Genomic DNA, 87,973 nt, shown 5'->3' with positions numbered 1-87,973 from the left:
CGCTCGCCTCGCCACGGTGATTCGCGAAGGCATTCAGGACGGCGTCGTGCGGGCAGACCTCGATCCCGATGACCTCGCCACCGCGCTGTGGGCCGCCCTCAATGGCCTACTCGCCCTGGCCTGGCGCCCCGGAGGACTGCACGCCAGCCCCGAAGCCATCGACCGGCTTCTCGCCACCTACATCGCCACCGTGAGCGACGGCCTGCGAATCCGGCAACGCTGACGCGCGCGACCCAGTCCGGGCAGTGCGGATTTCGGTCCGATCGCTGATCTTGGGATCCGAAGTTGCCACATTGGCGACTTCGCGTGATCGGACTGCCCATCGTTGGTAGGGGGATTGAGATGAAATTCCCGATGTTTCACCAATTTTCGACCACGATAGGCCTGCTAGGTGTGCCTGCACTACTACAAGTGTGAGCTCTTCTTTGGCCAATTAGGCTGTCTTGCGCGGGTCATCGAGCGCGGCCGCTGCCGCTTGAACCTCACTACGGGGCATCGTCGAGTGCGGCCGCAGCGGCGCCTGAAGAGTCAATATGGACGTCATAAGGCCGAACTGGCGGATCGAGTTTGAAAAGTGCGGGCTCGGGATGATCGTGGCGGTCTTACTCGTCATTGCCGCGGTCTTTGTACGGCCGCTCCCGACCGTCGCTGGTATCGCCGGCCCTGGTGGGCGCCGCTGGGCGGAATCGTCGGAGCCTTGGCAGTGTTTGCGGCCTATTGTTCATCGGCACCATCGGAGCCGGCACCTACGCCGCACTGACCGTGAGCGCCAACCCGATTACCTCGTTGGCCATCGACTACTACGGGTGGCTGGGCGTATCTGCGCATCCGATCACCGCGTCGCGCGCCATTGGCGCTGTCGTGCTCGCGACCGGGGTCATCCTTATTATCAGCACGTAGCCGATCATCAGGATGGAACTCAGCAGTGGGGCGAATTATTACGCGGTTCGACCACACCCGCGAAGACAGAGAAGCGTACGTCGGCTAAAAAGACCTCGCCAAAAAGGCTGCAGCGGCACAAAGCCACGGGCAAGAAGGGTCTGCAAAGTGCACGACGATGAGACAAATCGAGTGGACATCACGCGAGAAACCAGCATCGTCGCGGCTCAGGAGCATTCGGCTGGACATGGAGTTCGAGAACCTATACGGCGGCGTGTAGGATCTCAAATCCCTTGTCCGAGCGTCACTTTCGTGTCCACTAGGTGTGCAATTGTAGGACCGAATTCGCCCGTTATACAGAGAAATGGCTTCGACCTTGGGTCGGAATGGTTGGGCGCCCGGTATCGCGGCGGAAAAATGGACACGAACATGAGACAAATCGCTGTGGACACCGAGTGAGACGACACGCATCAGTGCAGTTCCGAGGACCGTAAGTGGACGCAGAGTTTGAGAACCTACAGTGACCGCCGAGACGACGTGGTTGCTGCCGGTGGGTGGCCATGTGGTTGCTGGTAAGGTTTTTCGTCTCGAATCCCGTGTCCAGTTCTCAAATGAAATGTCCATCCGATGTCCATCGCGACATCATTCACCATCATGACCTCTCCCCATTTGCGTAATGTCCCGTCTGACGTGGCAAGGCCGGCGTCAACGTATCTTCCGCGGGGAGGCGTCTTTTCAAGGTGGCGACCCTGTGTAGCTGAACGGTGAGGTTGATGGCTCCAAGCATGGGCAGGATTCCGATCCAGGTGCGCAGCGAGGGTGCGCGTCCGTGCAGCTGCTCGAGGCTGCCGAACACGTAGACGCAGCCGATGGTGAAGATTGCGGCGGGAATTGAGTACGCCATCAATGATCGCCGGTCGGCAATGATTTGGGCGGCATACTGTCGTTCGTCGTGTGACATGGGTTGGCCGCTGCGCACTTTGTTGAGGACGTTCTTGACGCTGTGGATTTGCTCGCTGATCGGAGTGGGCGTGCGGCGCAGAACGCGCTGGACGAACGCGCAGGCCACCGCAGCGAACACCAGTTCGGCCACGAGGGCGGCGATCGTGAGGATCCCGAAAACGCTTGAGTTCATAGGCTCATTCCTTTGTGCCATGTGAGCCACGAGGGCGGCGATCGTGAGGATCCCGAAAACGCTTGAGTTCATAGGCTCATTCCTTTGTGCCATGTGATGTTGCTGCACCCGGGGTTGGTGGGCGGTGAACTATCTGTTTCTGGAAGGTGTCGTGGTCGGGGAGGCGGGGTCGTCGTCGTCCCAGAGCAGAAGTTGGCGCACGGCGGGTCGGGGTCCAGTCGGTCGCAGCATCTGGCTGGCGGGGCGGGGCCGCACGCGTTGGGGCCACCAGAACCAGCGGCCCAGCAGCGCGGCGATGGTGGGGGTCATGAACGCGCGCACGATGAGCGTGTCGAAGAGCAGACCGAGCCCAATGGTGGTGCCGACTTGGCCGATGGCGCGTAGATCACTGAACACGAAGGAGGCCATGGTGGCGGCGAACACGAGACCGGCGGAGGTGACGACGGAGCCGGAGCCGACCATGGCGCGGATGATGCCGGTGTTGAGCCCGGCGTGGATTTCCTCTTTGAATCGCGAGATCAGGAGCAGGTTGTAGTCCGATCCCACCGCCAGCAGCAAGATGATCGACAGCGCCAGCACGATCCACAGCAGTTGGATGCCGAGCAGGTGTTGCCACACCAGCACTGAGAGCCCGAACGAGGCTCCCAGGGATAGCGCCACGGTGCCCACGATGACCAGGGCGGCGACCAGGCTTCGGGTGACGAAGACCATGATGAGCAGAATCAGGCTCAGCGCGGCCAGCGCGGCGATCATCAGGTCGTATTTCGCGCCTTGGCTGATGTCCTGGTAGGTGGCGGCGGTGCCGCCGATATAGATGTCAGCGTTGCCCAGGGGAGTGCCTTTGACGGCTTCTTGGGCAGCGTCGCGGATCGCGTCGATGTGCGAGATGCCTTGGGGGGTGGCGGGATCGCCGTTGTGGGTGATGATCATGCGGGCGGCTTTGCCGTCGGGGGACAGGAACAGTTTGAGGCCGCGCTGGAATTCGGGGTTGGCGAACACCTCGGGCGGCAAATAGAAGGAGTCGTCGTTTTTGGCGGCGTCGAACGCTTGTCCCATGGCGGTGGCGTTTTGCAGCGCGGCCTCACTTTGGGCGTTGATCCCCGAGTTGGTGGCGTAGTTGGTCATCGTCAGGTCGCGCAGGGTTTGTTGGGTGGCGATCTGGGGTGGGATCAGCGCGAGCAGCTGCGGTTGCAGCGAATTCAACGTGTCGAGGCTGGCGGTGATGTTGGAGAACTGGTCGGTGAGGGTATTGATGCCGTCGATGGCGTCGAAGATGGAGCGCAGCGCCCAGCAGATCGGAATGTCGAAACAGTGCTTCTCCCAGTAGAAGTAGCTGCGTAGCGGCCGGAAGAAGTCGTCGAAGTTGGCGATTTTGTCGCGCAGGTCAGTGATGGTGGTGACGGTGTCGTGGAAGGCGTCGACTTGGCCTTGGGTGGCGGCGGCGCTTTGCTGCTGCAGCGCGTATTGGCGTTGTAGGGTGCCGATGGTTTTGTTGATTTCGGCGACCTGTTTGAGCAGGTCAGCGGCGCGGGCTTGCTGGTAGGGCAGGTTTTCGATTTGGCCGATGCTGCCGGCGCTGATCTGAAACGGGATGGAGCTGTGTTCCAGTGGGGTGCCTAATGGTCGGGTGATGGATTGGACCTGGGCGATGCCTTTGGTGTGAAAGATGGCCTTAGCCACCCGTTCCAGCACGATCATGTCGGCCGGGGTGCGCAGGTCGTGGTCGGTTTGAATCATCAGCAATTCGGGGTTGAGCCGGGCCTGGGAGAAGTGGCGTTCGGCGGCGGCATAACCGCGGTTGGCCGGGGCGTTGGCGGGCAGATAGGGGCGCTCGTCGTAGCTGGTCTGGTAACCAGGCAGGGCGAGCAGACCGATCAAGGCCACGGCGACGGCGACCACCAGAATGGGGCCGGGCCAGCGCACCACGGCGGTACCGATGCGCCGCCATGCCCGGGTGCGCATCGCGCCCCGGGGTTCGAGCAGGCCAAACGCGGTACCGACCGCCAGCACGGCGGGGGCAAGGGTCATCGCGGCGGTCAAGGCGACCAGCACGCCGATGGCGCCGGGGGCGCCCATGCTGTGGAAATACGGCAGCCGGGTGAAGCTCAGGCAAAACACCGCGCCGGCCACCGTGAGCCCCGAACCCAAGATCACGTGCGCGGTGCCCCGGTACATGGTGTGGAAGGCGGTTTCGCGGTCTTCGCCGGCGTGGCGCGCTTCGTGGTAGCGGCCCAACAAAAAGATCGCATAGTCAGTGCCCGCGGCGATGACCAGCAACGTGAGCAGATTGGTGGAGAACGTCGACAGCCCGATGACACCGGCGTTTCCCAATAAGGCGACGATGCCGCGGGATGCGGTCAATTCGATCATGACGGTCATCAACACCAAAATGGTGGCGACGATCGAGCGGTAGATGAGCAGCAGCATGGTGATGATCACGCCGATGGTGATCAGGGTGACCTTGGCGATTCCTTTGCTGCCCACGGAAAGCTGGTCGGCGAACAGTGGCGCCCCGCCGGTCAGGTAAGCCTTGACCCCCGGCGGCGGGGGGGTGTGGTCGACGATGTCACGCACCGCGGCCACGGAATTCAGCGACATTGTCTCGCCCTGATTTCCGGCGAGAAACACCTGCACGTAGGCGGCCTTGCCGTCGTTGCTTTGCGCGCCGGCCGCGGTCAGCGGATCCCCCCAAAAGTCCTGAATGTGTTGCACATGGGCGGTGTCGGCGGACAGCTTGTGAACCAAGGTGTCATAAAACCGGTGCGCCTCGGCGCCCAAAGGCTTCTCGCCTTCCAGCACGATCATCGCCGCGCTGTCGGAGTCGAACTCGCGAAAGACCTTGCCCATGCGTTTCATCGCCTGCAGCGACGGGGCATCGGGGGAGCTCAATGCCACGTTGTGGGCTTTGCCGACCTCTTCGAGCTGCGGCACGTACACGTTGGTCAGCACCGCGGTCAGTAGCCACCCCACCACGATCGGCACCGACCACCAGCGGATACCGCGCGCGGTCCTGGTCAAAAGTGAACTGCCGTCGCCATGTTGGTGGCTCACCCGGACTTCTCCAAACAGTAGGTGTAGGCGTTTAACGTGTTGACCGTTCGCTGGTCCTTGACCTGGCCGTCAATGGTGATGCGACAACCCAACGAATCGCTGTTGCCTTGGGCGACGACGTTGACGAACACTCCAGGCACGGTGGTGGTCACGTCATAGGCCCAGGGCAGGGCGGCATGCTCCACCCTTTGGGGCTGGGCGTTGACATCCACATAGCTGATGGTGGCGACGCTGCCCGGGGTGCCGAAGACCTCGATGAGCACGTGCTTGGGGTTAAACGGTGCGGTGTCGTTGGGCAGGGCGCCACCGGCCGAAACGTTGTGGTGAGACCCGAAGACCCCGTGTAGCCGATAGATGCCAAACCCGGCCGCCGCGATCACCACCACCGCAACCACCAGCATCCACCCCTGGGCGACAAGGCGCCCGGCCTTGGTCGGCGTCATTGGTGACCCCCTGGTGCCGCGCTGTGACAGCACGGGTGCCGCGCGGCGCCTTGCGACGCCACGATGCGGTCGGCCCTCATGAGAATCGTTGTGTCACAACGAGGCTGGGCGCGGATCCAGGTAGGCGATGACCAATATCGTTGACACGCACCGGCTGATCGGCATGACTGGTCGATCACGCCGCCACCCTCGGCGGCTGCCAACATGTCCGCGGTCACGGCATCAGGCCTTTCGGCAGCTGGCCGGTCAGATAGCGCTGCAGATTCGGTGCAATCGTCTGTGCGACCTGCTGTGCCGGCAATGACGCGAGCGGTTCCAGCCCGATGATGTAGCGCGCCATGGCCACACCAACCATCTGGGTGGCGACGAACTCCGCCCGGATCACCCCGGTGCCCGGCGGGTCGTCGACACGGGCGGCGATCTCGGCGACGACGATGTCACGCAGGAACACCCGCACCAGCCCCCCCTCATCGGTGTCGGCGAGCAAGGACCGCAACATCACCCGCAGACCTGCGCCCACCTCGGAATCCCACAGCGGCACCGCCACCGAGGGCAGCACTAACCCGAGCCGCTTGACCGGAGCCTCGCGCAGCGGCCGCAGAATCTCCATCGGGTCGACCGGCACGTGGATGGCCGCGGCGAACAACTGTTCCTTGGTGCCGTAATAGTGATAAACCAACGCCGGATCAACACCGGCCGCCGCGGCGACCGCCCGCACGGAGGTGTTGTCAACGCCGTTGCGCACGAACAGTTCCCGGGCACTGGCCAGGATGCGTTCGCGGGTATCCGACGCGCCGGCCGGGCGTCCGGGTGGTCTGAGCGGTGATGGCGGGCCCGCCCTGCCTCGTCTCCCACCGGCGCCCGGTGCAAAGAATTCATTACCTGGTGAACTCACCATGTTATGAATATCTGATCTGGTTCCGCCGCTGTCAAGGGTAAAGATCCAACCAGCCCGGTCGACTTCTGTGCCGCGCGTCTATGGCCTGAAACCAGGCCGACATATGTCGTGGACCAACTGGGAGCGAGGCAGACAGCTGCCGACGAGGTGTTCACCGCCCATCGCCCGCTGATGCTCTTGATCGCTTACGAGATTCTCGAATCGGTGAGCGACGCCGAGGACGTTATCCAGGATCGCGTTGGGTGCCAAGGCGAATCGGGATCGACGGAAAAATGAAGTTGACTACGCGCCTGGCTGGGTGCGAGTCTGTTCGGCTGCCCTTTCCTTGAATGACCACGAGCCGATGAACTTCACCGACCACGAACTGACCGATCTGGCCGCCGAGCTGACCGGCGACGCTGACGCACACCGCCGACCCATCACCGACCTCAACGCTTGGCTGGACGGCCTCGACCGCGGTGTGCGCCCTGCCCTGCATGCACTCGGCGAGCTGCTGGTCGGTGTAGCCGAGCGCGACCCCGCGTTGAACCCCGAAACGGCGGAGCGGTTCACCGCCCGCTGTCTGGGGGTGGCGCACTGCGGGCAATTGCTCGACGAGGAACGCGAACTCAACCCCGTGTCCCGCCTTACCTTCGCGCTGGCCCTCGCTGAATGGATCGACGAGCACCGCCAAGTCTGCGAGATCGGTCCGGGCGAATACACCAGCCCGCCGAAATGGACGCAAACCGAGATCGGTGGCCAGCGCTACCGCCACCCGCTGTGTCTACAGGTGCACTTTCCCGCTGGGACGCTGTTCCAAGACACTGGATGTGTCATAGGCCTCGAGGGACGCCAGAGTCTGATGCAATCGGCCGAAGTGAGTGCCTACGTGACGCCGGAGCACCAGGACCATGCCCGCGCAGCACTGGACCGGCTTGCTAAACGCGCCAACCAGCTCAATCCGTATCGACGTCGGGCTGTGCGCGCTACCTATACCGACGGGCTGAGCCTGACCATTCTCGAGCTGCCATCGACCGCAACGCGGGAGAACGTCGTCGTCGGTGACGAGGTGTGGACTGAGGTTGATCTTGGTGTTAGCGCTGTGCGCGACCGCCATGGCCTGCTCAACGCGCACGGCCTTGGTGCGCGCCGCGGCGTTCTGCTGTGCGGTCCGCCAGGCACCGGCAAGTCGGCGGTGAGCGCGGTGGTGGCCCGAGAGGTCGTCGGCGAATTCACCGTCGTCTACCTCGAGGCCAAGGCCGGTGCCCAGCTGCTGAGCGCCGTCGTGGAGGAAGCCCAGCGCCTCGGCGGCCCGGTCCTGCTCGTGCTCGAAGACATCGACTTGTGGTGCCGCGACCGCACGGCAGGTGGCGCGGAGTTGTCGGAACTGTTACAGGCCATGGACATCCAACCCGATGCCCGCATCCTGACGCTGGCCTCCACCAACGAGGCCGCCACACTGGACAAGGCGGCCATCCGCACCGGGCGCTTCGACTCCATCGTCGAGGTCGGTTACCCCAGGCGCGCCGATGCTGCCCGGATCCTGGCGGCACTGATTCGAGACTTGCCCGGGGGTCGGGATGTAGACAGCTCGGCGGTGGTGTCCGCGCTGCCCGAGAACACCAGCGGCAGCGACATTCGCGAAATCGTCCGCCGCGCCGTCCTGGCTGGCGATGACGGACAGGTCAGTACCGCAACGCTGCTGTCTGAGGTAAGGAGCGGACGCTACCGCGCCGTGGTTCCGGCAGGGATGTACCTGTGATTAACGAGCACAACGACACTAATCGACCATCGCTGCATAGCCGTCGGACAGGCCGCGCAATTGGCCGGCACCGTCACCGGCGAACGAAGCGCCGTGCATCAGCGCCAGGGTGCTCGGCTGCAGCTGGGCCAATTGCTCCAGGGTGGACGCCAGATTTGCGGTCAGTCCGGTAGCGTGGAACAACGCCTCTGCTTCCAATGCCGGTGCAACACAGTCGGATTCGGTCAAAGCCGGACACCGGCCGACATGGGTGAGCAGGTCACCGGCCAGCAGCGTCGACGTGGTCTCGTCGAACCACAGGCCACTCTCCCAGTTGTGCGGCACATGAGGGGTGGGGATGAACCGCAGCCGATGGCCGCCGATATCGTGCGCGTCGGTTTCCGGGGCCATCACCGGAGGCCGGTCGCACATGTCGTTCAGCGAGAGCATGCACGCGAGCGGGCCGTGGATCACCTGGGCGTGTGGGGCGTCGTTGAGCAGCAGATTCATCGCTCCGCATTCGTCGGCCTCTAGATGCGCAAAGGAGATCCACCTGAGCCGCTGCAGCGGAATCACTTTCCCGATGGCCGCCGACACCAGCGGGTAGAGCTGCCGCATGCCGCAGTGGAACAGGAAGGGCTCCTCACCCGTCAGCAAGAACTGGTTGAACGTGAAGCCGTGTTCGGTGATCCCGGGTACCCACGTCGACAGCCGGAAGATGCCGTCGGAAATCTCATCGACGGTGGTTTGCAGCGCGGTGTCCATGCCCGTCAGTGTGCCTGGTGAAAGGCGCCAATGGGCAGTTACAAATCGAACGGGCGAGGGCTATTGTCTCGGGGGTGACCCACCCCAGCACTCCACTGGTCGTCATTGCGATGGTGAAGCGAGCGACATCCAACGCGTTGGTCGTCGAACTGAAGGACGGAGCCGGGTCGGATGTCGGTGTGGCCAAACAGAAGTTCGGCCTCGGAGTGCTTTTCGGTTTCGCTAACGGCGGAAAGAGCACCTACACGTTGACCATGGCGCAGCGGACCCTGACCGTCGACGTGAACGCCACCACCACGGTCAGCGAGTCCGGCCGTGAAATCGGACGAATCATTCCCCACGACGGCGCGGCACAGTTTGTCGATGCGAGCGGATCGGTACTCGCGCTGGTGTGTCCGCACCGCGGGAAAAAGAGCGATGACCCACTGAGCCACCGAATCGTCTCGCCGCGTGGCGAGGACCTCGCCAGACTCGATCTGAACAAACGGAAATTCAAGCTGCTCGACGAGAACGACTGGGCGTGGATCGACCACGAACTGTGGGGATTCACCATGCACAACTACACGGCGCTTAAAGTCCCGACGGCAGGCACGGTTCTGAAGATCACCGCGCCGGTATCCGCGAGCTTGGCCGACCTGTTGCACGCGGCCTGCGTCGACTTTGCCGTCCTGCCGCGCGCCTACGTCAATTGAGGCCTGGAAAGGGCGACACGCGAGGCCACTGACTCTGCAATGTGATAGCACCGGCGATACCGCATTGACGAACGCAACATCGCCGCTCTCGTGATGCGCAAGTGGCAGCTGTGATGAGCTGGCGAGTCAAGCACGACGACGCCACAAGCAACCTCACCGAAAGCGGACGTGCAACGTCGCCAGGCCGAAGATCTTGCGGCCGCCGGACTTGGCGCCGACGATGACGACGCCGCTGCGAGTTGCCGGGTCCAAAGACTTGATGCGGCCGCTGAACTCGATGTCTGCGCCCTCGGCCGCAGATACGATCGCCGGCGCGGACAGCCGCACCGCGTAGCGGGTGACGGCACCCGGGTCGCCGGACCATGCTGAGGCGAACCCGGCGCCCAAACCCATGGTGAGCATTCCGTGGGCGATCATGTCTGGCAGCCCGGCCAGCTTGGCGAGGTTCTCGTCCCAGTGGATCGGGTTGGCGTCGCCGGCGACGCCGGCATAGTTGACCAGGTCGCCGCGGGATAGCCGGGCATGGTGCACGGGTAACTCGTCGCCGACTTTCACGTCGTCGAAAGACGGTGTCCCCGGCGTGCGGGTCGTGCCGCCCTCGGAGATCCGAACCTCACCCTCGGGCCGCACCGTCTTCTGGTAAGCGGAATGGGACTCTTCGATGTCGAGGACGTTGAAATCGTGCATCATCGCGCTCCGCACGGCGGCCTTGACCGCCGGATCGACATCCTCGGTGGTGAGGCCGACGACGGTGGTGTGCAGGGTGTGCACTCGCTCGCCGGCGGTATCGGTGAAGGTGTTGGTCACGGTGATCAGGTCTCTGCCGGCGATCCGTCGCACCGACGTCAGTTCGACGTCAACGGAGAGGTCATCGCCCGCCACGATCGGGCGGTGCTGCTCGAAAACTTCCTCGGTCTGCACGTAGGTGTCGTAACCGACGACCACCTCTTCGAACATCCTGCGGTTGCAGGCCATGCCTGGGACCGATGTGAACGTCAGCGGCGCCACCAGGCCCGAATAACCCAGCTCGGCGGCGGCGGCGACATCCCAGTGCGCAGGGTGATAGTCCTGCACCGCACGGGCATATTCGCGGACTTTCTCGCGGCCGACCTCGTAGGTGTACGGCATCTGGTAGTAGTGGCCGACCCGCGATTCAATCGCGGACGCCTCTGCTGCTGCGGTCATAAATGTGCCCAACTGTTCTGCCGGCATTGGTTGAGACCGACGGAAGCACAGTAGCGCGCCAACTGCGTAACGCCGCACGCCTACACGCTTCGCTGCATTTGGGTCCGCAACCACGGCTCCACAGTTATTGTGATACTGTGAACATGTGAAGAACATTACCGTCTCTGTTGCCGACGATGTCTATCGTGCGGCCAGGATCAGGGCGGCAGAGCTCGGCACGTCCGTGAGCGCCTTGGTTGCCGGATACCTCAGTTCACTTTCCGAACGGGAAACCGAGTTCTCGCGGCTGGAGGAAAAGCAGCGCAACACTCAGCATGAAATTCAACGGTTTCGTGCAGCTGATCGCCTGAGCCGGGACGAAGTTCACGACCGTGCGGTTCGTTGACACCAATGTCCTGCTCTATGCGATCTCACACGATCCTGGGGAGCGGAAAAAGGCCAAGCGCGCCAACGAAATCCTGGCCGCGCGAGACCTAGGGGTGTCGGTTCAGGTTCTTCAGGAGTTCTACGTCCAGGCAACGCGCGCCAACCGGCCGGACCCAATTACTCACGAGCAGGCCGTCGATTTGGTGGAGTCGTTCATGCGGTTTCCCGTCGCCCCAATTACGGCCGAGCTGATGCGCGCGGCTTTTGCGGCACGTCGGCGCTTCCGCATCTCGTACTGGGACGCTGCAGTACTGGAAGCAGCCCGCGCACTCCGTTGTGATGTCGTCCTATCCGAGGACTTGAGTGACGGTGAAGACTACGCCGGGATCCGGGTTGAGAACCCGTTCCGAACTTCAAGCTAGACTCACGCGGACATCATGCTGACACGACGTCACGGCCGGGAATTTCATGGATCTGCAGTGGTCAGAGACTGACCGGGCATTCCGGGACGACGTCCGGCGCTTTCTCGACGAGAAGCTGACCCCCGATCTTCGGCGTGCCGGGCGGTTGATGACCAGCGTCTACGCCGACCATGACGCAAGCATGGCGTGGCAGGCGATTCTGCACCAACGTGGATGGGCGGCGCCGGCCTGGCCGGTCGAGTACGGCGGCTGCGACTGGACGCTCACTCAGCACTACATCTTCAGTCGCGAATCGGCGCTGGCGGGTGCACCGCCCTTGTCGCCCATGGGAATTCGGATGGTTGCCCACGCGATCATCGCGTATGGCACCGACGCGCAGAAAGACTACTTCCTGCCCCGGATCCTGACCGGGGAGGTGTTCTTCTGCCAGGGATACTCCGAGCCGGAGGCCGGTTCGGATCTGGCGGCGCTGTCGATGGCAGCCGTGCTGGACGGCGACGATCTGGTATGCACCGGCAGCAAGATCTGGACAACCCATGCGGCCGAGGCGAATTGGATGTTCGCCTTGGTCCGCACTTCCCGTACGGCGAAGAAGCAGCAAGGCATCACCTTTGTGTTGATCGACATGACCTCACCCGGTATATCGATTCGCCCACTGGTGATGACGTCCGGCGAACAGATCCAAAACCAAGTCTTCTTCGACGAGGTGCGGGTGCCCAAAGCAAATGTGGTCGGCGAGATCGACAGCGGCTGGGCGGTGGCCAAGTACTTATTGGAGTTCGAGCGCGGCGGCGGCGCGGTCGCGCCGGCCCTGCAGGTGCTGGCCGAGGAGATCGGCGCAGCGGCACAAGGCCAACCTGGACCGGGCGGCGGAAGGCTGGCCGACGACCCGGCCTTCATGCGCAAGCTCGCCGACGCGCGAATCCGGGCCGAGGTGCTAGAGATCCTCGAATACCGCGTGCTTGCCGCGGTGGCCGAGGGACGCAACCCGGGTGCATCGTCGTCGATGCTCAAGATCTTGGGCACCGAACTCAGTCAGGTTCTCACCGAACTGGCGCTGGAAGCGGCCGGGCCGCGTGGCCGCGCCTATCAGCCGCACGCCACCATGCCTGGTGGTCCGGTCGCCGAATTCCAGCCGCCCGCCGACGGATATGTGTCCGGCGAGGCGTGGCAGGCGGTGGCCCCGCTGCGGTACTTCAATGATCGAGCTGGCTCAATCTACGCCGGCAGCAACGAGATTCAGCGGAACATTCTTGCCAAGGCAGCGCTGGGATTGTAGATGGACTTCAACCTGACCAACGAGCAGCAACTGCTGCGTGACGGACTCGCGAAGTTCCTCGCCACGCGGTACCACCTCGAGACGAGCCGTACAGCCGCGAAGACCGGTGCCGGTTGGCAGCCCGAGATCTGGCGCGGTTTTGCCGACGAGCTTGGCATTCTGGGCGCCACCTTGCCCGAGTCCGTCGGCGGAATCGGCGGCGGCCCAGTCGAACTCATGGTCATCGCTGAGGAGCTCGGACGCGCACTGGTGATCGAACCGTACGTCGACACGGTCGTCGTTGGCGGTGGCCTGTTGCGCCGCGCGGGTGGACCGGCGGCGGAATCTGTGCTGAAGAAGATTGTCGCCGGCACCGCGGTGGTGGCGTTGGCCGCCGCGGAGCCGGATTCGGGTGATCGTTGGCAGGACGTGTCGACCTTGGCGCAGCCCGACGGCGACGGGTGGCTATTGAACGGGTTCAAGACCATGGCGATGGGTGCATCGCTGGCCACGCATCTCCTGGTCACCGCGCGCACGCCCGGGACAGATGGAATCTCGTTATTTCTCACCGAGTTTGGCTCAACCGGCATGGCTGTTCACGCCTACCGAACCATCGACGACCGGCGCGCGGCGGATATCGCGTTCACGGATTTGCGGTTGCCGTCGGAAGCATTGCTCGGCGAACAGGGCGGCGCATGGCCATCTTTGGCTCAGGCCCGGGACGAAGGCGCCGCGGCGGTCTGCGCCGAAGCGGTCGGCTGCATGCGAAAAGTGCTGGCGGACACGGTCGAATACTGCAAGCAGCGGCAACAGTTCAGCCAGCCGATCAGCCGCTTTCAGGTGTTGCAGCATCGCATGGTCGACATGTATTTGGAACTCGAACAATCCGTCGCCGCGGTCTATCTGGCGATCCTCAACCTCGAGGCCGACGAAGCGACGCGTGCTCGCGCGGTATCGGCTGCCAAGGCCACTATCGGCCGTGCGGCACGGTTCGTCGGCCAGCAAGCCGTCCAGCTGCACGGCGGCATGGGGATGACCGAAGAGTTGGCGATCGGCCACTATTTCAAGCGGCTCACCGCAATTCAGTACGAGTTCGGCACCACGGACCACCACATCGCACGATATGCCGGGCCGACGACGGGCTCGTATCAGCCGATCAGGCGGTGAGCAGGGCGTGGTCGATGTAGGCGAGCCGATCGGGTGGCGCCTTTTGGTCGATGGCTGCCAGGAATCGGGTGGCCAGGTCGCGCAGCTTGGTATTGGTTTCTTGGGAGCGCCAAACCAGAATGTCGAAAGCCCGCTCGGCTGAGATTCCGTACGCGGCCATCAGGACGCCTTTGGCCTGTTCGATGCGGGCCCGGGCGGTGGCCGCCTCGGACAGTACCGCGGTGATGTCGGATTGCACCGCCTCGGTGACATCCACGTAGAACCCGGTGGTGCCGATCACCATCCCGCTGTCGTCAAGCAAAGAGTCGCCAACCACCACCACCGTGCGGGTCCGGCCGGTGGTGTCGATAATGCGGTGGCGGCTGCTGAACGGTTCACCCCGCAGCACTCGATCCAAGGCGTCCGCAACCTTCTGGCGGTCGTCGGGATGCTTGTGCTGCAACAACAGCTCGGTCGTCGGCTGCACCGCGTTGCTGCTTTCGTAGCCATGCATGCGCGCCACCGCGTCGGACCACTCCCACCGCTGTCCGTCGAGCAAAAACCGGAATCTGCCGACCCGCTGAGACCCGCCGGCACCCAGCACCTCGTCGATGGCGTGCAGTTCATCAGCCAGTTGGGAGGTCCAGTCCTGGTCCGCGGGATGAGGCGCGCCGTCACGGGCGCCCGGCGCGAAATCCTGCTGCACGGCTTCGTCGTCCGGCGACTCGTCTAACCTCTTCGACGTCATGTCCGCCTCCTGATAACGCGGCCCCTATCTTTGCACGGCACCCCTGCCCGCTCGCCTCCCTCGGGATACCCAAACTTGTCCACCAAACGCATGCCGACTGCGCGGGCACAACCCACGACCTTTGCTGGTCGTACGCTATCCACTTGTTGACTCAGCGGTCGAAAGGCGGACATTGACAGCATTGCAAGGCAAGGTCACCTTGGTGACCGGAGCGTCGTCGGGCCTGGGCGCAGAAACAGCGCGCCTGCTTGCCCGGCAGGGCGCGACGGTGTTCGGCATCGCACGAGATGCCGATCGGCTCGCGGAGGTGTTCGCCGACATCGCAGATGGTGCGTATGCATCGGTGGATGTGGTTTCGCCTCAAGCCTGCATCGGTGCGGTCGAGCAATGCGTCGCAAGGTTCGGCGGGCTCGATGTGCTGATCAACATCGCCGGGCGACATCAGATGCGACGGACCGAGTTGATGAGCGACGAGGACTGGGCCGACGACCTCGCGACCAACCTCAGCGGACCGTTCTACCTGTGCCGCGCCGCGTTGCCGCACCTGCTGAGCCGCGGCGGCAACATCGTCAACGTCGCCTCGATCGCCGGCGTCGAAGGTCAGGCGTATTCGGCGGGCTACTGCGCGGCCAAACACGGGTTGATTGGGTTGACTCGTGCCCTGGCCGTGGAATACACCGCGGATCGGCTGCGCGTCAACGCCGTATGCCCCGGCGGCATGCTGACGCCGCAGATAGAACGGTTTAGTGCCCCGGAGAACCCCAACTATGAGCTGATCATGCGCTCGGCCGCGCCGCGCGGCATGATGCAACCCGGCGAGGTCGCCAACGTGATCGCGTTTCTTGCCAGCGACGACGCCGCGGCCGTCCACGGCGCCGTCTACCGCGTCGACAACGGCAAGGGCGCCGGCTGAGGCCCGGTCTGAAATGCGTTCGGCCCGATAAAGGTTCGGCCACGTTTAGGTATCAAGCGGACACGGCAGCGCGGAACCCGTTGTCTCGTAGCCAACAATGCGAGACATGACGCGATCTCGGGAGCGCGGCGTTGGCTCGTGAGTTTTCGCGCCAGACGTTTCTGCGGGGTGCCGCCGGAGCCTTAGCCGCCGGCGCGGTGTTCGGCTCCGTGCGCGCGACCGCCGCTCCGAACGCCTCCGGGTGGGAGGGTCTTTCCGCCGCCCTCGGCGGGAAGGTATTGCTACCGGACGGTCCCCAATTCGCCACGGCCAAGCAGGTTTTCAACACCAACTACAACAACTCGATGCCGGCCGCGATCGTCACTCCGACATCGACCGCCGACGTGCAAAAGGCGATGGCGTTCGCTAGCGCCCACAACCTCAAGGTCGCGCCGCGCAGCGGTGGACACTCCTACACCGGCGCCTCTACCGCGAACGGAACCATGGTGCTCGACCTCCGTCAGTTGCCCGGGGAAATCAACTATGACGCCGGCAGCGGGCAGGTCACCGTGAGCCCTGCGACCAGTTTGTACGCGATGCATGAGGCGCTGGCCGGGGCGGGCCGCGGCATCCCGACGGGCACCTGCCCTTCGGTCGGCACCGCCGGACACGCGTTGGGCGGGGGGATGGGAGCCAATTCCCGGCACGCGGGCTTGCTTTGTGACCAGTTGACGTCGGCGTCGGTGGTGCTGCCCGGTGGTCAGGCGGTCACCGCATCCGCCAACAGCAACCCCGACCTGTTCTGGGGTTTGCGCGGCGGCGGGGGCGGCAACTTCGGGGTGACGACCTCGCTGACGTTCGCCACGTTCGCCACCAAGGACCTTGACGTGGTGAACCTCAATTTTCCGCCGCAGTCGTTCGCGCAGGTGTTGGTCGGTTGGCAGAACTGGCTGCGCACCGCCGACCGAAACAGCTGGGCACTTGCCGACGCCACCGTCGACCCGATGGGCACACACTGCCGAATTCTTGCAACCTCTCCGGCGGGTTCGGGCAATAGCGTTGCGGCCGCGATCATTTCAGCTGTCGGGCTGCAGCCAACGGGTACCGAGAACCATACGTTCGGCTACCTGGACCTGGTCAGGTATCTGGCCGTCGGGAACCTCAACCCATCGCCGCTCGGATATGTGGGCGGTTCGGATGTTTTTCCCACCGTCAACGCGGCGGTGGCCAAGGGGATCGCATCGGCGGTCGACGCCTTTCCCCGCGGAGCGGGCCGCATGTTGGCCATCATGCATGCGCTTGACGGCGCCATGGCCAGTGTGGCGCCCGGCGCCACCGCCTTTCCGTGGCGGCGACAGTCCGCGCTGGTGCAGTGGTATGTCGAAACATCCGGTGACCCGTCGGCGGCGGCGGGCTGGCTCAACACGGCACACCAAGCGGTGCAACCGTATTCGGTCGGCGGCTACGTCAACTACCTCGAGCCGAACCAGCCGCCGGCTCGTTACTTCGGCGCGAACCTATCCCAGCTGAGCGCGGTACGGCAGAAGTACGACCCTGGTCGGGTCATGTTCTCCGGCCTCAATTTCTAGCCGATCTCGTCACACCGGCCACTCGGGCATCAGAAAAGAGGCCATGTTGCAGTTTGCAAAACGATAGCGCCGGCGATAGCGGATTCCAGCACGAGTCTCGAAACTGGCTGTGACGCTACCGCGTGCTCTCGTCGGGGAGCTGACGCCGAGACTGGTGCAAACCCGGCGCGTCGGGATCATCGTCCTGGTGCTCCAGCCGCTCTTCCTCGTCACGCTGCGCTTCGGTCGCCTTCCGGGCGTCCTTCGGCAGCGGCGTCGAACCGGCATTGCTTGGCTGATCCACGCGAGACCTCCCCGGGGTTGCAGACGCTTTGGATCAGGATCTCCCGAATCGCCCGCCGCGAAACCGTGCTAGGCCGCTGACTTCTCCAGGATGTGCACGCCGCACGCCGAGCCCAGGCCGATGACGTGGGCCAGCCCGACTTTGGCATTGTCGATCTGACGATCGCCGGCTTCTCCGCGCAGATGGTGGCAGATTTCCCAGATGTTGGCGATCCCGGTCGCCGCGATGGGATGTCCCTTGGATTGCAGCCCGCCCGACACGTTCACCGGCGTCGACCCGTCGCGCCAGGTCGCGCCGGAGTTGAAGAACTCGGCGGCGCCGCCTTCCTCACACAGCATCAGATTGTCGTAGTGCACCAGCTCGGCCGTGGCGAAGCAGTCGTGCAGCTCGACCAGGTCCAGATCGCTCGGTCCGATGCCGGCCTGCTCGTACGCGGTCTTGGCCGCGTTGCGGGTCAGCGTGTTGACGTTCGGCAGCACTTGACATCCCGCCTCGTATGGGTCGGTGGTCAACACCGAAGCCGATACCTTGACCGCACGCCGACGCTGCTCGAGCGACAGCGATTTCAACGTCTCGCCATTGCACACAATGGCGGCGGCGGCACCGTCACAGTTGGCCGAACACATCGGCCGGGTGTTCGGGTAGGCGATCATGACGTCGTTCATGATCTGGTCGAGGGTGAACCGCTTCTGATAGGCGGCAAGCGGATTCAGCGTGGAGTGGGCGTGGTTCTTCTCGCTGATCTTGGCGAACAGTTCGAAGCTGGTGCCGCCGTACTTGTGGCCGTACTCGGTGCCGATCTGGGCGAACACGCCGGGCATGGACTCGGTGCCGATCCGGCCGTCGACGGGCGCGACCGCACCATAGCGTCCCTTCGGCGCCCAGACGTCGGCGTCGGCCTTCGCCCGTCCGCCCGCCCCGAGCAGCCCCGCACCGGACAGCTTTTCCACGCCGACGGCCATGCCGTAGTCCACCTCGCCGGCCTTGACGGCCATGATCGCCGTGCGCAGCGCGGTGGCCCCGGTCGCGCACGCGTTGGCCACGTTGTACACCGGGATGCCCGTCTGCCCGATTTGCTTCTGAAGCTGTTGCCCGAGACCGGCATTCGCATTCATCAGGTTGCCGGCGGCCAGCACCCCGATGTCGGCCATCGTCAGCCCGGCATCGGCGAGCGCGCCGGTGGCGGCCTCGGCGGCCAGGTCGACGGTGTCACGGTCGGGATGCTTGCCGAACTTGGTCATCCGGATACCCAGGATCCAAATCTCGTCGCTAGCGCTCATCGTCGGTGCTCCTTAACCGGTCGGTGCTGCATCAGGGGACGGGCTCGAAACCGAAACCGATCGCCTCGGTGCCCGCCGAGTCGGTGCCGATCGGGTAGGTGGCCAGCCGCACTTTCATCCCGTCGCGCACATGCTCGGGATCGGGTGGGACGTTGATCAGGTTGGCGCGGACCGGGGTGCCGTCGCAGTCGACCACCGATGCCACGAAGGGGACGGGTATTCCAGGCGCCGCGAACGTGACGATTGTAAACGTGCGCACCGTGCCCTCGGTCGCGATCGGCACGGTCTTGAACTCGGTAGCAAAACACGCCGCGCACGCATTGCGGCGGTCGAAGAACCGCGCCCCGCAATTCGTACATTCCTGTGCGATCAGATGCGGTTCGCCATCGTCGAGCACCAGGTAATCGACCAACGGGATCTGCCCAGCCATAGAAACCTCCGTCACGTATCCATTGACGGTAGCGAGAGCCATCGACCGGGCACATCGGCGGGTCGCCTACATCGACGTCGCCGCTCGGATATGGCGCCGAGTGGGGTAGCGCCCGCGGGAGTAAGCGCACCTGCATATGGTCGATGGGTGCCGATCACCTACGACAATGCGCTGCGCGAGCAGATTCGTGACCGTTTGGCGAGCCACGATCGCCGCACCGTTACCGATCCGACGAAGCGGCATGCGGCCGTCGCGGTCGTGTTGGTCGACTCCGAGGTCGGCGAGGACAGGGTAGATCCGGCGCCGGTCGACGAATGGATCGACGGGCGGCCAATCCCGGAAAGCCTGGACGGTCGCATGGTCGACGTGTCCGGCGGTGCCGCTTTCCTCCTGTGCCGCAGAGCATCTCGCCTCACGTCGCATGCCGCGCAATGGGCGCTGCCGGGTGGGCGGGTGGACTCGGGTGAAACCGTGGTCGACGCCGCGCTGCGGGAGCTGGACGAGGAGGTTGCCATCCGCCTGTCCGATGCGGCCGTGCTCGGGCTGCTCGACGACTATCCGACCCGGTCCGGCTATGTCATCACCCCGGTGGTGCTGTGGGGTGGCGGACGACTTAATCCGCAACCCGCGCCCGACGAGGTAGTGGCTGTCTATCGGGTGGGCCTGCACCAACTGCAGCGACCGGATTCACCGCGGTTCATCGCCATCCCGGAGAGCTCGCGACCGGTGGTGCAAATCCCGTTGGGCAACGACTTGATTCACGCGCCGACGGGCGCAGTGCTGCTGCAGCTGCGGTGGTTGTGCCTCGAAGGGCGGCATGACCCGGTCGACGAGCTCGAGCAGCCGGTTTTCGCGTGGCAGTAGGCGGGTGGTTGCCCGCTCACGCGGCGGGCTGAGCGCGAATGTTCCTGGCGCCCTTGGCGTTACGCAATCCTGAGCAGTTCACGCAGCCGATGCAGCCCACGCAGTCGGTGCAGCGCACGCAGCCGATGCAGCCCACGCAGCGGGTGCAGCCGACGCATGCCAGGCATGCCGCACATTCCCGGACGGCCACACATAGCGCGGTCAATGCGCTGGCGATCACCCCGACGCTGCCTGCGGTGGCCGCCGAGCCGGCGACGGCAACGCTGCCCGCGGTCGCAAGCGAGCCGGCCACCGCCGCACTGGCCGCTGTCGACACCGACCCGGCAACCGCGACGCTCTTCGCCGTCGCGACCGAACCGGCAACGGCCAGACTGTCCAGGGTGGCTATCGAGCCGGCAACGGGCTCACGGTCGAGCGCAGCTACCGAATCCCAGTGCACTGTCATGGGCTCATCCTCCCAGTCATGCCGTAGCTTCGACCAAATGTGCACTGTCGTCCTGCAATTCGTGACGGCGCACAGCCATCGGGGTGACATCGGGTACGTCCCCGCCGGCGACCACGGCACGGGTGATCGGAGTCAAAGCCTGGAACAAGGCTTCCACTTCGTCGTCGCTGAGCGCGTCCAACGCCGATAAGGCGAGCAAGTCGGTTTTTGCTTCGATGTCGTCCTTCAACGCGTGGCCCGCCGGTGTCAGGGCGCCGTCGTCAGTGAGCAGGCCGCGTTCGATCAGCCGCTGCTCGTGGTGACGCCAGGCTGCCTCGTCGTAATCACGGGTGCGGGCGATGTAGTCGCGCGGCACGCGGCCCGCCGCCGCATGCAACACGTTGGATTCCCGACCGGAAACACCCGTAGCGGTCAGTACCGCAACGTGCCCGTCGCCCCGCTGCTCGCGCAGCAACGTCGTGGCGTGCCACAACGCAGCCAGGGGATCATCCGGCCAAGGCAGCGCCAGATTCGCGGCGAACAGCGGTCTTCCGTCCAGCGGCGCGCCGAGCGCTGCCTTCCCGGCCAATTCCGCTGCCACACGGACGTTTTCGTCAGCTTCAAGACCGTAGCGACGCAGTGCCGCAACGGCTCCATCCCGACGGGCGCGCAACGCCTCGTCCGGGGCCGCGATCTGCCACGCCGCTGGCAGGGCCTTCGCGACCCGTTCGGGCGCGAAGTTGTAGAAGATCGCCGTCACCACCTCGGTTGGCGCCCGACCCAACGGCGCAGACCGGGCCGCGAAATAGCCCATCCAGAACCCGCGATACCCCAGCTCGTCGAATGCGGCCCGCGCCTCCGGCGCGAAGTAGGTCACCGCATGCACGGGCTCGAATCGATCGAAGAAGCGGCGCGCCAGCCCTTGTTCCCTGCCCACCGTCGCAGTTAACCACGCGACGAACGGCGAGACGCTTTGGGAGAGCGAGAGTCTGCTGATAGCGTCGGCGGTATCGCATTGCAAAACGCAACATAGCCTGCTTTTTGGTAGCGGAGTGGCTGGTGTGATGAGGCTGCCCACGCAACCGCAGATCACTTTCCCTTGAGGCTGCCGATGCGAAGCGAAAAATCGGTGCGCTCTCGATGCTGGGCACCCTCGACCTGCTCCACGTACCGTTCGGGATCTCGGTCGGTGATCGGCAGCCCTTCCGCGGTGGGATGCTGAGCCGTGAGCGCGCTGTATTGGCGCCCGAGCGCTTCGCGCAGACCGATTGGGGCATGCCGGCGGAAGTCTGACAATCCTTCGCGTTCTTCCTCGGCCATGTGCTCGTCGTTGGCCAGCCGGGTGCGGCCGACCGCCGCCCACCACTGCTCGCTACCGATCGGGCTGGCGTTGGCGGCGCGAACCCCGTCGCGAATGTCGTTGTGATCGCCGATGGCGTCGAGCGTCTCCCCTTCGGGGTCGTTGGCGCCTCGCTTCAGCAGCTGCGGGTAGAAAATGGTTTCCTCGATGTACGCATGTACGTCGAGCTTGTCGGCCAGTGGACGCCAGACCCGCTCGAGTGCGGCGCGGTCCACGGGTGTCTGCGACTGCAGATAGTCCAGCCTGGCGAACTGTTCCCGGAACCATTCATGTTCAGCGAGGATCAACATGGTGATGTCAGCCATCCCGACTCCTAGCCTTCGCTGCGTGTAGCGGCATTTGCCCATTCTGCAACGAACGCCTCGTAACGGCGTGGGGATAACGGGTAAGGAGAAGATTTGCCTCTCACTTTCAACCTATAGCGCACCCGGGGGCTTGCCGCAAGACCGGGGGTATGCCGCAAAATCGCTCGGCGGAAACCTAATTCACACCGATGGGGGTGGCGCGGTGCATGCGGTGGTTGTCGCCGGCGGAGGTCCGACCGGCCTGATGCTGGCAGGTGAGCTGGCCTTGGCGGGAGTTGACGTCGCTGTCGTCGAGCGCCGGGCCGACCAGGAATTGATCGGCTCGCGCGCGGGCGGCCTGCATTCGCGCACCATCGAAATCCTCGACCAACGCGGAATCGCTGACCGATTCCTGTCCGAGGGTAAGGTGGCGCAGGTCGCCGGATTCGCCCAAATTCGCTTGGATATCAGCGATTTTCCCACCCGGCATCCCTACGGGCTCGCGTTGTGGCAAGAACACATCGAGCGCATTCTGGCGGACTGGGTAGCGGAGCTGGAAGTGCCGATCTATCACGGATGTCAGGTGACCGGTGTTGCCCAAGACGCCACCGGCGTCGACGTCACGTTGGCCAACGGCCGGTTGCTGCGCGCGGAATATCTGGTTGGCTGCGATGGAGGACGCAGCCTGGTCCGTAAAGCAGCCGGCATCGAGTTTCCGGGTTGGGATCCGACGACGAGCTATCTGCTCGCCGAAGTCCAGATGGACTTCGATACCGACGAACCGCCGGAATGGGGCATTCGCCGCGACGCCCTCGGCGTGCATTCGATGAGCCTCGTGGAGGACAGCGACTCGGTGCGGCTCATGGTGACCGAGCTGCACCCGCGAACCGGCGGCGAGCCCACCCTGGCCGAGCTCAGCGAGGCGCTGACCACCGTCTACGGCAAGGATTACGGGATCCACAGGCCCGCTTGGATTTCCAGGTTCACCGATGCAGCGCGACAGGCCGCGTCCTATCGCGACAGAAGGATCCTGCTTGCCGGCGACGCCGCCCATGTGCACCACCCGGTAGGTGGACAGGGCCTCAACACCGGTGTGCAGGACGCGGTGAACCTGGGATGGAAACTGGCCCAGGTGGTCAAACGGATATCGCCCGACAGCCTGTTGGACAGCTACCATGCCGAACGACACCCGGTGGCCGCGCGGGTGCTGCGTAACGCTATGGCGCAGATGGCGCTGCTGGGCGCCGATGATCGTACGCACGCGATGCGCGACGTGGTTGCCGAGCTGCTCGGCATGGACGAGCCGCGCAAGCACGTCGCGGCGATGATGTCCGGTCTGGGCATTCGTTACGACCTCGGCGAGGGACACCCGCTGCTCGGTCGCCGCATGCCCGATGTCGACCTGGTCACCCGCGACGGCCCGACGCGGGTCTACCCGCTGCTGCGCGACGCCAAGCCGGTGTTACTCAACTTCGGTGACCCCGGCGGCCTCGACATAGGGGCCTGGGCCGCGCGTGTTCGCTTGTTCGACGTGAAACTTGTTGAGCCTCTTGAGATTCCGGTAGTTGGCGTGGTCGCCGCCCCCGCCGCCGTGCTGATCCGGCCCGACGGATATGTGGCCTGGACGGGAGACGACCGTGGCCACGGGTTGGTCGACGCGCTTGCCACGTGGTTCGGACCGCCGGCGGCGGCCTGAACGCCAGCCGCAACATATGTGTGTCATATATGAGATGAACTCGCGCGAAACCTGCGGGTTCACGCGGTACGCTCCGAGATGAGATCGCTTGTGGCAGTGCATGTTTAGGTATTCGCAGCCTCCATTGGGGATCAGTCGGGCGGCGGATGTCAAGGCCGCTACGCCCCGCGGCAACGATGCAACACTCATATCAAATTCCAAACATATTAATTCACAACATCTTTGACGGCCGACCCGTACAACGCAGCAAAATGAACAGTTATCGACAACGCAGTGAATTAGGGCGCGGGAGGTTGTCATGCCCGCACTTGCCTGACCTACCCTCGCAGGTGGTTGGAGTGACAGCGCGGTCACTGAAAGCCGTTGATGAAGAGTGTTTTTGAGGAGCAACATGTCGATGGTCATCGCAGAGCCGCAGATGCTCGCCCTGGTCGCTGCGGAAATGCAGGCTCTCAACGCATCGGTCGGGGCCGAAAACGCGGCCGCCGCAGCCCCCACGACCGGAGTAGTTCCGGCTGCTGCCGACGTGGTGTCGATTCTCACCGCTGCGCAGTTCGCTTCGCACGCGCGGCTTTACCAAGAGATCAGCGCCCAGGCCGCGACGGTCCGCGAGCAATTGGCGACCACCCTTGGCATCAGTGCCGGTTCCTATGCGGCCACCGAGGCCGCGAACGCGACCGCGGTGGCTTAGGTAGGCCAATCATGGTCGACTTCGGGCTATTGCCGCCGGAGATCAACTCCGCGCTGATGTACTCGGGTCCGGGCTCAGGCCCGATGCTGGCCGCCGCGGCGGCTTGGAAGGCGTTGGCCAGCGAGTTGCACACCACAGCGTCCTCCTACGCGTCGCTGATCAATGGCTTGACCGACGGGCCGTGGCAGGGTCCATCCGCGGCATCCATGGCCGCAGCGACCTTTCCACAGCTGGCGTGGCTCTCCGGCACCGCCGGGCAGGCTGATGAGGTCGCCGGCCAGGCCGCGGCGGCGGCGGGCGCCTATGAGGCGGCGTTCGCCCAAACCGTTCCACCGCCGGAGATCGCGGCCAACCGCGCCTTGTTGATGGCATTGCTTGCGACGAACTTCCTGGGTCAAAACACCGCGGCAATCGCGGCCACCGAGGCTCAATACGCCGAAATGTGGGCTCAGGACGCGGCCGCGATGTACGGATACGCCGGGACATCGGCGACGGCGTCGACGTTGACGCCGTTCAGCCCGACAGCGCAGGCTACCAACCCAGCCGGGTTGGCCGGCCAGGCCGCTGCCGTCGGCCAAGCTGTCGCAACGAGCACGGGTCTCAATGCCGATAGCCTGAAAGCGATTCCGGCCGCGCTACAGAGTCTGGCCGGCATGACGAGTACGCCGCCCGGAACGACCGGTAGCACTGCTGCGCTGAACCCGCTCGGCTTGAGCCTTACCTCCAGCGGCAGCGGGATCGTCGTGGATGGTGTGTTGGGCGATCTACTGAGGGGGCTGACCGGATCGTCGACATTGAGCGCAAGCACCCCGTTCGACGCGTTCATCAGATTGATCTCGCCGGTACGCCTTTTCACGACCTCGTTCAAAGACATCCAAGGCCTCAGCCAGGCCCTGCTGCCGCAGGCGGCGAAGGCGGCAGCGGAGGCTGCCCCGGCGATCGCGGCCGCGCCGAATGCCGTCCCGAACGTCATGGGCAATGCCGCGGCAGGAGTCGGCAGGGCGATTTCGGTTGGCGGACTGTCTGTTCCGTCAGCGTGGGCCGGCGCCGCGCCGCCGCCGACCACACCTCTGGTGACGCTCAACGGCCTCCCCGCGGCCGGCGAACCCGCCAGCAACGCGATCAACGGGATGCCGTTGCTGGGTGGCGGACGTGGGGCACCGGTGCCGTTCGCCGCTCCCAAATACGGGTTCAAGCCGACCGTTGTCGCACAGCCGCCGGCCGGAGGATGAGCCGACGTGTCAGCTCAGTATCAGATCCTCAGGCACATCGTCGTCTAGCACGGCCTGCGCCAGCAGCTCACCGAGCCGGTCGCGGACCGGTCGACTCGCAAGAACTCGGCACCCGCGTCGGCCATCGCCGCCGCGACGTCGTCGCTGGGGCCGGCGGCGATAAATCCTTCGGAGCCAAGCAGTCTGCGTCCGCCGAACTCTGATTCCCAACGCTGCCAGCCGCTGTGTGCCCGCAGCGCAAGCCGGCAGAGCGGCGGACGCCGATGTGCGATACGGAAGATCCTTGCCAATCCCTTGGATTGCTCGGCAAACGGCTCACCGCGCTCGAAGACAACCACCTGCTCTCCGCGGCGGGACAGCTCATAGGCGGCGGCAAGCCCGCATATCCCTGCACCGACAATGCCGATCTCGCGTCGGCCCCTAGAAGAAGAAGCCGGCGTACGGCGCCTCAGGCACGGCGAACAGCCGATCAGCCGTCGCGAGCGCCGCGGGATCCGCAGCTTCCACCAATCCGGCAATCGCGAGACTGCGCCAGGTCGCACCGCCGAGCAGCACGGTGCCAAGCCCCGCTACGCCGACCCGTACCTGGGCGGGCCGGTTGGTGGGCTCGGGCCCATCGCCGGTAACGGTGAAGGTGGCCGAATTGCTCTGTAGCAAAGTGTCATTCACCTCGACGGTGACGGAACCAGCATCGGCATATCCGCGCGCACCCAGCGCTTGCTGGACGTCGACGATCCGCAGCCACGTTTCGTCGTAGACCGCGCGGACTTTCACCGCCCGCCGATCCACTAGCAGCAACGGCAGCGGATCGTCGAGTGGGAGCATCCAGAACATCACGCGGTCAACGAGATCCAGCCCGAACAGAAAACGCAACAGCCCGAGGTAGGCATCGGTAGTCGGCGCGAAGAAGTCTTCGACGACGATGGTGCGCTGCTCACTGATGAACCACTGCTCGGTGTCGACGGGCCGGTACCGGGCGAAACCCGACTCGACGCCCGGCTCACCGTGCACGGCGATATACGAAGGCTGAGTAGATGATTCGCTTCGCAGCCGCAGGCCCTCCCACCACAGCGGCGTGCGGTCGACGGTTCCGGGCCGCGTCGGCCGATTGTCGGCATAGATCTTCGGCAGTATGTCCCACGCGTCGTTCGGGTTCAGCAGCCGCACCGGCCCACCGGAGCCGACCCCTGGACGAAGGGCAGCCCGTGCCGTCTGTACCTCGACGCTTTGGCATGAACTCGCCACTCCATAGCCGTAGCGCTCGTAGATCGTCGCCTCGGAGGCCCGCAGTGTTGCGACCACCTCACCGCGCGCGGCGATGTCGCGCAGCTGATGACGCACCAGCTCGGTGGCAATACCTTTTCGGGTGAACGACGGCAGTACCCCGATGTGGGTCACGGCGGCGTGGTTGACGACGGTTCCGCCGGGCAGTGTCAGTCCGCACGAGACGGCATCGGCGGTGCCGACGAACTGGCCATCGACGAATGCCCCGAGGGTACGGCCGGGTTCGAGCAACTTGCTGATCTGGCCGGGCGGCAGGTTCGACAACGGCGGGAAGCCGACCATGGCGGTGCGGAACAAGTTGGCCGCGGCGATCAGGTCGTCCTCGCCGTCGAGCACACGGATGTCGGCGTTCATCTGGCCATCATGTCTCGCAGCTATGGCGGCGGTGCGAGCGGCCTTGCTGTGGCGCTGACCCGGTTGGTCCGCGTGTTGGTCGTGAGCCCCATTTCCCAGTAAATTTCCGGTGTATGTCTGTTGCCCGCCTCGGAGCGACAACGGTTGCGCGGCAAGCCAATTTGTCGCTCAGAGGTGGGCAAACAGACACAAGTCTCTCCTCCGACGACAGGAGTGACCGGTGTGGCGAATGGTGCACCGAGCTATCGGAGAAGCCGAGCATTCAACGGAAAGCGGGATCGGCAGCTCCATGTTTCGCCTAAGCCGGCGTGCTATCGACGCGCCGCCGCCAAACGGCGTTCGATCACCGACAGAGCGTGCTCGGCCCATCGAATGTTCTCTTGCTCGAACGAGATTCCACGCAGCAAGGTCAAATAGGGCCCGACACGTTCGGCGTCGACAAGATAATCCTGCTCGGTACGGCCGGCGAGGATCCGCGCCCGCAAGCGCTCGTAGCGTTCCAGTTTGCCTGTGGCCCAGCGCAATCGCTCGGCAATGAAGTCCCGCACGGCATGCGTGTCACCGGCGTCGGATGCCTGCACCTTGACCAGCAGCTCATCGCGGATCACCGGGGGTTTCGGCGCTCGGGCGGTGAAGTGGCGGATCGCCTCGCGGCCGGACTCCGTCAACGAATACATCCGCTTGTTGGGCCGGCGTTCCTGGTGAACCACACGCGCCTCGATCAGTCCCTGCTCGGCCAGCCGCTCGAGTTCGCGATACAACTGCTGGGGGGTTGCCATCCAGAAGTTCGCCACCGAGGCGTCGAAGTCTTTGGCCAGGTCGTATCCGGAAGATTCGCCTTCGAGGAGTGCGGCCAAGACGGCATCCCGCAGCGACATAGCCGGATCATACAACAACCAGATTATTCAAAAAAGTGATTATTTCCGCATAGACATACGTCCCGAGAGCATTTACCGTCGATTCTCGTGAGCGCTAAACATCCCTTCCGTAAAGCAGTCGAAGACCGTGACGAGGCGGCGATCCAGGCGATGCTCGCCGACGACGTCGTCTTCACCAGCCCGATCGCATTCAAGCCGTACGTCGGCAAGCCGATAACCGCTGCGCTCCTGCGCGGCGTGCTGCGGGTCTTCGAGGACTTTCGCTACATCCGGGAAATCCATGACGGCAACAACCACGCCCTCGTGTTCGAGACCACAGTCGCAGGAAAGAAGATCACCGGCAGCGACTTCCTGCACTTCAACGGCGACGGTCTGATCGACGACTTCATGGTGATGGTGCGCCCACTGTCCGGTGCCACCGCGTTGTCGGAGGCGATGGGCGCACAGTTCGACCGCATCCAACGCGAAGCCCTCGAACTCGCCAACGCGGGACAGCGCTGACCATGCGGATCGGACTGGGCATCAACTACGCGGGCGGCTTCAAGGAGGTGGCCGCCGAAGTGGCCGACCTCGAACGCGCCGGCCTGGACATTGTCTTTGTCCCCGAGGCGTATTCGTTCGACGCGGTGAGCGCGCTGGGATACCTGGCGGCCAGCACCGAGCGGGTTGAGCTGGCCTCCGGCATCCTGCAGCTCTATACCCGTACCCCCACCCTGACGGCGATGACCGCCGCGGGCCTCGACTACGTCTCCGACGGCCGCTTCACCCTGGGCCTGGGCGCTTCGGGTCCGCAGGTGATCGAAGGATTTCACGGTGTGCCCTACGACGCCCCGATTGGTCGTACTCGCGAAGTCATCGAGATCTGCCGTCAGGTGTGGCGCCGGGAGACCCTGCAACACCGCGGCAAGCATTACACCATCCCCTTGCCCGCCGAGCAGGGTACGGGGTTGGGTAAACCGCTCAAGCTCATCAATCAGCCTGTGCGGGAACGTATCCCGATCTTGGTGGCCGCGCTGGGTCCCAAGAACGTCGAGCTCGCCGCCGAGCTCGCCGAAGGCTGGCAACCGATCTTCTATTTGCCGGAGAAGGCGCACGACGTGTGGGGCGCGGCGCTGGCCGCCGGCCAAGCCAAGCGTGATCCCTCGTTGGGTGAGCTCGAGGTCTATGCCGGTCCGGTACTGGCAATCGGCGAAAACGTCGAGCCGCTGCGCGAATTCGTCAAGCCGCACCTGGCGCTCTACATCGGTGGCATGGGTGCCAAGGGCAAGAACTTCTACCACACGCTGGCCACCCGATACGGCTACGGCCCGCAAGCCGACCGCATTCAAGAGCTTTATCTGGCCGGCGACAAGGACGGCGCCGCCAAGGTAGTGCCCGACGAACTGGTGCGCGACGTCAATCTGATCGGACCGCCCGGATTCGTCCGGGACCGGGTGGCGGCGTTCCGCGAGTCGGGGGTGACCACCCTGACCGTGGCACCCATGGCGGCCACACCGGCTGAGCGGGTCAAGCTAATAGAAGCCCTTCGAGGGCTGGTGGACTGAGGAAGGTGAACCCGGCGCGGAGGTGTGAAGCGTTGGCGCTGGGTGTGAAGTGTTGGCGTCGCGTGTGACGCTACGGCGGCAAAATCGTTCAGATCCCGCCCAGGCTTCACTCCGAAAGCCATTGGTTCACACCGAAAGCCGTGGCTTCACTCCGAAAGCTAACGGCCGATTCACTGAGACACCTGCGGCACTCGCCTGGCGCGGCGAAAATGCAGCGCGATCGAATATCGTGGTTCGGCGAGCGGTCTCATGCGGCGTCGTCGATGAATCGCCGGCGGTACGCGGCAAGTCGGGTGGCGATCTCGTCACGATCCAGCCCCAGGTCCTCGGCGTTATAGAGCACTCCGCCGTAGCGGCCACGGGGGTGCTCGGCGCGGAATTCGGCCATGGCCTTGCGCACCGAGTCGTCGAACGGCTGGCCGGCGAGCTGGTAGATCCGCGCGATGGTGCCTTCCTCGTCGGCCATGAAGTCGGTGAACCGGACGTCGATCGACTGATCGGGCGGCAACACGTCGCGGTCGCGCAGGCACGCGTTCAACAGGTCCTCGGCTCGGTCGAACCAATAGCGTGCGATCTTCACCGGGTCCGGCCGCGCCATCGCCATCCGCGACGAATAGCAGATCATGGTCGCCATCGACAACGTCACCTCCACCGGATCGCGGTGTGTGAGAACGAATGTCGCGTCGGGGAAGGTGGCCAGCAGAGTCGGGAACTGCTCCAGGTGCTGCGGCGACTTGAGCACCCAACGGGTCCCACCGCGTAACCATTGCATCGCTTGCAGCATGCGCTTGAGGTAGGCATAGCTCGGCCCTTGGTCATGTGCCTTGTAATGGGCGGCGAAACTCGGTATGTGATAGACGGTTTCGAGCAGCATGCCCGAGATGTCGTTGGCAAACAGCTGAATCTCTTCGTGCGCATGCTCGACCGTCATGTCATGCATGCGCTTGAACTCCGGCATCGACATGTTGGTCAGTTCCAGTGCCGTCGCGCACCGGTCCCGGCGCGGCTGCTCGTCGTCAGCCTCGTCGGGCGACGGGAACGGTTCCAGGCTCTCCCAGTAGGGCAGATGCCGCAGCGACGGGTCGGCGGCCAGCATGTTGTGCAGGTGCGTGGTGCCGGTGCGTGGCAGTCCGCAGATGATGATCGGTCGTTCGACCGGGAGGTTCTCGATCTCCGGGTGTTCGGCGATCAGCGCCTCCAGCCGCAGCCGATTGACCAGGTTCTGCACCACCTGCTCATAGGCCACTGCGACGCCGGTGTCGGACAACCCCGCCTCGTCGCGCAGCGCGGTGCACAACACGTCAAGCCGTTCCCGAAATGCCGGATCGCCCCAGTTGTTCAGGCCGGTACGTTGTTCGGCCGCGGCAAGGATCTCCTCGGGTTGCAGCCGCAGGGTCGCGCCGTATGCCGCCAGGCCGTCCCGGATCGGTTGCGCCGCAGCCGGATAGACGGGATCGGCCAGATCCGCCAGCCTGATCGGGGCGGGGCGATCGATCATGACCTGACGTCCGCCAGGTCGACGACCCGGCAGGTGGGCCGCGCCGGTGTGTCTTCGGGCAGGAACCAGCGCAACCAGATCAGTCCGCGGGCCCGCCCTGCGGTGGACACCCAGTTGGGGTGCCCCGGGTCCTTGTCGCTGACCACAATTCGCCACGACCCGTCTGACTCGTACTCCACATGCGCCCCGTTGATCGTGACGCGTTCGTACGTGTAGTCGTAGGTGTGCAGGAAGGGGTTCCACAGACACAGGTTCCAGAACACGCATTCCGGCGACGTGCCGTCGATCACCAGGGCCTGCTCCGGCTTCAGGTCGTAGGCACCCATGGCGTAGGCGGCGTCGGCCGCCGACCAACCGTAGGCGTGCTGCGGAACCGGGAAGGGCTCGGCAATCTGGTTGGCCGGCTGGACTCGGGTCGGCAGGAACGACATCTGCTCGCGCAGCCAGGTGCGTGCGGCGCGGAACCGCCGAGCCAGGTCGTCGGGACTGTCCATCTTGCGCGCAGGCGGGTCGACCGCCTCGATCTTCCATTGTGTGCGGCGTCCGGTGGCCGGCTCGGTGAGATAGTCACGGGTCAGCGCGTGTACGGCGTCGGGGTCGAGTTTGAGCCAGGTTCCGGGATGCGGTTCGGGGCTGAGCGTGAACTCGAAGTTGCCGTCGTCGTCGAACTCGAGGTCGCGGTCGTTGATCGTGCCGACGATCCGGTTGCTGTAGCGGCCGTCGTCGGGTCCGCCGTAGACCGTCAGCGACAGGTAGACGGCGTCGCCGCGGTTTCCGGTCACCCGGTAGGTGCGGTTGGGGTCGACGGGAGCGACTTGATAGAAGGCATCCGAGTTGTCCCCTCCCCATTTCAGGTACGGGCCAATCACGTCGACCAGGATGGGGTTGTCTTTGTCGCCCCAGACGTAGGTGTCGACGGCGACGCGCAACACGCTGAACGCCAGGCGGTAGCCGTCGAGGACGTCGGGCTCATCCAACGGCGGGTCGGCGGCGAGTAGCTTCTGCTCGATGGCGCGTACCTCGTCCAGCAGGCCGTTAAAGGCTTCGGATAATTCGGTTGTCATCTATTTCTCACTCTCGTTTCCCTGCGCCTCGAATCACCAAGGCGCACAAGCGTTCCGCAAGGACGTCGACATCCTCGTGTTGCTGGACTTGCGCGGCATAGAAGGCGGTGCCGACGAGGACCTGGTACAGCATGTCGACGTCCACGTCGGGGCGCACCAGACCTTGGTCGACGCCGCTGCGCACCAGCGCCCCGAATTCGGTGAGCATGCGCTCGTCGAGCAGTTGCTGGGTGCGGATATGCAGTTCCCGGTCGCGGTGGCGTTCGGCGAGAATGCCGAGCGCGGCGGCCTCGACCACGGGTTCGCGCCAGAACCGCAGCACCCCGCGGACAAACACCAGAAGATCGGCTTCGAAGTTCTGAGAGTTTTCGACCAGCGCGGCATTCGGTGGCTGACCGAATGCCGCATCGAAAACCACGTGCGCCTTGGACGGCCAGCGACGGTAGACGGTAGGCCGGCTCACCCCTGCCTCGCGGGCGATCGCGTCGATGGTCACCTGGTCGTAGCCGTCGCGGGCAAGCAGCCGGCGGGTGGCGCCCATGATGTCGCGCTCCGTGCGGGGGTCGCGCGGACGACCGCGGCGGACCGAAGCGGGCGCAGGCATGGCAATATCGTTACATCATGTAACGTAAAGCTGTCAATGGGCAGGCTTATCCCAGTACCAGGAATCGTTGCAGCATGGTGCGTTCCATGGCTCGGTCTTTGACGGGCCAGCACCACAGTGCCAGGAAGACGCGGATGAGCCACTGTGCGGCGAGAGGGTCGGGGTCGTCCTGACCGAGCATCTCGGCGGCAAAGCCGGTAACGATGCGCGAAGTGGTAATCCAGTCGCTCACGGGAGTCGTGTGCATTGAGCGCATGAGCTGGGCGAGGGGATCAGCCTGCAAACTCTGCAGAGCCACGATGGTGGCAGTGACTACTCGATCCGGACCTGTGAGGTCCTTGATCGCCTCGCGAGCCGTTTCCACGATGCGAACCGATTGGATCGCGACGACGGCATCGCGGATCGCGGCCTTGCCGCCGGCATGACGGTAGATCGTCGCGGGGGAGCAGTGCACCTCGGCCGCCAAGGCCTCGATGGTGAACCCCTCATACCCCCGCCGAGAGATGAGATCGGCAGCCGCGGCGTAGATGCGCTCTGCGGCCGCGTCTCGGCGGTCCTGTCCCACCAACCAGTCATTGCGTGGCATCACAGTCTCCTTCATGCCGACGGTGGCGCTGAAATTTTTCTCTCATCCTGAGACATAAGGACAATTCTTTCTCACGCTAATCCGCTGGTGTGGGGGGTGGGCAGTTTCGGCCAATGCTGCGTGCGGTTCGCGGTGTCTCTCAACTTTGCCGGATGTCGTTGACGCAGCCCGTGATCGGCCCCAGCGTGGGACGTATGACGGTCCTAGACGACCCGATCCAGCTCTTCAGCCTCGACGCGATTCAGGATCCATACCCGCTCTATGACCGCATGCGCTCGGAATCGCCGGTGCAACGCGTTGGCGATTCAGTGTTTTACGCGGTGTGCGGTTGGGATGCGGTGCTGGAGGCCGTCGAACGCGTCGATGACTTTTCGTCGAACCTCACCGCGACCATGGTCTTCCGCCCTGACGGCAGCGTCACCGCTTTCGACATGGGACCCCTCGGCGGTCCCGCTCAAGTTCTGGCGACTGCGGATGATCCGGTGCACGCCGTCCACCGCAAGATTCTGTTACCGCACTTGTCGGCTAAGCGGGTGCGGATCATCGAGGAATTCGCCGCCCAGACCGCCGAACGCTTGTGGCAAGAGAATCTGCATGATGCTCAGCTCGAGTGGATGAGTGCCATGGCAAACCGGCTTCCGATGATGGTCGTGGCCAAGTTGCTGGGTCTACCGCACGATGATGTCGACAGACTGATTCGGCTCGGCTACGCCACGACTACGTTGCTCGACGGAATAGTCACCCCCGAACAGCTCGAAGCGGTCGGAATGGCCGCGATCGAGCTATCGGCATATGTCATGGAGCATTTCGAAAAGGCAAGCGCTGGTGCCGAAAACGGACTGATTGCTGATCTGGCAGCGCGCTACGCATCGGGTGATCTGGAGCAGCTCCCGGCTCTTGGGATCATGCTCACCTTGTTCAGCGCGGCAGGAGAATCGACCGCGTCGCTGTTGGGTAGCGCGGCCTGGATCCTCGCGGATCGTCCTGAGATACAAGCCCAAATCCGCGAACACCCGGAAATGTTGGGAGCCTTCATCGAGGAGACGCTGCGCTTTGAGCCGCCGTTTCGTGGGCATTACCGCCACGTGTGGCGCGACACAACGCTGGCCGGGGTCGAACTGCCCGCCAATTCCCACCTGCTGCTGATGTGGGGCGCGGCCAACCGCGATCCGGCGCACTTCGAGGCGCCAAACGACTTCCGCCTCGACCGGACCAGCGCCAAAGGCCATTTAGCCTTCGGCAAGGGCGTGCACTTCTGTGTGGGAGCAGCGTTGGCGCGGTTAGAGGCGCGGATCGTGTTGGAAATGCTGTTGAAATCCACTCGTTGGATCGAGCCGACTGAAGTTGGCCAGTGGTTACCCAGCATCCTGGTCAGACGCTTGGACCGGTTGCAGCTGGCCGTCCGATAGGTTGTTCGCGGCGCGTAGCTACCGGATCGGCAGCCCGGTCAGCGCACGCGAAATCACCAGCCGCTGAATCTCGCTAGTGCCCTCGAAGATCGTGAAGATCTTTGCGTCGCGGTGCATCCGCTCCACCGGGTAATCCCTGGTGTAACCGTTGCCGCCGAGGATCTGGATGGCCTCGTCGGTGACATAGACCGCTGTCTCGCTCGCCGCCAGCTTGGCCATCGAGCCCTCCGCGGATTCGAAGTTCTGGTTGTTGCGCGCCATCCAGCCGGCGCGCCAGACCAGCAACCGCGCCGCGTCAATGCGGCTCTTCATGTCCGCCAACTTGAACGCGACCGCCTGGAATTCACCGATCTTGCGACCGAATTGCTCACGCTGGCAGGCGTATTCGAGGGCGTACTCGTATGCGGCCCGCGCTACGCCGACGGCCATTGCTCCGACGGTCGGCCGGGTGCGCTCGAAGGTCTTCATCGCGGCCTGCCCGCCCGCCGAGGCGCCGGACTTGACCCGAGCGATACGCGCTTCGAACTTCTCGCGGCCGCCGAGGATGGCGTCTTCGGGTACCCGGACGTTGTCGAGCACCACCTCGGCGGTGTGCGACGCGCGGATCCCGTGCTTCTTGAATTTCTGCCCTTGAGCCAGCCCTTTGGTATCCGGCCCGATGACGAACGACGCCTGGCCGCGGGTGCCCAGTTCTGGATACACCGAGGCCACCACGATGTGCACGTTGGCAATACCGCCGTTGGTCGCCCATGTCTTGGTGCCGTTGAGCACCCACTCGCGGGACGCCTCGTCGTAGCGTGCGCGGGTGCGGATGCCGCCGACGTCCGAACCGGCGTCGGGCTCGGACGAGCAGAACGCGCCGAGCTTGGGTTCGCCTGCAGTGCCGAACATTTCGGGCAGCCAGCGACCCAGCTGTTCGGGAGTTCCGTTGCCCGCCAGTGCCGCTGCGGCCAAGCCGGTGCCCATGATGGACAGCGCGATACCGGCATCACCCCAGAACATCTCTTCGAATGCCACCAGCATGCCCAGCCCGGTCTCCTCGGCGGCTTGCTGCGCGAAGAAGTCGGGCGAGTAGAGGCCGACCTTCGAGGCCTCCTGAATGACGGGCCAGGGGGTCTCTTCTCGTTCGTCCCATTCGGCCGCCGCGGGGCGGACGACTTCGGCGGCGAACTGGTGCACCCAATCGCGGACCTCGATCACGTCGTCGCTCAGTTGTAGCGAGAAAGTCACAGTTCTGCTCCTGAAATAGGTTGGTTTCTAACGGTGTAACGGCTCAGCACGCTGATGGTCTGGTTGACCCAGGCCTCGAAGTAGCGATCGTCGTCGATATTGCCCGGCGAGCGGCCAGTTAGCGCCTGCAGCGTGGCGGCGTAGGACAGCGACCCGATTGCGACCGCGGCGGTCGCCTCGGGGTCGGGGATCCGGGTGCGGCCGGCCCGATTGGACTTGATCAATTCGTCGGCGAAGCGCTGATAAGCGTTGTCGGTGATGACCTGCCACGTCTTCTCGTCCAGGTCGCCGAGTTCGTCCGGCTCGCGCAGCATGACCTTCAGCAGATCCTCGCTTTGTTTCAAGTTGCTCCAGATCAGCCGGCCCGCCGTGCGCACCGCTTGTTCGACGCCGGCCGGTTCCTCGGCGTCGTACTGCTCGCGCGCCGAGACGATGCTGTCGATCCGGTACTCGACTGCGGCCTCTAGCAATTCGCGCTTGGAGGAGAAGTGCTTGTACAGCGCACCCGATCCCGGAGCCAGGCCGGACGCCCGCTGGATGTCAGCCACCGACGCCGCCGCATAGCCCTTCGCGGCGAAAAGCTTGAGCGCTGCAGCCAGCAGCCGGTCACGTCCTGACGGGGCCATGTGGTGAGAGAGTACTCACTCACCTACGGAAGCGCAAACCGGTCGGTCGCCGAATCCGGCGTCCAGCCTGCGTCCACGGCGGGCCTGCCGGCAATTTGTCAGCCGCGTTCGCAGGCTCGGCGCCACTGTTGCAGAGTCGCGCATCAAACGCCGCCCGAATAACCGTGCCTAACTCCAACGCCTCAGCGCGCGATCACCACTAGGCCTCCTGGTGGCGACCCGCGGCGCGCGGCTGTGCCGCGCTTGCGATCACCACTAGACCCCATGGTGGCGACCCGCGGCGCGCGGCTGTGCCGCGCTTGCGATCACCACTAGGCTCGTGCCATGGCAATCCCGCGACTTTTCCTGGAATGGCCCGTCATCCGTCAAATGCGCTCAGGGGACGTGCTCGGCCGCGGACCGGCCGTCACCTCCAAGCAGACTCGTGCCATTGCCCCACGCACGTCGACGGCCGATCGCGTGGTGCAAAGCATCTGCCCGTACTGCGCGGTCGGTTGCGGGCAGCGGGTCTATGTCAAGGATGAGAGGGTCGTCCAGATCGAGGGAGATCCCGATTCGCCGATATCCCGCGGCCGACTGTGCCCCAAGGGCTCGGCCAGCGAGCAGCTGGTCAACTCGCCGGGGCGGCAAATCAAGATGCTCTACCGCGCCCCCCGGTCCACCGAATGGCAATCACTGGACCTCGACACCGCGATCGACATGGTGGCCGACCGCTTCGTCGAAGCCCGCCGCCATGCCTGGCAGGACATCGACAAGAAGGGCCATCCGCTGCGGCGCACCATGAAGATCGCCGCGCTGGGCGGTGCGACGCTGGACAACGAAGAGAACTACGTCATCAAAAAACTCTTCACCGCCGCGGGCGCCATCCAAATCGAGAACCAAGCCCGTATTTGACACTCCGCCACGGTTCCCGGTCTGGGAACCTCCTTCGGGCGCGGCGGCGCCACCCAATCACTGCAAGACATGGCCAACTCGGACTGCATCGTCATCCAGGGCTCCAACATGGCCGAGTGCCATCCGGTCGGCTTCCAGTGGGTCGAGGAGGCGCGAGCCAAGGGCGCCAAGGTGATTCACGTCGACCCGCGGTTCACCCGTACTTCGGCGGTGTGCGACAAGCACATTCCGATTCGCGCGGGATCCGACGTGGTACTCCTGGGCGCGCTCATCAACCACGTGCTCACCCATGACCTGTGGTTCAGGGAATACGTGCTGGCCTACACCAACGCGGCGACGTTGATCAACGAAAACTACCGGGACGCCGAGGATTTGGGCGGGCTGTTCTCCGGCTTCGATCCGGAGACCGGACAGTACGACCCGTCGACGTGGGCTTACGCAGAACGGGACGCAGAGCAGGACGCCGACCACGAACACGGCGCCAGCGCCTCGGGCCGTGCCGCGGGCGATCTGCACGGCAGCGGTGGCCCACCGCTGCCGCATGCCCGGGTGCTGCGCGACGAGACACTGCAGGATCCGCAGACCGCGTTCCAAATCCTCAAGCGGCACTACGCCCGTTACACACCCGAGATGGTGCGTGACGTCTGCGGCATCAGCATCCGTGACTTCGAATACCTGGCCCGCGCCATCGTCGAGAACTCCGGTCGCGACCGCACCACCTGCTTCGCCTATGCCGTCGGCTGGACCCAACATACGCTTGGTGCCCAATTCATCCGCACCGCAACGATTTTGCAGCTCTTGCTGGGCAACGTCGGGCGCCCGGGCAGCGGCATCATGGCGCTGCGCGGCCACGCCACAATCCAGGGCTCAACCGACATCCCGACGCTGTTCAACCTGCTGCCCGGCTACCTGCCGATGCCCAGTGCCGGCGTCCACGACACCTTGCGCGAGTACGTCGAGGCCGTCGGGCCGAAGAACCAAAAGGGCTTCTGGGCCAACGCCGACGCGTATACCGTCAGCCTGCTCAAAGCCTGGTGGGGCGATGCCGCACGGGAAGACAACGACTGGGCCTTCGATTACCTGCCGCGGATCGACGGTCCGCACGGCACGTACCAGACGGTGATGTCGATGCTGGAAGACGACGTCGACGGCTACTTCCTGCTGGGTCAGAACCCGGCCGTCGGATCGGCGCACGGCCGCATGCAGCGACTGGGCATGTCGCATTTGAAATGGTTGGTGGTGCGCGACCTCAACCTCATCGAGTCGGCCACCTGGTGGAAGGACGGTCCGGAGATCGCGTCCGGTGAGCTGCGCACCGAGGACATCGAGACCGAGGTGTTCTTCTTCCCGGCGGCCACCCACGTAGAGAAAGCCGGGTCGTTCACCCAGACGCAACGGCTGGTGCAGTGGCGACACAAGGCGGTCGAGCCGCCCGGCGACTGTCAGAGCGAACTGCAGTTCTTCGTCGAGCTGGGTAAGCGAATCCGCGCGCGGCTGGCCGGTTCGACCGACGAGCGCGACCGCCCGCTACTGGACCTGACCTGGGACTATCCCGTCGACGAGCACGGCGAGCCAAACCCCGAAGCGATAGTGGCAGAGATCAACGGCTACTACCTGACCGGGCCGAAAGCCGGGCAGACCGTGCCCGGCTACACCGAACTGCGCGCCGACGGTTCCACGTCATGCGGCTGCTGGATCTACTCCGGGGTGTACGCCGACGGCATCAACCAGGCCGCCCGCCGGGTGCCCCACGGCGGGCCGAGTCCGAGTCAGTCGGAGTGGGGCTGGGCGTGGCCGGCCGACCGTCGCATCCTCTACAACCGGGCGTCGGCCGACCCCGACGGCAAGCCGTGGAGCGAACGCAAGAAGTGCATCTGGTGGGACGAGCAGCAGGGCCGGTGGGTCGGTGACGACGTGCCCGACTTTCCGGTGGACCGCGCCCCGCATGTCCGGCCCGACCCGGACGTCGGCGGGCCGGACGCCCTGGCCGGCGACGACCCGTTCATCATGCAGGGCGACGGCAAGGGCTGGTTGTTCGCCCCCAAAGGCATGGTCGACGGCCCGCTGCCCACGCATTACGAACCGCAGGAGTCGCCGGTCGCCAACGCGTTGTACCCGCAACAGCAGAACCCGTCGCGAATCATGTTCCCGCGCAAGGACAATCTGAGCGCGCCGAGTGCCGATGAGCCGGGCGCCGAGGTGTACCCGTACGTGTTCACCACCTACCGGCTCACCGAGCATCACACCGCAGGCGGGATGAGTCGCTGGCTGCCGTATCTGTCCGAGTTGCAGCCCGAGATGTTCTGTGAGGTCTCCCCGGAGCTGGCCGCTGAGCGAGGGCTGGAACCTTACGGCTGGGCCACCATCATTTCGCCACGGGCCGCTATCGAGGCCAAAGTGCTTGTCACCGAACGGGTTACACCGCTGGTGATCGGCGGGCGCACCGTACACCAGATCGGGCTGCCCTATCACTGGGGTGTCGGCGGCGACGCGATGGTCAGTGGTGACGCGGCCAATGACCTGCTCGGCGTCACCCTGGACCCGAACGTGCAGATCCAGGAGTCCAAGGCCGGCTCGTGCGACATCCGTCCGGGCCGTCGGCCGCAGGGCGAGGCGCTGCTGCGGCTGGTCGAGGAGTATCAGTCGCGGGCGGGTGCGACCGTCGAGACGGGGAACGTGCGGATCACCGACCCGGAACGGGAGGGCTGATGGGCCAGCTGGCTGGACCGACCGATCCCACCGCTGATGCGCGGTGGCCAGATGCCAAGCCGCGCAAGGGTTTTTTCACCGACACGTCGATCTGTATCGGCTGCAAGGCGTGCGAAGTCGCGTGCAAGGAGTGGAACCGCAACCCGCTCGACGGCGACCTCGAATTGCTGGGCTCGTCCTATGACAACACCGGTCACTTGGGTGCCAGCACGTGGCGGCACGTGGCGTTCATCGAGCAGGGCCGCGACCGCATCGAGCAGGCGCGCGAATCCGGGCGGGCGCTGGTGAACCTCGGTATGCCAAAGGTCCCGGGCCCGCCAGACATCACCCCGCCCGACACTCCGGAGTTCCGTTGGCTGATGGCCTCCGACGTGTGCAAGCACTGCACCCACGCCGGCTGTCTGGACGTCTGCCCGACGGGCGCGCTGTTCCGCACCGAGTTCGGCACCGTCGTCGTGCAAGACGACGTTTGCAACGGGTGCGGCACCTGCGTGGCGGGTTGTCCGTTCGGCGTGGTCGAACGCCGCAGCGACGGGACGTACACAACCCCGGCCCAGCGATCGGATCGGCCGGCCGAAAAGTTCGTCACCGGCGTCGCCCAGAAATGCACGCTCTGTTATGACCGGCTCGTCGAAGACCAGACACCGGCCTGCGCCAAGACCTGTCCCACCACGTCGATCAAGTTCGGCAACCACGACGAGCTGGTGGCGCAGGCCCGTGAACGTGTCGCCGAATTGCATGCGCAAGGGCTTACCGAGGCGCGGCTTTACGGCGCCAACGAGCACGACGGTGTCGGCGGCACCGGGTCGATCTTCCTGTTGCTGGACGAGCCGGAGGTCTACGGCCTGCCGCCTGACCCACGTGTCCCGACGGCCGACCTGATGCAGATGTTCAAACGGGCCGGCCTGGCGGGGGCGGGCATGGTCGCGGCGGCTGCGCTGGCGTTCTGGAGGCGTCGGTGAGCACGTCGGAGTACGACAGCCTAAGGCCGCCGCAAGCCGGCGGCGGTCGTCGTAAGCGGGGGAAGACACGCCGCGACGAGACCATGATGGTCCCCGAGGCAGAGTTCACCAGCTACTACGGACGTCCGGTGGTCAAGCCGCCACCATGGGGCCACGAGGTCGGGGCATACCTCTTCCTCGGCGGCGTGGCAGGTGGGTCGGGTCTGCTCGCCGCCGGGGCTCAGCTCACCGGGCGACCGACGCTGCGTCGCAACACGCGGCTCTCCGCGCTGGTGGCCGTGATACTCAGCGCGGCCGCGCTGATCAAGGATCTGGGACGGCCGGAGCGGTTCGTCAACATGATGCGGACCATCAAGCTCACCTCGCCAATGAGTCTCGGCTCGTGGATTCTCAGCGCCTTCAGCGCGGGCATCGGTGTTGCCGCCGCGGCCGAGGTCGACCGGCTGACGGGCGAGCGAATTCCGTTGGGTCCGTTGCGCCCCGTGCTGCGGACGGTGGAAGCGCCCGCCGGTTTGGAAGCCGGGCTGTTCGCGGCGCCGCTCGCGGTTTACACCGCGGTGCTGCTCGGCGACACCGCGACCCCGACGTGGAATGCCGCCCACGAGGACCTGCCGTTCGTCTTCGTCAGCTCGGCCAGCCTCGCCGCGTCGGGTCTGGCGATGATCACCACGCCCGTCGCCGAGGCCGGACCGGCGCGAAGCCTTGCCGTGCTCGGAGTGGTCGGCGACCTGATTGCTACGAAGGTCCTGGAACGCCGGATGGATCCGGTGGCCGCGGAGCCGCTGCATCATGGCGGGCCGGGCCGGATGCTGCGGTGGAGCGAGCGGCTGGTCATCGCGGGCGGATTGGGGACACTGCTCGGAGGCCGGCATCGTGGCGTCGCGGTGGCGTCTGGTCTGGCGTTGATGACCGCGTCGGCGCTCACCCGGTTCGGTGTTTTCGAGGCGGGGCTGGAGTCCGCCCGCGATCCTCGTTACACGATCGAGCCGCAGAAGCGCCGGCTGGCCGCGCGCCGGGCAGCGGGCATCACCGGCGACTCGATCACGACGGCTTAGCGGCGGATCTCGATGCCCTCGCCGGCCACAGTGTGCCCGATGACGGGATAGCCCGGCAGTTCGCCGACCACCAGCAGGCCCCCAGAAGTCTGCGCGTCGGCCAGCAGCAGCAGGTCCTCCTCGGTGACGTCGTGCCGCAGATGCGGCCGCACCCAGTCGAGATTGCGGCGAGTGCCGCCGGAGACGAACCCGTCGCGCAGCGCCTCTCGCGCGGCGTCGAGCACCGGCACCGCCGCGCACTCGACGACAGCGCCGACCTTGGACGCTCGGCACATCTTGTGCAGATGTCCCAGCAGCCCGAACCCCGTCACGTCGGTGGCCGCGCGCACGCCGGCGGCCACCGCAGCCGCCGCGGCCTCGCGGTTGAGCTGGGTCATGGTCGCTATCGCTTCCGTGAAGACCTCGCCGGTCTGCTTGTGCCGGTTGTTGAGCAATCCGACACCCAATGGCTTGGTGAGCGTGAGCGGCAGACCCGGTTCGGCGGCATCGTTGCGCAGCAGCCGGTCGGGATCGGCAACTCCGGTTACGGCCATGCCGTACTTGGGTTCCGGGTCGTCGATGGAGTGGCCGCCGATCACCGGACAACCGGCCTCCGACGCCACCGCCAGGCCGCCGCGCAGCACCTCCGTCATCAGCTCCAGCGGCAGCCGGTCACGGGGCCAGCCGACGAGGTTGATCGCGACCACCGGTCGTCCGCCCATCGCGTAGATGTCGGAAAGCGCATTCGCCGCGGCGATGCGGCCCCAGTCGTAGGCATCGTCGACCACTGGGGTGAAGAAGTCCGCCGTGGACAGCACCGCCAGCTCGCCGACCAGAACCGCGGCCGCGTCGTCGCCGTCGTCGAGCCCGACGAGGACGTTCTCGCCCGGCTGCCCGACCAGGCTTTGTACTGCCTCCTCGAGTTCACCGGGCGGGATCTTGCACGCGCACCCGCCGCCGTGCGCGTACTCGGTGAGCCGCGTCTGGGCCATGGGCCGAGCGTACGTGTCCGCGAAACTGCAACTGCCGACGCCGTCACTCGGCCGATGCGTCGCCAATCGCACTTTCGCGGTGCTGGAAGTTAGGTTTACCGGTGGAGGCGTTTGGGTTCCTGGTGGGCCCCCCGGTCTTCAAAACCGGTGAGATCGAGCAGCTCGGTCTGGCGGGTTCGATTCCCGTCCGTCTCCGCGACTCCGCCTAGGGCGACGAGGAGGAAAGTGACGGACCTGGACCCGCGCCGCCTGATTCCCCGCACGGATCAGCTGCTCGCGCTACCGGCGGTGCAGCGCGCCCGGTCCCGGTTGGGCGAACAGGTCGTCAGAGCGGTGGTGCGCGACGTCCAGGAACAGGCCCGCCGCGGGGACCTGCCGCCCGATCAGGTGCAAGACGGCGTGGTGGCGTCGTTGGCCGCGCGCACCACCACGTCGCTGAAGCCTGTTCTCAACGCCACCGGCGTCGTCGTGCACACCAACCTGGGCCGCGCGCCGCTGGCCAGGAGCGCGGTCGAAGCGCTGGTCGAGGCGAGCGGCTACGTCGATGTCGAACTCGACCTCGCCACCGGCACCCGATCCAAGCGGGGGCTCGCGGCGCGCGATGCGCTGCTCAGCGCATGTCCGCCGGCCGAGGACGTGCTGGTGGTCAACAACGGCGCCGCGGCGCTGGTGCTGGCGACCACTGCGCTATCGGCCGGAAGTGAGGTCGTGGTAAGCCGCGGCGAGCTGATCGAAATCGGCGCCGGATTTCGGCTGCCCGACCTGATCGCCTCTACCGGCGCCCGACTGCGCGAAGTGGGCACCACCAATCGCACGCATCTGAAGGACTATGCAGAGGCGATCGGCCCGCAGACCGGATGCGTGCTCAAGGTGCACCAGAGCAACTTCCGAATAGCGGGATTCACGGCTTCCGTCACTCTGCCGGAGCTTCGGGCGTTGACCGCGGAGCGGGACGTGCCCCTGGTCGCCGACATCGGCAGCGGGCTGCTGGCGCCCGACCCGCTGCTGCCGGACGAGCCCGACGCCGCCAGCGTGCTGTCCGACGGCGCCGACGTCGTCATCGCCAGCGGCGACAAACTGCTCGGCGGCCCGCAGGCCGGCGTGGTGCTCGGCCGCGCGGAGGTGGTGGCCCGGATGGCACGGCATCCCTTGGCGCGCGCGGTGCGCGCCGACAAGCTCACCCTCGCCGCGCTGGAGGCGACCGTCCGGTCCGGAACATCGCCGGTGACCCAGTACCTGCACGCCGACCCGGACCGGCTGCGGGCGCGGGCCGAGCGACTCGCTGTCGCGGTCGGCGCGCCCGTCGTCACGCACGACGGGCGGGTCGGTGGCGGGGGAGCGCCGGGTGTTCCGTTGCCTGGCTGGGCGGTTCGGCTGCCGGAGTCCGCGGCCGCCGTGCTGCGCGCCGGTGAACCCGCAGTGCTGCCGCGGGTGCATGACGGCGCCTGTCTGCTGGACCTGCGCTGCGTACCCGAGTCCGACGACGATCGGCTGCTGGCCGCCGTGCGCAAAGCGTTGGGCGCAGACCCCTGAGCAGACACGTCATCGCGACCGCGGGCCACGTCGACCACGGCAAGAGCACGCTCATCCGCGCCCTCACCGGTATGGAGCCCGACCGCTGGGAGGAAGAGCGCCGCCGCGGGCTGACCATCGACCTCGGCTTCGCCTGGATGAACCTGCCGTCGGGCCGCTCGGTCGCGTTCGTCGACGTGCCCGGCCACCAACGCTTTCTGGGCAACACGCTGGCCGGCCTTGGTCCGGCCGCGGTGGTCTGCTTCGTCGTCGCCGCCGACGAGGGCTGGCGGGCGCAGTCCAGTGACCATCGAGATGCGCTCGCGGCGTTGGGAATTCGTCATGGCCTGATCGTGATCACCCGCGCCGACCGGGCGCCGGAGCGCGGGATACAGGTCCTTGCGCAGGCGCGCGCGGAGCTGGCCGAGACCGGTCTGCGGGACGCGCCCGGGGTGATCGTTTCCGCGGTCGACGGCACCGGCCTGACCGAATTACGCGCCGTCATCGACGACGTCCTTGCCCGGGTGCCCGCATCCGACGGCACGTCACGGTTACGGCTGTGGGTGGATCGTTCGTTCACCATCATCGGCGCGGGCACCGTGGTGACGGGAACGCTCGCGGCCGGGACCGTCGCCCGCGGTGACCGGCTGGACGTCTTCGGCCCCGAGGGCGTGCGATCGGTGACAATCCGTGGTCTGCAGAGCTGCGGCGAGTCCTACGCCACCATCGGTCCGGTGGCTCGGGTGGCGCTGAACCTGCGCGGTGTGCCGCGTGATGTGGTCCACCGCGGGGACGCCCTGGTCACTCCGGACGCCTGGCCGAGCACCTGCACCCTCGATGTGCGTCGCACTACCGGCCGCCCTTTGACCGAGGTCCCGACGCGACTCATGGTGCACGTCGGAACGGCTGCCGTGCCCGCGCGGCTGCGACCGTTCGACGACGATCACGGGCGGCTGACGGTCCATCGGCGGCTGCCATTGGCGCTCGGAGACCGGCTGGTGTGGCGCGTGCCCGGCAGCGCTGGAGTGCTCGGCGGTGCACAGGTGCTCGATGCCGATCCGCCCATGTTGCGTCGGCGCGGTGACAGCCGGCGCCGGGCTGCTGCACTGGCCGACATGGACGTCGACGGCAACGTCGCGACCGAGGTGGCCCGCCGGGGAGCGGTGACCGAAAGCCATCTCTGCCGCCTGGGGCTGTCGACGGAGTCGGTGCCGGCCGAGGTGCGGGTGCTGGGCGGCTGGTGGGTGCATGAGCCGACATATGAGGCGTGGCAGCAGCGACTTCGGGCAGCGGTGGATGAGGTGCACGCGCGAGATCCCTTGGCTGACGGGCTGTCTCGCGGTGCGGCGCGTGGCGCGCTTGCCCTGCCCGACGAGTCGCTGCTCGATTCCGTCATTCGGGACGCGGGACTCGCGCAGGATGGCGGTCACATCCGGATCCCGGGCGTTCGTGATGAGCTCGGCCACGCGGAAGCGGCGGTGAGCGAGTTGGAAACCCGGCTACGGGCCGAGCCCTTCCGCGCGCCGGAGGCCTACGAGCTGTCCGCACTGCACCTTGGCGTGCGGGAATTGGCTGCGGCCGAGCGTGCCGGTCGGCTGCTACGGCTGCGTGACGGCGTCGTGCTGTTGCCCACCGCGCCTGCGCTGGCGATGCGGGAACTGGCGCGCCTCGAGCAGCCGTTCACGACGAGTCAAGCGCGGCAGGCGCTTTCCACCACGCGGCGGGTCGCGATCCCGTTGTTGGAACACCTCGACGCCCGCGGCTGGACCCGTCGATTGGATGCGGGCCACCGTCAGGTCGTGCGGTAGGCCAGAAGACGTATCATGGCGACACATTCCTTGTTGCGGCCGGCCGGCCGGAAGGCAGGAATAGCCATGAACATAACGTCATTCTCCGCTGCTGTAATCGCCTGTGCTGCCGCGGTTTCCGTACCGATGGTGCACGCTGATCCCGCTGCGGGCCAGGTAACCAACGTGCGAACGCCGTCGCCGGCGATGCGTTGCGCGGTCAGCTCGGATGACGGTGACGCAGCAGGTCCGACCGTGGTGTGCCAGACGAGCGGGTTCCCGCAGGCACCGATGAATCCCCCGCCGTATCCAGGATGGAACGGGGATCCGCTGGTGTTGCACCAGAATCAGGCCATAGTCAACGAGTCGGGTCAATTCAGCTGGCGGACTGCGAACCTCGGCCTGGCACCCCCCGGACAGCCCGACGTCGTCCTGGCCGCTGACCAGACTTACCATCTGCGGGGCTGGACGATATCGCCGACCAGCGACGGCGTCACCTTCACCAGCGACAGGACCGGTCACGGCATGGCCATCGGCGGCGACTACAGCGTCAGGCCATTCTGACGGACCCGCGCGATCGCAGCGCGATAAAGATTTGCATTCGCTATGCACCCCGCCCGTCAAGTTGACCGGGCTGTGCGACGCCCATACCTTCGGATGAAGGGGCGAGGCGCCTTTCAGCCGAACAACGAAGTTCGCGCGGCAGGTAAACGCCAGTGCGCCAATAGGTTACACCGAGATACGTCCCCTGAGACTCAACGAGGGAGCGACCCATGCAGCACGCCGATGAGGCGCGCAACCAGAACGTCGGAGACGTAGGTGTGTCGCGAAAAGACCGCCTGCGTTCGGTGATCCGCCACGACCTACCCGCATCGCTGGTGGTCTTCCTGGTCGCGCTGCCGCTGTCACTGGGCATCGCCATCGCCTCCAACGCGCCGGTGCTGGCCGGCCTGATCGCCGCGATCGTCGGGGGAATCGTCGGGGGAGCCATCGGCGGATCACCATTGCAGGTCAGTGGCCCCGCAGCCGGGCTCACCGTCGTCGTCGCCGATCTCATCGCCGAGTTCGGCTGGGAAATAACCTGTTTCATCACCATGCTGGCGGGAGTCGTGCAGATCCTCCTTGGTCTCAGCCGTGTTGCACGAGCCGCACTGGCGATCTCACCGGTCGTCGTCCATGCGATGCTGGCCGGCATCGGAATTACGATCGCCCTGCAACAAACCCATGTGCTGCTCGGCGGCGAGTCGCGAAGCACTGCTTGGGAAAACGTGACCGGTCTGCCGGGGCAAGTTCTCAGCGCCCACCGGCCCGGCCTCGTCCTGGGTCTGCTGGTGATCGCCATCATGGTCGCCTGGCGCAAGGCGCCCCGGAGGCTTGCCGGCATTCCGGGTCCGTTGGTGGCCATCGTCGTCGTCACGCTCGTTTCGGTAGCGTTCCCCTTCAATGTGTCGCGCATCAAGCTGGACGGGTCCATCCTGCAGGCGATACAGCTGCCGACGATGCCGCATGGAAACTGGGGAGCTATCGCCATCGGCGTCATCACCGTCACGCTGATCTGCAGCGTGCAGAGCCTGCTGACCGCGGTCGCGACCGACAGGATGCACAACGGACCGCGCACCGACTTGAACCGTGAGCTGATTGGACAAGGCGCCTCGAACATGGTGTCGGGCGCTATCGGCGGTCTGGCCATCGCCGGCGTGATCGTCCGCAGCTCGGCCAACATCAATGCCGGCGCCAAAACCAGGGCGTCGACGATCATGCACGGTTTCTGGGTGCTGGTCTTTGCCCTGCCGTTCGCGGGTTTGGTCGAGCGGATTCCCACCGCCGCGCTCGCCGGACTGCTGATCGTCATCGGAATCGAGCTGCTGAAGCCCGCACACATCGAAACCGCTTTGCGCAGTGGCGATCTCGCCGTATACCTGGTGACCGTGGTGTGCGTCATCTTCCTCAATCTCCTGCACGGCGTCATGATCGGGCTCGCCCTCGCCATCGCGATGACCGGATGGCGGGTGGTGCGGGCCAGGGTGCACGCCGAGCAAATTGGCGCCGAGTGGCATGTGGTCGTTGAAGGGGCCTGCACCTTCCTTGCACTGCCTCGGCTGACCCGGGTGCTGGCCTCTGTGCCGCAGCGCGCGACGGTCACGGTCGAGCTGTCGGTCAACTACCTCGACCATGCCGCGCATCAGGCGATCAGCGACTGGGAGCGACAGCACGTCGCTACGGGTGGAAAGGTCCGGATTCTCGGTGTGGTCGAACCCAAAGCCTCGCAGCCGGTCAAAGCCGACCGGCGCCAAGTGCGGCCGACCTTGGTCTCTGAGCCGACTTAACGGGTACCGATCGCTGCGGCGTCGGCAATTTCGGTGGCCTTGTCCACCACGGCATTGATCCGAGCGACGGTGGGAGTGCCTGCCGCAGCCTTGTTTTGCGGCTCGTCCATCGCCCGGCGCATGACACCTTCGGCGATGATCGCCAGCTTCCACAGGCCTAGCACATGCCAGTACTGCAAAGCGGCCGGATCACGGCCGGTCGCGTCTACGTAGAGCCGAGTCATTTCCGCGCGGTCCGGAAATCCTTCCAGGGTCGACGGTGCGAAATCACCGCTCGTCGTCTCGCCGGGCTCCGACCAATAGGTGAGCAGACTGCCCATGTCCGCGAGCGGATCGCCCAGCGTCGACAGCTCCCAATCCAGCGTCGCCACCACCTCCCCGGACTCGGGCGAGGTGATCAGGTTGCGCAAATGAAAATCCCCATGCACCAAGCTGATTTCGTGCTGTTCCGGGGCGGCGGCGGCCAGGCGACGGGTGAGGTCGTCCAGTTCGGGTAGCTCACGCGTCTTGGACATTTCCCACTGTCCGGCCCACCGCTTGAGCTGGCGCTGGGCGTAGGGCTTGTGGCTGGCCAAGTCATCGAGCCCCACCTCCGCGAGGTCGACGGCATGAATCTTGGCCAGGGTGCGCGGTAGGTCGAGGGCGATCCGGCGGCGCTGCTGCGGGGTCAAGGCATTCGCGACGGCCATGGTGTCGATCACCAGGCCGTCGACGAATTCCATCAATACCAGCGGCACTTCCGAAAACTCCGAATCCATTGTGGTACCGAGGATTCGAGGTACCGGCACGTCGGTGTTCTCGAGCGCGGCGATAATCCGCGCCTCCCGCAGCACGTCGTGTGCCGAGGCCAGGAGATGACCGAGCGGCGGGCGACGCAATACCCAGGCATGTTCCGCGGCATCGGTGACGCGGTAGGTCAGATTGGATTGCCCGAGGCCGATCCGCCGGAAGGCCAGCGGCGCCTCGAACTGGATGCCCAGTTTCGTCAGCCACCGCCCCACGGCGTCAGGGTCGAGGCCGACCACTTGCTGCACCTCGGTCATGACGCGCCTGCGCGATACTTGCGCAATTCTTGACTGGCGATGGCGCGCTTATGTACCTCATCGGGGCCGTCGGCCAAGCGCAGCGTCCGCAAGTGGGCCCACGCCATGGCTAGCGGAAAGTCATCGGTGACCCCGCCGCCGCCGTGCACCTGAATGGCCCGGTCGACGATCTTCAGCGCAATGTTGGGCGCGGCCACCTTGATTGCCGCAATCTCGGTGCGCGCCTCTTTGTTTCCGACGGTGTCCATTAAATAGGCCGCTTTCAACGTGAGGAGGCGGATCATCTCGATATCGATGCGGGCCTCTGCGATCCAGTCACGAATGTTGGCGTTGTCGCTGATCGGCTTGCCAAAGGTGATGCGCGACTGGGCTCGTTTGCACAGCAGCTCCAATGCACGCTCGGCCATGCCGATCGCGCGCATGCAGTGATGGATGCGGCCGGGGCCCAGCCGGGCCTGGCTGATCGCGAAGCCCTCTCCCTCGCCCTTCAGCACGTCCTTCGCCGGTACCCGGACGTCCTCGAAGTCGATCTCGGCGTGCCCTTCTCGGTCTTGGTAACCGAAGACCGGCAGGTTGCGCCGCACCGTGACACCGGGAGCGTCGATAGGCACGACCATCATCGACTGCTGGCGGTGCGGAGCCGCGGTGGGATCCGTCTTGCCCATCACGATCAGCACCTTGCAGTTTCGGTGCATTCCGTTGGAAGCGAACCACTTTCGTCCGTTGAGCACATAGTCGTCACCGTCGCGGATCATCGACATCTCGACGTTCGTCGCATCCGAGCTCGCCACCGCGGGCTCGGTCATCGCGAAGGCGGACCGAATCTTGCCGTCCAGCAGCGGCTTGAGGTAGCGCTCCTTGTGCTCGTCGCTACCGAACAGCGTGAGCACTTCCATGTTGCCGGTATCCGGGGCACTGCAGTTGCAGGCTTCGGACGCGATGTGGCTGCGGCCCATGATCTCAGCCAGCGGTGCGTATTCCAGGTTGGTCAATCCGGGACCCCACTCGGGGTGGGGGTGAAAGAGGTTCCACAGCCCACGCTTTCGCGCCTCTGCCTTCAGCTCTTCCAAGATCGGCGGGTGGAAGTGCGGGTCGCCCGCTTCCCGCATCTGCTCGTCGTACACCGCCTCGGCCGGGTAGACGTGGGAATCCATGAACTCGAGCAGATCGATCTGGTACCGCTGGGCGCGTTCGGAAATATCGAACAAGGACATGAGAACACCTCTGACATCTGTTGAGAAAGGGCTGCCCGCCAACTCTATGCCGACCTGTGGAAGGGCCCAGCATCACCGAGGCGCTGTCCGCCGTCAAGCACGAACGTCTCTCCGGTCACCCAGCTCGCCGCATCGGAGGCCAGGAACGCAATGACCGAACCGACGTCCTCGGGCTCCCCGATCCGCCCCAGCGCGGTGGCCGAATTCAACTGGCCCTCATGTTCTTTCCACAACGCCTCGGCCAGCTTGGTCCGGATGACGCCGGGTGCGATGGCGTTGACCCGGACCTTCGGGGAGAGCTCGAGCGCCATCTGTTTGGTGAGGTGGATAAGCGCGGCCTTCGAGGCGTTGTACAGCCCGAGGTTCGCCTCGAATCCCATCCCGCCAATGGATGCCATGTTGATGACGACGCCGCCGTGCTCGCCCATCCAGGCGCGCGCCGCCAGCGACGTCCATAGGATCGGTGCCCATAGGTTCACGTCGAACGTCTTGGTGAAGCGGGCATGGTCCTGATTGATGACCGGGCCGTAGGACGGGTTGGTGCCGGCATTGTTGACGAGGATGTCAAGGCTGCCGAACTTTTCGAGCGCGATGTCGATGCAGCGTTGGGCAGCTTCTTCGTCGACGGCATGCGCGGCGACGCCAATCGCGTTGCCATACACCTGTTCCGCCGCGGCGGCCGCAGATTCCTGTTTGCGCGACGTCAGTATGACGTTGCCTCCGGCCGCCGCAATCGCTTGTGCCGCAGCCAGTCCGATGCCTCGTGAGGCGCCGGTGACGACGGCGGTTCGGCCGGTGAGATCACGTCCGCTCATGTCAGAACCCTTTCTGGATTGATCAAGTGCGGGTCTGCGTGACGGACGTGTCGCCGACGCTATGGGCGTCGGCACGGATGTTGTGCGTGTCGAATGCGCGGTAGGCGCGGTAGATCACGAACATCATCAGGCCCCAGGCGGACAGCGCCAAGATGTAGAAGATCGTGTGCTCCGAGTCGTCGCCCGGGATGTGGACGAAGTCGTAGATTCCGGCGATGACGAGGTTGCAGGCGGTGGCAATGGCGACCCACACCGCGTGGCCCCGTTCGCCGATGTCCCACAGGCGCAGCACGAAGTAGATCAGGAATCCCGCCGTGAGCACGAAGGCCACGACGTAGAAGATCTTGCCTGACACACCGATTTCCTCGGCGAAGCTGGAGAGGACGAAACCGAAAACGGCTGCCAGGGCGAACGCGCCGACGTCCACCGCTGCGGACGGCTTGTACCGGTGGGTGACCTTCATCAAGCCGAGTACCAAGATCAGCGTGAAGCCGATGGAGCGGGAGAACGCGTCCAGGAAGTACGCGATGTGGTACATCGGGCTGTCGTGTCCGGCGTGGACGAGGCCGTAGATCAAGAAGTTGGTTCCCGAGGTCCCCATGATGAGCCATTCGATACCGAGTAGATAGTTCTGGTGGTTCCGGATGAACTTGACGCCGTAGGTGAATCCGACGGCGATCATCCAGATGTCTGCTACCGCGAAGAGCAATTCTCGGATGGACATGATTTCTCCTTAGGTGGTGACCTCAGGCGGTCGGTTGGGCGAAGTGACCGCGCAGAGACGATCGTTTCCCGCGGGCCGCCAGGTGGTCGGCGGCGCGGTCGGCGAGCCAGATGGCCTTCAGTGCCGTGGAATTGACCATGCCGGGCCAGAACATGCCGCCCCGATGCCAGATGGTGGCCAGGTCGTCGGCCATCGGTTCGCCCACGACGTGACCGGCGAGCATGTGCCCGACGTACTGCGCTTGGGCGAAACCGTGGCCGTTGCACGCGAGTGAATACAGCACGCGCGGCGATGCCTGTCCGGCGAGCGGCAGCCAGGTGGAACTCATGCCGATCCAGCCGCCCCACGCCCGTCGGGGCTGCACGTCGGTGAGAGTCGGAAAGCGTTGCCGGAAACCGCGCAGCAGGTCGGCGGCGACGTCTTTCGACGGGGTGCGGGCCTCGAGTGGGCCGCGGGTGGTTTCCAGTTTGCGGGTGCCGAACACGATGGTGCCCCGCGGCGTCACCCGGTAGTTCTCCATGATCAGGTGCGCGGTGACCACGGGTGCGCGGCTTGTCCAGCCGAGGGCGTCGAGCCGTTCGGGGGCGATCGGCTCGGTCTCCACCAGCGACGTCCACACCGGCGACACGAGTCGCTTCGGGGTGATCGGCAGGTCGCGCCCGTAGGCGTTGGTGGTGAGCAGCGCACGGTCAGCGCGGACCCGGCCGTGTTGGGTTTCGACGAGTACCCCGCGCGGGCCGCCGGTGACGTCATGCACTCGTGTGTGCTCGAAAACCCTTGTGCCCGAGGCGAGCACAGCGGCGCGGAGGCCACGGACATATTTGCCGGGGTTGAGTGTGCCGCCGACACCTTCACGTATGCCGCCGAGGAAGCCGTCGGGCAGGCCCGCCTCGCGGCCGTCGACGAACTCGGCCGACGACCCGGCACGCGACATGATCCGTGCGTTGCGGCGAGCCTTGCGAAGCTGTCCCCTCGTGACGGCCGCCATCACGATCCCTTCCCGTCGGTATTCGCAATCGATGGCACGCTCGCCGATGACCCGCTCGACGAATTCGGCGGCGTGTTCGGCGTAGACGAACAAGGCGCGCAACCGATTTCGGGAGTTCGTCATGGCCAGCAGTCCGGGATCGGCGGCCACCGAGTTCGTCACGTACCCCGCGTTGCGGGACGTGGCACCCCAGCCGCACGTCTGCGCTTCGAGCAGGACGACATCCGCGCCGGATTCGGCGAGTCGCAGGGCCGCCGACATGCCCCCGCCCCCGCCACCGATGACGACGACGTCGCAGGTGATGTCGTCGGCGAGGGCGGGTTCGCCGACGGTGTCCAGCTCGGCCCACCCCGTCCGCGACAACAGGTCCATGGCTCGGCCCTACCGTGCGTCGACGGGTGCGCGACGTGCCGTGACCGCGGTGCTCGGGGTGATCACGGCTTCGACCACCTCGTGCAGCGGCGCGCCGGCGGTGCGGGCGAGGGCGGCGTAAAACTGTTCGGGGTTCGCCCAGTCCTCGGGTGACAGGACACCGGCGGCGCCGTCGAGATCCGCGATCGCCAGGATCATGAACGCCGCGGTGGCCGACCCGGTGCCGGCCGCCATCGAGTCGATGGCGGTGCCCGGTCCGCTCACCGGCAGACGCCGGATGGATACGACCTTCTCACCGTCCCGGCTACCGGTGACCCGGACGTAGTTGATGCCGCGGTAATCCGGGTGTTTGCCGCGTGCTGCCGTCGCGAGGAACTTGAGCACTCCGGACACGGTCATCTCGCGGCGGCGGACGCTGCCCCACAGCCCGGCGAGCGCATACCGCCACACCCTGAGCGCCCCGGTCTTGTCGGTGGCGATGGCGTTGACGAAGTCGATGGCGTCGTCCATCGGGAGCCGACCGTCCTCGACGGCGACCGCGATTCCGCGCATGATGCCGTTGATGGGCGGTGGATCGAGCGCGCCCAGCACCCGGATCCGGTCGGCGCCCGGCCAGCGGCGCGGCATGGTGACCGATTCGGGGTGCGCGCACTCGTAGAGGCGGTAGCCGTCGCCGAAGGAGTTGCCCAGATCGAAGACGTCGTTTTCGATGAACGTCTGGTGGACGACGGACCGACCGTTCTCCCAGGTGTGGCAGGGGCCGGCGAAGCCGCGGATCGCGTGGTCGAGGACGGCGCGACCGAACGGGACCGGGCCCTCGTCACCGGTTGCCCAGCAGACGTCGATGCGCTCGACGGTGTCCATGTCGCGGGCGGCGTCGGCGGCCATCACGTTGGTGAACCCGGGAGATGCCCCGCAGCCGATGAAGATCGGAACGCCGGCCTCGCGTGCCCTGGCGTCGAGCGCGAGAGCGGCGCGGGTGCTGGCCTCGTCGTCGTCCAGGTCGAGGTAGGGCACCCGCAGTTCGAGGCAGGCCTGCATGACGGGTTCGGCGGTGCGGTTGTACGGTCCGGCGCCCAGGACGACCAGCGACGCACCCTCGATCGCATTACGCAGGGCCGAGGTGTCGAACAGGTCGAACGAGCCGACGGTCGCCGATCCGGGTGGGAGTTTCGCGACGAGCGCGTCGAGCGCCTGTGGCGCGATGTCGTACAACTCCAACTTCCAGTCCTGGCCGTCGGTGGCTGCGCGGGCAAAGCGTTCGATCGCCACCCGGCACATATCCCCCGCGGCCCCGATGAAGACGATTCGCCGGGTGTTACTGGTCAAAGCCATGATTCGCTCCGTTCCGTTGGCTTTAGTGCGCGTCGTCGAGGATCTCGTCACGCGGGGTTCCGACACGTTCCAGGGCCTTGTAGAACCGGTCTGGCTCGGCCCATTCCTCGGGCGTGAATACTCCTGCGCGGGTGGAGGATTCGTCGTCGAGTGCGACAACCATGAACGCGGCGCATGCCGTTCCCGTGGCCGCTGCCATGTCGGTGAACAGGTAGGTGCCGGGGCCGCATACCGGGGTACGGCGGCTGACCGCCGTGGGTATGCCATTGCGGAGACCGGTGACTTCGACCTTCAGGCCTGATTTGTAGGGGAAGGTGTGGCCCACCGCCGCCAGGGCAAGGAACTTGATCAGCTCGGTGCGGGTCGCCTCCCCGGTGCGCACGAGGTTGCGCATTCCGGATAGGGCGTGGCGCCAGCCCTTCACGCTGCCGAGCTTGTTTGTCATCAGCGCCTCCAGGAAGTCGATAGCCTCCTCCATGGGCATCTTGCCCTTCTGCACGGCCAGGCCGACGCCGCGGACAAGGCCGTTGTAAGGCGCTGGATCCAGGCCGCCGAAGCAGCGAATGTTCTTGGCATCCGGGTACTTTCGCGGCAACGTCACCGGCTCCGGGTGCGCGGTCTCATGCACCATGGTCAGCCCCAGTCCGCCACCCAACTCCGTCCAGCGGGTCTCCAGCCACGATTGGTGCATCACGGGTCCGCCGTTCTGCCACGTCATGCAGGGCCCGGCGGCGACGCGCAGCATATGGTCGAGAACCGCGCGGCCGATGGATCCACGCTCGTCGCCGACTACCCAATACACGTCGATGTTCTCGACACTGTCCAATTCGCCGGCCGCATCGGCGACCAGCACGTTGGTGATGCCGGGCGACGCACCGCAGCCGACGTACATCGGCACCCCGGCCGCTCGAGCATCGTCGTGCAGCGTCAGCGCGTGCACGGTGCTTTCGATATCGTCGTCGAAATCGAGATATGGCACTTTGGCCGCCAGACACGCCGCCATCACCGGGCCGGCGGTGCGGTTGTACGGACCCGCGCCGAGCACGACGAGCGCGGCTCCTTCGATGGCGCTGCGAAGCCCGTCGGCGTCGTAGAGGTCGAGCCGTGCGGCGGTGGCCAGTCCGGGCGGCAGCCGCTTCAGCAGCTGATCGAGGAGCTCGGGACGAATGTCGTAGAGGGCCAGCTCCCAGTCGCCCTCGGCAACCGCGAACCGTTCGATGGCAAGCCGACACATCTCTCCTGCGGCCCCAATGAAGACAATTCGTTTGGTGCCCATGAGCCCTTTCCGTTCTGTTGGTTTAGCCGAAGCCGCGGCGATGAGGTGCTATCCATCTTCAAGAAGTCAAACACGATTCTAGTTCGAGTTTATGCCGAAAGCGCCGGCCTGTCAATATCCCGCCAGCGACGCAAGTCCCGTTGCGGCGCCTGGCTGACAGCCGCCGCGTCGAGCGTGCAACCAGGGCGGAAAAATCGCCAAATTGTCGCCCTCAGAGCACGTTCGGCGGAGTTTCTCAGTGAACGATCACGCCGCGAATGTTCTTGCCGTCCCGCAGGTCCTGGTAGCCCTGGTTGACGTCTTCGAGGCGGTACTTGGTCGTCACGAGTTCGTCGAGCCTGAGCTGGCCGGCGTCGTAGAGCCGCAACAACCGCACGATGTCGTACTGCGGATTCGCGGAACCGAAAAGGGTGCCGCGGATCGTCTTTTCGGTGAGGGTGAGCATCGCACCGGAGACGTGGATCGTCGCCTTTGCGGGGTCGGCGAGACCTACGACGACCACGGCGCCTCCCTTGCCGACGATGTCGAACGCTGCCGAAATCACCTCTTCGTCCACCGTGCCGACGGTCACGATGGCCTGGTCAGCGCCTTGGCCCCAAGACAATTCGCTGACCTTCTCGGCGGCTGCAACGGCATCCGCAAAGGCATGTGTCGCACCGAATTTCAACGCGGTATCACGCTTGAGCGCTATCGGGTCGACGGCGACGACGTACTTGGCGCCGGCGTGCGCCGCGCCCTGAACGGCATTGATCCCGACACCGCCGACGCCATACACCACGGTAATGTCGCCAGGACGGACTGCGCCTGCGTAGGCGGCGCTGCCCCAGCCGGTCGGCACTCCGCAGCCAACCAGGACCGCGGTCTCCAGCGGCAGCCAGTCGTCGATCTTGACCACCGAGTGCTGTGAGATCGTCGCCTTCTTGGCGAACGTCCCCAGCATGCACATCGCACCGAAATCCTGTCCACCGCCGTGGAATCGGAACGACCCGTCGGGCATGCAACCCTCGAGGATAGTGGCGCCCATGTCGCACAAACTTTGCCTGCCGGTCGAGCAATACCGGCAGTGACCGCAGCTGGGGATGAAGCTGCACACCACGTGGTCGCCGGGCTTGACCTTGGTGACACCGGGTCCGACGTCCTCGATGATGCCGGCACCCTCGTGGCCGCCGACGATCGGGAAACGTGGTGGCAGGTCGCCGTCGGTGAGGTGCAGGTCGGAGTGACACAGGCCGGCCGCGGTGTAGTTGATCAGCACCTCGCCTTCACGGGGACCGTCGAGGTCGAGTTCCATGATCTCGAAGGGCTTTCCCACCCCGAAAAGTACTGCGGCTGTGGTCTTCACCGGCACTCCTAACTGCGACGTGCGCCGAGCCCGCCGTGAGCAAAACCGATCTCAAATCGAGTTCGATACTAGGGCGGTCAGCTGCGGCTGTCAATGGCCCTTACCGCTGCCGCCTGGCCTTAGCTGCATATGTCTCGAGATACGCGGTGAGGAGACGGCGCGCCTCGTCAATCGTGGTGTCGTCACCGGTCGGGGACCGCCGAAACGCGACATCGAAGAGTCGGTTGCCAGCCTCGAAGGCCAACTGGACGACCAGCTGCGGAGTGTCGCCGCGGATGAGGTTTTGCTCGATGAGAAAGCCCCAGAACTGCTTTGCCTGCGACTCGTCGAAGGCGAGCGCCGTTTCGTTGAGCGTCGGGGTGCGGCCCGCGAACCACAGCTGGACAAAGTCGGGGTGCTCGCGAAAATAGGTGAGATAGGGATCGATGACTGCGTCGACGGCGTCGCGCAGTTTGCGCAACTTGGAGCGGTGCACCGACGCGGAGATGCGGGCGTCGAGCTCACGTAGATGACGCTGCACGAGCTCGGCATCAACCTGATGCCGGTCGGAAAAGTAGTGATACAGCGAAGCTGTCGGGATGCCAGCGTGCTCACCGATCGCTTTCAAAGTGGCTGCCTCGTAACCTTGTTCGGCGAGCAGCGTCTCGGCGGCGTCAAGAATTGCTTGCACTCGCTCGACCCCGCGGCGCTGCTTCGCGGCCGAGCGGGGAGGCGTGGAGGATGTTGGCTGATTATCGAACACGATTCGGGATCGTATCAACCTTTGGTCGGTCCCGTCAGTGGTCGGCACGTTCGACCCGGAAGAGCTTGACTTCGGCACGCACGCCTTTGAGCCGTCGAGCACCGATCGAAACCCATTGAAAATTACTGTCACTGCCGACCGCATCACGCGTCGACTCGGCAGCTAGTACCGTTCCCGGGTGTGCGCTGGCGGTGACCCGGCTGGCCAGGTTGACCGGACTGCCGAACCAGTCGCCAGCCCGGCTGATTGCTGACCCGGAGGCCACTCCAATTCTCAAGGGCGGCAGGTCGTTTGCGGCTTCAGCCGCGAGATCCAGCACCGCCTGAAGCAGTGGCGCGGGCTCCGGACAAACCAACATCACGGCGTCGCCGATCGACTTGACGAACCGGACGGGTGTTAGCGCCACGTCGTGGGCGATATCGGCGAGCCGGGTGGCCACGCGTTCCAGGTCTTGCGCGGGCAGCGCCTCGCCGAGCTGGGTGAAGCCGGCCACATCCGCGAAGGCGACGGTGACCAGACGGGCACCCGGCAATGTTCCCGCGGCGCGTTCCGCCGCGTTCACGGCCTCGGTCTCAACCGAATGCCGGATTTCCATTCGCATCAGGTCGTCCATCATCGGTGCCAGCAGCGGAACCGCGATCTTCGCCAGTTGCTCGGTCGCTTGGGCCAGCTCGATCTCGGAAGCACCCGGCCGCAGCAGGGTCTTGAGCGCCGCCTCACGCATCATTGCGGCGGCGTGCCCCAAACTTTCCACCAGCACCCGCATGACGGCAACCGCGTCGTCGGGGTCATAGCCGATATCCAGAAAGACTTTGGCGTGTTTCACCGCCTCGGCGTCCGCCCGCGGCAAGACGGCAGCGTCCGGATCGTCGATCCGCGGCAGGCCAATGGCCCGTTGCATACGCTGCAGCACACTGAGTTCGATACCGGTGGACTCGCAGATTTCGCGCGCAGATACCAGCGTCCCGTCGTCGCCGAGGACGCGGTAGGCGGGCAGCATCATGGGCGCGGCCGCCGATGCGCGAATGTGCTCGAGAGTGAACCCGCGATCGAGTAACCAGGCGATCAGCTCTTCGCGGTCTTGACGTGCGGCACCGTCGAGTCCGTCGAGCAGACCTGACGCTTCCATATCGACGTCTGACGCCATGCGTTCAACCTATTGCCTCGGGTTCTGACGCACTCTCGCATTGACAGTTGACAGCGCTCACAACCTACCATAAATTCAAACACGATTCGGAATCGAGTTTCGACGCGTGGACCCGCGCCGTACACGAACGGAGAAGACGATGGTCGAGAACTATGACGTGGCGGTGATCGGCGCCGGCTTCGCGGGCCTTATCGCTGCGCGCGACCTCAGCGTTCAGGGCTACTCGGTGATCCTCCTCGAAGCGCGCGACAGGATCGGCGGTCGCACTTACACGGGTGAGGCTTTCGGTCGTCAGGTCGAGTTCGGTGGCACCTATGTGCACTGGACTCAGCCGAACATGTGGCACGAGCTTCAGCGCCACCACATACCACTAGCGGTGCCGCTGGAACCCGCCAAGGTCTACTGGCTCGCCGACGGTGCCACACATTCCGGTACGCCGGAGAAGTACGGCGCGGCCGTGGCACCGCTGATCGGTCGATACTTCGCCGACGCTCGGGCACAGTTTCCGCTGCCCTTCGACGTGAACGCGGTCGATACCAGCGCCATCGAGCAGGAAACTCTCGAAGACCGGCTCAACTCGCTGCAGCTCTCGGCATATGAGAGAGACTTGCTGGACGGGGCGATGGCCGCGCTGGTCACCGACTACAAGGCGCACGGTGTCGCGCAGTTGTTAGCTTGTGTCGCAACTTATTTCGGACACTGGGAGGCCTTCTTCGAAACCGCCGGCACTTGGCCGATCGAGGGAGGAACCAAGCGGCTGGTCGATGCCATCCTCGCCGAATCGAACGCCGAGCTGCGGCTGTCCACACCGGTAGTTTCCGTCGAGGACGACGGCTCCGGCGTCACCGTGGCGACGCGGTCCGATGACCGGATCCACGCCCGCGCCGCCGTCGTCGCTTTGCCGCTCAACACATTGAGTGACATAGCCATTACCCCCGATGTGCCGCCGGCCGCGCGCACCATGATCGACGAGAAGAACCCGATCATGGGTTCCAAGATCTGGGTGCGGGCCAAGGGTGAAATCGAACCCTTTCAGGCCGTGGCTCCGGTAGGGAAGAATCCGGTCAATGCTGCCCGAGTCGAGTACCACGCCGACGGCGACACGTTCATCATGTGCCTGTGTTCCAACGCCGCTGCCATCGACGCTGCCGACCGGGAGGCTGTGCAACGAGCGCTACGTTCATTCGTCCCCGACATCGAAGTTGTCGAGACGGCCTGCCACGACTGGACCACCGACGAGTTCTCCAAGGGAGGATTCATGCTGCACCGGCCGGGCCACTTCACCACCGGCGCTGTCGAGCTGCGCAAGCCGCACGGACGAATCCATTTCGCCGGCAGTGATATCGCAGGGATGGATGCCGGCGCGATCGAAGGCGCCATGGATACCGGCGCACACGCGGCGCGAAACGTCGCGGCGGTGTTGGGTCGTGGCACGGGACCGACCCGAGTGCGCTCAACGACCCTCGCTGAAACCCGGTGACCCCTACCGGCCCAGCCATTTCGCCCAACCCCGCTGATTTGGAGGCGCTGCCATGAGAGAAGTCATCCCGGCGTGGATGAAGCCGATATACGACGCTTATCATTTCGCGCCAGCGGTGATCGACGGCGATTACCTCCGGTGTTCGGGAATGATCGGTTTCCGGCCTGACCTGAGCGTGCCGGACGAGCCGACGGCACAGTTCACACTGGCTTTCGAGAACCTGCGCGGACTACTGGAAGAGGCGGGCCTGACGCTGGCGAACGTCACGGAGATGACCACCTACCACGTCGGTCTGCGCGACCACTTGCAGGCATTCACCGCGGTCAAGGACAAGTTCATGCCCGCGCCCTATGCGGCGTGGACCGCCGTCGGGATCTCCGAATTGGCCGCTCCGGGAGCGCTTGTCGAGATCCAGGTCCTGGCACGGCTGACGTGATCATGCCCGAGTAAGGACGCGGGGGCCGATCTGATGAGTGAGTTCGAGAGCAAGTTCGATCGCGAGCTGGCGCTCACCCGGCCGGTGACCCAGTATCTCCGTCGCGCGTGCGACTCGCTGCAACACCGTGTTGCGGTGGGTGTGCAGGCGGGCAGCTGCGCGTGGCGCGTTCTCGGCTTCGTCGAGAAACACCCGCAGGGTTTCCCGAAGGCGCGCGGCGTCGGGTGTGTCCGCGGCAAGGGGGCCCAGCGTCGTGGCCACGAATTCGGCTGCGCGATGGCGGTTTTGAGCAGCCAGTGCAGTGACTTCCAGGTCGTGGTAAAAAGCCAGCCGCGCGCCGCCCGGGTGCCCGACGAGCAGGTTTTGGATGGCGAGCGCCGCATCGTGAGAGCGGCGAAACCCGCTGATGCCCGGCCGAGCCGGGCCCACAGCGACCCGGACATTGGGTTGCGCGTTGTCGATGGCACCACGCAATTTTTCGAGCGGGGGATCGGCGTCCGTACCCAGCCACGCCCAGAGCGCGGACGCTCCGACCGAGAGCGTGAGCGGGGAGCGTGCGCCGGCGGCGCGCGCCAAGTTGGCGGCCGCGGTCTCCAGAGCGCCCTGGACCTCCCCCGGCGATTGGGCCCACAGGATCAACGCGGTGTGGCGCCGAGAGAGGTCGTATCCCAGTCGTTCGCTGGCCCGGCGGCTGTCGAGCGGGGCACCGTCGAGGATCAGCCGAATTGTTTCGGCGCGACGCGCCGGAGCGCCACCGAGCACCTCCTCGCGCTCTCGTTGCGCGGCGGCGATCACGCAGGCGATCACGTGGTCGACGTACTCGAACATGCGCTGGGAGGCGATTTCGATCAGCTGCACCAGCGGGGGACCCGGTGGGGCGACGCGCGTGGCGTGCGCCATGAAGTGCCGCCAGGCGACGTTTTGTCCGCGGCGGTACGACTGGAAGATCGTGTCGAGGTCCATGCCGCGCCGACCAACCGTACGAGCGACGTCCAGCGCCTCCGGAGGAACGTCAATGGGTGCAGTCCTGCCGTCGCGGCGGGCGAACGTGGTCAGCAGGCGCGCGGCGTTGGCGCGGTTGCTCGCCGACATGTCCGCCACGATCGCCGCGTCGGCGCCCATCGCGGGGCTGAGTTCCAGCTCCGCGGCATCCATCTCGGCGACGAGGTGATCCAGGTCGGCCAGCATCAAGTCGGCTACCTCGCCCATCAGCTCGACGATCTGGGACGGCGGCGGGTCGCCAGGCATGCATCGAGTGTGCCACCGCACATATACTGCCGCCAAGACTAGGCGGCAAGACATATTGAAAGACAGTCGGCGGCCGTAGCGTCACAACGCAGAAGCCCCAGCCAGGCTAGGAGACATCCAGTGACGGTTACAGAGAACCACGTGCAGGCAACAGATTTCGACGTCCTGATCGTCGGGGCCGGAATTTCGGGAATCGGCGCGGCATATCACCTCAAGACCCGCCGCCCCGGCACGTCGTTCGCGGTCCTGGAGGGACGCGACTCGATCGGCGGCACGTGGAGCCTGTTCCAGTACCCAGGCATCCGGTCGGACTCGGACATGCCCACCTTCGGCTACAGCTTCAAACCCTGGACACACCGCAAGTCCATCGCCGACGGGCACATCATCATGGACTACCTGCAGCAGACGGTCTCCGAGAACGGACTGGCCGAGCACATTCGTTTCGGTTATCGGGTGCAACGGGCGGATTTTGACTCGTCGGAGGGGCGGTGGACGGTCACCGCCCAGTCCGGCAGCGACACCACGACTTTCACGGCCCGATTCCTCTTCATGGGTACCGGCTACTACGACTACGAGGCCGGCTATACCCCCGAGTTCAGCGGTGTCGAGGACTTTGAGGGCCAGGTCATCCATCCCCAGCACTGGCCGGAGGATCTGGACTACAGCGGCAAGCGCGTCGTCGTAATCGGCAGCGGCGCAACGGCCGTCACGCTGATCCCGTCGATGGCCGACAAGACCAGCCACATCACGATGCTGCAGCGCTCACCAAGCTATGTGTTCTCGATCCCGGCCGAGGACGCAATCGCCAACACGCTGAACAAGCTGCTCGGCCATGACCGCGCATACCAGGTTGTCCGGCGCAAAAACATCGCGCTGGCCCGCGGGATGTTCAAGGCCTGCAAGCGCGCTCCGAAACTGATGCGCAGGCTGCTGATCGCCAACGTGGCGCGCCAATTGCCCAAGCATTTCGATGTCGATACCCATTTTTCCCCGCGCTACGACCCGTGGGACCAGAGGCTGTGCATGGTGCCCAACGGCGACCTGTTCAAGACGATCTCGTCCGGCAAAGCCTCCATCGTGACCGACCGCATCGTGCGCTTCACCAAAACGGGCCTGCTGCTGGAGTCGGGCCAGGAGTTGGCCGCCGACATCATCGTCACCGCGACCGGCCTCAACATGTGTGCCTTCGGGAAGATCCAGCTCAGTGTCGATGGCAAGCCGGTGCATCTGCCCGATAAGACGATCTACAAGGCGATGATGCTCTCCGGGGTCCCCAACCTGGCGTTCGCGGTCGGCTACACCAACATCTCCTGGACACTCAAGGTGGATCTGGTCTGCGAGCATTTCTGCCGACTGCTCGACTACATGGACGAGCACGGCTACGCCATTGTCGAACCGGTACTAGATGATCCGAATATGGAGCGGGTTCCGGCGATGGACATGAGTTCGGGCTATGTCCAGCGGGGGATTGCCAAGTTCCCGCGGGGAGGGACCCGCGGCCCATGGGCTTTCAAGCACGCTTACGAAATGGACGCCGAGCGGCTGCGCGAGGGCCCGGTCGAGGACGAGGCGCTGAGATTTACCCCGGCCAAGCCGGCTGTGCTGGCGTCGATTTAACGGAGAGGGAGCGAGATGAAAGAACTCACCTTCCCGAGCCACGGCGTCAGCTGCGCCGCCTGGCACATCCCCGCCCGCACCGACGCATTGGCCGGTGCAGCCGGCCGGCCCTGCGTGGTCATGGGCAACGGCTTCGGCGCAACCCGAGACACCGGTTTGCTCGACTTCGCCGAACCTTTCGCCGAGGCGGGCATCGACGCATTCATCTTCGACTACCGCGGCTACGGGGACTCCGAAGGCGAGCCGCGACAACATGTTTCGGTGCGCCGTCAGCGGCAGGACTACCATGCGGCGATCGCGGCCGCCCGGCATCTGCCCGGCATCGATCTGGACCGAGTCGCGTTGTGGGGCACCTCGTACGCCGGCGGACATGTCATCGCGGTCGCGGCTCAGGACCGCCGTGTCGCGGCGATCATCTCGATGAATCCCGCCACCGACGGGCTGGCCGCGCTGGCGCAGCTGGCGAGCTACGCGGGCGTCGGCCCACTGCTGCGGGTGGTCGCCCACGGCTTACGCGACGTTGGTCAGGCCGTGACCAAGCGCCCGCCCCATCACATCCCCGTGGTCGCACAGCCGGGCTCGTTGGCCGCCATCACCACTCCCGGTGCCGAGGAGGCCTACACCGCGATGGCCGGTCCGACCTGGCGCAACGAAATCTGCGCCCGCACCGCGCTCGCCGTCGGTTTCAACCGGCCGGTCACCCAGGCCAGTCGTCTGGCGTGCCCGATCCTGGTGCAGGTCGGCACCAACGACCGCGTCGCACCGCCGAACGCAGCGCGCCGAGCCGCCAAGAAGGCCGGCTACTGGACGCACCTGTGCGAGTACCCGATTGACCACTTCGACTTCTACCAGCAACCGTGGCAGCAGCAGGTGCTCGCGGACCAGCTCGAGTTCCTCACCCGTGTCCTCGAGCCCAGGCGTGCCGCCGACGTTCATCTGCGAAGCGCGGCCGAGCCGTTGCGGACCGGCCGGCTGGTCGTCAAGCTGCCCTGGCTGATTTCCTGAGCTGTCTCGAGTCTGCGAGCAGGGATTCGATCCTGCGCGTAGGGCGTGATTCGGGCCGAAACTCGCGCCCTCACCGCAGTTTCGATGCACGGAGTCAGCCGTTCGCATCCGCCAATGCGTCGTTGAAGGTCTTGCTCGGCCGCATCACCGCCGTGAGCTTGTCGGGATCCGGGTAGTAGTAGCCGCCGATGTCGACCTCTTCGCCCTGTACCTCGTTGAGTTCGGCCACGATGGTTTCCTCGTTCTTGGCCAAGGCGTCGGCGAGCCGAGCGAAGTGCTCGGCGAGTTCTTTGTCGTCGGTCTGGGCGGCAAGCTCCTGCGCCCAATACAAAGCGAGGTAGAACTGGCTGCCCCGGTTGTCGAGCTCGCCGGCCTTGCGCGAGGGGCTCTTGTCGTTCTCCAGCAGCTTGCCGATCGCGGCATCCAGCGTCTTGCCCAGGATCTTGGCCCGCGCGTTGTCGGTCTTGATGCCGATGTCCTCGAAACAGGCGCCTAGCGCGAGGAACTCACCGAGCGAATCCCAGCGCAGGTGGTTCTCCTCCACCAGTTGGTGGACGTGCTTGGGCGCCGAACCACCCGCACCGGTCTCGTACATTCCGCCGCCGGCCATCAGCGGGACAATGGACAGCATCTTGGCGCTGGTGCCCAACTCCAAGATGGGGAACAGATCGGTCAGGTAGTCGCGCAGGATGTTGCCCGTCGCGGCGATGGTGTCCAGCCCACGGATCAGGCGTTCGAGCGTGTAACGCATGGAACGCACCTGCGACATGATCTGGATGTCCAGGCCCTCGGTGTCGTGATCCTTCAAGTAGGTGGTGACCTTCTTGATCAGCTCGTTCTCGTGTGGACGGTAGGGGTCCAGCCAGAACAGCACCGGCATGCCGGAGTTTCGGGCCCGGGTGACCGCCAGCTTGACCCAGTCGCGGATCGGCGCGTCCTTCACGATGGGCATGCGCCAGATGTCGCCGGTCTCGACGTTCTGGGTCAGCAGCACTTCACCGGTGTCGATGTCCACGATGTTGGCGACGCCGTCCTCGGGGATCTCGAATGTCTTGTCGTGCGACCCGTATTCCTCGGCCTTCTGCGCCATCAGCCCGACGTTGGGCACGGTGCCCATCGTCCTGGGGTCGAAGGCGCCGTTGGTTTTGCAGAAGTTGATGAGTTCCTGGTAGATGCGGGAAAAGGTGGACTCCGGCATGACCGCCTTGGTGTCCTTGGGGCGCCCGTCGGCGCCGTACATCTTGCCGCCGGCGCGAATCATCGCGGGCATCGAAGCGTCCACGATCACGTCACTGGGCGAGTGGAAGTTCGTGATCCCCTTCGCCGAATCCACCATGGCCAGTTCGGGACGGTGTTCGTGGCAGGCGTGCAGGTCCCGGACGATCTCGTCGTGCAGGGAGGCCGGTAGGGACTCGATTTTGTTGTAGAGATCGACCATGCCGTTGTTGACGTTGACGCCCAGTTCGTCCAGCACCTTCTGATGCTTGGCAAAGGCGTCTTTGTAGAAGACCTTCACGGCGTGGCCGAACACGATGGGGTGGCTGACCTTCATCATCGTGGCTTTGACGTGCAGTGAGAACATCACGCCGGTTTTGCGGGCGTCCTCCATCTGCTCTTCGTAGAACTCACACAAAGCCTTCTTGCTCATGAACATGCTGTCGATGATGTCGCCCTCGTCGAGCTCCACCTTGGGCTTGAGCACGAGGGTTTTGCCGCTCTTGGTGACAAGTTCCATCTTCACGTTGCGCGCGCGGTCCAGAGTCATCGACTTCTCGCCGTGATAGAAGTCGCCGTGCTTCATGGTTGCCGCGTGGGTGCGCGACGCCATCGACCACTCGCCCATGCTGTGCGGGTGCTTGCGCGCGTACTCCTTGACCGCCTTGGGCGCACGACGGTCCGAGTTACCTTCCCGCAGCACCGGATTCACCGCGCTGCCAAGGCATTTGGCGTAGCGCTCCTTGATTTCCTTTTCCTCGTCCGTCTTCGGGTTCTGCGGGTAGTCCGGGAGCTTGTAGCCCTTGCCCTGCAGTTCCTTGATGGCGGCCACCAGCTGCGGCACCGATGCGCTGATGTTGGGCAGCTTGATGATGTTGGTGTCCGGCAGTTGCGTCAGGCGGCCCAGTTCGCCGAGGTTGTCCGGCACGCGCTGGTCTTCATCCAGGTAGTCGGGGAACTCCGCCAAGATGCGCGCCGCCAGCGAGATGTCGCTGGTCTTGATCTTGATACCGGCCGGCTCAGTGAAGGCCCGCAGGATCGGCAGAAAGCCGTAGGTCGCCAGCAACGGCGCCTCGTCAGTCAGCGTGTAGATGATGGTCGGCTGCTCGTCGCTCATGGCGGTTCTCCCGGCGTCGCTGTCGTGGATTTGAGGCGCTTTGCGTTAACGGGTTCCAGTATCGCCGTTCCGTGATCTCGACAGCTGCCCGGGCGGGTTACCGGCGCCATCGGCCGCCGCCAACCAATCAATACGGAGGCTCAAGCTCGGTGAACATCGGGAAGTGCCGCACATTTGTTGTCAACAGGTCAGCCCCGACGACGACCGCGGTCGCGGCGATCAGGTAGTCGACAGCACCGATTCCGCTGTGACTCTTTCGGTATCGCTGGGCAAGTCGTCCAGCGACGCGGGCTACGTCCTCCGTGACGTCAGCCCACTGCAAGGCAGAACAGAAGTCCTCAAGAGCCCCGAGCTCCCTTTCTCGTACGCCGGCGAGGAGCTCGAATCGGACCAGTTCGCTGGCCGCTATGTCCTCACCGTTGTCGATCAACGTCGCGAGCAGATCGACGGCTGCGGGCTCGCCCCGCAAGTGGTCCACAGCGATCGTGGTGTCGATCAGCTTCACGCCAGACCGAGCTGGCTCAAGCGCTTGTTGAGGTCGCCGCGAACGGCGTCGACGTAGTCGGCGCCGGTGAACTCCCGTCCCCGCCAGGAGCCCGCGCTGCGCTTCAGGGCTGCCGCGCGCTCTTTATTGCTCCGGCTTCCGTAGGTGGTGCGAATTGCCCGACGAATCAGCTCTGACCTGGACGCGCCACTTTCCTTGGCAGCGTACTCAAGGAGTTGGACCTCTTCATCGCCAAGGATGATCTGCGTCCGCATGACATCATCATACATCTAGTAATGTATCACGGTCTCGAAGTGGATTCGTTGCTGGGAGCGGTTGGTTCAGTTGTCGCGGTCGAATTGGACCGGAAGGGTGATAGGTCCGCCCAGCGCGTTCACGGGTTTCCACGGAGCGGGCCCGGTGCGACGAACGCTGGGCATCCGCCGTGTCATAACCGTCAGCGCTTCGGCCAGCTCGAGACGCGCGAGATTGGCGCCGAGGCACCCGGAATCGAGGATCGCGTAGGGCGGTGCGGACGAGATCGTAGGTCAGCAATTCGGGCCCGTATGGTCCGATGGCAATCGGAGACTTGTCTCGGGCCTGGCTGATGATCTTATGGGCTTCGTCGGGATGTTGAGCTTGTCCGTAGTTGATAGTCGGTAGCCCGGCTTCGAAAACACTCGGGCAGTCCGAACCTTCTACGGCGACGGTCACGATGGTCCTCCTCAGTCGATTCTTTGACTCGACTGTGGCGTTTCAGGAGCGGCAGACCATCGGGCAGAACTCGGAAATGAACTCCGGTGGCATCCACGCGGCGACCGAAGCGTTGATTTTGCGGCTATGGGACAAAGTCTGGCCTGGCTTCCCGCGTCCAGCTCGCGCAAGAGGCAGCCCGCCACACCTGAACCATGCCGAGCAGACGCAAAATCGCCCAATTACGGGCCCTGAATGGGGATTTTGCGTCTGCTCGCCGGATCAAGGTTCCACCGAAATACGAAGCGACGCCGTGGGACTGGTGCCGATCGGGTTGTGGGTAGCGACGTCGGTCCTGGTCACGTGGATGGCGCCCTCGCCCTTGCTGACGGTGAAATCCTGCTTGGCGTCGAGCTGCATCTCGAGCTCGTAGGTGACGACCTGACCACCATGCTTCACCTCGAACGGCGGAACCAGGGTCTGCAGAATGAAGTCCATTCCGCCCGCCTCGCGGACGTATGGCGCGGGCACCCACGTTTTGGTGTTCGGGTCGAGCATGCGCATAGCACCTTTAGGCATCATGTGTTGCTCCGGCGAGCCGCACGAACAGTGGCCCAGGGACACAACGAGGCCCACCTGCGTCATGTCGTTGGCAGTGGTGTTGAGCAGCGTGATGCCGAAGCGCAGCGGAGGCCCGCCAGGCCGGACCGTAGTGCCCTCTTGCGGATATATGGTGATCTGCAGTCCATCGGCCTTTCCGGTACGGCTCGGATCGCTGGCGGCCGGCGCGGCGGACGAGCTGGACGACGCCTGACTCGACGCGGATGCGGATGGTGTCTGCGGAATGGAGCTGCCGGAACTGATCGGGTGTCCTGAGGTGGAACAGCCGACCAGCGCCAGCGCTATACCGACAGAAGCCGCCACGCGGTTGTCAATCACCATGGGTGTTCCTTTATTTGGCTGCGCTGCAACACTATTGCCCGATCTCGGCTATGTCGATGACCACAGCGGTGATGTTGTCCGGACCGCCCGCGTCCTTTGCGGCGTCGATCAGCGCCGCGCACGCGTCCTCAGGATCATGATGCGAATCCAGTAACTGCGCCATGGACGATTCGTCGACGACGCCATGCAGGCCGTCGCTGCACAGCAGGATCCGATCACCGGGAAGTAGCTGCACGGCCGCGGTATCCGGCAGCGCCCGCGGTCGCATCGCAATGTGGCGGGTAATGATGTTTCGGCCGGGGTGTTCCTTGGCGTCCTCGACCGTAAGCTCGCCGGCGTCGATCAATTCCTGGACCAGGCTGTGATCGCGGGTGAGACGCTCTAGCTCCTGGTTGCGGTGGAGGTATGCGCGGCTGTCGCCGAGGTGAGCAACCAAAGCGCGCGATCCCGAAACGACCACCGCGACCAGGGTGCTGTTGGCGCCGGCCACCCGCGGATCGGCGTTGGCGTAAGCGCGAAAGTCAGCGCAGAACTCCGTCACAGCGCGGCCCAGCGACTCGGAGGCCGTCGAGGCGTCGTCGCCCGCGGCTAAATGGCGAGCCACATATGTCGGCAGCAGCTCGACCACCAGGCGAGCGGCCAGCGCGCCGTCAGTACTGCAGGCCACGCCGTCGGCAACGATGAATAAGGACTGTTCGGTATCGGCGCCCCAGCAGTCCTGGTTGTTGGTCCGTAGACAACCGATGTCGCTGAGACCGGCAAACTGCAAACGGGTTGTCACGTCGGCCGGCCGGTATCGCCCCCGGTCATTCGCTCCGATTCGGGGAGGTCGAGGTAGCGCTCGAGATTGCGGTGCATGTTGATCACCCGCCGCTCCTCGTTGGATAGCACCAAGTGGGTGAAGCCCGGCTGATGCATGCCGCGCTGCAAACCCGCGAGCACCTGAATGTCCTGGGTGAGCACCAGGCCCGGCTCGGCTTCGCCCGCGGTGGTTCGGACGTCTGTCGGTTTGTTTCGCGGCGCACCCGGCGGCATCCGGGTCATCAGGAACATGACCATCTCGCCGTGATCGGGATCCGGCCCAGGCCGCGAGCACATCACCGTCAGATGATCGGCGTTGGTCAGAAACGTCATGTTGGGGAACACGTTGTACTGGTGTAGCCGGGTGATCCGGTCGGTGTCCGCCCAGTCCAGGTCCACCCCTCGTTGTGCCGCGAACGCCCGGGTGCGGGCCGCAATCAGGTCTTGCACGGTCTGTCCCGGCCGGCGTTCGTCGGCGGGGAACGGTGTGCCTTCCGGTGCACCCATGAGCAGGCCCTGCGTGTAAACGTAAGCGTCCCAAACCTCTTCGTCGGTCAACGCACCGTCAAAGCGTGGACTCTGCACACCGTAAGGCTGGTCCGACTTGCCGGTGTGACCCCAAATCCGTTGTGGCGCATGGATATCGTCCACACAACGCAACAGTTCGGGATGCAGCGTCTGGATATGGTAGGTCTCGCTGTAGCCGTCGGCGATCGTCTTCCAGTTCGCGTTCACCTCGATGGTCAGCGTGGCATAGCAACGGAAGTCGCTCAGATTGGTCCAGGCCACGTCCTCTGGAATGCCTTCCAGGTACTCGAGCAACGGCATCGAGCCCAGATCGAGGTTGACGAAGACGAGCCCTTCCCAGCTGTCCACCCGCACCGGCACCAGCGGGAAGTCGGACATTCGTAGTGCGCCAAAGCCTTTGCGGTTGGGCACCCGCTTGAGGGCGCCGGCCAGGTCCCAGGTCCAGCCGTGGTAACCGCACTTGAGTTCACGCAGGCCCGAACCCGACCCCACGCACACCGAGTTGCCGCGATGGCGACACGCGTTCTGAAACGCGCGCAGCACGCCGTCGTCACCGCGAACAATCAGCACTCCATATGGGCCGCAACGGTATTCGAAGTAGTCACCCGGTTCGGCGACATGGTCGCCCGTGCAGGCGATCTGCCACACCTTCGGCCACATCCGCTCAAACTCGAGCGCAGCGAACGCCGGAGAGTAATAGCGTTCGGCCGGCACCAGCGTCGGGCTTTCCGGCGGTGTGCCGATCGCGTCCTCGTCACGGGTACGGGCCGGATTGCCCGCGGTGGCGGTCATGTGGCTTAGCGGGCGCCGCGCACCAGGCGGCCGGGACGGGCCCCGGTGTCGACATCGTTGCGACGGGTCACCGTTCCGCTGACGATGGTCGCCGCGTATCCGCTTGCACCCTGCAGGATTCGGTTTCCACCGGCGGGCAGGTCGAAGGCCATCGCCGCGGGGTGCAGCGTCAGCGCGTCCATGTCGATCACGTTGATATCGGCCTTCTTACCGGGCTCGATCGTGCCGCGGTCGGTCAGGCCGAACAGGTGTGCCGTGTCGCGAGACTGCTTGCGGATCACGTATTCCAGTGAGAGCTTGTCGCCTCGCTTCCGGTCCCGAGCCCAGTGTGTGAGCAGGAAGGTGGGATAGGAGGCGTCGCAGATCATCCCGCAGTGGGCGCCGCCGTCGGACAGGCCGAGCACGCCGGCCGGGTGCAGCATCATCTCGCGGATGGCGTCGCAGTTGCCGTCGGCGTAGTTGAACAGCGGCAGCATGAGCATGGCCGTCGCGTCCGACTCGAGCATGAGGTCGTACAGCGTCGACAGGGGGTCCTCGCCGCGCGCCTTGGCGATGGCCGCGACGGTGCGGTCCGGCGTGGGCTCGTAGTCGGGCGGGTTTCCCAGCGCGTAGAGCCGGCCCAAGGAGTGCTGCACCAACGCGAACATGCCGTCGAACAGCAACGTCGGGTCGGCGGGCAGATCGTCCTCAGCCAGGATCGCGGCCTTCACCGCAGGGTCGGCCAGGCGCTGCGCGAGTTCCTCGCGGCTGCACTCGGCGGCCAGCCGGCGGTAGGTGGGCCGATGGCTGAATCCGTGATGGCCTTGGAAGCCGATCATCATGCCAAACGGGCGGGCCGCGACCTGCGGGTGCAATCGGCTGCCCGCCTCGTGCGCGGCCGCAGAGAGCTCCAGCTGCTCGCGCCACAGGTTGGGGTCCGCGTCGACCTGGATGAGGGCGAACGACACCGGACGGTCGATCTCGGCGCCCAACCGGCGCATCCACTCCAGTTCCTTCTTGGGGGCGACGATGTCTTCTCCCGCGGCTCCCTGCGGCGCCAGCTCGAAGACACCCTGACCACCGGCCGCCATGGCGCGACCGAGGCCGAACAGTTCGTCCTCGGCGGCGAACGTCCCCGGCACGGGTTCGCCGTCCATCGCGCGGTGACCCATCGTGCGTGACGTGGAGAATCCCAGAGCGCCGGCCTCCATTGCTTCGGTGACGAGTCGGCCCATTGCCGCGATGTCGTCGGGCGTGGCCGGCTCGTTCTTGGCGCCGCGCTCGCCCATCGCGTAGGCGCGGATGGCGCCGTGGGCGACCTGGCTGCCCACGTCGATCGCGAATTTCTGCTTGCCGATGGCGTCGAGGTACTCGGGATAGGTTTCCCAGCCCCAGGTGATGCCCTCGGTCAGCGCGGTGCCGGGGATGTCCTCGACCCCCTCCATCAACTCGATCAGCCAGTCCTCGGTGCCGGGCCGGACGGGGGCGAATCCGACGCCGCAGTTGCCGGTGACCACAGTCGTCACGCCGTGCCCGCTCGACGGCTCGAGCAAGCTGTCCCAGCTGACCTGCCCGTCGTAGTGGGTATGGATGTCCACGAAACCGGGGGCCACCACATGTCCGGTCGCGTCGATCGTTTCGGCGGCTTCGGCGGCGTCCAATCCCGCGTCGTCGGTACCGCGTCGGACGACGTCGACGATCTTGCCGTCCTTGATGCCGACGTCAGCGCGGAAACGTTCGGCGCCGGTGCCGTCGACGACAGTGCCACCAATGATTTTCAGATCGAACATTGAATTCCTCCAGGACGGCGAGCCCGGGCTTGGGGGACTATTACGCTACGCCACGTAGCGTATGTATTGACGGTAGGCGTCTCGCTGGGCTGAGTCAATGAATCCTTCGCCCGGCCCGCAGCGGCGTCTCATGCGTCCCGCGAGTCACATCGGAGCTCGCCCGCACGGCTTGGGTGTGAAGGTAGGGCGTTGAGCGTGAAGGTAGGGCGTCGAGCGTGAAGTTAGGGCGTTGGCAGTGAAGCGAGGGCGGACATGTGGCCAGAATCCCGCCGTGGCTTCACCCGCAAAGCCGTGGGTTCACACTCGACGCCGTCGCTTCACACTCAACGCTGACCCGCAACGGCAACGCCGGCCCGCTACGTCGAAAGCCGACGATTCAGGTCGTGGTCTTGGCGCCGGTGAGCCCGTTCCAGGTCAGTCTGACGTTGGTGCCATGAGGTGTGCCGTCGATGACGGCTTCATCGGCGAGCGCCCGCATCAGCGGGATACCGCGCCCCCGGACCCGACATTGTTGGCCTGGCGCGGTCGACGCGGGGACATTGTTGCGCCACCGGCCGCGATCGTTGATGGTGACGGCGAGCGTGTCGGAATCGACGTCGTAGTCCGCGCTGATGTCCATCGTCCCGTGCTGCGCGTCATCGATGTAGGCGAACTCGGCGGCGTTTGCAATCGCTTCGTACACCGCCAGCAGCAGGTCGTTGAACCGTTCGGCGCCGAGGGTGAAATGTCGGTCAAGCCAACTTCCGAACTCGGCTCGGGTCTGAGCGGCGCTGGATGCGTCTGCGGCAATTCGTTTTCGTACGAACCGCGATTGGTCGTCGATGTGAGACACCGAATGCCGCCAATGATCAACAGTCGCTCAGCGCGCTATCCAGCGAGCTGTACAGCGATAACACGCTGTCGATTCCCATGAGCTTTATCGGCCGGCTGGTCGCCGGCCCGTCCGCAACGACGGCGAACCGGGTCGGCGGAGCGACCTCGGCCTGGGCGCTGACGAGCGCGGTCATCCCCGCCGAAGCCAGGAATTCCACCTTTGACAGATCGACGATCAATGTCTTGGGCGCAGCGGTCAGAGCGGATTTGATCGCCTCGGTCAACTTCGGCGCGGTCAGCATGTCCACTTCGCCCGCGACGGTGAGCACGACCGCCTGACCTGCTTGGTGTCTCCCGACGTCGAACTGGGTCGGTTCGACGGGGTTGCCAGATTGTTCGATCATTGCTGTCTCTCACATCCGTCCCTACCGGGGACAGTTTCTCAGACAATCACTGCACCGGGGCTGTTGCTTCAACCCCCACGGAGCAGTGCCGTCGATCCTGCGCAGCCAAGTGAAGCCGTAGCGGAAGCTCCAAACAGTGCTAATGGTAGGCCACCGGGGCCACACCGGACGTTAGCGGTCCGCGGACACGGCACTATTGCCACCGCCGGCCGGCGCCAACGCCCGGGTCCCCGCTTGCGATCGGTGGGCAAAATTTGGTTCGGGAAGCACTCGGCGTTGGTAGTTTCTGGAAATGCTCTTTGCGGCGCTACGCGACATGCAATGGCGAAAGCGCCGCCTGGTCATCACCATCCTCAGCACCGGACTGATCTTCGGGATGACTCTGGTGCTGACCGGGCTGGCAAACGGATTCCGGGTCGAGGCGCGGCACACCATCGATTCCATCGGGATCGACCAATTTGTGGTCAAAACCGGTGCGGCCGGACCCTTTGCGGGTTCGATACCGTTCCCGGAGGTGGACCTGCCCCGGCTGCAGTCCGAGTCCGGAGTCGAGGCTGCCGTCCCACTGGGTTGCGTGGTGACGATGATGCGGGAAGGCAAGTCAACGCGAAACGTGACGGCCTTCGGCGCGCCCGAGCACGGGCCCGGCATGCCGCAAGTCTCCGAGGGTCGGCCACCTTCGATGCCGGACGAGGTCGCGGTGTCCAGCACAACGGGCCGGCACATCGGCGACACGCTCGAGGTCGGTGGCCACGCGCTGCGCATCGTCGGCATCGTGCCCAATTCCACTTCGATGGCGGTTCCCAACATCTTCCTGACCACCCAGGGCATCCAGCAAATGGCCTACAACGGGCAGCCACTGATCACGTCGATCGGGATCAAGGGCAAACCCCGGACCCTGCCCGACGGCTACCAGGCCTTCGATCGGACGGCCGCCGTCAACGAGCTGGTGCGCCCGTTGAATGTCGCAGTCAGTTCGATCACCATCGTGGCTGTCTTGTTGTGGATCGTGGCGGTGCTGATCGTCGGATCGGTGGTGTACCTCTCCGCCCTCGAGCGGCTGCGGGACTTTGCGGTGTTCAAGGCCATCGGCGCGCCGACGCGCTCGATTCTGGCGGGGCTCGCGCTGCAGGCGCTCGTCATCGCGCTGCTGGCGGCGGTGGTGGGCGTCATCCTTGCGCAACTGCTGGCACCGCTGTTTCCGATGATCGTCGTGGTGCCCGCCGGGGCCTACCTGGCGCTGCCGGTGGTGGCGATCGTGATCGGTCTGCTCGCCAGCCTGCTGGGGCTGAGGCGCGTGGTCGCCGTCGATCCCGCGCTCGCGTTCGGAGGTCCGTGAGCGGTGGGCGATCTCAGCATTCGGGACTTGGTCGTCGAGTACTACAGCGGTGGTTACGCACTGCGGCCGATCAATGGTTTGAACCTCGACGTGTCGACGAGCTCGTTGGTACTCCTGCTGGGTCCCAGTGGCTGCGGCAAGACGACGTTGCTGTCCTGCCTGGGCGGCATCCTGCGGCCGAAGTCTGGCGCAATCATGTTCGGGGACGTCGACATCACGACTTTGGAGGGAGCCGCGCTGGCGAAGTACCGGCGCGACAACGTCGGCATCGTCTTTCAGGCATTCAATCTCGTGCCGAGCCTCACTGCGTTCGAGAACGTGATGATTCCGCTGCGCTTGGCCGGCTGGTCGCGGGCGGCCGCGCGCGAGCGGACCAAGGAATTGCTGACGCGCGTCAATCTGGGCGAGCGAATGAAACATCGCCCGGGTGACCTGAGCGGCGGGCAGCAGCAACGCGTCGCCGTTGCTCGCGCGCTCGCACTGGATCCGCCGTTGATCCTCGCCGACGAACCGACCGCGCACCTCGACTACATCCAGGTGGAGGAGGTGCTGCGGTTGATCCGCGAACTCGCCGACGGTGAGCGGGTGGTGGTGGTCGCGACCCACGACGCGCGGATGCTGCCGCTGGCCGATCGCGTCGTGGAGCTGACACCCGATTTCCCCGAAGCCGCGCGGCCACCCGAGACGCTGGAGCTCAAGGCCGGCGAGGTGCTGTTCCAGCAGTCGACGACGGGTGAGCTGATTTACGTTGTGACCAAGGGTGAGGTCGAACTCGTGCATGAATTGGCTGACGGCGGTGAGGAATTGATCAAGGTAGTAGGCCCGTGGGACTACTTCGGCGAGATCGGTGTGCTGTTTCACATGCCTCGGTCGGCCACGGCGCGGGCCCGCACCGACGCGACCGTACTCGGATACACAGCACAGGCATTCCGCAAGCGGGTCGGTATGGGTGCGCTGCGTGACGTGATCGAGCACCGCGAGCTTGCCGGCGATTGAGTGCAGCACTGACTGGATGGGATGTGTTCGCCGCCTCGTCAACTTCGTCGATTAGAACGACTCAGTACTAGTGACGACACAAGGGCGGTGGCATGGACCCGGCCGATGGCGATGAACAAGGCGACGATCCTGTGGCAACCGAGCGTGCGGGTTTCGCTCCGCGCGACACGCTGAGCCGACGGGGTGCATTGCTGGGGCTCGGTGCCGTAGCGAGTTTCGCCGCGGTGGACGTAGCTGGATTCGCCTATGCGGGTGGCTGGCTAAGGCCCGACAGGCTCAACCCGTCCGGTTTTGCCGATCGCTTCGAACATGTCTATGGCCGGCATGACGGATTCCGGCGCAACCATGCGAAAGGTCTGAGTGCCGCAGGCACGTTCGCGAGCAATGGTGCCGGTGCGGCCATCTGCCGGGCGGAGGTGTTCCGGCCGGGAAGTGTCCCGCTGGTTGGGCGGTTTTCGTTGGGCGGCGGCCTGCCCGATCAGCCAGACAAACCCGACACCGTCCGCGGTATGGGGCTGCTGTTCCAGACCCACGGCGGCCAGCAGTGGCGAACGGCGATGATCAACCTCCCCGTCTTCACCGACAGCACACCGCAGGGCTTCTATGAGCGGCTGCTCGCCGCCAAGCCCCGGCCCGACACCGGTAAGCCCGACCCGCAGCAGTTGGCCGCGTTCCTCGATCGCCATCCCGAAACGGTCGCTGCGATGAAAATCATCAAGCGGTCACCGCCCGCCGCCGGGTTCGCGGACAGCACGTTTTACGGGCTGAATGCTTTTCTATTCACCAACAGCGCGGGCGCGACGGTGCCGGTGCGCTGGTCGGCTATTCCGCACGACCCGCCGCGCCCGTCGTCAGCGGTCGGTGCGAACTACCTGTTCGACGGCTTTGTTCACGCAGTCGCCCAGCGTCCCTTGCAGTGGCGGCTGATCCTCACGATCGGTGAGCCGGACGATCCGACCCATGACGCCACAAAACCCTGGCCGCCCTCGCGGCGATCCATTGACGCCGGCACCATCACCATTTCCGCGGTGAGCACCGAGGCGGCCGGCAACGCCCGGGACATCAACTTCGACCCCACGGTGCTGCCCGACGGCATGGCCCTATCCGACGATCCGATCCTCAGCGCACGCTCGGCCGTCTACGCGCGGTCCTTCACTCGCCGCGCCGGCGAGCCCAAGTCAGCCAGCCAGGTCAACGTGACAAAGCTGTTCTCATGACAAGCGAGACCGCCAGTGCGGCAACGCGTTTCGCGCTTCCATCCCGGATCATGCACTGGTTGATGGCGCCGATGGTGGTCGTGCAGCTGGTGATCGGCGTGACCATGGTGGCCTCGATCAGCTATTACCCGCTGCTGCTGGCGATCCATCGGCCGTTGGGCGTGTTGATCCTGATCTTCGCCGTGGTGCGCCTGGCGAATCGGCTCACCCATAAGCTGCCACCGTTTCCGGCCACCATGAGGCCCGCCGAACGCAGGATCGCGTCGTGGTCGGAATATCTGCTGTACGCGCTGCTGCTCGCGCAGCCGCTGACCGGGTGGGCCATGCTCTCGGCCGCGCGAACGCCCGTCGTCTCCCTGGGGCCGTTTCAGCTGCCCGGCATCGCACCGCACGACATCGATGTTTATGCCGTGCTCCGCCAGGCGCACAGCGTCTTGGCTTTCCTGCTCTTCGCGGCGTTCACCGCCCATGTCTGCGCGGTCCTGTTTCACACGCTGGTTCTGCGGGACCGGCTCCTTGATCGGATGGCGTTGTGGCCCAAACGGCAGCCGTGAGCCGGTTGGCGTAGGACCCTGGCCCGGGGTGGGCGTCGACGGTAGCGTCGTGACCATGCTGTTCGCGGCATTGCGCGACATGCAATGGCGAAGTCGGCGCCTGGTTATCGCGATCATCAGCACCGGGCTGGGTCGAGCGGCTCGACGCAGCGGGTATAAGCGGTGTAATCGGGCAACAGGAGCTGGCCAGGACTGAGTGACCAGCCTGCCCGATCGCATGAATATGATCGGCACGACTCGGCCTTGACGGTGCGCCGTCACCGAGAGTGCCACGAGGGAAGTTTGGAGAAGGTCCATGCCGAACGAGCAACAAGCCGACCGGATGACGTCGGGCAAGGGATTCATCGCGGCGCTCGACCAGAGCGGTGGCTCCACGCCAAAGGCGCTGCGCCTGTACGGAATCGAGGAGGATGCGTACTCCTCCGAAGAGGAGATGTTCGACCTGATCCATGAGATGCGTTCGCGGATCATCACCTCGCCGGCGTTCAACGGCGACCGGGTGCTGGCGGCGATCCTGTTCGAGCAGACCATGGACCGCGAGATCGGCGGCCGGCCGTCGACCACCTACCTATGGGAGACCAAGGGTGTGGTGCCCATTCTCAAGATCGACAAGGGGCTGGCAGAGGAGTCCGACGATGTCCAGCTCATGAAGCCGATCCCGGGGCTGGACGAACTGCTGCAGCGGGCTGTCGCCAAGGGTGTTTTCGGCACCAAGGAACGGTCGGTGATCGGGGGTGCGAACCCCAAGGGCATCGCGGCGGTGGTTGCCCAGCAGTTCGAGGTGGCCCACCAGGTGCTGTCGCACGGCTTGGTGCCCATCCTCGAGCCCGAGGTCACCATCTCGATCTCGGACAAGGCGCAGGCCGAGGAGATCCTGCGCGACGAGATCACCAAACGGCTTGAGACAGTGCCGGACGGGCAGCGCGTGATGATCAAGCTGAGCCTGCCAACCGAGGTCAACTACTACCGTCCGCTGATCGAGCATCCGAAGGTGATGCGGGTAGTGGCGCTGTCCGGCGGCTACTCGCGCGAAGAAGCCAATGAGCTGCTGGCGAAGAACACCGGTCTGATCGCGAGCTTCAGCCGCGCGCTCACCGAGGGACTCTCCGTCGACCAGTCCGACGAACAGTTCAACGCCACCCTCGACAGGTCGATCCAGTCGATCTACGACGCTTCGGTCTCGGGCTGAGATTCACTGGGGCCGACGGCGTCGCGCTGCTTCGAGCCTGTGCCTGCGTTGAGTCTGCGCTGAGGGCGTGCCCTACTCGCACTTCCTCGCCGTAGACGCAAAGTCAACGCTCGGAAAGCTGTGCGCCAGCAGGCCAAGCACCGACTGCGGTGGCGCGGCCAGCTCTGCGACGGCTTCCACCCCGAGGGCGATGGTCGGATAATCCGCCAAATACTCGGCGTATGAGCGGCCGCCTAGTCGCATGCCCAAGCTGAGCCACGCATCGACGACCGACCACCTGCGCGGGTTGCCCTTCGCCCAGTCGCTTTCATCCAGCCGGTATTTCCACTCAGCGACGTCAAGTTCCTCGATGGCATACCCGCTGAGCAACTCGGCGTAGGCCACCGCTTCGCCACGCACCACAGTGATTCCGCGTCCCAGCAGCGTGGAGTTGGTCAACTGGCCCAGGATCGCGTGCGCCACGGCCCGCCCCGTGGTTACCTCTTCGGTCAAGGTCAGGGAGGGGTAGGCGCGCAACGCAATGCAGGCGTCGACAACCGAGAGCAGAATGTCGGCGGAGCCGTGCAGTTGATAGTCCTCGCCGAGTACCCGGGGCAGGCGGGCGATGGTGAAATCGAGGCCCTGCGGCGATCCGGCCACGGCCAGCTCCGCCAGCGACTTCGATGCCGCGTAGGGATACGGTGCGTCACGGGGATCGGTGACCCGCGACGCGGTGACGTCCGCATTGACGACGAACGTCGACAAGTGCACCAGCCTCGCAGCAGTGTTCGCGCATGCGTCGACGATCGCGGCAACCAGGTTGACATTGGCCGGCCGGAGCTCGCGGTACGGCACAAGCACATTGGTGTTGCCAATGCAGTTGACGACGGTTCCAGCGCCGCTATCGCGGATCAGGGCCTCGACCTCGTCCCGGCCGACCTCAGGTGACAGTCGCTGGATCCGCACCCCATCGACGTTGCGCAGCTCGGCCCACGGATTGTGTTCGGGGAGAATCGATCTCGTGGCCAAAACCACCGGCGGACAAGGCGCTCCCGAGCGTTCGAGGTCCAGGACCGCCTGGGCGAAGCCGGTGCCGAGAATTCCCGACGCGCCCAGCACGACGATCGCCTCACCCGGGCGTTGATTGACACTGACCTCGGAACGCGAGCGTTGTGACCAGAGCGAAGCAAGGTCGCCGTCGATCTCGGCGGCAGTGTCCGGGTCCATCCATGCCTCGGCCGTCGACGCGTCATCGATCAGGTTCGCGGCGGTGTCAGCACTGATCAGATCGAGAATTGACAGGTGCCGACCCAGATATCCACGGGTGTCGGGAAGGATCCTGATGAGATCCAACGACCCGACCCCCTCGCCCAGCAGCGACGAGTCTGGTCGGATGGTCCTTCCGAGATGCCGACTCCAAACCTCTGCCAACCCGGCCGCTTTCTCACCCACCCCGGGGTCGCTGAGCACGGTATCCGCGAACTGAGGCATCGTCCGCAGGTTGTCGCTGTCCACCTTCCCGTTGGGCTTTCTCGGTATGTTCGGCACGCCGACGACGAAAAACGAAGACACCCCTGCGCTTACCAGGATGAGCCTGATTCGCGAAGCTGCGGCGGCGTCCTCGCCGGCTTCGCGCGTGCGTTGGGTTTCGAACCACACGCCCAGACTTCCGTTATGAAGTTCGACCGCAACATCGGACACCGTGGGGTCTTCGGAGATACGCCTAGTTACCTCGGCGATGTCGACTCGCTTGCCGGCGATTTTGACGATGGCGTCCTTGCGTCCGGAGAAGACCGGAAAGCCGTCGCCGTCAAGCGTCACGCGGTCGGCAGTGGCAAATGCGCGGCGACGGGAACCGTCACTTTCGGTCACGATGCCGAAACTACGGTCGTCGGTGCCCAGGTAGCCCGTAGAAACCAGGTCGCCCACGACGACGACCTCGCCGAAACCAATGAACACCGAATTCGTTACGATCGGCCGGCCCAGCCGAAGCCGTGCGCTGCCGGGGACGATTTCTCCGTTGCAGGCGATCGGCAAATGGGTGACGACGACAGTGGTCTCTGTCGGGCCGTATGTCGAGATGAGCGAGATCGCCTGCGAGACACCAGAATCGAGCCACTTGTCGACGGCGCTGGGCCGGATCGCTTCGCCGCCGACCACGATTTGCCGCAGAGAAGAGCGGCGGATTGCGGTCATCGCGTCGCCGTCCTCGCACAACAGATGCCACACAGCGGTCGGCAAGTCGACGACGGTCGCCCGGTTGGCGACGAGATCTGTTGTGAGCCCGTCCAGGTCGCCCGTTTTCATGCCGGTGGTCCGGGCCAGCCCAGATCCACAGCTGGCGCCGCCAAAGATCTCCTCGACGCTGATATCCGATGTCAGCGGCGCGCATTGCAGGATAGTGTCTTTCGGACCCCAGCCGTAGGCCTGTCTGGCCGCGTCGCAGAACAGCGCGAGCGAACCGTGTGAGACATGGACCAGTTTGGGCTGTCCGGTCGACCCCGAGGTCGGCATGATGTACGCCGTCCTGGTGGCCAGCGAAACATCGTGTGTCACTAGCGCAATTCGCTCATTCGCAAGCCGCCGGTGCTCGTCACTCGAGATCTCTTCCAGCGCCGCGGCCCGCACGTCGATCGCGCGCGCCGAGATACCGTCGCCGTGATCGGCAATGGCCTTGACTCGCAAAGCAATTTCGTCAGGGGTGTCACAAACGCTGTAGCCGCAGCCGGCCAGGTGGCATGCGATCAGCAGATCCGTGGTCCGAACGGTGTTGTCGTCGGTGAACACCAGAACGTCACCGGGCGCGGCACCGTTCTGCACCAACCAGGCCACCCATTGTGAAACATTGTGACGGGTTTCCAGGATTCGGTGAACGCCCCCGGTGGCGTCCATAAACCACGCCGGCGTTGCCGGCTCGGTGCAGGTTGCCGCATCGCTGTGGCAGCGGGCCCCATCCGGGGCGACACCGAACCACTCGTCGACGGTCATGGCGATCGGCCGGTCCCACCTGGCCGCCATCGATTCCAGCGCGGCAGCGATCCGCTCTGCGACCCGGCGATGCGTTCTTCGCTCGGGCAGATCCGCTCTGTTCCAGATGGCCAGGTTGAGTGTGCGTTGGTCTTCGTCCAGAACCGATGCCACGGTCATGCCCTCGACCGGACCGATGTCGGTCGCCACAGGTGTTTCGGACAAGAACGGGCGCAGATCCGGCGCACATGCCTGGCGGATGAAGTTCAGCGTCAGCGCTGCTATGTGAGACGTCCGATTTATCGCCAAATACATTCGGCGATAATGCTCTTCGCGTAGCCATCGGCGTCGGACGGCTCGGACATAGCCCCGGTCGAGCATGCGAACGACGTCGTGTACCGACGCGAACGGCGCAAAGCGAACCGCATGTGCGACCGAGTTGACCAGACATGTCGCAACATTCAGGGCAGGATCTCCGAAGCGGTTGTCGACGGCATGAACCAGCAGACCCTCGGTGCTCTGCCGAAGGCTCGCGTCCACCGCCACAGCCGCCGCGGCTACCAGCACGTTGAGCGGGATCTGCTTCGCCTCCGACAGCGCAAGGATTGCGTCAAAGGCGTTGCCTGCGAGCGTCACTGATTCCTGAAGGACTCCCTTGGCCGCCATCCCCGGGACATCTTCGGGACCTCGGCCATGTCCGCCGTAACGTGCCTCGTCGGCGAGCTCGCGCTGTGCCGCGTCGGCGAGCCGCTGCAGCGATTCGTCGACCTTGCTCGCCTCACGCCGGTGCGCTTCGGCTAGCTTCGCCATACCATCTGTCAGACAAGGGACTTCGGTATTTGGGCCGGCCACGAGGTGGCGAGCCAGGTCGGCCTCGATGATCGCCGTCGCGCCGCCATCGACCAGGATGTGATGGGTGTGAACGTCGAGGCCCGTAACAAAGCCGTTGCCGTCAGTCCGCACCAGGTAGCGCACCAGTGGCTTACCGAGGATGCTGGTAGCCCACGAGCGCGTCAGCTCGTCGGCACTGTGGGGCGCCTGGTCGGACCGCACCTGGACGATGTCGTCGAATTGCAGCTGGGGTACGAGATCCGGGTAGCCATCGCCGGTGGCAGACATCTCGAGAACGCAAAGCTGCACGGCGTTTTCGAGCAGCGTGGCGTTCAGGGCAGCCAGGAATCTCGACAGCTCCAGGGGGTGGAACCGATAGCTCTTGCCAATCAGATACAGGGCGGGACTGCCGTCTTGCAGCACCCCGTTGTAGAGGTTTTGTTGCGACCTACTGAGCGGAACCCGAGCGGTTTCAGGCACGCTCACGAAGGTTCTCCAGCTCCTGAACCCAGCCCTGGATCGACAGATTTTCCGCCAGCCGAGACGGCACGTCGGATTCTCGGTCCACACCAAGGTGCTTCATCAGGAGAACGAACCGAACAGAATCCAGCCCGACATCTCTGAGGTCGGTGGCGTCCCCGTCGACGAGATCCGCTTCCTCGATGTACAACACGTCGCAGACGGCGGCGAAGATTCTTTGCCTCAATGTGTCATCCACGAACGACCGCCTCGAGTTTGTCACCGCTCGTCATGGCCGCCAGCGAGGCTCGCATGACCTTGCCGGACTGCGTCCGCGGAATATCGGCGACGATCACGATCTTCGAAGGGCGCGCCATCGACTCCGATTCTTGCCGGAAACGAGCCGCAATCGCTTGCTTGAGCTTGCGGGCTTCCGACTCGTCCAGATCCGTCGCGGGGACGACGGCCAGCCCTACCAGGGCACCGAACTCGGCATCCGGAATTTCGTAACATGCGGCCGCGCGGACGCCGGGGACGGCCTCGGCAATGCGGTCGACCTCGTCGGGCGCGATGTTCACCCCACCCGAGATGAACATTTCCGATGATCTGCCCTTGATGTAGAAGTAACCGTCCTCGTGCCGCTCTAGCAGGTCGCCGGTATTCACCCAGCCGTCGACGAGAACCTCTTGGGTGCGTTGTGGGTTGTTCCAGTAACCCAGCATGTTCGCCGGCGACTTTATCCACAGCGTCCCGAACGAGGCGGAGGGTCCGGCGCCGTCGGCAGTGGGTCCTTTGTCATTTGCGCCGGCCAGGTATACCTCGACGCCAGGGTACGGGCGCCCCACCGCACCCGCCTCGATTTTGCCGATCGAGTCGTCATCGGTCGGCAAACACAAAGCGGTACAACCGGTTTCGCTCAACCCGTACACCTGCGCGGTGCGGACGCCGGTGGCTTCGATGAATCGCACATCGGCCGCGATGGCCCGCGAACCACCGTATCCAAGCAGTCGCAGCGACGGAACCGTGGCGCCAGACGACTTCAGTTCGGTGACCAGTTTGGAAAGGAGGGTTGGGACCACGCATGTGGTCGCCACCTGGTTGGTGTTCAGAATCTCCATGAGCGACGAGGTGTTCTCGCCGCCGGTGATGCACTGACCTCCGCGCATCAGACAGGTGAATATCCACCAGAGCCCGCCGATATGCGTCGCCGGCAGCGGCGAATACGTGGTTTCACCGTCGACCCAGGTGACCCAGTTCAAACCCGCCGCCCGCAAGATGTCCGGGATGGCAAAGAACGTGCGGTTGGCCAGCAGCACGGCCTTCGGTTCGCCCGTCGTACCGCTGGTGAAGATCATTGCCAGCGGGTCATCGGCACCGAGTTCGGGGATGTCCGTATCCACCGGGTGGACGGCCTGCGGCACGCCGGCGGTCACGTCGACTCGGTTGGTGGGTACCGAATGCAGGGTTTCCGGTAAACCGCACGATGCGGTTCTGCTTCCTGGCGCGACGAGCATCGCACTCGGGGAAGTGATCTGGCCGAAGCGATCGATGGTAGCGGGCGGAAGGTTGCCGTCCGCCATGACGGCGATAGCTCCGAGCTTCGCGCAAGCCAGCACCGACAGGTATGTCTCGGGTCCGTTGTCCGAAATGACCAATACCCGGGATCCTCGGGTAACGGACTGTGCGGCAAGCGTCGCGGCCAGCCGGTCGACTTCGGCGACCAGCTCGGCGTACCGCAGCGCGCTTGTGCCGTCGCAGCGGCGCAAGGCGATTGCCTCGGGCCGCTGCCGAGCCTGGTCGAAGATCCGTTCCAGCACGGTAGGCGGCAAGTGCGCCATAGGTGCTCTCCTCCCAGCTGCGTTACGGGATGTTGAGGGCCGCTAGTTCGACCTCACCGGACGCCGCTCCGCCGAAGTCGTCCCAGAACTCGATGGAGCACTCGATGTTGAGGTAACGCGTCCTGCGGTCGACCACCTGGAAATTCTGGCACAACAAACGCGCGGAGAACGCCGGAGCGTGAATCATTCTTTTGAATCGCGATGCCGTGTTCTTGATCAACATGCTGGGCAGCTGGAGGTCGAAATAGTCCGAAATCGACCAGCCCCGCAGCACCGGAATCTCCTCGTTGAGGATGGCCGGCGCGAACGCGCTGTAGGCGAGTTGGTTGAAGCACATGATGAATTCCGCGGCATTGAAGTGACCGGTGCTCCGGATGTAGGCGGGTTCGCCGATGCTGAAATTCCCGGTTGCGAGCACCGAATCGGGGGTGGCTTTGTACTCCGCGTCGAGCAGATACCGGCACCCCTTGTAGGCGTACGGGTCGAGAACTCTGGCGAGCAGATCCTCGTCGATCGGAGTTGTCGTGCTGGAATCGGTGAATTCAGCGACGATCTGCGTGGGGAGGGGCATTTCGATGGTAGTCATGCTGCATATCCTGGTGTGATAAGGCCGTCCAACATGGTCAGCCGGTGGGTGGTTAAATGGCCTGCGGTGGTACCGTGCTTCGCGCGATGCATGAGGACGCGGTTGTCCCACAGGATGATGTCGCCAACTTCGTAATGCTGCGTGTGTATAAACGGCGATTTGAATTCGGTGTCGAGTTGACCGGTGGCGGCCATGAGTTCTTGCAGAATGGACGGGTCAAGCAGATTTCCGTCCTTGTCCTCGATTTTGGTGGTGCCCGAGGCGCAAATGTAGAGAATCTCTTCCCCGGTGTGCGGGTGCTTGATCACCGTGGGCCACTTGATGGGCGGGGTGGTCCGGGTGATCTCGTCCCAGACTTCACCGATCGGCTTGTGCACGTCGCTCGGGCGAATCTTGATGTGGCGCCGAGGATCGTGGGTGCTGACCGTTCCGCGGACCGGGTCCTGCTGTTCGGCCGGCAGCGATTCCCACACTCTATTCAGGTCGATGAAGTAGGTACCGCGGTCGCTTCCCGGCACCGAAAGGGGGAGCACCATGGAAAAGGCAAACGGCTGCGGCATGAACATGTAGTCGATGTGCCAGAATGCGCCGGTTTTCGGGACGCCCTGGCCTTCTTCGGTGGAGGAGACAAAGATCTCTGAATGGTCCT

At 65.0% G+C, this 87,973-nt stretch carries 80 protein-coding genes, 1 tRNA gene and 3 pseudogenes (1 of these 84 cut by a window edge); 35 read left to right on the top strand and 49 right to left on the bottom strand.

What is annotated here, in order from left to right:
* Together AC5Y2L_RS04530 and AC5Y2L_RS04525 are read left to right on the top strand one after the other, a co-directional pair.
* Positions 1-223 (top strand): TetR family transcriptional regulator C-terminal domain-containing protein (locus AC5Y2L_RS04530; protein WP_499936536.1); only part of this gene is annotated, 223 nt, incomplete at its 5' end.
* 494 nt (positions 224-717) lie between these two features.
* Positions 718-900 (top strand): DMT family transporter, encoded by a 183-nt coding sequence (locus AC5Y2L_RS04525; protein ID WP_499936535.1) that lies wholly within the window; start codon positions 718-720, stop codon positions 898-900.
* Positions 901-1,531: 631 nt separating this feature from the next.
* Here the strand turns inward: AC5Y2L_RS04525 and AC5Y2L_RS04520 are convergent.
* The 4 genes from AC5Y2L_RS04520 to AC5Y2L_RS04505 all read right to left on the bottom strand — a co-directional run bounded on the left by AC5Y2L_RS04520 (position 1,532) and on the right by AC5Y2L_RS04505 (position 6,280).
* The gene (locus AC5Y2L_RS04520) at positions 1,532-2,086 is read right to left on the bottom strand and encodes a hypothetical protein (protein ID WP_499936533.1); all 555 of its coding nucleotides are present in this window, start codon (positions 2,084-2,086) and stop codon (positions 1,532-1,534) included.
* A 57-nt stretch (positions 2,087-2,143) separates the two neighbouring features.
* Positions 2,144-5,065 carry an MMPL/RND family transporter gene (locus tag AC5Y2L_RS04515; protein ID WP_499936532.1) on the bottom strand — a complete coding sequence of 974 codons (2,922 nt, stop codon included), beginning with the start codon at positions 5,063-5,065 and terminating at the stop codon, positions 2,144-2,146.
* Positions 5,062-5,508 carry an MmpS family transport accessory protein gene (locus tag AC5Y2L_RS04510; protein ID WP_499936531.1) on the bottom strand — a complete coding sequence of 149 codons (447 nt, stop codon included), beginning with the start codon at positions 5,506-5,508 and terminating at the stop codon, positions 5,062-5,064. Before AC5Y2L_RS04510 ends, AC5Y2L_RS04515 begins: the two co-directional genes overlap by 4 nt.
* 214 nt (positions 5,509-5,722) lie before the next feature.
* Positions 5,723-6,280 (bottom strand): TetR/AcrR family transcriptional regulator, encoded by a 558-nt coding sequence (locus AC5Y2L_RS04505; protein ID WP_499936571.1) that lies wholly within the window; start codon positions 6,278-6,280, stop codon positions 5,723-5,725.
* Positions 6,281-6,749: 469 nt separating this feature from the next.
* On the opposite strand from AC5Y2L_RS04505, the gene AC5Y2L_RS04500 reads away from it, so the two are divergent.
* Complete coding sequence (locus tag AC5Y2L_RS04500; protein ID WP_499936529.1) at positions 6,750-8,147, top strand: AAA family ATPase; 1,398 nt, start codon at positions 6,750-6,752, stop codon at positions 8,145-8,147.
* An 18-nt stretch (positions 8,148-8,165) separates the two neighbouring features.
* Here AC5Y2L_RS04500 and AC5Y2L_RS04495 read toward each other — a convergent pair whose 3' ends face one another.
* Positions 8,166-8,879, bottom strand: coding sequence for an oxygen-binding di-iron domain-containing protein (locus AC5Y2L_RS04495; RefSeq protein WP_499936569.1), 714 nt, complete (start codon positions 8,877-8,879; stop codon positions 8,166-8,168).
* 86 nt (positions 8,880-8,965) lie between these two features.
* Here AC5Y2L_RS04495 and AC5Y2L_RS04490 point away from each other — a divergent pair, with 86 nt between their 5' ends.
* Positions 8,966-9,583: a hypothetical protein gene (locus tag AC5Y2L_RS04490; protein WP_499936528.1), complete on the top strand. Its 618-nt coding sequence runs from the start codon at positions 8,966-8,968 to the stop codon at positions 9,581-9,583.
* 153 nt (positions 9,584-9,736) lie between these two features.
* On the opposite strand, the gene AC5Y2L_RS04485 is transcribed toward AC5Y2L_RS04490, so the two are convergent.
* A complete protein-coding gene (locus AC5Y2L_RS04485; RefSeq protein ID WP_499936527.1) occupies positions 9,737-10,768 on the bottom strand; it encodes a fused (3R)-hydroxyacyl-ACP dehydratase subunits HadA/HadB in 1,032 nt (343 codons plus the stop codon).
* Positions 10,769-10,913: 145 nt separating this feature from the next.
* On the opposite strand from AC5Y2L_RS04485, the gene AC5Y2L_RS04480 reads away from it, so the two are divergent.
* The 4 genes from AC5Y2L_RS04480 to AC5Y2L_RS04465 are packed head-to-tail and all read left to right on the top strand — an operon-like array spanning position 10,914 to position 13,981.
* Entirely contained in the window at positions 10,914-11,153 is a 240-nt protein-coding gene (locus AC5Y2L_RS04480; RefSeq protein ID WP_499936525.1) for a hypothetical protein, read from the top strand.
* The gene (locus tag AC5Y2L_RS04475) at positions 11,140-11,556 is read left to right on the top strand and encodes a PIN domain-containing protein (RefSeq protein ID WP_499936524.1); all 417 of its coding nucleotides are present in this window, start codon (positions 11,140-11,142) and stop codon (positions 11,554-11,556) included. Before AC5Y2L_RS04480 ends, AC5Y2L_RS04475 begins: the two co-directional genes overlap by 14 nt.
* A gap of 46 nt (positions 11,557-11,602) precedes the next feature.
* Positions 11,603-12,835 carry an acyl-CoA dehydrogenase family protein gene (locus tag AC5Y2L_RS04470; RefSeq protein ID WP_499936523.1) on the top strand — a complete coding sequence of 411 codons (1,233 nt, stop codon included), beginning with the start codon at positions 11,603-11,605 and terminating at the stop codon, positions 12,833-12,835.
* On the top strand, positions 12,836-13,981 hold the full coding sequence (locus AC5Y2L_RS04465) for an acyl-CoA dehydrogenase family protein (protein ID WP_499936521.1): 1,146 nt from the start codon (positions 12,836-12,838) through the stop codon (positions 13,979-13,981).
* Here AC5Y2L_RS04465 and AC5Y2L_RS04460 read toward each other — a convergent pair.
* Positions 13,971-14,708 (bottom strand): PAS and ANTAR domain-containing protein, encoded by a 738-nt coding sequence (locus AC5Y2L_RS04460; protein ID WP_499936519.1) that lies wholly within the window; start codon positions 14,706-14,708, stop codon positions 13,971-13,973. The two genes, AC5Y2L_RS04465 and AC5Y2L_RS04460, sit on opposite strands and share 11 nt — an antisense overlap.
* Positions 14,709-14,880: 172 nt before the next feature.
* Between AC5Y2L_RS04460 and AC5Y2L_RS04455 the strand changes: the two genes are divergently transcribed.
* On the top strand, positions 14,881-15,621 hold the full coding sequence (locus AC5Y2L_RS04455) for an SDR family NAD(P)-dependent oxidoreductase (protein ID WP_499936518.1): 741 nt from the start codon (positions 14,881-14,883) through the stop codon (positions 15,619-15,621).
* 131 nt (positions 15,622-15,752) lie between these two features.
* Positions 15,753-17,189, top strand: a complete 1,437-nt coding sequence (locus AC5Y2L_RS04450; RefSeq protein WP_499936517.1) for an FAD-dependent oxidoreductase — start codon at positions 15,753-15,755, stop codon at positions 17,187-17,189.
* Positions 17,190-17,304: 115 nt separating this feature from the next.
* Here the strand turns inward: AC5Y2L_RS04450 and AC5Y2L_RS04445 are convergent, their stop codons facing one another.
* From AC5Y2L_RS04445 to AC5Y2L_RS04435, 3 genes are all read right to left on the bottom strand, one after another.
* Positions 17,305-17,472, bottom strand: a complete 168-nt coding sequence (locus AC5Y2L_RS04445; RefSeq protein ID WP_499936515.1) for a hypothetical protein — start codon at positions 17,470-17,472, stop codon at positions 17,305-17,307.
* A 68-nt stretch (positions 17,473-17,540) separates the two neighbouring features.
* Positions 17,541-18,752, bottom strand: a complete 1,212-nt coding sequence (locus tag AC5Y2L_RS04440; protein ID WP_499936514.1) for a thiolase family protein — start codon at positions 18,750-18,752, stop codon at positions 17,541-17,543.
* A 31-nt stretch (positions 18,753-18,783) separates the two neighbouring features.
* On the bottom strand, positions 18,784-19,182 hold the full coding sequence (locus tag AC5Y2L_RS04435; RefSeq protein ID WP_499936513.1) for a Zn-ribbon domain-containing OB-fold protein: 399 nt from the start codon (positions 19,180-19,182) through the stop codon (positions 18,784-18,786).
* Between the two features lie 147 nt (positions 19,183-19,329).
* On the opposite strand from AC5Y2L_RS04435, the gene AC5Y2L_RS04430 reads away from it, so the two are divergent.
* Complete coding sequence (locus AC5Y2L_RS04430; protein WP_499936511.1) at positions 19,330-20,046, top strand: NUDIX hydrolase; 717 nt, start codon at positions 19,330-19,332, stop codon at positions 20,044-20,046.
* A gap of 16 nt (positions 20,047-20,062) precedes the next feature.
* Here AC5Y2L_RS04430 and AC5Y2L_RS04425 read toward each other — a convergent pair whose 3' ends face one another.
* From AC5Y2L_RS04425 to AC5Y2L_RS04415, 3 genes are all read right to left on the bottom strand, one after another.
* The gene (locus tag AC5Y2L_RS04425; RefSeq protein WP_499936510.1) at positions 20,063-20,491 is read right to left on the bottom strand and encodes a hypothetical protein; all 429 of its coding nucleotides are present in this window, start codon (positions 20,489-20,491) and stop codon (positions 20,063-20,065) included.
* Between the two features lie 16 nt (positions 20,492-20,507).
* Positions 20,508-21,407, bottom strand: a complete 900-nt coding sequence (locus AC5Y2L_RS04420; protein WP_499936508.1) for an SCO6745 family protein — start codon at positions 21,405-21,407, stop codon at positions 20,508-20,510.
* Positions 21,408-21,559: 152 nt separating this feature from the next.
* A complete protein-coding gene (locus AC5Y2L_RS04415) occupies positions 21,560-22,135 on the bottom strand; it encodes a hemerythrin domain-containing protein (protein ID WP_499936507.1) in 576 nt (191 codons plus the stop codon).
* 244 nt (positions 22,136-22,379) lie between these two features.
* Here AC5Y2L_RS04415 and AC5Y2L_RS04410 point away from each other — a divergent pair, with 244 nt between their 5' ends.
* From AC5Y2L_RS04410 to AC5Y2L_RS04400, 3 genes are all read left to right on the top strand, one after another.
* Complete coding sequence (locus AC5Y2L_RS04410) at positions 22,380-23,810, top strand: FAD-dependent monooxygenase (RefSeq protein ID WP_499936567.1); 1,431 nt, start codon at positions 22,380-22,382, stop codon at positions 23,808-23,810.
* Positions 23,811-24,201: 391 nt separating this feature from the next.
* Complete coding sequence (locus tag AC5Y2L_RS04405) at positions 24,202-24,501, top strand: PE family protein (RefSeq protein WP_499936505.1); 300 nt, start codon at positions 24,202-24,204, stop codon at positions 24,499-24,501.
* 11 nt (positions 24,502-24,512) lie between these two features.
* On the top strand, positions 24,513-25,733 hold the full coding sequence (locus AC5Y2L_RS04400) for a PPE family protein (protein WP_499936504.1): 1,221 nt from the start codon (positions 24,513-24,515) through the stop codon (positions 25,731-25,733).
* An 86-nt stretch (positions 25,734-25,819) separates the two neighbouring features.
* Here the strand turns inward: AC5Y2L_RS04400 and AC5Y2L_RS04395 are convergent.
* From AC5Y2L_RS04395 to AC5Y2L_RS04385, 3 genes and pseudogenes are all read right to left on the bottom strand, one after another.
* A pseudogene (locus AC5Y2L_RS04395) lies at positions 25,820-26,140 on the bottom strand (FAD-dependent oxidoreductase); the annotation flags it as partial.
* Positions 26,141-26,153: 13 nt separating this feature from the next.
* On the bottom strand, positions 26,154-27,371 hold the full coding sequence (locus AC5Y2L_RS04390) for a GNAT family N-acetyltransferase (protein ID WP_499936503.1): 1,218 nt from the start codon (positions 27,369-27,371) through the stop codon (positions 26,154-26,156).
* 311 nt (positions 27,372-27,682) lie between these two features.
* Positions 27,683-28,249 (bottom strand): PadR family transcriptional regulator, encoded by a 567-nt coding sequence (locus AC5Y2L_RS04385; RefSeq protein WP_499936501.1) that lies wholly within the window; start codon positions 28,247-28,249, stop codon positions 27,683-27,685.
* A gap of 87 nt (positions 28,250-28,336) precedes the next feature.
* Between AC5Y2L_RS04385 and AC5Y2L_RS04380 the strand changes: the two genes are divergently transcribed.
* Together AC5Y2L_RS04380 and AC5Y2L_RS04375 are read left to right on the top strand one after the other, a co-directional pair.
* Positions 28,337-28,750 carry a nuclear transport factor 2 family protein gene (locus AC5Y2L_RS04380; protein WP_499936500.1) on the top strand — a complete coding sequence of 138 codons (414 nt, stop codon included), beginning with the start codon at positions 28,337-28,339 and terminating at the stop codon, positions 28,748-28,750.
* Between the two features lie 2 nt (positions 28,751-28,752).
* Complete coding sequence (locus tag AC5Y2L_RS04375; RefSeq protein WP_499936498.1) at positions 28,753-29,793, top strand: LLM class F420-dependent oxidoreductase; 1,041 nt, start codon at positions 28,753-28,755, stop codon at positions 29,791-29,793.
* A 247-nt stretch (positions 29,794-30,040) separates the two neighbouring features.
* Here the strand turns inward: AC5Y2L_RS04375 and AC5Y2L_RS04370 are convergent, their stop codons facing one another.
* Genes AC5Y2L_RS04370 through AC5Y2L_RS04355 form a run of 4 tightly spaced genes read right to left on the bottom strand, consistent with a single transcriptional unit; the run spans position 30,041 to position 33,545 of the window.
* Positions 30,041-31,291, bottom strand: a complete 1,251-nt coding sequence (locus tag AC5Y2L_RS04370) for a sulfotransferase family protein (protein WP_499936496.1) — start codon at positions 31,289-31,291, stop codon at positions 30,041-30,043.
* Entirely contained in the window at positions 31,288-32,355 is a 1,068-nt protein-coding gene (locus AC5Y2L_RS04365) for a DUF1214 domain-containing protein (protein ID WP_499936494.1), read from the bottom strand. The genes AC5Y2L_RS04370 and AC5Y2L_RS04365 overlap by 4 nt, the downstream gene beginning before the upstream one ends.
* Positions 32,356-32,362: 7 nt before the next feature.
* Positions 32,363-32,959, bottom strand: a complete 597-nt coding sequence (locus AC5Y2L_RS04360) for a TetR/AcrR family transcriptional regulator (protein WP_499936492.1) — start codon at positions 32,957-32,959, stop codon at positions 32,363-32,365.
* A gap of 46 nt (positions 32,960-33,005) precedes the next feature.
* Positions 33,006-33,545, bottom strand: a complete 540-nt coding sequence (locus AC5Y2L_RS04355) for a TetR/AcrR family transcriptional regulator (RefSeq protein WP_499936490.1) — start codon at positions 33,543-33,545, stop codon at positions 33,006-33,008.
* Positions 33,546-33,739: 194 nt separating this feature from the next.
* Between AC5Y2L_RS04355 and AC5Y2L_RS04350 the strand changes: the two genes are divergently transcribed.
* Positions 33,740-34,954, top strand: a complete 1,215-nt coding sequence (locus AC5Y2L_RS04350; RefSeq protein ID WP_499936489.1) for a cytochrome P450 — start codon at positions 33,740-33,742, stop codon at positions 34,952-34,954.
* 18 nt (positions 34,955-34,972) lie between these two features.
* On the opposite strand, the gene AC5Y2L_RS04345 is transcribed toward AC5Y2L_RS04350, so the two are convergent.
* Together AC5Y2L_RS04345 and AC5Y2L_RS04340 are read right to left on the bottom strand one after the other, a co-directional pair.
* Complete coding sequence (locus AC5Y2L_RS04345; RefSeq protein WP_499936488.1) at positions 34,973-36,184, bottom strand: acyl-CoA dehydrogenase family protein; 1,212 nt, start codon at positions 36,182-36,184, stop codon at positions 34,973-34,975.
* Complete coding sequence (locus tag AC5Y2L_RS04340) at positions 36,181-36,810, bottom strand: TetR/AcrR family transcriptional regulator (RefSeq protein WP_499936486.1); 630 nt, start codon at positions 36,808-36,810, stop codon at positions 36,181-36,183. Before AC5Y2L_RS04340 ends, AC5Y2L_RS04345 begins: the two co-directional genes overlap by 4 nt.
* A gap of 324 nt (positions 36,811-37,134) precedes the next feature.
* Here AC5Y2L_RS04340 and fdh point away from each other — a divergent pair, with 324 nt between their 5' ends.
* The 3 genes from fdh to nrfD are packed head-to-tail and all read left to right on the top strand — an operon-like array spanning position 37,135 to position 42,430.
* Positions 37,135-40,413 (top strand): formate dehydrogenase, encoded by a 3,279-nt coding sequence (gene fdh / locus AC5Y2L_RS04335; RefSeq protein WP_499936485.1) that lies wholly within the window; start codon positions 37,135-37,137, stop codon positions 40,411-40,413.
* Complete coding sequence (locus tag AC5Y2L_RS04330) at positions 40,413-41,375, top strand: 4Fe-4S dicluster domain-containing protein (protein WP_499936483.1); 963 nt, start codon at positions 40,413-40,415, stop codon at positions 41,373-41,375. Before fdh ends, AC5Y2L_RS04330 begins: the two co-directional genes overlap by 1 nt.
* Positions 41,372-42,430 (top strand): NrfD/PsrC family molybdoenzyme membrane anchor subunit, encoded by a 1,059-nt coding sequence (nrfD, locus tag AC5Y2L_RS04325; RefSeq protein WP_499936481.1) that lies wholly within the window; start codon positions 41,372-41,374, stop codon positions 42,428-42,430. Before AC5Y2L_RS04330 ends, nrfD begins: the two co-directional genes overlap by 4 nt.
* On the opposite strand, the gene selD is transcribed toward nrfD, so the two are convergent.
* Positions 42,427-43,401 carry a selenide, water dikinase SelD gene (gene selD, locus AC5Y2L_RS04320; protein WP_499936479.1) on the bottom strand — a complete coding sequence of 325 codons (975 nt, stop codon included), beginning with the start codon at positions 43,399-43,401 and terminating at the stop codon, positions 42,427-42,429. The genes nrfD and selD overlap by 4 nt on opposite strands.
* 103 nt (positions 43,402-43,504) lie before the next feature.
* Between selD and AC5Y2L_RS04315 the strand changes: the two genes are divergently transcribed.
* The 5 genes from AC5Y2L_RS04315 (at position 43,505) to AC5Y2L_RS04295 (ending at position 49,027) form a co-directional block, all read left to right on the top strand.
* Positions 43,505-43,597: transfer RNA gene (locus AC5Y2L_RS04315), tRNA-Sec, on the top strand.
* A gap of 29 nt (positions 43,598-43,626) precedes the next feature.
* Positions 43,627-44,934: an L-seryl-tRNA(Sec) selenium transferase gene (selA, locus tag AC5Y2L_RS04310; RefSeq protein ID WP_499936478.1), complete on the top strand. Its 1,308-nt coding sequence runs from the start codon at positions 43,627-43,629 to the stop codon at positions 44,932-44,934.
* Positions 44,931-46,721, top strand: a complete 1,791-nt coding sequence (selB, locus tag AC5Y2L_RS04305) for a selenocysteine-specific translation elongation factor (RefSeq protein WP_499936566.1) — start codon at positions 44,931-44,933, stop codon at positions 46,719-46,721. Before selA ends, selB begins: the two co-directional genes overlap by 4 nt.
* A 66-nt stretch (positions 46,722-46,787) precedes the next feature.
* Positions 46,788-47,264: a hypothetical protein gene (locus AC5Y2L_RS04300; protein WP_499936476.1), complete on the top strand. Its 477-nt coding sequence runs from the start codon at positions 46,788-46,790 to the stop codon at positions 47,262-47,264.
* A gap of 209 nt (positions 47,265-47,473) precedes the next feature.
* Positions 47,474-49,027: a SulP family inorganic anion transporter gene (locus tag AC5Y2L_RS04295; RefSeq protein ID WP_499936474.1), complete on the top strand. Its 1,554-nt coding sequence runs from the start codon at positions 47,474-47,476 to the stop codon at positions 49,025-49,027.
* Here AC5Y2L_RS04295 and AC5Y2L_RS04290 read toward each other — a convergent pair.
* From AC5Y2L_RS04290 to AC5Y2L_RS04245, 10 genes are all read right to left on the bottom strand, one after another.
* Positions 49,024-50,070: a phosphotransferase family protein gene (locus tag AC5Y2L_RS04290; protein WP_499936473.1), complete on the bottom strand. Its 1,047-nt coding sequence runs from the start codon at positions 50,068-50,070 to the stop codon at positions 49,024-49,026. The genes AC5Y2L_RS04295 and AC5Y2L_RS04290 overlap by 4 nt on opposite strands.
* Complete coding sequence (locus tag AC5Y2L_RS04285) at positions 50,067-51,284, bottom strand: acyl-CoA dehydrogenase family protein (RefSeq protein WP_499936471.1); 1,218 nt, start codon at positions 51,282-51,284, stop codon at positions 50,067-50,069. Before AC5Y2L_RS04285 ends, AC5Y2L_RS04290 begins: the two co-directional genes overlap by 4 nt.
* 44 nt (positions 51,285-51,328) lie before the next feature.
* Positions 51,329-52,099, bottom strand: a complete 771-nt coding sequence (locus tag AC5Y2L_RS04280; RefSeq protein WP_499936470.1) for an SDR family oxidoreductase — start codon at positions 52,097-52,099, stop codon at positions 51,329-51,331.
* 22 nt (positions 52,100-52,121) lie between these two features.
* Positions 52,122-52,823, bottom strand: a complete 702-nt coding sequence (locus AC5Y2L_RS04275; RefSeq protein ID WP_499936469.1) for a transporter — start codon at positions 52,821-52,823, stop codon at positions 52,122-52,124.
* A gap of 22 nt (positions 52,824-52,845) precedes the next feature.
* Positions 52,846-54,183 (bottom strand): NAD(P)/FAD-dependent oxidoreductase, encoded by a 1,338-nt coding sequence (locus AC5Y2L_RS04270; protein ID WP_499936468.1) that lies wholly within the window; start codon positions 54,181-54,183, stop codon positions 52,846-52,848.
* 9 nt (positions 54,184-54,192) lie between these two features.
* On the bottom strand, positions 54,193-55,518 hold the full coding sequence (locus AC5Y2L_RS04265) for a saccharopine dehydrogenase family protein (protein WP_499936466.1): 1,326 nt from the start codon (positions 55,516-55,518) through the stop codon (positions 54,193-54,195).
* Between the two features lie 22 nt (positions 55,519-55,540).
* Positions 55,541-56,794: a saccharopine dehydrogenase family protein gene (locus AC5Y2L_RS04260; RefSeq protein ID WP_499936465.1), complete on the bottom strand. Its 1,254-nt coding sequence runs from the start codon at positions 56,792-56,794 to the stop codon at positions 55,541-55,543.
* Positions 56,795-57,029: 235 nt separating this feature from the next.
* Entirely contained in the window at positions 57,030-58,136 is a 1,107-nt protein-coding gene (locus AC5Y2L_RS04255) for an NDMA-dependent alcohol dehydrogenase (protein ID WP_499936464.1), read from the bottom strand.
* A gap of 100 nt (positions 58,137-58,236) precedes the next feature.
* Entirely contained in the window at positions 58,237-58,878 is a 642-nt protein-coding gene (locus AC5Y2L_RS04250) for a TetR/AcrR family transcriptional regulator (RefSeq protein ID WP_499936462.1), read from the bottom strand.
* 34 nt (positions 58,879-58,912) lie between these two features.
* Positions 58,913-60,025 carry an adenylate/guanylate cyclase domain-containing protein gene (locus tag AC5Y2L_RS04245; RefSeq protein WP_499936460.1) on the bottom strand — a complete coding sequence of 371 codons (1,113 nt, stop codon included), beginning with the start codon at positions 60,023-60,025 and terminating at the stop codon, positions 58,913-58,915.
* 139 nt (positions 60,026-60,164) lie between these two features.
* On the opposite strand from AC5Y2L_RS04245, the gene AC5Y2L_RS04240 reads away from it, so the two are divergent.
* Entirely contained in the window at positions 60,165-61,505 is a 1,341-nt protein-coding gene (locus AC5Y2L_RS04240) for a flavin monoamine oxidase family protein (protein WP_499936458.1), read from the top strand.
* A gap of 52 nt (positions 61,506-61,557) precedes the next feature.
* Positions 61,558-61,941: a RidA family protein gene (locus tag AC5Y2L_RS04235; RefSeq protein ID WP_499936457.1), complete on the top strand. Its 384-nt coding sequence runs from the start codon at positions 61,558-61,560 to the stop codon at positions 61,939-61,941.
* Here AC5Y2L_RS04235 and AC5Y2L_RS04230 read toward each other — a convergent pair whose 3' ends face one another.
* Positions 61,942-63,189: a PucR family transcriptional regulator gene (locus tag AC5Y2L_RS04230; protein WP_499936456.1), complete on the bottom strand. Its 1,248-nt coding sequence runs from the start codon at positions 63,187-63,189 to the stop codon at positions 61,942-61,944.
* A gap of 120 nt (positions 63,190-63,309) precedes the next feature.
* On the opposite strand from AC5Y2L_RS04230, the gene AC5Y2L_RS04225 reads away from it, so the two are divergent.
* Together AC5Y2L_RS04225 and AC5Y2L_RS04220 are read left to right on the top strand one after the other, a co-directional pair.
* Positions 63,310-64,806, top strand: coding sequence for a flavin-containing monooxygenase (locus AC5Y2L_RS04225; RefSeq protein ID WP_499936454.1), 1,497 nt, complete (start codon positions 63,310-63,312; stop codon positions 64,804-64,806).
* Positions 64,807-64,821: 15 nt separating this feature from the next.
* Positions 64,822-65,811, top strand: coding sequence for an alpha/beta hydrolase (locus AC5Y2L_RS04220; protein ID WP_499936453.1), 990 nt, complete (start codon positions 64,822-64,824; stop codon positions 65,809-65,811).
* 94 nt (positions 65,812-65,905) lie between these two features.
* Here the strand turns inward: AC5Y2L_RS04220 and AC5Y2L_RS04215 are convergent, their stop codons facing one another.
* From AC5Y2L_RS04215 to AC5Y2L_RS04170, 10 genes and pseudogenes are all read right to left on the bottom strand, one after another.
* A complete protein-coding gene (locus tag AC5Y2L_RS04215) occupies positions 65,906-68,143 on the bottom strand; it encodes an NADP-dependent isocitrate dehydrogenase (RefSeq protein WP_499936451.1) in 2,238 nt (745 codons plus the stop codon).
* Between the two features lie 127 nt (positions 68,144-68,270).
* Positions 68,271-68,648: a type II toxin-antitoxin system VapC family toxin gene (locus tag AC5Y2L_RS04210; protein WP_499936449.1), complete on the bottom strand. Its 378-nt coding sequence runs from the start codon at positions 68,646-68,648 to the stop codon at positions 68,271-68,273.
* Complete coding sequence (locus AC5Y2L_RS04205; RefSeq protein WP_499936448.1) at positions 68,645-68,902, bottom strand: ribbon-helix-helix protein, CopG family; 258 nt, start codon at positions 68,900-68,902, stop codon at positions 68,645-68,647. Before AC5Y2L_RS04205 ends, AC5Y2L_RS04210 begins: the two co-directional genes overlap by 4 nt.
* Positions 68,903-68,968: 66 nt before the next feature.
* A pseudogene (locus tag AC5Y2L_RS04200) lies at positions 68,969-69,169 on the bottom strand (cytochrome P450); the annotation flags it as partial.
* Positions 69,170-69,602: 433 nt separating this feature from the next.
* Positions 69,603-70,262: a hypothetical protein gene (locus AC5Y2L_RS04195; protein ID WP_499936447.1), complete on the bottom strand. Its 660-nt coding sequence runs from the start codon at positions 70,260-70,262 to the stop codon at positions 69,603-69,605.
* A gap of 31 nt (positions 70,263-70,293) precedes the next feature.
* Positions 70,294-71,043: a PP2C family protein-serine/threonine phosphatase gene (locus tag AC5Y2L_RS04190; protein WP_499936445.1), complete on the bottom strand. Its 750-nt coding sequence runs from the start codon at positions 71,041-71,043 to the stop codon at positions 70,294-70,296.
* A complete protein-coding gene (locus AC5Y2L_RS04185; protein WP_499936444.1) occupies positions 71,040-72,383 on the bottom strand; it encodes an aromatic ring-hydroxylating oxygenase subunit alpha in 1,344 nt (447 codons plus the stop codon). Before AC5Y2L_RS04185 ends, AC5Y2L_RS04190 begins: the two co-directional genes overlap by 4 nt.
* Positions 72,384-72,388: 5 nt before the next feature.
* Positions 72,389-74,152 carry an N-acyl-D-amino-acid deacylase family protein gene (locus tag AC5Y2L_RS04180; RefSeq protein WP_499936442.1) on the bottom strand — a complete coding sequence of 588 codons (1,764 nt, stop codon included), beginning with the start codon at positions 74,150-74,152 and terminating at the stop codon, positions 72,389-72,391.
* Positions 74,153-74,528: 376 nt separating this feature from the next.
* Positions 74,529-74,984, bottom strand: a complete 456-nt coding sequence (locus AC5Y2L_RS04175) for an ATP-binding protein (protein WP_499936440.1) — start codon at positions 74,982-74,984, stop codon at positions 74,529-74,531.
* 16 nt (positions 74,985-75,000) lie between these two features.
* A complete protein-coding gene (locus tag AC5Y2L_RS04170) occupies positions 75,001-75,369 on the bottom strand; it encodes an STAS domain-containing protein (protein ID WP_499936438.1) in 369 nt (122 codons plus the stop codon).
* A gap of 292 nt (positions 75,370-75,661) precedes the next feature.
* On the opposite strand from AC5Y2L_RS04170, the gene AC5Y2L_RS04165 reads away from it, so the two are divergent.
* The 6 genes and pseudogenes from AC5Y2L_RS04165 (at position 75,662) to AC5Y2L_RS04140 (ending at position 80,664) form a co-directional block, all read left to right on the top strand.
* Complete coding sequence (locus AC5Y2L_RS04165) at positions 75,662-76,708, top strand: ABC transporter permease (protein ID WP_499936437.1); 1,047 nt, start codon at positions 75,662-75,664, stop codon at positions 76,706-76,708.
* A 3-nt stretch (positions 76,709-76,711) separates the two neighbouring features.
* A complete protein-coding gene (locus AC5Y2L_RS04160) occupies positions 76,712-77,704 on the top strand; it encodes an ATP-binding cassette domain-containing protein (protein WP_499936435.1) in 993 nt (330 codons plus the stop codon).
* Positions 77,705-77,796: 92 nt separating this feature from the next.
* On the top strand, positions 77,797-78,921 hold the full coding sequence (locus tag AC5Y2L_RS04155) for a catalase family peroxidase (RefSeq protein WP_499936433.1): 1,125 nt from the start codon (positions 77,797-77,799) through the stop codon (positions 78,919-78,921).
* Positions 78,918-79,475, top strand: coding sequence for a cytochrome b (locus tag AC5Y2L_RS04150; protein WP_499936431.1), 558 nt, complete (start codon positions 78,918-78,920; stop codon positions 79,473-79,475). The genes AC5Y2L_RS04155 and AC5Y2L_RS04150 overlap by 4 nt, the downstream gene beginning before the upstream one ends.
* Before the next feature lie 55 nt (positions 79,476-79,530).
* A pseudogene (locus AC5Y2L_RS04145) lies at positions 79,531-79,605 on the top strand (hypothetical protein); the annotation flags it as partial.
* Between the two features lie 165 nt (positions 79,606-79,770).
* Positions 79,771-80,664, top strand: a complete 894-nt coding sequence (locus AC5Y2L_RS04140) for a fructose bisphosphate aldolase (RefSeq protein ID WP_499936430.1) — start codon at positions 79,771-79,773, stop codon at positions 80,662-80,664.
* A gap of 72 nt (positions 80,665-80,736) precedes the next feature.
* Here AC5Y2L_RS04140 and AC5Y2L_RS04135 read toward each other — a convergent pair whose 3' ends face one another.
* The 5 genes in view from AC5Y2L_RS04135 to scoE are tightly spaced (at most 22 nt apart) and all read right to left on the bottom strand, a layout consistent with a single transcriptional unit that may run on beyond the window.
* Positions 80,737-84,927, bottom strand: a complete 4,191-nt coding sequence (locus AC5Y2L_RS04135) for an AMP-binding protein (RefSeq protein WP_499936429.1) — start codon at positions 84,925-84,927, stop codon at positions 80,737-80,739.
* The gene (locus AC5Y2L_RS04130; RefSeq protein WP_499936564.1) at positions 84,914-85,147 is read right to left on the bottom strand and encodes an acyl carrier protein; all 234 of its coding nucleotides are present in this window, start codon (positions 85,145-85,147) and stop codon (positions 84,914-84,916) included. Before AC5Y2L_RS04130 ends, AC5Y2L_RS04135 begins: the two co-directional genes overlap by 14 nt.
* A 4-nt stretch (positions 85,148-85,151) precedes the next feature.
* On the bottom strand, positions 85,152-86,738 hold the full coding sequence (gene fadD10, locus AC5Y2L_RS04125) for a fatty acid--CoA ligase FadD10 (RefSeq protein ID WP_499936428.1): 1,587 nt from the start codon (positions 86,736-86,738) through the stop codon (positions 85,152-85,154).
* A gap of 22 nt (positions 86,739-86,760) precedes the next feature.
* Positions 86,761-87,309 carry an FcoT family thioesterase gene (locus AC5Y2L_RS04120; RefSeq protein ID WP_499936562.1) on the bottom strand — a complete coding sequence of 183 codons (549 nt, stop codon included), beginning with the start codon at positions 87,307-87,309 and terminating at the stop codon, positions 86,761-86,763.
* A gap of 11 nt (positions 87,310-87,320) precedes the next feature.
* A protein-coding gene (gene scoE / locus AC5Y2L_RS04115) for a (3R)-3-[(carboxymethyl)amino]fatty acid oxygenase/decarboxylase (RefSeq protein ID WP_499936426.1) crosses the window boundary here: on the bottom strand, positions 87,321-87,973 show its 3' portion. The gene runs 217 nt beyond the window's last position; 653 of the gene's 870 nt are visible here — the last part of the coding sequence; the start codon falls outside the window, past its right edge; it ends in the stop codon at positions 87,321-87,323.

Source organism: Mycobacterium sp. NGS66 (assembly GCF_059812225.1).
Note: the sequence above shows the minus strand (reverse complement) of the source record. Positions and strands in the feature narration are given on the sequence as shown.

Bases quoted from the DNA above. Each gene is read 5' to 3' on its own strand.
- AC5Y2L_RS04465 (WP_499936521.1), top strand. From the start codon at position 12,836: ATGGACTTCAACCTGACCAACGAGCAGCAACTGCTGCGTGACGGACTC.
- AC5Y2L_RS04460 (WP_499936519.1), bottom strand. From the start codon at position 14,708: ATGACGTCGAAGAGGTTAGACGAGTCGCCGGACGACGAAGCCGTGCAG.
- AC5Y2L_RS04405 (WP_499936505.1), top strand. From the start codon at position 24,202: ATGTCGATGGTCATCGCAGAGCCGCAGATGCTCGCCCTGGTCGCTGCG.
- AC5Y2L_RS04355 (WP_499936490.1), bottom strand. From the start codon at position 33,545: ATGCCACGCAATGACTGGTTGGTGGGACAGGACCGCCGAGACGCGGCC.
- AC5Y2L_RS04410 (WP_499936567.1), top strand. From the start codon at position 22,380: ATGCTGGCAGGTGAGCTGGCCTTGGCGGGAGTTGACGTCGCTGTCGTC.
- AC5Y2L_RS04195 (WP_499936447.1), bottom strand. From the start codon at position 70,262: ATGGTGATTGACAACCGCGTGGCGGCTTCTGTCGGTATAGCGCTGGCG.
- AC5Y2L_RS04185 (WP_499936444.1), bottom strand. From the start codon at position 72,383: ATGACCGCCACCGCGGGCAATCCGGCCCGTACCCGTGACGAGGACGCG.
- AC5Y2L_RS04425 (WP_499936510.1), bottom strand. From the start codon at position 20,491: ATGACAGTGCACTGGGATTCGGTAGCTGCGCTCGACCGTGAGCCCGTT.
- AC5Y2L_RS04300 (WP_499936476.1), top strand. From the start codon at position 46,788: ATGAACATAACGTCATTCTCCGCTGCTGTAATCGCCTGTGCTGCCGCG.
- AC5Y2L_RS04265 (WP_499936466.1), bottom strand. From the start codon at position 55,518: ATGGCTTTGACCAGTAACACCCGGCGAATCGTCTTCATCGGGGCCGCG.
- AC5Y2L_RS04140 (WP_499936430.1), top strand. From the start codon at position 79,771: ATGCCGAACGAGCAACAAGCCGACCGGATGACGTCGGGCAAGGGATTC.
- AC5Y2L_RS04350 (WP_499936489.1), top strand. From the start codon at position 33,740: ATGACGGTCCTAGACGACCCGATCCAGCTCTTCAGCCTCGACGCGATT.
- AC5Y2L_RS04245 (WP_499936460.1), bottom strand. From the start codon at position 60,025: ATGGCGTCAGACGTCGATATGGAAGCGTCAGGTCTGCTCGACGGACTC.
- AC5Y2L_RS04180 (WP_499936442.1), bottom strand. From the start codon at position 74,152: ATGTTCGATCTGAAAATCATTGGTGGCACTGTCGTCGACGGCACCGGC.
- AC5Y2L_RS04155 (WP_499936433.1), top strand. From the start codon at position 77,797: ATGGACCCGGCCGATGGCGATGAACAAGGCGACGATCCTGTGGCAACC.
- AC5Y2L_RS04275 (WP_499936469.1), bottom strand. From the start codon at position 52,823: ATGTCCATCCGAGAATTGCTCTTCGCGGTAGCAGACATCTGGATGATC.
- AC5Y2L_RS04415 (WP_499936507.1), bottom strand. From the start codon at position 22,135: ATGGCTGACATCACCATGTTGATCCTCGCTGAACATGAATGGTTCCGG.
- AC5Y2L_RS04390 (WP_499936503.1), bottom strand. From the start codon at position 27,371: ATGAACGCCGACATCCGTGTGCTCGACGGCGAGGACGACCTGATCGCC.
- AC5Y2L_RS04520 (WP_499936533.1), bottom strand. From the start codon at position 2,086: ATGAACTCAAGCGTTTTCGGGATCCTCACGATCGCCGCCCTCGTGGCT.
- AC5Y2L_RS04365 (WP_499936494.1), bottom strand. From the start codon at position 32,355: ATGACAACCGAATTATCCGAAGCCTTTAACGGCCTGCTGGACGAGGTA.
- AC5Y2L_RS04295 (WP_499936474.1), top strand. From the start codon at position 47,474: ATGCAGCACGCCGATGAGGCGCGCAACCAGAACGTCGGAGACGTAGGT.
- AC5Y2L_RS04170 (WP_499936438.1), bottom strand. From the start codon at position 75,369: ATGATCGAACAATCTGGCAACCCCGTCGAACCGACCCAGTTCGACGTC.
- AC5Y2L_RS04215 (WP_499936451.1), bottom strand. From the start codon at position 68,143: ATGAGCGACGAGCAGCCGACCATCATCTACACGCTGACTGACGAGGCG.
- AC5Y2L_RS04485 (WP_499936527.1), bottom strand. From the start codon at position 10,768: ATGACCGCAGCAGCAGAGGCGTCCGCGATTGAATCGCGGGTCGGCCAC.
- AC5Y2L_RS04500 (WP_499936529.1), top strand. From the start codon at position 6,750: ATGAACTTCACCGACCACGAACTGACCGATCTGGCCGCCGAGCTGACC.
- AC5Y2L_RS04220 (WP_499936453.1), top strand. From the start codon at position 64,822: ATGAAAGAACTCACCTTCCCGAGCCACGGCGTCAGCTGCGCCGCCTGG.
- AC5Y2L_RS04330 (WP_499936483.1), top strand. From the start codon at position 40,413: ATGGGCCAGCTGGCTGGACCGACCGATCCCACCGCTGATGCGCGGTGG.
- AC5Y2L_RS04270 (WP_499936468.1), bottom strand. From the start codon at position 54,183: ATGGACCTGTTGTCGCGGACGGGGTGGGCCGAGCTGGACACCGTCGGC.
- AC5Y2L_RS04240 (WP_499936458.1), top strand. From the start codon at position 60,165: ATGGTCGAGAACTATGACGTGGCGGTGATCGGCGCCGGCTTCGCGGGC.
- AC5Y2L_RS04340 (WP_499936486.1), bottom strand. From the start codon at position 36,810: ATGGCCCCGTCAGGACGTGACCGGCTGCTGGCTGCAGCGCTCAAGCTT.
- selD (WP_499936479.1), bottom strand. From the start codon at position 43,401: ATGGCCCAGACGCGGCTCACCGAGTACGCGCACGGCGGCGGGTGCGCG.
- AC5Y2L_RS04260 (WP_499936465.1), bottom strand. From the start codon at position 56,794: ATGGGCACCAAACGAATTGTCTTCATTGGGGCCGCAGGAGAGATGTGT.
- AC5Y2L_RS04285 (WP_499936471.1), bottom strand. From the start codon at position 51,284: ATGTCCTTGTTCGATATTTCCGAACGCGCCCAGCGGTACCAGATCGAT.
- AC5Y2L_RS04235 (WP_499936457.1), top strand. From the start codon at position 61,558: ATGAGAGAAGTCATCCCGGCGTGGATGAAGCCGATATACGACGCTTAT.
- AC5Y2L_RS04370 (WP_499936496.1), bottom strand. From the start codon at position 31,291: ATGATCGATCGCCCCGCCCCGATCAGGCTGGCGGATCTGGCCGATCCC.
- AC5Y2L_RS04290 (WP_499936473.1), bottom strand. From the start codon at position 50,070: ATGACCGAGGTGCAGCAAGTGGTCGGCCTCGACCCTGACGCCGTGGGG.
- AC5Y2L_RS04440 (WP_499936514.1), bottom strand. From the start codon at position 18,752: ATGAGCGCTAGCGACGAGATTTGGATCCTGGGTATCCGGATGACCAAG.
- AC5Y2L_RS04400 (WP_499936504.1), top strand. From the start codon at position 24,513: ATGGTCGACTTCGGGCTATTGCCGCCGGAGATCAACTCCGCGCTGATG.
- AC5Y2L_RS04205 (WP_499936448.1), bottom strand. From the start codon at position 68,902: ATGCGGACGCAGATCATCCTTGGCGATGAAGAGGTCCAACTCCTTGAG.
- AC5Y2L_RS04470 (WP_499936523.1), top strand. From the start codon at position 11,603: ATGGATCTGCAGTGGTCAGAGACTGACCGGGCATTCCGGGACGACGTC.
- AC5Y2L_RS04375 (WP_499936498.1), top strand. From the start codon at position 28,753: ATGCGGATCGGACTGGGCATCAACTACGCGGGCGGCTTCAAGGAGGTG.
- AC5Y2L_RS04510 (WP_499936531.1), bottom strand. From the start codon at position 5,508: ATGACGCCGACCAAGGCCGGGCGCCTTGTCGCCCAGGGGTGGATGCTG.
- AC5Y2L_RS04230 (WP_499936456.1), bottom strand. From the start codon at position 63,189: ATGCCTGGCGACCCGCCGCCGTCCCAGATCGTCGAGCTGATGGGCGAG.
- AC5Y2L_RS04435 (WP_499936513.1), bottom strand. From the start codon at position 19,182: ATGGCTGGGCAGATCCCGTTGGTCGATTACCTGGTGCTCGACGATGGC.
- AC5Y2L_RS04120 (WP_499936562.1), bottom strand. From the start codon at position 87,309: ATGCCCCTCCCCACGCAGATCGTCGCTGAATTCACCGATTCCAGCACG.
- AC5Y2L_RS04360 (WP_499936492.1), bottom strand. From the start codon at position 32,959: ATGCCTGCGCCCGCTTCGGTCCGCCGCGGTCGTCCGCGCGACCCCCGC.
- fadD10 (WP_499936428.1), bottom strand. From the start codon at position 86,738: ATGGCGCACTTGCCGCCTACCGTGCTGGAACGGATCTTCGACCAGGCT.
- AC5Y2L_RS04385 (WP_499936501.1), bottom strand. From the start codon at position 28,249: ATGTCGCTGCGGGATGCCGTCTTGGCCGCACTCCTCGAAGGCGAATCT.
- AC5Y2L_RS04165 (WP_499936437.1), top strand. From the start codon at position 75,662: ATGCTCTTTGCGGCGCTACGCGACATGCAATGGCGAAAGCGCCGCCTG.
- AC5Y2L_RS04150 (WP_499936431.1), top strand. From the start codon at position 78,918: ATGACAAGCGAGACCGCCAGTGCGGCAACGCGTTTCGCGCTTCCATCC.
- AC5Y2L_RS04280 (WP_499936470.1), bottom strand. From the start codon at position 52,099: ATGAGCGGACGTGATCTCACCGGCCGAACCGCCGTCGTCACCGGCGCC.